The 115343-nt window shown below is 72.7% G+C and carries 96 protein-coding genes (2 of these 96 running past the window's edge); 54 read left to right on the forward strand and 42 right to left on the reverse strand.

Features of this window, described 5'->3' with window-relative positions:
* The 3 genes from O7613_RS13650 to O7613_RS13660 form a co-directional block, all read right to left on the reverse strand.
* Positions 1 to 102 carry the 5' portion of a class I SAM-dependent methyltransferase gene (locus O7613_RS13650; protein ID WP_281588141.1) on the reverse strand. It extends 798 nt beyond the left edge of the window, so the window shows 102 of its 900 coding nt (coding positions 1–102); its start codon is at positions 100 to 102; the stop codon falls past the left edge of the window.
* Between the two features lie 128 nt (positions 103 to 230).
* Positions 231 to 1433 (reverse strand): DUF6004 family protein, encoded by a 1203-nt coding sequence (locus tag O7613_RS13655; protein WP_281588139.1) that lies wholly within the window; start codon positions 1431 to 1433, stop codon positions 231 to 233.
* A 252-nt stretch (positions 1434 to 1685) separates the two neighbouring features.
* Positions 1686 to 3494: a BTAD domain-containing putative transcriptional regulator gene (locus O7613_RS13660; RefSeq protein WP_282294233.1), complete on the reverse strand. Its 1809-nt coding sequence runs from the start codon at positions 3492 to 3494 to the stop codon at positions 1686 to 1688.
* 177 nt (positions 3495 to 3671) lie between these two features.
* Here O7613_RS13660 and O7613_RS13665 point away from each other — a divergent pair, with 177 nt between their 5' ends.
* A complete protein-coding gene (locus tag O7613_RS13665; RefSeq protein WP_281586306.1) occupies positions 3672 to 6209 on the forward strand; it encodes an ATP-dependent Clp protease ATP-binding subunit in 2538 nt (845 codons plus the stop codon).
* A 22-nt stretch (positions 6210 to 6231) separates the two neighbouring features.
* On the opposite strand, the gene add is transcribed toward O7613_RS13665, so the two are convergent.
* Together add and O7613_RS13675 are read right to left on the reverse strand one after the other, a co-directional pair.
* Positions 6232 to 7215: an adenosine deaminase gene (add, locus tag O7613_RS13670; RefSeq protein ID WP_281588135.1), complete on the reverse strand. Its 984-nt coding sequence runs from the start codon at positions 7213 to 7215 to the stop codon at positions 6232 to 6234.
* Between the two features lie 120 nt (positions 7216 to 7335).
* Complete coding sequence (locus O7613_RS13675; RefSeq protein ID WP_282294234.1) at positions 7336 to 8124, reverse strand: AraC family transcriptional regulator; 789 nt, start codon at positions 8122 to 8124, stop codon at positions 7336 to 7338.
* Between the two features lie 392 nt (positions 8125 to 8516).
* Here O7613_RS13675 and O7613_RS13680 point away from each other — a divergent pair, with 392 nt between their 5' ends.
* Genes O7613_RS13680 through O7613_RS13715 form a run of 8 tightly spaced genes read left to right on the forward strand, consistent with a single transcriptional unit; the run spans position 8517 to position 20449 of the window.
* Positions 8517 to 9491, forward strand: coding sequence for a DUF1702 family protein (locus tag O7613_RS13680; protein WP_282294235.1), 975 nt, complete (start codon positions 8517 to 8519; stop codon positions 9489 to 9491).
* Between the two features lie 3 nt (positions 9492 to 9494).
* Positions 9495 to 11456 (forward strand): VCBS repeat-containing protein, encoded by a 1962-nt coding sequence (locus O7613_RS13685; RefSeq protein ID WP_282294236.1) that lies wholly within the window; start codon positions 9495 to 9497, stop codon positions 11454 to 11456.
* Positions 11453 to 12436 carry an enediyne biosynthesis protein gene (locus O7613_RS13690; RefSeq protein ID WP_281588130.1) on the forward strand — a complete coding sequence of 328 codons (984 nt, stop codon included), beginning with the start codon at positions 11453 to 11455 and terminating at the stop codon, positions 12434 to 12436. The genes O7613_RS13685 and O7613_RS13690 overlap by 4 nt, the downstream gene beginning before the upstream one ends.
* A gap of 40 nt (positions 12437 to 12476) precedes the next feature.
* On the forward strand, positions 12477 to 18236 hold the full coding sequence (locus tag O7613_RS13695; RefSeq protein ID WP_282294238.1) for a type I polyketide synthase: 5760 nt from the start codon (positions 12477 to 12479) through the stop codon (positions 18234 to 18236).
* Positions 18233 to 18676, forward strand: coding sequence for an acyl-CoA thioesterase (locus tag O7613_RS13700; protein ID WP_281588127.1), 444 nt, complete (start codon positions 18233 to 18235; stop codon positions 18674 to 18676). Before O7613_RS13695 ends, O7613_RS13700 begins: the two co-directional genes overlap by 4 nt.
* Positions 18669 to 19268, forward strand: a complete 600-nt coding sequence (locus tag O7613_RS13705; RefSeq protein ID WP_281588125.1) for a flavin reductase family protein — start codon at positions 18669 to 18671, stop codon at positions 19266 to 19268. The genes O7613_RS13700 and O7613_RS13705 overlap by 8 nt, the downstream gene beginning before the upstream one ends.
* A 31-nt stretch (positions 19269 to 19299) precedes the next feature.
* On the forward strand, positions 19300 to 19854 hold the full coding sequence (locus O7613_RS13710; protein ID WP_282294242.1) for a hypothetical protein: 555 nt from the start codon (positions 19300 to 19302) through the stop codon (positions 19852 to 19854).
* On the forward strand, positions 19835 to 20449 hold the full coding sequence (locus O7613_RS13715) for a copper resistance CopC family protein (RefSeq protein WP_282294244.1): 615 nt from the start codon (positions 19835 to 19837) through the stop codon (positions 20447 to 20449). The genes O7613_RS13710 and O7613_RS13715 overlap by 20 nt, the downstream gene beginning before the upstream one ends.
* Positions 20450 to 20465: 16 nt before the next feature.
* On the opposite strand, the gene O7613_RS13720 is transcribed toward O7613_RS13715, so the two are convergent.
* The 3 genes from O7613_RS13720 to O7613_RS13730 all read right to left on the reverse strand — a co-directional run bounded on the left by O7613_RS13720 (position 20466) and on the right by O7613_RS13730 (position 22192).
* A complete protein-coding gene (locus tag O7613_RS13720; protein WP_282294246.1) occupies positions 20466 to 21098 on the reverse strand; it encodes a PQQ-binding-like beta-propeller repeat protein in 633 nt (210 codons plus the stop codon).
* Between the two features lie 128 nt (positions 21099 to 21226).
* Entirely contained in the window at positions 21227 to 21631 is a 405-nt protein-coding gene (locus tag O7613_RS13725; protein WP_281588117.1) for a nuclear transport factor 2 family protein, read from the reverse strand.
* 114 nt (positions 21632 to 21745) lie between these two features.
* On the reverse strand, positions 21746 to 22192 hold the full coding sequence (locus O7613_RS13730; protein ID WP_282294247.1) for an SRPBCC domain-containing protein: 447 nt from the start codon (positions 22190 to 22192) through the stop codon (positions 21746 to 21748).
* An 82-nt stretch (positions 22193 to 22274) separates the two neighbouring features.
* Here O7613_RS13730 and O7613_RS13735 point away from each other — a divergent pair, with 82 nt between their 5' ends.
* A complete protein-coding gene (locus O7613_RS13735) occupies positions 22275 to 23078 on the forward strand; it encodes an SAM-dependent methyltransferase (RefSeq protein WP_282294248.1) in 804 nt (267 codons plus the stop codon).
* Here the strand turns inward: O7613_RS13735 and O7613_RS13740 are convergent.
* Positions 23051 to 24325 (reverse strand): DUF885 domain-containing protein, encoded by a 1275-nt coding sequence (locus O7613_RS13740; protein WP_282294249.1) that lies wholly within the window; start codon positions 24323 to 24325, stop codon positions 23051 to 23053. The genes O7613_RS13735 and O7613_RS13740 overlap by 28 nt on opposite strands.
* A gap of 203 nt (positions 24326 to 24528) precedes the next feature.
* Here O7613_RS13740 and O7613_RS13745 point away from each other — a divergent pair, with 203 nt between their 5' ends.
* A complete protein-coding gene (locus O7613_RS13745; RefSeq protein WP_282294250.1) occupies positions 24529 to 26355 on the forward strand; it encodes a hypothetical protein in 1827 nt (608 codons plus the stop codon).
* A 328-nt stretch (positions 26356 to 26683) separates the two neighbouring features.
* On the opposite strand, the gene O7613_RS13750 is transcribed toward O7613_RS13745, so the two are convergent.
* The 4 genes from O7613_RS13750 to O7613_RS13765 all read right to left on the reverse strand — a co-directional run bounded on the left by O7613_RS13750 (position 26684) and on the right by O7613_RS13765 (position 31521).
* Complete coding sequence (locus tag O7613_RS13750) at positions 26684 to 27769, reverse strand: hypothetical protein (protein WP_281588110.1); 1086 nt, start codon at positions 27767 to 27769, stop codon at positions 26684 to 26686.
* The gene (locus O7613_RS13755) at positions 27753 to 29528 is read right to left on the reverse strand and encodes a selenium-binding protein SBP56-related protein (RefSeq protein ID WP_282294252.1); all 1776 of its coding nucleotides are present in this window, start codon (positions 29526 to 29528) and stop codon (positions 27753 to 27755) included. The genes O7613_RS13750 and O7613_RS13755 overlap by 17 nt, the downstream gene beginning before the upstream one ends.
* A 170-nt stretch (positions 29529 to 29698) precedes the next feature.
* Positions 29699 to 30556, reverse strand: coding sequence for a methyltransferase domain-containing protein (locus O7613_RS13760; protein ID WP_281588107.1), 858 nt, complete (start codon positions 30554 to 30556; stop codon positions 29699 to 29701).
* A gap of 80 nt (positions 30557 to 30636) precedes the next feature.
* Positions 30637 to 31521: a class I SAM-dependent methyltransferase gene (locus O7613_RS13765; RefSeq protein WP_281588105.1), complete on the reverse strand. Its 885-nt coding sequence runs from the start codon at positions 31519 to 31521 to the stop codon at positions 30637 to 30639.
* A 202-nt stretch (positions 31522 to 31723) separates the two neighbouring features.
* On the opposite strand from O7613_RS13765, the gene O7613_RS13770 reads away from it, so the two are divergent.
* The 6 genes from O7613_RS13770 to O7613_RS13795 are packed head-to-tail and all read left to right on the forward strand — an operon-like array spanning position 31724 to position 39156.
* Positions 31724 to 32503 carry a sugar phosphate nucleotidyltransferase gene (locus tag O7613_RS13770; RefSeq protein ID WP_281588103.1) on the forward strand — a complete coding sequence of 260 codons (780 nt, stop codon included), beginning with the start codon at positions 31724 to 31726 and terminating at the stop codon, positions 32501 to 32503.
* Positions 32504 to 32562: 59 nt separating this feature from the next.
* Complete coding sequence (locus O7613_RS13775) at positions 32563 to 33801, forward strand: cytochrome P450 (protein ID WP_282294256.1); 1239 nt, start codon at positions 32563 to 32565, stop codon at positions 33799 to 33801.
* A 10-nt stretch (positions 33802 to 33811) separates the two neighbouring features.
* Positions 33812 to 34924, forward strand: coding sequence for a nucleotide disphospho-sugar-binding domain-containing protein (locus tag O7613_RS13780; RefSeq protein ID WP_281588099.1), 1113 nt, complete (start codon positions 33812 to 33814; stop codon positions 34922 to 34924).
* Between the two features lie 7 nt (positions 34925 to 34931).
* Positions 34932 to 36110: a hypothetical protein gene (locus O7613_RS13785; RefSeq protein ID WP_282294259.1), complete on the forward strand. Its 1179-nt coding sequence runs from the start codon at positions 34932 to 34934 to the stop codon at positions 36108 to 36110.
* Positions 36107 to 37234 carry a Nif3-like dinuclear metal center hexameric protein gene (locus tag O7613_RS13790; RefSeq protein WP_282294261.1) on the forward strand — a complete coding sequence of 376 codons (1128 nt, stop codon included), beginning with the start codon at positions 36107 to 36109 and terminating at the stop codon, positions 37232 to 37234. Before O7613_RS13785 ends, O7613_RS13790 begins: the two co-directional genes overlap by 4 nt.
* Positions 37228 to 39156, forward strand: coding sequence for a KedN5 family methylcobalamin-dependent radical SAM C-methyltransferase (locus O7613_RS13795; RefSeq protein ID WP_281588094.1), 1929 nt, complete (start codon positions 37228 to 37230; stop codon positions 39154 to 39156). The genes O7613_RS13790 and O7613_RS13795 overlap by 7 nt, the downstream gene beginning before the upstream one ends.
* A 115-nt stretch (positions 39157 to 39271) precedes the next feature.
* Here the strand turns inward: O7613_RS13795 and O7613_RS13800 are convergent, their stop codons facing one another.
* Positions 39272 to 41002 (reverse strand): ABC transporter substrate-binding protein, encoded by a 1731-nt coding sequence (locus O7613_RS13800; RefSeq protein WP_282294263.1) that lies wholly within the window; start codon positions 41000 to 41002, stop codon positions 39272 to 39274.
* A gap of 229 nt (positions 41003 to 41231) precedes the next feature.
* On the opposite strand from O7613_RS13800, the gene O7613_RS13805 reads away from it, so the two are divergent.
* From O7613_RS13805 to O7613_RS13815, 3 genes are read left to right on the forward strand one after another with little or no spacing between them, the layout of a single operon-like run.
* Positions 41232 to 42212: an ATP-binding cassette domain-containing protein gene (locus O7613_RS13805; RefSeq protein ID WP_281588090.1), complete on the forward strand. Its 981-nt coding sequence runs from the start codon at positions 41232 to 41234 to the stop codon at positions 42210 to 42212.
* Positions 42209 to 43060: an ABC transporter permease gene (locus O7613_RS13810; RefSeq protein WP_282294265.1), complete on the forward strand. Its 852-nt coding sequence runs from the start codon at positions 42209 to 42211 to the stop codon at positions 43058 to 43060. Before O7613_RS13805 ends, O7613_RS13810 begins: the two co-directional genes overlap by 4 nt.
* A gap of 53 nt (positions 43061 to 43113) precedes the next feature.
* On the forward strand, positions 43114 to 43800 hold the full coding sequence (locus O7613_RS13815; protein WP_282294267.1) for a class I SAM-dependent methyltransferase: 687 nt from the start codon (positions 43114 to 43116) through the stop codon (positions 43798 to 43800).
* A gap of 46 nt (positions 43801 to 43846) precedes the next feature.
* Here the strand turns inward: O7613_RS13815 and O7613_RS13820 are convergent, their stop codons facing one another.
* Entirely contained in the window at positions 43847 to 45247 is a 1401-nt protein-coding gene (locus O7613_RS13820) for an aminotransferase class V-fold PLP-dependent enzyme (protein ID WP_282294269.1), read from the reverse strand.
* A gap of 201 nt (positions 45248 to 45448) precedes the next feature.
* Between O7613_RS13820 and O7613_RS13825 the strand changes: the two genes are divergently transcribed.
* A complete protein-coding gene (locus O7613_RS13825; protein WP_281588082.1) occupies positions 45449 to 47224 on the forward strand; it encodes an ABC transporter substrate-binding protein in 1776 nt (591 codons plus the stop codon).
* Between the two features lie 76 nt (positions 47225 to 47300).
* Here O7613_RS13825 and O7613_RS13830 read toward each other — a convergent pair whose 3' ends face one another.
* Together O7613_RS13830 and O7613_RS13835 are read right to left on the reverse strand one after the other, a co-directional pair.
* On the reverse strand, positions 47301 to 48479 hold the full coding sequence (locus O7613_RS13830) for a glycosyl hydrolase family 18 protein (protein WP_281588080.1): 1179 nt from the start codon (positions 48477 to 48479) through the stop codon (positions 47301 to 47303).
* A 19-nt stretch (positions 48480 to 48498) separates the two neighbouring features.
* A complete protein-coding gene (locus O7613_RS13835; RefSeq protein WP_282294272.1) occupies positions 48499 to 49770 on the reverse strand; it encodes a glycosyl hydrolase family 18 protein in 1272 nt (423 codons plus the stop codon).
* A 159-nt stretch (positions 49771 to 49929) separates the two neighbouring features.
* Here O7613_RS13835 and O7613_RS13840 point away from each other — a divergent pair, with 159 nt between their 5' ends.
* A complete protein-coding gene (locus O7613_RS13840; protein ID WP_282294274.1) occupies positions 49930 to 51207 on the forward strand; it encodes a serine/threonine-protein kinase in 1278 nt (425 codons plus the stop codon).
* An 86-nt stretch (positions 51208 to 51293) separates the two neighbouring features.
* Positions 51294 to 53084 carry an extracellular solute-binding protein gene (locus O7613_RS13845; protein WP_282294276.1) on the forward strand — a complete coding sequence of 597 codons (1791 nt, stop codon included), beginning with the start codon at positions 51294 to 51296 and terminating at the stop codon, positions 53082 to 53084.
* Positions 53085 to 53088: 4 nt separating this feature from the next.
* Here O7613_RS13845 and O7613_RS13850 read toward each other — a convergent pair whose 3' ends face one another.
* Entirely contained in the window at positions 53089 to 53976 is an 888-nt protein-coding gene (locus O7613_RS13850) for a trypsin-like serine protease (protein ID WP_282294278.1), read from the reverse strand.
* A 179-nt stretch (positions 53977 to 54155) separates the two neighbouring features.
* Here O7613_RS13850 and O7613_RS13855 point away from each other — a divergent pair, with 179 nt between their 5' ends.
* Positions 54156 to 54815 carry a response regulator transcription factor gene (locus tag O7613_RS13855; RefSeq protein ID WP_281588072.1) on the forward strand — a complete coding sequence of 220 codons (660 nt, stop codon included), beginning with the start codon at positions 54156 to 54158 and terminating at the stop codon, positions 54813 to 54815.
* Positions 54812 to 55924, forward strand: a complete 1113-nt coding sequence (locus tag O7613_RS13860) for an ATP-binding protein (protein WP_281588070.1) — start codon at positions 54812 to 54814, stop codon at positions 55922 to 55924. Before O7613_RS13855 ends, O7613_RS13860 begins: the two co-directional genes overlap by 4 nt.
* 50 nt (positions 55925 to 55974) lie before the next feature.
* Here the strand turns inward: O7613_RS13860 and O7613_RS13865 are convergent, their stop codons facing one another.
* The 6 genes from O7613_RS13865 to O7613_RS13890 are packed head-to-tail and all read right to left on the reverse strand — an operon-like array spanning position 55975 to position 61429.
* On the reverse strand, positions 55975 to 56892 hold the full coding sequence (locus O7613_RS13865; RefSeq protein WP_282294280.1) for a PfkB family carbohydrate kinase: 918 nt from the start codon (positions 56890 to 56892) through the stop codon (positions 55975 to 55977).
* Positions 56889 to 57755: a PfkB family carbohydrate kinase gene (locus O7613_RS13870; RefSeq protein WP_282294281.1), complete on the reverse strand. Its 867-nt coding sequence runs from the start codon at positions 57753 to 57755 to the stop codon at positions 56889 to 56891. Before O7613_RS13870 ends, O7613_RS13865 begins: the two co-directional genes overlap by 4 nt.
* 11 nt (positions 57756 to 57766) lie before the next feature.
* Positions 57767 to 58618 (reverse strand): hypothetical protein, encoded by an 852-nt coding sequence (locus O7613_RS13875; RefSeq protein WP_282294282.1) that lies wholly within the window; start codon positions 58616 to 58618, stop codon positions 57767 to 57769.
* A gap of 29 nt (positions 58619 to 58647) precedes the next feature.
* A complete protein-coding gene (locus O7613_RS13880) occupies positions 58648 to 59640 on the reverse strand; it encodes an ABC transporter substrate-binding protein (RefSeq protein WP_281588065.1) in 993 nt (330 codons plus the stop codon).
* Positions 59641 to 59654: 14 nt separating this feature from the next.
* The gene (locus tag O7613_RS13885; protein ID WP_281588063.1) at positions 59655 to 60665 is read right to left on the reverse strand and encodes an ABC transporter permease; all 1011 of its coding nucleotides are present in this window, start codon (positions 60663 to 60665) and stop codon (positions 59655 to 59657) included.
* A complete protein-coding gene (locus tag O7613_RS13890; RefSeq protein ID WP_282294283.1) occupies positions 60662 to 61429 on the reverse strand; it encodes an ATP-binding cassette domain-containing protein in 768 nt (255 codons plus the stop codon). The genes O7613_RS13885 and O7613_RS13890 overlap by 4 nt, the downstream gene beginning before the upstream one ends.
* Positions 61430 to 61622: 193 nt before the next feature.
* Here O7613_RS13890 and O7613_RS13895 point away from each other — a divergent pair, with 193 nt between their 5' ends.
* On the forward strand, positions 61623 to 63029 hold the full coding sequence (locus O7613_RS13895; RefSeq protein WP_282294284.1) for an FAD-binding oxidoreductase: 1407 nt from the start codon (positions 61623 to 61625) through the stop codon (positions 63027 to 63029).
* Positions 63026 to 63964 carry a YhfZ family protein gene (locus O7613_RS13900; protein ID WP_282294285.1) on the forward strand — a complete coding sequence of 313 codons (939 nt, stop codon included), beginning with the start codon at positions 63026 to 63028 and terminating at the stop codon, positions 63962 to 63964. Before O7613_RS13895 ends, O7613_RS13900 begins: the two co-directional genes overlap by 4 nt.
* Before the next feature lie 26 nt (positions 63965 to 63990).
* Here the strand turns inward: O7613_RS13900 and O7613_RS13905 are convergent, their stop codons facing one another.
* From O7613_RS13905 to O7613_RS13945, 9 genes are read right to left on the reverse strand one after another with little or no spacing between them, the layout of a single operon-like run.
* Positions 63991 to 64710, reverse strand: a complete 720-nt coding sequence (locus tag O7613_RS13905) for a tyrosine-protein phosphatase (RefSeq protein WP_281588055.1) — start codon at positions 64708 to 64710, stop codon at positions 63991 to 63993.
* Positions 64707 to 65783, reverse strand: a complete 1077-nt coding sequence (locus O7613_RS13910) for an acyl-CoA dehydrogenase family protein (protein WP_282294286.1) — start codon at positions 65781 to 65783, stop codon at positions 64707 to 64709. The genes O7613_RS13905 and O7613_RS13910 overlap by 4 nt, the downstream gene beginning before the upstream one ends.
* On the reverse strand, positions 65780 to 66379 hold the full coding sequence (locus tag O7613_RS13915; protein ID WP_281588051.1) for a nitroreductase family protein: 600 nt from the start codon (positions 66377 to 66379) through the stop codon (positions 65780 to 65782). Before O7613_RS13915 ends, O7613_RS13910 begins: the two co-directional genes overlap by 4 nt.
* A 3-nt stretch (positions 66380 to 66382) precedes the next feature.
* Positions 66383 to 67141, reverse strand: coding sequence for an ABC transporter ATP-binding protein (locus O7613_RS13920; protein WP_281588049.1), 759 nt, complete (start codon positions 67139 to 67141; stop codon positions 66383 to 66385).
* Entirely contained in the window at positions 67138 to 68142 is a 1005-nt protein-coding gene (locus O7613_RS13925) for an ABC transporter ATP-binding protein (RefSeq protein ID WP_281588047.1), read from the reverse strand. The genes O7613_RS13920 and O7613_RS13925 overlap by 4 nt, the downstream gene beginning before the upstream one ends.
* On the reverse strand, positions 68139 to 69671 hold the full coding sequence (locus O7613_RS13930; RefSeq protein ID WP_281588046.1) for an ABC transporter substrate-binding protein: 1533 nt from the start codon (positions 69669 to 69671) through the stop codon (positions 68139 to 68141). The genes O7613_RS13925 and O7613_RS13930 overlap by 4 nt, the downstream gene beginning before the upstream one ends.
* Before the next feature lie 56 nt (positions 69672 to 69727).
* Positions 69728 to 70615: an ABC transporter permease gene (locus O7613_RS13935; RefSeq protein WP_281588045.1), complete on the reverse strand. Its 888-nt coding sequence runs from the start codon at positions 70613 to 70615 to the stop codon at positions 69728 to 69730.
* Positions 70612 to 71835, reverse strand: a complete 1224-nt coding sequence (locus O7613_RS13940) for a CoA transferase (protein ID WP_282294291.1) — start codon at positions 71833 to 71835, stop codon at positions 70612 to 70614. Before O7613_RS13940 ends, O7613_RS13935 begins: the two co-directional genes overlap by 4 nt.
* Positions 71832 to 72773 (reverse strand): ABC transporter permease, encoded by a 942-nt coding sequence (locus tag O7613_RS13945; RefSeq protein ID WP_281588041.1) that lies wholly within the window; start codon positions 72771 to 72773, stop codon positions 71832 to 71834. Before O7613_RS13945 ends, O7613_RS13940 begins: the two co-directional genes overlap by 4 nt.
* A 198-nt stretch (positions 72774 to 72971) precedes the next feature.
* Between O7613_RS13945 and O7613_RS13950 the strand changes: the two genes are divergently transcribed.
* On the forward strand, positions 72972 to 73619 hold the full coding sequence (locus O7613_RS13950; protein ID WP_281588039.1) for a TetR/AcrR family transcriptional regulator: 648 nt from the start codon (positions 72972 to 72974) through the stop codon (positions 73617 to 73619).
* 3 nt (positions 73620 to 73622) lie between these two features.
* On the opposite strand, the gene O7613_RS13955 is transcribed toward O7613_RS13950, so the two are convergent.
* Positions 73623 to 76388 carry an AMP-binding protein gene (locus tag O7613_RS13955; protein ID WP_282294294.1) on the reverse strand — a complete coding sequence of 922 codons (2766 nt, stop codon included), beginning with the start codon at positions 76386 to 76388 and terminating at the stop codon, positions 73623 to 73625.
* A 5-nt stretch (positions 76389 to 76393) separates the two neighbouring features.
* Positions 76394 to 77557 (reverse strand): acetyl-CoA C-acyltransferase, encoded by a 1164-nt coding sequence (locus O7613_RS13960; RefSeq protein ID WP_282294295.1) that lies wholly within the window; start codon positions 77555 to 77557, stop codon positions 76394 to 76396.
* A 175-nt stretch (positions 77558 to 77732) separates the two neighbouring features.
* On the opposite strand from O7613_RS13960, the gene O7613_RS13965 reads away from it, so the two are divergent.
* The 14 genes from O7613_RS13965 (at position 77733) to O7613_RS14030 (ending at position 93280) form a co-directional block, all read left to right on the forward strand.
* The gene (locus tag O7613_RS13965) at positions 77733 to 78944 is read left to right on the forward strand and encodes an acyl-CoA dehydrogenase family protein (protein ID WP_281590236.1); all 1212 of its coding nucleotides are present in this window, start codon (positions 77733 to 77735) and stop codon (positions 78942 to 78944) included.
* A 43-nt stretch (positions 78945 to 78987) separates the two neighbouring features.
* Positions 78988 to 82239, forward strand: coding sequence for a carboxyl transferase domain-containing protein (locus tag O7613_RS13970; protein WP_282294296.1), 3252 nt, complete (start codon positions 78988 to 78990; stop codon positions 82237 to 82239).
* Positions 82240 to 82267: 28 nt separating this feature from the next.
* The gene (locus O7613_RS13975) at positions 82268 to 83242 is read left to right on the forward strand and encodes an NADPH:quinone oxidoreductase family protein (protein WP_281588035.1); all 975 of its coding nucleotides are present in this window, start codon (positions 82268 to 82270) and stop codon (positions 83240 to 83242) included.
* A gap of 10 nt (positions 83243 to 83252) precedes the next feature.
* Positions 83253 to 84044, forward strand: a complete 792-nt coding sequence (locus tag O7613_RS13980) for an SDR family oxidoreductase (protein WP_282294297.1) — start codon at positions 83253 to 83255, stop codon at positions 84042 to 84044.
* Positions 84037 to 84792: an SDR family NAD(P)-dependent oxidoreductase gene (locus O7613_RS13985; RefSeq protein ID WP_282294299.1), complete on the forward strand. Its 756-nt coding sequence runs from the start codon at positions 84037 to 84039 to the stop codon at positions 84790 to 84792. Before O7613_RS13980 ends, O7613_RS13985 begins: the two co-directional genes overlap by 8 nt.
* On the forward strand, positions 84789 to 85241 hold the full coding sequence (locus tag O7613_RS13990; RefSeq protein ID WP_281588031.1) for a MaoC family dehydratase: 453 nt from the start codon (positions 84789 to 84791) through the stop codon (positions 85239 to 85241). Before O7613_RS13985 ends, O7613_RS13990 begins: the two co-directional genes overlap by 4 nt.
* A gap of 32 nt (positions 85242 to 85273) precedes the next feature.
* Complete coding sequence (locus tag O7613_RS13995; protein ID WP_281588029.1) at positions 85274 to 86041, forward strand: SDR family oxidoreductase; 768 nt, start codon at positions 85274 to 85276, stop codon at positions 86039 to 86041.
* Position 86042: 1 nt separating this feature from the next.
* Complete coding sequence (locus tag O7613_RS14000; protein WP_281588027.1) at positions 86043 to 87110, forward strand: phosphotransferase family protein; 1068 nt, start codon at positions 86043 to 86045, stop codon at positions 87108 to 87110.
* Positions 87111 to 87291: 181 nt separating this feature from the next.
* Positions 87292 to 87804, forward strand: a complete 513-nt coding sequence (locus tag O7613_RS14005; RefSeq protein WP_282294302.1) for a hypothetical protein — start codon at positions 87292 to 87294, stop codon at positions 87802 to 87804.
* Between the two features lie 5 nt (positions 87805 to 87809).
* Positions 87810 to 88379: an ImmA/IrrE family metallo-endopeptidase gene (locus O7613_RS14010; RefSeq protein WP_282294304.1), complete on the forward strand. Its 570-nt coding sequence runs from the start codon at positions 87810 to 87812 to the stop codon at positions 88377 to 88379.
* Positions 88380 to 88384: 5 nt separating this feature from the next.
* Complete coding sequence (locus tag O7613_RS14015) at positions 88385 to 89608, forward strand: MAB_1171c family putative transporter (RefSeq protein ID WP_282294306.1); 1224 nt, start codon at positions 88385 to 88387, stop codon at positions 89606 to 89608.
* Entirely contained in the window at positions 89605 to 90531 is a 927-nt protein-coding gene (locus O7613_RS14020; protein ID WP_282294307.1) for an oxygenase MpaB family protein, read from the forward strand. The genes O7613_RS14015 and O7613_RS14020 overlap by 4 nt, the downstream gene beginning before the upstream one ends.
* Positions 90532 to 90734: 203 nt before the next feature.
* Positions 90735 to 92045 carry an activator-dependent family glycosyltransferase gene (locus O7613_RS14025; RefSeq protein ID WP_281588019.1) on the forward strand — a complete coding sequence of 437 codons (1311 nt, stop codon included), beginning with the start codon at positions 90735 to 90737 and terminating at the stop codon, positions 92043 to 92045.
* On the forward strand, positions 92033 to 93280 hold the full coding sequence (locus tag O7613_RS14030; protein WP_282294308.1) for an activator-dependent family glycosyltransferase: 1248 nt from the start codon (positions 92033 to 92035) through the stop codon (positions 93278 to 93280). The genes O7613_RS14025 and O7613_RS14030 overlap by 13 nt, the downstream gene beginning before the upstream one ends.
* Positions 93281 to 93307: 27 nt before the next feature.
* Here O7613_RS14030 and O7613_RS14035 read toward each other — a convergent pair whose 3' ends face one another.
* Positions 93308 to 95716 carry a tetratricopeptide repeat protein gene (locus O7613_RS14035; RefSeq protein ID WP_282294309.1) on the reverse strand — a complete coding sequence of 803 codons (2409 nt, stop codon included), beginning with the start codon at positions 95714 to 95716 and terminating at the stop codon, positions 93308 to 93310.
* A 189-nt stretch (positions 95717 to 95905) separates the two neighbouring features.
* Here O7613_RS14035 and O7613_RS14040 point away from each other — a divergent pair, with 189 nt between their 5' ends.
* Positions 95906 to 96706 (forward strand): hypothetical protein, encoded by an 801-nt coding sequence (locus O7613_RS14040; protein WP_282294312.1) that lies wholly within the window; start codon positions 95906 to 95908, stop codon positions 96704 to 96706.
* 85 nt (positions 96707 to 96791) lie between these two features.
* Here the strand turns inward: O7613_RS14040 and O7613_RS14045 are convergent, their stop codons facing one another.
* The 4 genes from O7613_RS14045 to O7613_RS14060 form a co-directional block, all read right to left on the reverse strand.
* A complete protein-coding gene (locus O7613_RS14045) occupies positions 96792 to 97346 on the reverse strand; it encodes an LmbU family transcriptional regulator (protein ID WP_281588011.1) in 555 nt (184 codons plus the stop codon).
* Between the two features lie 209 nt (positions 97347 to 97555).
* On the reverse strand, positions 97556 to 98224 hold the full coding sequence (locus O7613_RS14050) for a response regulator transcription factor (protein WP_282294315.1): 669 nt from the start codon (positions 98222 to 98224) through the stop codon (positions 97556 to 97558).
* Positions 98212 to 99369 (reverse strand): histidine kinase, encoded by a 1158-nt coding sequence (locus O7613_RS14055; protein ID WP_281588006.1) that lies wholly within the window; start codon positions 99367 to 99369, stop codon positions 98212 to 98214. Before O7613_RS14055 ends, O7613_RS14050 begins: the two co-directional genes overlap by 13 nt.
* Positions 99366 to 100097, reverse strand: a complete 732-nt coding sequence (locus O7613_RS14060; protein ID WP_282294317.1) for a hypothetical protein — start codon at positions 100095 to 100097, stop codon at positions 99366 to 99368. Before O7613_RS14060 ends, O7613_RS14055 begins: the two co-directional genes overlap by 4 nt.
* Before the next feature lie 440 nt (positions 100098 to 100537).
* On the opposite strand from O7613_RS14060, the gene O7613_RS14065 reads away from it, so the two are divergent.
* The 11 genes from O7613_RS14065 (at position 100538) to O7613_RS14115 (ending at position 114125) form a co-directional block, all read left to right on the forward strand.
* On the forward strand, positions 100538 to 101344 hold the full coding sequence (locus O7613_RS14065) for an ABC transporter ATP-binding protein (protein ID WP_281588003.1): 807 nt from the start codon (positions 100538 to 100540) through the stop codon (positions 101342 to 101344).
* Entirely contained in the window at positions 101341 to 103872 is a 2532-nt protein-coding gene (locus O7613_RS14070) for an FtsX-like permease family protein (RefSeq protein ID WP_282294318.1), read from the forward strand. The genes O7613_RS14065 and O7613_RS14070 overlap by 4 nt, the downstream gene beginning before the upstream one ends.
* Before the next feature lie 194 nt (positions 103873 to 104066).
* Positions 104067 to 104615, forward strand: a complete 549-nt coding sequence (locus O7613_RS14075) for a PH domain-containing protein (RefSeq protein WP_282294319.1) — start codon at positions 104067 to 104069, stop codon at positions 104613 to 104615.
* Positions 104612 to 106339 (forward strand): PH domain-containing protein, encoded by a 1728-nt coding sequence (locus O7613_RS14080; RefSeq protein WP_282294320.1) that lies wholly within the window; start codon positions 104612 to 104614, stop codon positions 106337 to 106339. The genes O7613_RS14075 and O7613_RS14080 overlap by 4 nt, the downstream gene beginning before the upstream one ends.
* Positions 106321 to 107316 (forward strand): aldo/keto reductase, encoded by a 996-nt coding sequence (locus O7613_RS14085; RefSeq protein WP_282294322.1) that lies wholly within the window; start codon positions 106321 to 106323, stop codon positions 107314 to 107316. Before O7613_RS14080 ends, O7613_RS14085 begins: the two co-directional genes overlap by 19 nt.
* Before the next feature lie 30 nt (positions 107317 to 107346).
* A complete protein-coding gene (locus O7613_RS14090; RefSeq protein ID WP_282294324.1) occupies positions 107347 to 107904 on the forward strand; it encodes a GNAT family protein in 558 nt (185 codons plus the stop codon).
* 60 nt (positions 107905 to 107964) lie between these two features.
* Positions 107965 to 108972 (forward strand): NAD-dependent epimerase/dehydratase, encoded by a 1008-nt coding sequence (locus O7613_RS14095; RefSeq protein ID WP_282294326.1) that lies wholly within the window; start codon positions 107965 to 107967, stop codon positions 108970 to 108972.
* Positions 108973 to 108986: 14 nt separating this feature from the next.
* A complete protein-coding gene (locus O7613_RS14100; protein WP_282294328.1) occupies positions 108987 to 110267 on the forward strand; it encodes an activator-dependent family glycosyltransferase in 1281 nt (426 codons plus the stop codon).
* A 12-nt stretch (positions 110268 to 110279) separates the two neighbouring features.
* Positions 110280 to 111551 (forward strand): activator-dependent family glycosyltransferase, encoded by a 1272-nt coding sequence (locus O7613_RS14105; protein WP_282294330.1) that lies wholly within the window; start codon positions 110280 to 110282, stop codon positions 111549 to 111551.
* An 18-nt stretch (positions 111552 to 111569) separates the two neighbouring features.
* A complete protein-coding gene (locus O7613_RS14110; protein WP_281587989.1) occupies positions 111570 to 112841 on the forward strand; it encodes an activator-dependent family glycosyltransferase in 1272 nt (423 codons plus the stop codon).
* A gap of 18 nt (positions 112842 to 112859) precedes the next feature.
* The gene (locus O7613_RS14115; protein ID WP_282294333.1) at positions 112860 to 114125 is read left to right on the forward strand and encodes an activator-dependent family glycosyltransferase; all 1266 of its coding nucleotides are present in this window, start codon (positions 112860 to 112862) and stop codon (positions 114123 to 114125) included.
* 67 nt (positions 114126 to 114192) lie between these two features.
* On the opposite strand, the gene O7613_RS14120 is transcribed toward O7613_RS14115, so the two are convergent.
* Positions 114193 to 115053 (reverse strand): methyltransferase domain-containing protein, encoded by an 861-nt coding sequence (locus O7613_RS14120; RefSeq protein WP_282294335.1) that lies wholly within the window; start codon positions 115051 to 115053, stop codon positions 114193 to 114195.
* Positions 115050 to 115343, reverse strand: the 3' portion of a protein-coding gene (locus O7613_RS14125) for an aromatic amino acid ammonia-lyase (RefSeq protein ID WP_282294532.1). Its footprint extends 1266 nt past the window's final position; 294 of the gene's 1560 nt are visible here — the last part of the coding sequence; its start codon lies beyond the right edge, outside the window; it ends in the stop codon at positions 115050 to 115052. The genes O7613_RS14120 and O7613_RS14125 overlap by 4 nt, the downstream gene beginning before the upstream one ends.

Consider the following 115343-nt stretch of genomic DNA (forward strand, 5'->3'; position numbering starts at 1 on the left):
GTCACCCGGGTCGACCGTCTGCTCCAGGGCCTGGTCGTAGGCGTGCAACCGGGGAGCGTCGGCGAGCATCGTCTGGTGCATGAGGAGCAGGCGCTGGTCCACGGAGTCCTCCCCGGTAACAGGGCATCCCTCCCGGGGCTGAGGGGACCTGCCCCCGGGAGGGATGCCGTCCGGACGCCGGCGCTATCGGATTTTCTAGTCAACCCGGGCGTCCGAGTGCCGTCAAGGGGTCAGATGTTGACGGCCGCGTGCTCACCGACGTAGGCGTCGCGCATCACCAGGTTGACCCCGGTGAGGCGGGCCTTGGGCTCGTCGTCGGTGGTGACCAGCGCGGTGTCGCCGCCGTCGAGCTTCAGCTCGGTGCCGGTGGCCTCCATGTCGCGCAGCTTGCCGTTGATGTGCACGGCGTTCGTGGCGTACAGCGTCTGGTGCGGCGTGACCAGCTCGAACTCGGCGTCGATGTGCAGCTCGCTGGGGAACGCGACCCGGCTGAGGCTGTCCTCGTGGCCCTCGCCGAGCGTGCCGCCGGAGACCCGCGGCCAGCTCGCCCGCAGCATGACCCGGCCACCGAGCTCGGCGCAGTGCCCGACCACGGCCACCCGGGCCAGCTGGGCGAGGACACCGGGGCCCTCGTCGTGCTTGTCCGGGCCGAACAGCAGCACCTCGGCCCCGCCGGCCTTCCGGTAGTCACCGGCCAGGTCGACCCGGACCGTGCGCCCGCCGACCTCGACCTCGATCTGCCCCTCCATCGAGGTCTGCATGATCATGGACGGGTCGACAAGCATCGACATGCAGGGACCGGCGCTCGGCGCGAAGAACAGGTTGGGCGTGATGCCCACCGGCTGGTTCTCGTCGTTCGCCGGGTACCACGCCTCCGGCAGCGTGGTGCCCTTCACCACGTTCGGGGCCTGGGCGACCTCGAACGGACCGTCGCCCCGCGGCTTGCCCAGGTAGGGGCCGGTGAGGGGCTTCTTGAACGGCGGGACGTTGTCGACCACGCCGTAGATGTCGATGACGTTGCGGTGGGCCAGGCGCAGCGTGCTCGACTCGAGGATGCCGAACCGGCGGATGTAGAACTCCGCCGGGAAGTTCTTGCCCGGCACGATCTGCCGCACGTGACCGCTGTTGGGCAGGAACGGGTTGGACAGGACCTGGATGCGGTCGTCCAGCTCGTAGCTGAAGCCCTTGATGCCGACCTCGGGCGCGCTGATCAGCTCGGTGTCGAACTGCGCGTAGCCCTTGTCGTCGACCCGGTGCTCGAAGCCGGGCATCGGCCACTTGTTCAGCTGCACGAAGCCCGACAGGTTGATCGTCTCGCGTCGACCCGAGTAGTAGTCCTCGCCGAAGACCACCGTCGCGGCCGCGAGGATGTGCGGCCTGATCGGCTTGGCCTCCAGGTTCAACGACTCGTAGGTCTCCCGTACTCCACTCACCCTGATACCTCCGTAGGGCGTGACCGGTCACCGGGAGCAGCAGCCCCGGCCGGGGGTCCGAGAACCGGACCCGCACCAGGAAGCTATATGTTTTTACAGTTAGGTGTCAATCGTCGGTCACCGATATCTCACCGGCTGTCACATCGCGGCAGCCGCCCGCGCCGCAACCCGGCGCGGGCGGACGGACGACTACTCGACGGCGGACGCCAACGGTCCGGCCCAGGCCGGACCGGGCGCCCACGGAGGGCCGGCTCAGGCGAGCTGGGCGCCGGTCGTCTCCTCGGCCAACAGCTCGGTGGAGAGCCGGCGTACGAGTGCGAGACACCGGTGCCTGCTCGGCGCTCCCCGCTCCGGCTGCAGGAGCGACTTCTCCCGCAGCCGGGCCAGCACCCGGGCGACCTCGGCCGGACGCAGGTACGGCTCGGCGAGCCGCACCGCCTCGGTCAGGTCGAACACCGGGGGCAGCGCGCCGAGACGGGCGAAGAGCCAGCGCTCGGCCGGGGTGAGGGTGCGGACGCTCCGGTCCAGCAGGGCACGGAGCGAGGGCCGGCTCTCCTCCCCCGGCGGGCGGAACCAGGTAAGGGGTCCGTCGAACCGGCGGGACACCCCGGCCAGGGAGTCGTCGGCCAGGTGCGCCGCGGCGTAGCCGAGCACGAGAGGCAGCCCGTCGGCGCGACGGCAGATCTGTGCGACGAGCCCGACATTGTCGGCGCCGACCCGGAATCCGGTGTGGACGCGGGCCGCGTACCGGGCGAAGAGGTCCACCGCCGGGGCGCCGGCGTCCGTGTCGCCGTCGGGCAGCGCGAGTGGCCACAGCCGCCGGATCGCCTCGTGCGGCAGGTTGAGCGGTTCCCGGGAGGTCACCAGCACGGTCAACCGGTTCTGGTCCCGCAGCAGCGTGTCGGCCAGCAGGGCGCAGGCGTCCACCAGGTGCTCGGCGTTGTCGAGCACCACAAGCATCTGCCGGAGACCGCACCGCGACGGGTCCGACGGCGGCCCGGCGAGCAGATCGATCATCCGGGCCCGCAGGTGGGCCCGATCCGCGACACCGGTGACGTCCACCGTGACCACCCCGTCGGCGAACCGGTCCCGCAGCTCGTCCACCACCGCCCGGGCCAACGCCGACTTGCCGCAACCGGGCGGCCCGACCACGGTGACCAGCCGGTGCGCCCGCATCAGCGACGTCAGCGCGCGGACGTCCTCGTCGCGGTGGAGCAGCTCGCCGGGCCACTGCGCCACCTCGGCCGGCGCGACCGAGACGCCGGCGCACGAACCGACCTGGGCGGGTGGCGCCCAGTGCGGTTCGACAAGCCGCCGGTGCACCGCCTGCAGGGCCGGGCCCGGCTCAACGCCCAGCTCCCGGTGCAGCGCGTCGCGGACCGCGGCGAACCGGCCCAGCGCCAACGAACGCTGCCCGGTGCGCTCCAGAACGGTGAGGTAGTGGGCATGCACCTGCTCGTCGAGGGGCTCCCGCGCGGCGAGCTGGGCGGCCAGGTCGCGGACCTCGCCCGGGCGTCCGACGCGCAGCCCGAGCGCCACGTAGTCACGGGCGGCGTCGGACCAGCTCAGGCGCAGCGCCTCCACCTCGACCGACTGTCGCAGCAGGACGGTCAGCTCGCTGAGTGCCGGATCCCGCCACAGGTGCAGCGCATGCCGCAGCAGTCGCAGCGCGCGATGGGTGTGCCCCTCGGCCAACCGCTGCCGGGCCCGCTCGACCAGCTCGCGGAAGACGCACAGATCGACCGCCCGAGGCTCTACCCGCAGCGCGTACCCGGTCGGGGTGGAGACGATGACGTTGGTCCGCGCCCGGGGCGGTGTCTCCGGTTCGAGGAGCTGGCGGAGCCGCGCGATGTACGTGTGCAGCAGCTCGCGGGACCGGGCCGGCACCCGCTCGCCCCAGACCGCCTCCTGCAGCTCGCTCGCGGCGACACCGCGCCCGGGTTGGAGCGCGAGCGCCGCGAAGACCGCCTTCTGCTTGGTGGGCCCCAGGTCGACGGGCGTGACGCCGCGGCTCACCTGGAGCGGACCGAGGATCTTCATACGCACCACCGCAGCCGTCACCAGTACCCGCCATTCGCGCCGACACCCGAGCCAGTACCGATCGTAATAATGCCACTACTCAGAGGTTCGAGAGCCGGGAGACATCGTGATCGCGGAACGTGGAGCCATCACCGGACGATCAGTTACTATCGAAAGATATAGTTATCTCGTCGACTCGTAGACAGTTGGGTGGGTCCCATGTTCGAGCGGTTCACCGACCGAGCGCGACGGGTTGTCGTCCTGGCCCAGGAAGAGGCCCGGATGCTCAACCACAACTACATCGGTACGGAGCACATCCTGTTGGGCCTGATCCATGAGGGTGAGGGTGTGGCGGCGAAGGCTTTGGAGAGCCTGGGTATCTCGTTGGAGGGCGTCCGTCAGCAGGTTGAGGAGATCATCGGTCAGGGCCAGCAGGCGCCGAGTGGGCATATTCCGTTCACGCCGCGGGCGAAGAAGGTGTTGGAGCTGTCGCTGCGGGAGGCGTTGCAGCTCGGCCACAACTACATCGGCACGGAGCACATCCTGTTGGGCCTGATCCGTGAGGGCGAGGGTGTGGCCGCGCAGGTGTTGGTGAAGTTGGGCGCTGACCTGAATCGGGTGCGTCAGCAGGTGATCCAGTTGCTGTCGGGTTATCAGGGCAAGGAGCCGGCTGCTGCGGGTGCTGCGCCGGGTGAGGCGGCGCCGTCGACGAGTTTGGTGTTGGATCAGTTCGGTCGGAACCTGACTCAGGCTGCTCGGGAGGGCAAGCTCGACCCGGTGATCGGGCGGGAGAAGGAGATCGAGCGGGTCATGCAGGTGTTGTCCCGCCGGACGAAGAACAACCCGGTGTTGATCGGTGAGCCCGGCGTGGGTAAGACCGCTGTGGTGGAGGGCTTGTCCCAGAAGATCATCAAGGGTGAGGTGCCGGAGACGCTGAAGGACAAGCAGTTGTACACGCTTGACCTGGGTGCGTTGGTGGCGGGTTCGCGCTACCGGGGTGATTTCGAGGAGCGTCTGAAGAAGGTGCTCAAGGAGATCCGCACCCGGGGTGACATCATCTTGTTCATCGACGAGATCCACACGTTGGTGGGTGCGGGCGCGGCGGAGGGTGCGATCGACGCGGCGAGCATTTTGAAGCCGATGCTGGCTCGCGGTGAGTTGCAGACCATCGGCGCGACCACGCTGGATGAGTACCGTAAGCATTTGGAGAAGGACGCGGCGTTGGAGCGTCGGTTCCAGCCGATCCAGGTGGGTGAGCCGTCGCTGGCGCACACCATCGAGATTTTGAAGGGTCTGCGGGACCGCTACGAGGCGCACCACCGGGTGTCGATCACCGACGCGGCTCTGGTGGCGGCGGCCACCCTGGCGGATCGGTATATCTCGGATCGGTTCCTGCCGGACAAGGCGATCGATTTGATTGATGAGGCGGGTGCGCGGATGCGGATCCGTCGGATGACGGCGCCGCCGGACCTGCGGGACTTCGATGAGCGGATCGCGCAGGTGCGTCGGGACAAGGAGTCCGCGATCGACGCGCAGGACTTCGAGCGGGCCGCGCAGTTGCGGGACACGGAGAAGCAGTTGCTGGGTCAGAAGGCGCAGCGGGAGAAGGAGTGGAAGGCCGGGGATCTGGACGTCGTCAGTGAGGTCGACGACGAGCAGATCGCTGAGGTGCTCGGGAACTGGACCGGTATCCCGGTGTACAAGTTGACCGAGGAGGAGACGTCGCGTCTGCTGCGGATGGAGGACGAGCTGCACAAGCGCGTCATCGGGCAGGAAGACGCGGTCAAGGCGGTGTCGAAGGCGATCCGGCGCACGCGGGCGGGTTTGAAGGATCCGAAGCGGCCGTCGGGGTCGTTCATCTTCGCCGGCCCGTCCGGTGTGGGTAAGACCGAGCTGTCCAAGGCCTTGGCGGAGTTCCTGTTCGGGTCCGAGGACGCGTTGATCCAGTTGGACATGTCGGAGTTCCACGACCGGTACACGGTGTCCCGGCTCGTCGGTGCCCCTCCCGGGTATGTCGGGTATGACGAGGGTGGGCAGCTGACGGAGAAGGTGCGGCGGCGGCCGTTCTCGGTGGTGTTGTTCGACGAGATCGAGAAGGCCCACCCGGATGTGTTCAACACGCTGTTGCAGATCCTGGAGGACGGCCGGTTGACCGATGGTCAGGGTCGGATCGTGGACTTCAAGAACACGGTCATCATCCTGACCACCAACCTCGGTACCCGGGACGTCGCGAAGGCGGTGTCGCTGGGCTTCCAGGCCTCCGACGACTCCGAGTCGAACTACGACCGGATGAAGCAGAAGGTCAACGACGAGCTCAAGCAGCACTTCCGGCCGGAGTTCCTCAACCGGATCGACGACACGATCGTGTTCCACCAGCTGCGGGAGATCGAGATCCTGTCGATCGTGGACATCATGATCCAGCGGATCGAGGGTCAGCTGCGGAACAAGGACATGGGCCTGGAATTGACCGACAACGCCAAGAAATACTTGGCGAAGAAGGGCTTCGACCCGGTCCTGGGCGCCCGTCCGCTACGCCGCACCATCCAACGCGACATCGAGGACAACCTGTCCGAACGGATCCTGTTCAACGAACTGACCCCCGGCCAGATCGTCGTCGTCGACTGCGAAGGCGACCCCGACAACATCGACAAGGCCAAACTCGTCTTCCGCGGCGCGGACCGACCCGACGCCGTCCCGGACGCGGTCCCGGCCGATCTCGGCGCCGCATCCACCGGCGCGGACGACAACGCCGCGTGACGGCCGACGGTCCACGGCAGGGTCAGGGCGCGGACGCCGGGGCGAAGGCCGACCGGCCGAGGCGCTCAAGGTGGACGCGGGTCGCCCCGTCACAGAGCGCACCCGCCACACCGGCGGCGTACGCGTCGGCCGCGCTCACCCCCAACCGGGCCGCGAGCCGATACTCCCGCGACAGGTCGGTGTCGAACATGGCCGGGTCGTCGGTGCCGATGCTGCACGCCACACCGGCGGCCCGCAGCCGGGGCAACGGATGGTCGTCGAGGGCGCCCACCACCTGGGTACGCAGATTGGAGGTCGGACAGACATCCAGCACCACGCCGCGCTCCACGATCTCCGCCGACACCCGTGGGTCGTCGGCGGCCCGGATGCCGTGCCGCAACCGCACCGGGTCGTACCCGAGCGCCTCCCGGATCGACTCCACCCCCGTCGCCTCCCCGGCGTGCGGCACGAACCCGAGCCCGCCGTCGCGCGCGATCGCGACAGCGCGTGCGTACACGGCGAGACCACCCGCCGACTCCCGGCCGCCGATCCCGAAACCCACCACGCCCCGGTCGCGGTACCGGACCGCCTGTCGGGCGCACTCCTCGGCAAGCGCCGGCTCCAGTTCCCGGTCGATGTCGGGCGTGAACCGGACCAGGACGCCGTGCCGCTCGTACGCCTCCACCGCCCCGTCGGCATAGCCACCGAAGATGTCCGCCCACCGTACGCCGCGCCGCACCCGCTCCGCCGGCGAGAAGATCCCCTCCACGTAGACCGCGCCGTGCCGGGCGGCTTCGGCCGCGTAGTCCACCACCACCCGGTGGAAGTCCGCACGGGTACGCAGGCAGTTGGTGGTGGCGATCCAGACCTCGATGAAGTGCGCGAAGTCGACGAACCGGTAGTGCCGCGCCAGCTCCACCTCGGTCCGTGCCGGCAGCGGCGATCCGTTGCGCCGGGCGATCTCCAGGAGCGTCCGCGGTCGGATCGTCCCCTCCAGGTGCACGTGCAGTTCGATCTTCGGGCTCACGCGGAGCTCTCTTTCGCTCGCGACTGCGGGGCTCGCAAACCCGGCTCACTCCTCGCGCTCACGCGGAGCTCTCTTTCGCTCGCGACTGCGGGGCTCGCAAACCCGGCTCACTCCTCGCGCTCACGCGGAGACCGGCAACAAGTCGGACGGCGCGGTCCGCCGCGGGCCCGCCACCAACCGCACCGGCTCGACGGAGAGCACCGGCAGATCGGTCGGTTGCGGCGGGCGCAGCCGGATCGCCACCCGGTCCAGGCGCAGCGGCGGAGGCGGCACGGTGAACTCGGTCCAGCCGACCAGGTAGCTCTCCGGGATCTGGTCGACAAGCGTGGCCGTGGCGGCCCACCGGCTCTTGAGCAACAGCATCTGCGCGCGGTAGCGGCCGGGTGGAAGCCCGACCGGCAGCCGAACCGGACCGGCGCCCTCCGACACCGTCCAACGCGACGCTTCCGGCTCGGCGTCCGCCGAAGCGACGCTCACCAGGACCGTTCCGGCGGACGCCGCCAGTCCGCCACGGACCACCGGTTGCAGCACGGCACCGGCGTACGGGCCGAGCGGCCGGTCCCGGACCACCGGCGGGATCAGTCGGCCCAGCAGCGCACGGACCTGCCGCCGGAACTGCTCGGGCGGCACGCCCACCAGACGGGTGAACTGGGTGGTGAAGCTACCCACGCTCGTGTAGCCGACCCGGGCGCAGATCGCGCCGACGGTGAGCCGGGAGTGCAGGAGCAGTCGCCGGGCCTGGGCCATCCGGAGCGCCGCCAGGAAACGCGCCGGCGTCTCTCCGGTAACCGCCCGGAAAATTCGGTGGAAATGGAAAGGGCTGAACAGGGCGGTGCGGGCCAGCACGTTCAGCGGCAGATCACCGCCGAGATCGCCACGCATTCGTTCGATCGACCGGATCACCGCCATTCGGTGGCGATATCCACACGGTCGTTCCACGGCAGAAGACATTAGGATCCCCCAGGTTCTGCATCCGCGACGAAACCGTCCCGTAGTCTCCGACCGCGCCCTTGAATAAATCTTGATTTTCATATAGCGAAGCGCTGATCTCTCATCTGCTGCGACGAAGTCGCTGCTCAGCGCCGGTAAGCCGAGGCGTGTCTCCGAGCCCCGTCGCGCCAACCGGATGGGCCGGCGGAGTGCACGGCCAACAGAGCAAGGTGCGAGAAGACAGCGCGCGCACCGTCCGCAATCATGGTCCGGTAGTCGCCCGGGACGCCGGACAACGGGACCGCAGCGGGCCAGGTCAATTTGCACGTGTCGATTTGTAGCGGTCTACTCCGATCTGCCGGGGAGGATTCATGTCCGCTCTGTGGCTGGCGCTGCGGCGTCGCCTGCTCACCCCTTCTCCAGGAGCGACGGAACTGCGCAGACGCGGTTTCCGGGTGAAGGACGAGAGGGCCCGGCACGCCCTGGAATCAGCCGGTCGCAGTTTCGTCGCCGGCTTCGGGCACGCGGCCGGCACATCCTCGCCCCAGGCCGCCGAAGCCCGCCTGGAGTCCGTGGACGCGCCGCTGCGCGGCTTCGCCTACGAGGGCGCGGCGATGGCGTACGCGCTCATGGCCGGCCTCGGCCTGCGCGACCGTACCGCCGAGTTCCTCGCCGGGGGCGGACGACGCCACCTCTACATGGCGCACGTCGGTGCCGGCTGGGCGCTCGCCCGCCTGCCGCGCCCGCGCCGACGACGGGTGCTTCCCACCGACCCGCTGCTGCGCTGGCTCGCCCTCGACGGGTACGGGTTCCACCAGGCGTACTTCCACACCGACCGCTACGTTCGCCAGCAGCACCGCGACCCCGGCCGGAACTGGGGGCCGGAGCTGCGCGGTTACGCCGGACACGCCGTCGACCAGGGCATCGGTCGGGCCCTGTGGTTCGTCTGCGGCACCGACGTCCGGCACGTGGTGGACACCGTGCGCGGCTTCGCGCCGGGCCGGCACGCCGACCTGTTCAGCGGGGTGGGCCTGGCGGCCACCTACGCAGGTGGGGTGGACGACAAGGAACTGGTGGAGCTGGCCCGGTTGGCGGACCGGCACCGGCACCGGGCCGCGCTGGCGCAGGGATCCGCGTTCGCCGCCAAGGCGCGGCTGCGGGCCGGTCTGCCGACCGACGACACCGCCCGGGCGACCGCGGCGCTCTGCCGCGCCACGCCCGAGCAGGCCGCCACCATGACCGACGACGCCCTGCGGGACCTGCCGCCCGACGCCGACGGTCGGCCCGCGTACGCGGTCTGGCGACAGCGCATCGCCGACCAGTTCACGCTCCTGGGGAGGCACTGACCGATGACCGGCATCAGACACTGGGCCCGACGGCAGGCGGCGGGACTTGTCGCCATCGTGCTCCTCGCGGGCATGTTCGTGGTCGCGCACACGCCACAGGCGTCCGGCGCGCAGCGACGGGCGCTGGCCGAGGCGTACCGGATGACCCCTCTCTCCGTCGGGCTGCCCGGCGGCTTCCCGCAGCAGACCATTCGCAAGGTCAACCAGGACTACCGGCGGATCGCGGCCTGGATCTCCTCGGTCGGCGCCGGGGTGGCCATGAACGACCTCGACGGCGACGGGCTGGCCAACGACCTCTGCCTCACCGACCCCCGGATCGACCGGGTGGTGGTGACGCCGACACCCGGCGCCCGGACCGAGCGGTACGAACCGTTCGCCCTGGATCCCGCGCCGCTGCCGATGAACGGGCACATCGCCCCGATGGGCTGCGTGCCCGGCGACTTCGACGAGGACGGCCGGATCGACCTGCTGGTCTACTGGTGGGGCCGCTCCCCCGTGCTCTTCCTGGCCCGCGCCGACCAACCCCGGCCCGGCCCGGCGGCGTACCGGCCGGTGGAGCTGGTGCCGGCCCGGGTGGACGAGACCGGCGGCTACGCCGGCGTGCAGTGGAACACCAACACGGTGACCACCGCCGACTTCGACGGCGACGGGCACCTGGACATCTTCGTCGGCAACTACTTCCCGGACGGCCCGGTGCTCGACGACACGGTCAGCGGCGGCGTGACCATGAACCGCTCGATGTCCTGGGCGACGAACGGCGGCCTGGACCACCTGATGCGCTTCACCGGCCGCGCACCGGACGGCACGCCCCGCTTCGCCGACGTGCCGGGTGTCCTCGACCGGGCCGTCTCGGCCGGCTGGACGCTCGCCGCCAGCGCCCAGGACGTCGACGGCGACCAACTGCCCGAGCTGTACGTGGCGAACGACTTCGGGCCGGACCGGCTGCTGTACAACACCTCCACCCCGGGCAAGGTGCGGCTGTCGCTCGTGGAGGGCGAGGAGATCCGGGCGTTCGTGCCGAAGTCGAAGCGGCTCGGCCACGACTCCTTCAAGGGGATGGGGGTGGACTTCGGCGATCTCGACCAGGACGGCCTCTACGACCTCTACGTCGGCAACATCACCACCTCCTTCGGCATCCAGGAGAGCAACTTCGCCTTCGTCAACACCGCCCGGGACGTCGCGGACCTGCGCCGGCAGCTTCGCGCCGGCAGCGCGCCCTGGCACGACCGCAGCTCCGCGCTGAACCTGGCCTGGAGCGGCTGGAGCTGGGACGTCAAGATCGCCGACTTCACCAACCGGGGCGTGCCGGACATCGTGCAGACCAGCGGCTTCGTCAAGGGCACGGTGAACCGCTGGGCGCAGCTCCAGGAGCTCGCCACCGCCAACGACACGCTGCTGGAACACCCGGCGTGGTGGCCGCACGTGGAGGCGGGCGACGACATCGCCGGCGGCCAGCACCTGCGCTTCCACGTCCGCGGCGACGACGGCAGATACGTCGACCTGAGTCCCGAACTGGGGCTCGCCGTACCGGTGCCGACCCGCGGCATCGCGGTCGGTGACGCGGACGGCGACGGACGGCTGGACATGGCGGTCGCCCGGCAGTGGGACGCCCCGGTCTTCTACCACAACGACAGCCCCGACACCGGGTCACCGCTGAGCCTGCGCCTGATCCACGAGGGCACCGCGGGCCCGGCCGGACAGCCGGGCTCCCCCGTCGTCGGCGCGTCGGTCACGGTCACCACCCCGGACGGCCGCACGCTGCTGGCCCGGGTCGACGGCGGCGGCGGCCACTCGGGCCGGCGCAGCTTCGAGGCGGTCGCCGGGCTCGGGCAGGTCAGCGGGCCGGTGCGGGTCCGGATCGACTGGCGCGACCGCAGCGGGGCCGCACACCAGCAGGAGCTCCAGCTCACCCCGGGTCGGCACACGCTGACCCTCGGCGCCCAGGCCAGGGAGGCGACGTCATGACCGGCAAGACCGCCCGCGACCCACGGGTCATCGCACTGCGCAACTTCGCGATCTCCATCACCGCGCTCAACGTCCTCGGCTACACCGTGCTCGGCTTCGAGCAGGCCCCGCTCTGGCCGGTGGCCGCCGTGCTCACCGCGTACCTCACCGAGATCGGCCTGGAGGTCGTCGGCGCCCGGGCGGAGAGCCGGCCGCCCCGGTTCACCGGGCGGGGCGTCCGCGGTGTGGTGGAGTTCCTCTACCCGGCGCACATCACCGCGCTGGCGGTGAACATGCTGCTCTACGTCAACGACCGGATGCCGGTGACGCTGTTCGCGGTGATGGTGGCGATCAGCGGCAAGTGGCTGCTGCGTGCCCCGGTCAACGGCCGGCTGCGGCACTTCATGAACCCGTCGAACTTCGGCATCAGCGTGGTGCTGCTGCTGTTCCCGTGGGTTTCCATCGCCCCGCCGTACCAGTTCACCGAATATCTCAGCGGCTGGGCCGACTGGGCGCTGGTGGTCGTGATCGTGAGCCTGGGCACGCTGCTCAACGCCAAGCTCACCGGCCGCATGTGGCTGATCGGCAGCTGGCTGCTCGTCTTCGCCGCCCAGGCGGTGTTCCGCGGCCTGGTCCTCGACACCGCCGTCCCGGGCGCGCTGGCCACCATGACCGGGGTGGCGTTCGTCCTGTTCACCAACTACATGGTCACCGACCCGGGGACCACGCCGTCCCGGCCGGCCTCGCAGGTCGCCTTCGGCGCCGGCGTCGCGGTCGTCTACGGCATCCTGACCGGCGCGTCGGTGGTCTACGGGCTCTTCTTCGCCACCGCGATCGTCTGCCTGGTCCGGGGCGCGTTCCTCTGGTCGTTGCACCTGTCCCGGCGCGACCGCCGGGACCAGGCGGTGGAGGCCACCGGCCGGACCGCCCCGCTGGTGGCGGAGGTGCCCCCGCCGGCCCTGGCCGACCGGGTCCCGCAGGGGGCGGCGGCCCGCGCCTGACCACGGCGCGCCGCCGGGCGCCACACGTCGAGGAGAGCGCATGGACAACCTTGCCATCGTCGGGATGAGCTGCCGCTTCCCCGACGCCCGGTCCACCACCGAACTGTGGGAGAACGCCGTCACGGGACGGCGGGCGTTCCGCCGGATACCCGCCGGGCGGTTGCGCCAGGACGACTACTGGGACCCCGACCCGACCGTCCCGGACCGCACCTACGCACGCACCGCCGCGGTCATCGACGGGTACGCGTTCGACCGGCTGGCGTTCCGGGTCGCCGGCAGCACGTTCCGCGCCACCGACCTGACCCACTGGCTGGCCCTGGACGTGGCCGCGCAGGCCCTGGCGGACGCCGGTTTCCCGGACGGGGCGGGGCTGCCGCGCGAACGCACCGCGGTGGTGGTCGGCAACACCCTGACCGGCGAGTTCACCCGCGCCAACGTGCTGCGGCTGCGCTGGCCGTACGTGCGTCGCGTGGTCGGGTCGGCGCTGCGCGAGCAGGGATGGTCGACCGAACGGCTCGGCACCTTCCTGGACGGGCTGGAAGCGGCGTACAAGGCGCCGTTCCCGCCGGTCGACGAGGACACCCTGGCCGGGTCGCTGTCGAACACGATCGCGGGCCGGATCTGCAACCACTTCGACCTCGGCGGCGGTGGGTACACGGTGGACGGCGCCTGCTCGTCATCGCTGCTGTCGGTGGTGACGGCGTGTCGCAGCCTCGCCGAGGGTGACGTCGACGTCGCGGTGGCCGGCGGCGTCGACCTGTCGATCGACCCGTTCGAGATCGTCGGCTTCGCCAAGACCGGTGCGCTGGCCCGGCACGAGATGCGGGTGTACGACCGGCAGTCCCAGGGCTTCTGGCCGGGCGAGGGCTGCGGCATGGTGGTGCTGATGCGCCAGCGGGACGCGGTGGCGGCCGGCCGGCGGATCTACGCCACGGTCGCCGGCTGGGGTGTCTCGTCCGACGGCCGGGGCGGCATGACCCGGCCCGAGGTCGCCGGTTACCGGCTGGCCCTGGACCGGGCGTACCGGCGGGCCGGGTTCGGCGTCGACACCGTGCCCGTCTTCGAGGGGCACGGCACCGGCACCGCGGTCGGTGACGCCACCGAACTGCGCGCGTTGGGCGCCGCCCGCCGGGACGCCGATCCGGCCGGCCCGGCGGCCGCGATCAGCTCGATCAAGGCGCTCATCGGGCACACCAAGGCCGCCGCCGGGGTGGCCGGCCTGATCAAGGCCGCGCTCGCGGTGCACCACCGGGTGGTGCCGCCCACCGCCGGCTGCGTCGAGCCGCACCCGGAGTTCACCACCGGACGGCCCGCCCTGCGGATGGTCCCGGCCGCCGAGCCCTGGCCCGACGGCGCGCCGCCGCGCGCGGGCGTCACCGCGATGGGCTTCGGCGGGATCAACACCCACGTGGTGCTGGAGGGCGGGTCGACTCCGGCGCCCCGGGCCCAGGTCGAGCGGATCACCCGGTTGGGCCGGGCCGCGCAGGACGCGGAGCTGCTGCTGCTGGACGCCGACCGGCCCGACGAACTGCGCGACCGGGTACGGGAGCTGCGCCCGCTCGTCGCCCGGCTGTCGTACGGCGAGCTGACCGACCTCGCCGCCTCGCTGCGGGAACGGGTGACCGGGCGGGAATACCGGCTCGCGGTGGTGGGCGCCGGCCCGGAGGAGGTCGAGCGGCGACTCGGCCCGGTCGCGGACGCGCTCGACGCCGGACGCGACAAGCTGACCTCCGACGGGGTGTTCCTGCGCCGGGTCACCCGGCCGGGCCGGATCGGCTTCCTGTTTCCCGGGCAGGGCTCCGGGCGGAGTACCCGCGGTGGGGCGTTGCGGCGCCGGTTCGCCACCGCGGACGAGGTGTATCGGACCGCGGGCCTGCCGGCGGACGCCGACGGGGTACGCACCGAGGTGGCCCAGCCGCGCGTCGTCACCGGGTCGCTGGCGGCCCTGCGGGTGCTGGACGAGCTCGGCGTGACCGCCACCGTCGCGGTCGGGCACAGCCTCGGCGAGTTGACCGCGCTGCACTGGGCGGGCTGCACCGACGCGGCCACCCTGCTGCGGATCGCCGCGGCCCGAGGGGCGGCCATGGCCCGCTGCGCGGAGCCGGGCACGATGGCCGGCATCGCCGCCGACGCCACGGTCGTCGGTGGGCTGATCGGCGCCGAGCCGGTCGTGATCGCCGGTCACAACGGTCCCCGGCAGACGGTTGTCTCCGGCCCGCTCGACGCGGTCCGCCGCGTCTGCGCGGTGGCCGGCGTCCGCGGTCTGGAGTGGGCCGAGCTGGCCGTGTCGCACGCCTTCCACTCGCCGCTCATGCGCCCGGCGGAACGGGAGTTCGCCGCCTGGCTGGCCGACGTGCCGTTCGCCGCGCCGCACCGGGCGGTCGCCTCCACGGTGACCGGCGGCCCGCTGCCGGCCGGTGTGGACGTCCACGACCTGCTGCGCCGCCAGGTGACCGGGCCGGTCCGCTTCGCCGACGCGGTCCGGGCCGCCGCCGGCACCGGCGTCGACCTCTTCGTCGAGGTGGGACCGGGACGGGTGCTCAGCCGGATGGCGGGCGACCTGGCCGAGGTGCCGGCGATCGCGGTGGACACCGACGGCTCTTCGCTCGCCGGGCTGGTGGCCGCGGTCGGCGCGGCCTGGGCGGTGGGCGCCCCGGTGCGCCTCGACCGGCTCTTCGCCGGCCGGCTGGTACGCCCGTTCGACCCAGCCGCCGAACCCACGTTCTTCACCAACCCGTGCGAGACCGCGCCGGAGCTTGCGGTCCCGGCCGCGCCCGCCGCCCCGGCCGCCGAACCGGTCACGACCCCGGCGGGCGGTGGCGGGGAAGCGGTCGACGTGCTGCGCCGGCTCGCCGCGCGGCGGGCGGAACTGCCACTGGAGAGCGTCACCGCCGGCACCCGGCTGCTGGACGGGCTGCACCTCAGCTCCATCGCCATCGGACAACTGGTCAACGAGGCCGCGCGGGAGCTGGGACTGGCGGCCGTGACGGCGCCGACCACCTTCGCCACCGCCACCGTCGGGCAACTGGCCGACACCCTGCGCGCCCTGGCCGGCACCGAACCCGACCGGCGGCAGCCGACCGAGGTGATGGGCGTCGCGCCCTGGGTCCGGCCGTTCCGTGTCGCGCTCGTCGCCCGGCCGCTGCCGCCCCGGGTGGCCCCCCGCCGGCCGGGCGCGTGGCGGCTGCACACCGCCCCCGACCACCCGTTCGCGGCGGCCCTGCGGGACGCGCTGGAGCGCGCCGAGCTGGGCTCGGGGGTGCTGCTCTGCCTGCCCGGGGAGGTCACCGTCGCGGAGCTGCCGCTGGCCCTGGCGGCGGTGCAGGCCGCGGTCACCGGGCCGGACGGCGCGCGCCTGGTCGTCGTCCAGCGCGGCCGGGGCGTGGCCGCGCTCGCCCGGACCGCCCGGTTGGAGCGCCCCGGGCTGCTCACCACGGTGGTCGACCTGCCCGCCGACGGTGACCCGGTGACCCGGGTGGTCGCCGAGGTGGCCGGCACCGAGGGCTTCACCGAGGCGCGTTACGACACCGACGGGACCCGGCGGGTGCCGCTGCTGCGGCGACCGACCGGCGGCGCCCCGCCGGCCGGGCCACCGTTGCACGCCGAGGACGTGTTGCTGGTCAGCGGCGGCGGCCGGGGCATCACCGCCGAGTGCGCGGCGGCGCTGGCGGCCGACACCGGCGTACGGGTGGCCGTGCTGGGGCGGGCCGACCCCGACCGGGACGTGGAGCTGGCGGCGAACCTGGACCGGCTGCGCGCGGCCGGCACCGCCGTGCACTACGTCCGGGCGGACGTCACCGACCGCGCGGCGGTGCGGGCCGCGGTGTCCGAGGTGACCCGGGTCCTCGGCCCGGTGACGGCGGTGCTGCACGGGGCGGGACGCAACGAGCCGGCCGCCCTGGCCGCGCTCGACCTGCCCACGCTGCACCGCACCCTGGCCCCGAAGGTGGACGGCCTGCGGGCCGTGCTGGACGCCGTCGACCCGGCACGGCTGCGGCTGCTCGTCACGTTCGGCAGCATCATCGGCCGGGCCGGTCTGCCCGGTGAGGGGCACTACGCGCTCGCCAACGACTGGCTCGCGGAGCTGACCGCCGAGGTGGGACGGCAGCACCCCGGCTGCCGGGCGATCTGTCTGGAGTGGTCCGTGTGGTCGGGCGTCGGCATGGGCGAACGGCTGGCCGTGGTCGAGTCCCTCGCCCGGGCCGGCGTCACCCCGATCACGCCGGACCAGGGGGTACGGCTGTTGCGCGAGGTGCTGGCCGAGCCGGACCCACCGGCCGCGGTGGTGGTCGCCGGCCGGACCGGCAACCTCGACACCCTCGGGTACGACCACCGGGAGCTGCCGCTGCTGCGGTTCCTGGAACGGCCGATCGTGCACTACGACGGCGTCGAACTGGTCACCGAGGTCGACCTGTCCGCCGCCGCCGACCGCTACCTCGAAGACCACCGCCTCGACGGCTCCCTGCTCTTCCCGGCGGTGTTCGGGTTGGAGGCGATGGCGCAGGTCGCCACCGCGCTCATCGGCGCCTCCGGCGTGCCGGTGGTCCACGACGCCGAGTTCACCCGCCCGGTCGTGGTGCCGCCGGGCGGATCCACCACCGTCCGGATCGCCGCCCTGGCCTCCGCCGAGGGACGGGTCGAGGTGGCGCTGCGCAGCGCGGAGACCGGATTCGCCGCCGACCACTTCCGGGCCACGCTCTCCTTCGGTCCGGTCGACGCCAGCGCCGACGATCCGGAACCGCTCGCCGGCGACCCACCGCCGGTGTCCCTGGACCCGGCCCGCGAGCTCTACCACGACGTGCTCTTCCAACAGGGCCGCTTCCGGCGCCTGCTGCGCTACCGGCGGGTGGTGGCCCGGCACGCCGAGGCGGACGTGTCGACCACCGACGACGTGGGCTGGTTCCATCCCGCCCTGCCCACCGCGCTGGTGCTGGGCGACCCCGGGGCGCGCGACGCGTTCATGCACGGCCTCCAGGTGTGCATTCCGGACGCCACCCTGCTGCCGGTCGGCGTGGGCCGGATCGAGCCGGCCGGGCCGAAGCTCGCCGCCAGCGAGGAGGTCCGGTTCACCGCCGCCGAACGCGAGCACACCGGCGACACGTACGTCTACGACGTGACGGTGCGGACCGTCTCCGGCACCGTGGTGGAGCGCTGGCGGGGACTGCGGCTCCGGGCGGTGGGCCGGCGGAACCCGGCGGCACCGTGGACGCCGGCGCTGCTCGGGCCGTACCTGACCCGGCGGTTGCCGGAGGTGCTCGGCGTCGACCTACCGGTGGTGGTGGAGCCGCACGGCACGCGGCTGGACCTGGCCGGACGTCGCGCGGTCACCGCGACCGCGTTGAGCCGGGCGCTGGGCCGGCCGGTACGCCTCGACCACCGCCCGGACGGTCGGCCGGAGATCGCCGGTGGTCCGGTGGTGTCGGCCTCGCACCAGCCGGGGATGAGCCTGGTCGTCGCCGACGCGTACCCGGTCGCCTGTGATCTGGAGGCGGTGACGGAGCGGCCGGCGGCGGCCTGGCGCGACCTGCTCGGCCCACACCTGCCGCTGGCCGAGCTGATCGCCGCGGAGACCGGGGACCGCGCCGCCGCGTACACCCGGGTGTGGTGCGCCGTGGAGTGCCTGCAGAAGGCGGGCCAACCGCCCACCGCGCCGCTGGCTCTGGGGCCGCCGGCCCCCGCGCCCGGCTGGACGGTGCTCACCTGCGGGGAGCTGCGGGTGGCCACGCTCGTCGCGGCAGTGCGCGACCGGGTCGAGCCGGTGGTGCTGGCGGTTGCGACCGGGAGGAGGGCCTGCGGATGAGCGAGGTGTGGAGCTACCGGCACGTGATCGGGTTCGAGGAGACCAACCTGGTCGGCAACGTCTACTACGTCAACTATCTGCGGTGGCAGGGCCGCTGCCGGGAGATGTTCCTGCGCGAACGGGCCCCGGAGGTGCTCGCCGAGTTGCGGGAGGACCTGCGGTTGTTCACCCTCCGCGTCGACTGCGAGTTCTTCGCCGAGCTGACGGCCTTCGACGAGCTGACCGTCCGGATGGGACTGGCCGAGATGACCCAGACCCAGGTGGAGATGAGCTTCGACTACCTGCGCGACGCCGACGGGTCCCTGGTCGCCCGGGGACGGCAGCGCGTCGCGTGCATGCGGTCGGTGGACGGGCGGGCGGTGCCGACCCGGGTGCCGGCCGCCCTGGTCCGGGCGCTGACCCCGTACCTCGACCCGACGGCGGCGGGCCGCCATGGCTGACCGCCCACCGCTTCCGTCCCCGGCCGGGGACGCGTCGGACACCGTCTCGGTGACCGAGCCCGGCGCGCTGCGGGCACTGTTCGGGGCGTTCGCCACCGGGGTCACCGTCGTCACGGTGGCCGGCCCGGCGCCGCACGGGATGACCGCCAACTCGTTCGCGTCCGTCTCGTTGGACCCGCCGCTGGCTCTGGTCTGCGTCGGCCGGGACACCACGATGTACGCCCGGCTGTCCAGCCGGCGGTGCTTCGCGGTGAGCGTGCTCGACGCCGACCAGGAGCACCTGGCCCGATACTTCGCCGATCCGCGCCGGCCGACCGGGGCGGCCCAGTTCGCCGGCGTGAACTGGCGGGCGGGGCCGGTCACCGGCGCGCCCCTGCTGGCCGGGGCGTTGGCCTGGCTCGAGTGCCGGCTCTGGCGGGCGTACGACGGTGGCGACCACGTCATCGTCGTCGGGCGGATCCTCTCCGCCCACCGGGCCGGCGCGCCGGCGGCGCTGGTCTTCTTCGGCGGCCACTTCGGCCGGTTACCCGTGGCCGACGGCCCGCGGCCGGCCGTCGGCGTGCCGGCGGGCCGGACGACCGCGTCCGGTTGAGCACATCCGTCCACGATTCCAGGGAGGAAAGATGGCTGTTTCGACCCGGACCGCGACAAGCGGCCGGCTCAACGGCGCCCGGCACCGCGCCGCGCTGAACGTCTTCATGCTCGTGGTGGTGGGGCACTGGGCCGAGCACATCGTGCAGGCCGTGCAGATCTGGGTGCTGGGTTGGCCGCGCCCGCAGGCCCGCGGCCTGCTCGGGATGCCGTTCCCCTGGCTGGTCGAGCAGGAGTGGCTGCACTACGGCTACGCGCTCGTGATGCTGGTCGGCTTCTGGATGTTGCGGCACGGATTCGTGGGTCGTTCGCGAACCTGGTGGAACGTCGCCCTCGGCATCCAGATCTGGCATCACCTCGAACATCTGCTGCTCCTGGTGCAGGCGCTCAGCGGGGCCTACCTGCTCGGCCGGGCGGTGCCCACGAGCATCGTCCAGTTGGCCTTTCCGCGGGTGGAGCTGCACCTGTTCTACAACGCGGCGGTGTTCCTGCCGATGGTCGTCGCGGTCTATCTGCACCTGCGGCCGAGCGGGCTGGAGCTGTCCCGGATGAGTTGCAGTTGTCGCCATGTCGCCCGGGCTGCCTGAGCCGGACCGGCCGCCGGACGACGGTCTCGACCGGGGGCCGGCCGCTCCGGCGGCGCGGTGGCGGCGGGCGGCGGCCGTCTCCGTGGCGCTGCTCGCCGTCGCGGTCGTCGCCCTGGGCGCCACCGTGGCCCGGACGCCGGCCCGGCTGGAGTCGCTGAACCCGGCCGACGGCGCGCGGCTGGCCACCGCGCCCGCGGCGGTCACGCTCTCCTTCTCCGGCCGGGTGGACCCGCGGGAGGTGCACGTGTCGGTGGTGGGCGCGGGTGGACTGCTGCCCGCCGGGCCGGTGCGGGCCGACGGCCGCACGGTCACCGCGCCGCTGCCGCCGGTCGGGCCGGGCAGCTACCGCCTCGGCTATCACGTGGTGCTCGGCGACGGGCGGGAGGTGTCCGGCGAGGCCGGGTTCCGGATCGGCGCGGACACCGGCGCGGAGAGCGTCCCGTCGGTGCCGGACCAGGCGGCGGACGCGGGCGGGCACGACCACCTCGGCTCCGGGCCGCTCACCGTCGGTCTCCTGCTGCTCGGCACCGTGCTCACCGGGTTCGCCGTGGCGGCCCTGCTCCGGCGACCGACGCGGGACCGGGATCGCGCCTGACCGGCCCGGCCGGCGCTCAGGCGTCGAGCGCCGGCAGGGTGACCGCACGCAGGTGCGAGGTGGTGTAGTCGCAGAACCAGATCCGCGAGCCGTCCCAGGCCACGCCGGTCGGGTTCCCGGGGGCCCGGTAGGTGGCGATCTCCCGGCGGCGCTCCGGGTCGACGACGGTGAGGGTGCCGGCGGCGTGGTCGGCGTAGACGAGATGACGGTCGGTCGTGGTGATGCCGGCGACGGCGCCGGTGACCGGGATGCTGTCCAGCAGCCGGCCGTCGTCGGCGCGCCTGTCGATCACCCGGAGGTCCTCGTAGCCGAACCAGGTCCCGTGGCGGCTCGCCTCAAGCCCGCACAGGGTGTGTCCGGGACGCGGGCCGGGCGTCTCCGCGACCACCGCGCCGGTCTCCGGGTCGACCGCGCGCAGGGCGCGGTCCGCGCCCACCACCTGGACGAGCCGGCCGTCGTGCACGGTCAGATCGGTGCGGACCTCGGGGCAGGCGAACTGCCGCGCCACCGCGCCGGTGGCCGAGTCGACCGCCAGGATGCGGCCCTGCTCGGCCTCGGAGAACCAGAGGAGTTCGCCGGACCAGACGAGGCCACACAGATGCCGGGCCGGCACGGCGATGTCACGCGTCGACTCCACCGAGACAGACATCGACCCACCCTCCCCGATGCTATGCGATTCTTCAGTTAACCGGGTGGGGGTCACAGCCGTCAAGGCCGGACACGGCGGGCCGGCGGGGCGCGGGCAGGCCGATATCGACCCGCCCGCGCCGGGCGCGCTCAGGACCGCTGGCTGGCCAGCTTGCCCTCGAAGAACTCGTCGGCGAGATACTGGTCGGCGGAGAAGTGCCGGCCGGAGGCGAGCTTGCCGTCCTCGAAGGACCACAGCACGGTCCACCCCATCACGACCTCCGCACCGTCCCGGTCGCCGTGCACCCACTGGGTCTCCACCACGTGGTCGTCGTTGGCGCCGGTGATCAGCTTCTCCGGGCGGAAGCCCATGCCGCCCATCCGGTCGAAGAACGCCACCACCTCCTCGCGGCCCCGCTTCACACCGGACATCGGGTTGCGGCCCGGAAAGTGCCAGGACACGTCGTCCGTGGTCACCTTGGCCAGGGCGGCCATGTCACGCTTCGAGTACGCCTCGAAGAAGCGTTGGATGATGTCCAGGTTGGGATGCGTCACGGACCTGCCTCCAGTTGGCACGGATCAGAACGGGCACGCGGGCCGGGAACGGGGCCGGCGCACTATACCTATCACAACCGCGGCGATCGGGTCGGGTGACGGGGACAGCGCGTGTCAACCGGTCGTACCCGCCTTGTCGCCGCTCTCGACGAACTCACGGAGGTTGTCCAGGATCGGCGTCCACCCCGCACGCCACCCCTCGACCTCGTCCGGGCCGGAGAGCCGGTCGTGCACCAGGCGCAACCGCACCCGGTCGCCGGCCAGCGGCATCAGGGTGAAGGACACCCGGGTGTACGGGCCGTCCGCCGCGCCCTCCCCCAGCTCGTGCCGGAACGTGTAGGACAACAGCCGGGGCGGTTCGTGGACCGTCACGACGCCGGTGTCGGTCACCGTGTCGCCGTCGCCGTCGTAGAAACGGACCGGGGAGCCCGGCGTCCAGTTCGACTCGATCCGCCTGTCGAACCAGTAACGCCGGGTGACCCGGCCGTCGGTGAGCGCGCGCCACAGCCGCTCCGGAGTGGTGCGCAGGTCCATCTCGTGCACGAAGGCGGGCTCGGTCATCGTCGTCCTCCTCGGATCGATTTAACTTGTGCAATATATAGTGTGCTGGCGAGGCGTCGTCCCCATGAGCAGGAGGACCACCATGGAACATACGACCGAGGCGGACCCCGCCGGCCCGCGCCGCGCCCGGGTGTCCGGCGTGTACGACTACTACCTCGGCGGCGACCTCAACGACGAGGTGGACCGGGAGTTCGCGCGCCGGATGATGTCGAGCGTGCCGGAGGCGCCGGAGGTGGCGCGGCTCAACCGGGCCTTCCTGGCCCGGGCGGTGCGGCACTGCGCCCGCGCCGGGGTGCGCCAGTTCCTCGACATCGGGTCCGCCATCCCCCGCACCGGTCCGGTGCACGAGATCGCCCGGCAGGTGACGCCGGACGCCCGGGTGGCGTACGTCGACATCGAGGAGGAGGCGGTGGCGCACGGCCGGGCCCTGCTCGCCGGCGTCCCGGGCGTCACGATGACGCACGGCGACCTGCGGCGGCCGGACGAGGTGCTCGGGCACCCGGAGGTTCGCGCCCTGCTCGACCTGACCGAACCGGTCGCGCTGCTCATGCTGGGGGTCCTGCACTACGTCGCCGACGCCGACGGGCCGGGCGCGCTGGTGGCGGCCTACCGGGAGGCGGTGGGCCCCGGCAGCCACCTGGTGGTCTCGCACGGCACCGACGACGGGGCGCCCCGGCAGGTGCGCTCCATGGTGGACCTCACCACGGCGGGGCAGACCGACGCCTACATGCGTACCCGGGCCGAGGTGACCGCGTTCTTCGCCGGCTTCACGCTGCTGGACCCGGGGGTGGTCTTCCTGCCGCGGTGGCGGCCGGAGCCGGCGGACACGCCGGCGTCGCCGCGCGCGGCCGTGATGGCCTACGCCGGGGTGGGCCGGCTCGACTGAGCGACCGCCGGGGTGGGCTGAGCGACCGCCGGGGCCGGGAGGTCGACCGCCAGGTCCGCCGGCAGCATCGGCTCGACCAGCAGCCGATGGTAGCGGTCGGTCGCCGGATCGCCCGGCCCGCCGGCGTCCAACCAGTGCCGCACCAGCCGCGACCCTTCGATGTACGTGGTGGTGTACGCCCGCCAGAGCGGGTCGGTCAGGAACCTCAGCATCTGCCCGGCCCGCTCGTCGCTCACCAGCATCCACCGGGCCAGGAACGCGGCCACCTCGTCCGCCGGCCGGCCCTGGTCGTGCAGCATGATCGCGGCGTCCTGCCGGGCGGCGAGCAACCTCCCGAACGCGGTCTCGACCCGCTGGGCGCGTGCCCCGTCGAGGGCGAGACCGACCTCGGACAGCACCTCAGCCGTCCACCCGCCCCAGCGTTCGCCGAGCGCGACGTGGATCGCCTGTTCCGCCATCCCCTCGGCGATCAGGCACTGCGGCGTGTTGACAAGCGAGATCGACTGCTCCGCCCACCCCCGGTCGCGGACCAGCCCGGCCTCCTTGAGGCAGTGCTCGGCGTGGTGCCCGGGATACGCCTCGTGGGTGGCGACGAACGGCAGCGAGGTGATCCGGTGCCCGACGTCGGCGTTGAGCGCGACCCGGGAGCGCAGGCCGCCGAGATAGGTGTTGAAGGCGTTCCAGGGCCGGCCGGTCACCACCTCGAAGTCGACCCGCTCCCCGGCCGGCAGGGGGAACCTCGGCGCCAGTTCCGCGCGCAGCGCCGCGGCGACGGCGTGGACGGCGCCGCCGAGCCGGTCGACGGGCACCCGGTCCCGGCGGTGCGCTTCCACGAGCCGGTCCCGCAGCGGCCCGGAGCCGGGCAGTTCGGCGTCGAGTTCGGCGTGCGCGGCGGCGTACCAGTCCGGGTCGCGCGGGGCGATCCGGACCTGGAAGTACGACTCGATCTCGCGCCGGAAGGGCATCTCCTCCCCGGCCAGCCGCCGGCCCGCGCACTCCAGCGCGGTCAACTGCGCGGCCAGGAAGCGACGCCGGACCGGCGCGAGCCCGCTGTCCGGCACCGCCGCGGCGACCTCCCGGGCCTGGCGGACCAGCTCCGTCGCGGTGGGCGGGGGCTCGTACCGGACCTGGCGCTCCAACGCGGGGTCACCGATCCAGCAGTCCACGAAGCCGTCCACGAGTCGGCCGAACCGCAGCCCGAGCAGCAGGTAGTCACGCACGACGGGCGGCACCGGGTCGGTAGGCATGCACCCTCCTCGAAAAGCTATCCGAATGAGAAGCTCGACAAGGGCAGCGTGCCCGGAAAGCGCAGCACCGGTCAAGGATCGATACTTGACTCACGACACAGCGATATAAGATCCTATAGCTTGGTCGCGCAGGGGCAGGGATCCAGACCGACCACCGGTCCCGGCCGCGTCCGCCCACCCCGCCCCCGACCGTGGGAGGACCCGTGTCTCCAACCCCTCATCCGTCCCGCCGCCGCCTCGCCGCCGGCGTCCTCAGTGTGCTGCTCGTGCTCACCACCGACGCGCTCACCGGGGCGACCGGCGGGCTCGGCGCCCCCGCGGTCGGGCCGGTCACCGTCACCACGTCGAGCGTGCGGGCGAACGACGGTCGCACGTACACGGTCACCAACCACCTGACCCGCGACGCCCGCCGCAGCCCGGTCCGGCGGAAGTGGCTGCTGGTCTGGGCCGGTGACACCGGACCGGACGCCACCGGGAGCGCCGCCGCCACCGGGTCCGGCCACCACGCCGCCGCCACCGGCCCGGAGGGGCAGGGGCCCGACTTCCTGGCCGTCGTCGACGCCACCAAGGGCTCACCGAGCTACGGGCGGGTGGTCAACACCGCCACCCTCGACCCGCTGCGCGCCAACGAGCCGCACCACCTCCAGTACGCCTGGCACAAGGGCGACAAGGTCTACGCGGGCGGCATCCTCTCCGACACCACGTACGTCTTCGACGTGGCCCGGCTGCCGGAGGTGCGGCTGTCCGGGGTCAACACCGCCGGGGACACCCCGTGCGGGTCGGTTCCCGACGCCTACGCGGTGCTCAAGGACGGCACCGCGTACGGCACGTACATGGGCGGACCGGACATCACCGGGCCGTGCCGCTACACCAACGGCCAGGTGCGCGTCGGCAACGGGTACGCCGGCTCGCCCGGCGAGATCGTCCGGATCGGCCCCGACGGCCGGACCCTGAGCGAGGCGCCGGCGATGGCGGCGGCCGGGGAGAGCACCGCGTGGTGCCCCAACCGCCCCGCCCTGCCGAAGGCGACCTGCGCCAACCCGCACGGCATCGCGGTCCGGGAGGACCTGAACCGGATGGTGGTCAGCGACTTCGCGGAGATTCGCAACTACCTCGACAAGCCCGACGGGGAGTTCGACCCGTACCTCATCCGCAACACCGTGCGGATCTTCGACATCTCCAAGCGCAACGACCCGCGCCTGGTGTCGGTGACCCACATGCCGACCGGTCCCCGCGAGGAACAGCTTCCCGTCTTCGAGGAGGAGAAGCTCTTCATGGAGACGGCGGTCGCCAACCAGCGCCGGAACCGGGGCGCCTTCGCCTCCACGATGTGGGGTGGCGCGGTGTTCTACACCCCGGACATCACCGCCCGGACGCCCGCCTGGCGGGAGGTCTTCGACGACACCACCGCCTACCGTCGCTTCGACACCAGCGGCCTGCTCAGCGGCGCCGGTGACGGCGGCAGCTGGTTGCAGCTCAGCCCGGACGACCGGTTCCTCTTCCACACCGTGATGGGCGTGCAGCTCGGCGGAGACCGGGACATCACCAGCGGCATGGTCTACGTCCTGGACGTCGGCAGACTGATGGCCGCGGGGAAGGACCCGCGCTGCCGGATCGACACCACGCCGGAGATCACCGGGGGCGGCGCCGAGGCGGACTGCCCGGCCCTGGTCGACGTGCTGCCCATCCGCGACGTCACCAACGGTGGCCCGCACTGGGCCGCGATGGACACGTTCGCGCAGAGCGGACGGCGCGGCGTCTACCGGGAGACCGGCAAGGTCGAGCGGATCGCCACCGCCAACTACTTCCTGGCCCGGCTGGGTGGCGACGGTGACCACCGGGTCTGCATGGTCGACGTGGCCCGCTCGGGCCACCTCTCCCTCGACCCGTCGTTCCGGGACGAGAACACCGGCGCCGAGTGCGTCAACTTCAACCGTCAGGTGTGGCCGCACGGGGCGTACGGCGACGCCCGGCCGCACGGGGTGCTCTTCGCGGTGGCCGACGAGGACATCCGGGGCGGCCGTCCCTGACACCGACCGCGCCGCCCCCGTGCCCGGTCCGGGCGCGGGGGCGGCGCCGTGCCGTCCGCCGTCCCGGCTCGTCGGCGGCGCCGTGCCGTCCGTCCCGAGTGCGGCTCGTCGCCGGGACGGCAGTGGGCCGAGGGCTGCCCCGGGGCCGACGCGGGGCTGAGGCCGGGACCGGTGCGGGGTCGGCAGGGGGTCGGCCGCTCCCGGGATGCGGAACCACCGGCGAGCGAAACGGACCGGCCCGGGTCACGGGCGACCGCACTCGGGCGCACCGGGAGCGGAACCGGGCCCGACCGCGAGCGAGAACGGCCGGGCCCGGAATCGGACGGGATCAGCCGGCGTCCAGGCCCCTGGTGACCGGGGTGACCGTGCCGCCGGGCAGCCAGGCGGTGCCGTGGTGCCCCGCGTGGCCGGGCATGCTGCCCGGCACGGTGAGCCGGGCCGCCGCGTAGAGGCGTACCGGACCGGTCAGGTGCCCGCCGGTCGCCTCCAGGTATGCCTGGTAGCCACCCGCGCTGGGCGGGACGCCGGGGGCGAGCGCCCCGAGTGCGCCGAGGTATCGCTGCGGGCCCGGTTCGATCGGGCCGAACGCCAGCGCCAGCACCTGCCCGACGGGCTGGTCGAGCACCGGCCCGTGCAGCAGCCACGGCGCGAGGTAGGCCCCGAACGGGGCGGTCCGCCGTCCCGCTGACACGTCGGCGAGCGTACGCCGGGCCAGGTCCCAGCCGGCGACGATCACCAGCGGGCCCCGACCGGTGGGTGAGACGGTGATGCCCTGCCGCCCGGCCTCGGCCGTCACCGCCGCGGTCGCCTCGCGGGAGCGGGGCGACTCGTCGCCGATGACGGTGATCGTGTCGACGGCCCGGCCGGCGATGAACCGGACGGCGGCGACCAGGGCGGACCGGTCGGGTACGCCGAGACGCTGCGCCGGGCAGGTGGTGACCGGCGCGGGCCGTCCGGCGGCGAGCCGGCCCAACTCTGCCGTGGCGCACTCCGGCCCGTCGGGGCCGGTCAGCTCGTCGGGGGCGCGGGGCCCGGTGCCGACGGGCACGGTGAGCGCCATGGTCCGCCCGGCCCGGCCGACCCAGAGTTGGCGGTGTCCCGCGGCCAGTTCCACGGCCGCCCAGGCGCCCTCGGTGCCGGGACGGGTGGTGGCCGGCACGAGGCGGTCGGGGGTGGCGCCGACGCTCCACCCCTCGGCCGGGACGCGCACCAGGTTGCGCCCCGGCCGGCCGGGCACGACCAGCACGGCCCCGGGCTCACCGAGGTCCACCTGCCGCAGCACCGGCAGCCCGACCGGCTCGGCGGTCGCCGGCGCGGACGCCGCGGTGACAGTGGTCAGGACGGCGGCGACGACGAGCAGCCCGGACGCGAGCCGGCGGGCGCGCCGGCCCGCCGGCTCAGTGGAGGTCGGCATCGGCGACGACGAACAGGACCCCGTGGGGTCGGGCGTTTCCGGTCGCGCCGTGCGGCCACTGGGCCCGGTTGAAGCTGACGCAGGGCAGGTCGGAGTATTCGTCGCGGAACGTGCTGTCAAGCGTCGGCCGGCCGTTCCGCGCGATGTCGATGAGGCAGACCCGGTGGTCGCCGTCGATCCCCGACTGGCCCACGAAGTAGTTGGAGGTGGCAACCCGGTCGATCCGCTCCTGTTCGCGCAGCTTGCCACCGCGGCCCGGCGTCGGACCGAAGTTGTCGACGGCGCCCCAGTGCGGGCCGACGCCGACAAGTGGCGACACCGCGTCGCGCAGCGGCACGACGCCCATCAACGCCGGGCAGTCCGGCTCGACGCCGCCGGTGCTCACCTCGGCCACGGTGTCGATCTTGCAGCGGACGTCGCGACCGGCCGCCAGCAGCTTCTGAATGTCCAGGACGTAGAGCATCCCGCTGTTGATGTCCCGTGGCTGGCGCGGGTCGGAGCCCATCACGGCGTGGAACAGGAACCGGTCGTCGAGACTCACCTGCAGCCAGCTCCCGCCGGAGTTCGAGCCGGTGAGCAGCCCGGTGGTGTCGAAGGCACGGTACGCGGTGGTGTCGTCGAAGATCTCCCGCCACTGCGGGTTCTTGACGGTGATGTCCGGCGTGTAGAAGATCGCGCCACCGGCCATGGTGGAGGCGAAGACACCCTTGTGCCGGCGCTTGTGGGTGACGGCGTTCTCCATCACCATCCGGGGCTCGGAGAAGGCCGGGAGCTGGTCGACGCGAGGCCCCTCCGGCAGGTGTGAGACGGAGCGCAGCCGGGGCGCGTTGCGGTTCTTGATGTCGAAGGTCCGGATCGTGTCCCGGAGCAGGTAGGGATCGACCACCTCGCTCGTCGGGTCGAGGTAGTTGCGCGCCTCGGCGAAGTCGCTCACCACCATCAGGTCGAGGTCCTCCCGGACCTGGATGCCGTGCGGGTTGGCGCAGGTCGCCGGGGTCACCTGCGGTTTGCTTCCGCAGGTGCCGGTGCTGTCCCCCTCCGGCCGGTCCGCCGGGATCTCGGCCAGGGTGCGCCCGTCCGGCCCGATCCGGACCACCTCGCCCGGCGTCCCGCCGAAACCGTTGCCGTTGCGGACCTCCCCGTTGGGATATCGGCAGGGCCCGGCGACGTCCGGACCGCCCATGTAGCTGACGTACGCGGTGCCGTCGTCGAGCACCCAGGAGGCGTCGGGCAGGGAGCCGCAGGGGGTGTCGGCGGACAGGTTGATGCCGACGAGCTTGATCTGCGGAAGCCTGCTGGCGTCGAGCACGTAGGTGATGTCACTGAAGATGCCGTGCGCGAAGAGCCGCTGACCCTTGTGCCAGATGTACTGGAGGTGGTGCGGCTCGTTGCCGGTCACCGGCGACATGGTGACGGTGTTGACCACCTTGCCGTAGTCGGGCGAGCCCTTGGTGACGTCGATGACGGCCAGGAAGTCGGGGTCGCCGGTGGTGCCGACGGCCGCGTGGTGCGCGCCGGTCGACGTGGCGGACGCGGCCGAGCCGGACGGTGTCTCGTCGCCGGCCCAGGCGAGCAGCCACTCCTTCGGGGTGTGGTGCCGAGACGGCCGGGCCTCGCGGACCAGATGGTTGGTCGCCGTGTAGGTGCGCCCGTCGGTGCCGACCACACTGGAGGTGAGCAGGTCGACCGGGGCGGCTTGGACGCGGGGTTGGTCCGACAGCGCGAGCACCACGGCCGCGATGGTCAGGACCGCCGCCATCCGGACAAGGAATCGACGATTGTGGACTGCTGTGAGCACGGCTTCTCCCGCTCGTCGGAGGGCAGCGTCGGCGCCGCGCCGGTGGCGGTCGCCGCTGCCGCGGAGGCATGGACGAACCCAAATCGCTACCCGATATTAAACTGATGCGTCGCTCAGCGGAAGGTGGGCGCTCAATCCGGCCGCCGTCCGCAGACCACCAGGACCTCACCGGTCGGGCGGACCGGCCCGTCCGGGAAGGCGGCGCCGAAGGTGCGTACCGCGTCCTCGTGGATCGCCCGCCGGGTCTCGGGCGGCAGCGATTCGAGCAGCGGGATGAACGGGCCCGCCGTCCGGGCGAAGAACTCCCAGGCCGAGGCCGGGTCCGCCGCCTCGAAGATCGGCGACTCGAAGACCTCGGTCCGCAGGTCCACGAAACCCGCCTCGGTGAACAGGTGGACCAACTCCTTCAGCGAGGAGAGGCCGACCGGGCCGGAGTCGTCGTCCGGCGCCTTCTCGGGCAGCGGCACGTGCCGGCTGACGATGCCGTTGGTGAGCTGGAAAGGCATGCAGCGTTCGGCGGCGCCGAGGGTCATGGCCACGAACCGCCCACCGGGACGCAACGCCCGCCGCACCGCCTCCATCGCGCCCGCCCGGTCCGGCATGTACTGCAGGCCGGCCCGGCAGGTGGCGGCGTCGAAGCTCCCGTCCGGCACCCCGAGGGTTGTCTCGTCCGGGATCACGCGGAACTCCACGTTGCCGACGTCCAGCCCGGCCGCCACCGACCGGGCGCCGTCCACCATGGCCTCGACCAGGTCGAGGCCGAGCACGTGCCCACCCGCCCCGACCCGCGCGGCGACGTCGAGCGCCGGGTTGCCGACCCCGCACGCCAGGTCGAGCACGCGCTCGCCGGGCCGCAGGTCGGCCAGGCGCACCATGGCCTCGGTGATCGGGCGACCCGGTTCGACGAAGTTGGCACGGTGGTCCCGCCACGCCCCGGCGCACAGCGTCCACTCGGTGATCTGTTGCGCTCGGACAGCCTGCGAGTTCATCTCGACCTCCGGAAGGGGTGGGGCGGCCGGGCGGCCACCGGGGCGGGACCGGGCCGGGCACGGCGGCGCCGGCCGGACGGTCAGGACGACTTGTCGGCCACCGCGCTGAGCAGCAACACGGTGGAGGGAAGCTGGACGGTGCCGTCGGCCGCCACGTGCTCCCCGGCCAGCCGGGCCACCTCGGCCCAGAGTCGCGGGTCGTCGGCCGAGCCGAGCCGGTCGCGCAGCATCGCCAGGACCGGAGCGGGCAGCATCGCCTTGGTGTAGGCGACGAACGTCTCCGGCGACTCGAGCCAGAACGGGGCCCGGAACCGCTCGACGCGCACGTCGACGAAGCCGGCCTCGGTCAGCTCCGCGTGGCAACGCTCCGGATCGGACATCGCGTACGGGCCCGGCGCGTCCGGCGGTGGCGGTGGCGGTGGCGTGGAGCCCTGGACGACGGGCACGATGGCGCGGAACGCCAGGCCCACGGCCGGCGCCTCGTCGGCGGGACCCCAGACGGCGGCGGCCAGCCGCCCGCCGGGCGTCAGGAGACGGCGCAGCGCGCGCAGCGCGGCGGCCCGGTCCGGCAGGAACATCAGCGCCCAGCGGCTGAGCACCGCGTCGAACGAGTGCTCCGGCAGGTCGAGGTCGGCGAGGTCACCGACCTCGAAGCGGGCCTGCGGCAGCTCGACGGCACGGCGACGGGCAATCTCGATCATCGCCGGGGAGATGTCGAGGCCGAGCACCTGTCCGTCCCGGCCGACGATCCGCGCGGCGGACAGGGCCGGCTCGCCGCAGCCACTGCCCACGTCGAGGACCCGGTCGCCGGGTCGCAGGTCGGCCGCGTCCAACAGTCCGCGGGTCACCGGCGCGCCGCCGCGCTCGAAGCTCTCCCGCCAGGCCTGCCAGCCCTCGCTCACCGAATCCCAGGTCTGCCGTTGCTGCTCGATGACGCTCGCCCGGTCGGGCACCGGCATGGTCATGGTCTCCCCTGCTCGTCGGCGTGGACGCGGCCACCGGGCCGCAGAAAGGGTCGTCGGGCGCCGGACGTGGACCGGCGGCGCGACCGCGGCCTGGCCGCGACGGACAGCTTCACTCTAGTCACGTGGAGCCACCCTGTGCTAGTTGTTCTTCAAGCGTCTACTCAGGACCGCTCCGGGTCCGGCCGCGGAAAGGGGAAGCCCCGTGCCCACTCCTCCACGCCCCGATCCGACCCCGGTCGGCGTGCTCCTCGCCGGCGGTCGCGGCACCCGACTCGCCCCGCTCACCGACCGGACGAGCAAGCAGTTGCTGCCCGTCGGCGGGCGGCCGTTGGCCGCCCGGGTGATCGACCAGTTGACCGCCGCCGGCGTACGCGACGTACTGGCGGTGATCGACGACCGGCACGCCGACGCGTTCCTGGGCACGCTGCGCGACGGTCGCGACCTGGGTCTGCGCAGCCTCGCGTACGTCTGGCAGCCGCCGACCGGCCTGGGCATGCCCTCGGCGATCGCCCAGGTCGAGCCGCACGTCGGCGACCGGCCGATCGTGGTGATCTGCGGTGACCTGCTGCTGGAGGCGGACCTGACCGGGGCCGTCGCCGACTTCCTCGACCAGCCCGACGGCGCCCGGCTGCTCGCCACCCGGGTGCCGGACACCGCCGGCCACACACCGCTGCGCGTGGCCGAGGGCCGGGTGCTCGACCTGGGCGACAAGGACCCGCACCGGCACCGGCCCGGGCTGATGGAACTCGGGGTCTACCTCTACCGACGGGACGTCTTCGACGAGATCCGCGCGCTGCGCCCGTCGGCGCGCGGCGAGACCGAGATATGGGAGCTCAACCGCCGGTACGCCCGCCGCGGCCGGCTGCGCTGCACCGAGGTGACCGGCTGGTGGTGCGACGTGGGCGGGAGCCTGGCGGACTACCGGGAGGCCGACCGGCGGTACGCGCCCCGACAGCCGACGGTCCCGACCGGACCTCGTTGACACTATATGTTTCGATAGTTAGGCTCCTCGAACGGCTCTCGACAGGCAGGAGTTGCGCCGTGAGCATCCGCCCCGACGCCATCACTGGGAACGCCGCCGCCGAGCAGGTCTTCCTCGGCTTCCTCGACAGTCCCGCGGACGACGAGCCCATCGCGCAGTACCACTGGCTGCACGAACACGCGCCGGTCTTCATGACCACCACCGGGATGGTCGTGCTCACCCGTTACGACGACGTGGACCTCGCCCTGCGGCACCGCGCCCTGGGTCGCGGCGACGAGTCGGTGCAGCACCTCACCGACCTGCCACCGCAGCTGGTCGAGCCGGTGATGGCGCTCTGGAAGCGCACCATGGTCTTCGCCAACCCGCCGCTGCACACCCGGATGCGCCGCCCGGTCGCCGCCGCGTTCACCCCCCGCCACGTGGAGGAGCTGCGGGCCCGGATCGTCACCCGGATCGAACGGCTCCTCGACGAGCTGACCGGCGGGTCCGAGGTGGACTGGGTCCGGGCGTTCGCCTCGCCGTTGGGCACCGGCGTGGTCGGGGACATGCTCGGCGTGCCCGAGCCCGACCGGCCCGAGCTGGCCCGGCTGTCGCCCGAGTCGATGAAGGTCTTCGACCCGATGACCGCCAGCACCGACCTGCCGGCCGCCGCCGAGGCGGTGATCGACATGGCCGACTACTTCGGCGACCTGGTCGACGACCGGCGCCGCGACCCGGGCCCGGACGTGGTGAGCCGCCTCGCGGGCGCGCTCGACGACGGCTCGCTGGAGCGGATCGAGGTGGTGGCCGCCTCGGCCAACCTGCTCAACGCCGGCAGCGACACCCTGGTCAACCTGCTCAGCAACGCCATGTACGCGCTGCTGACCAACCCTGGGCAGCTCGACGCGCTGCGCGACCTGCCGCCCGCGCTGCTGCCCCGCGCGGTGGAGGAACTGGCCCGCTGGGACCCGCCCCTCAACCTCAACCCGCGGACCGCCCTGGAACCGTGCACGATCGCCGGCGTCGACCTCACGCCCGGCCAGATCGTCATCGGTGTGCAGGGCGCGGCCAACCGGGACCCGTCCCACTACACCGACCCCGACCGGCTCGACCTCGCCCGGGACGAAGGACCCTCGCTCTCCTTCGGCGGCGGGGTGCACTACTGCCTCGGCGCCCACCTCGGCCGTCTCGTGCTCGGCGAGGTGCTGCGCGTCCTGGGCGCCACCGGCACGACCGTCGCCGCGGCCGGCACCGCCCGCCGACGCCCCGGGCACAACCTGCGCGGATTCCAGTACCTGCCCGTCACTCTGACCCGGTGAGGAGACCGCCGTGCGCGTGCTGTTCCTGTCCACCCCCCTGGCCAGCCACCTCTACCCGATGGTGCCGCTGGCCTGGGCGCTGCGGGCCGCCGGCCACGACGTGGCGGTCGCCACCACCGGCCCGGCGCTGTCGGTCGCGTCGTCCGGGCTGGACGTGGTCGACTTCGACCCGGACGGGCGCTGCCCCTCGCTGGCCCAGATCAACGCCACCCGCCCGGACATCGTGGCCCAGCGGGCCACCCGCATCGACGACGGCATGGTGCTGCTGATCGAGGCGACCCGGCAGTACGTCGACCGCATGATCGAGGTGGCCGGTCGCTGGCGCCCCGATCTCGTGGTGCACTCCCAGCTCCAGGGCGGCGGCCCGCTGGCCGCGGCGACGCTCGGCGTGCCCGCCGTCGAGCACGGGTCGAGCCTGCTGCGCACCGGCGACTTCTACGAGCGGCTCGACCAGCTCGTCCCGGAGACCTTCACGGCGTACGGCCTGACCGGCCTGCCGGAGCGGCGGGCCCTGCTCGACGTCGCCCCGCCGAGCATGGTGGTCGCCCACCCGGGCGCCTGGCCGATGCGGTACGTGCCGTACAACGGCGGTGGCGTGCTGCCGGTCGACCTGACCGTGCCCACGGACCGGCCGCGGGTCGCGGTCACCATCGGCACGAACATCATGGCGCCGAAGATGGCGCAACTGCTGTCCGGGCTGTACGCCGCCGCGGCGGGCGTGGACGCCGAGTTCGTCGTCCTGCTCAGCGGGATCGACGAACCCGCCGACGACGTGCCGGACAACGTCCGGGTGGTGCGTGACTGGCTGCCGCTGCGAGCCCTGCTCGGCACCTGCCGGCTCATCGTGCACCACGGCGGCGCCGGTTCCATCCTGGCCGCGCTGGACGCCGGCGTGGCGCAGCTCGTCGTGCCCTCCGGCGCGCCCAGCTACATCCAGGCCGACGCGGTCCGCGAGCGTGGCGTCGGGGTCACGGCGACGGCCGACGAGGTCGACGCCGACCTGCTCGACGGGGTCCTCGGCGACGAGAAGCTGCACGACGCCGCGGCCGAGGTGCGGGACGAGATGGCGGGCATGCCGCCGCCGGCCGCCGTGGTGTCCCGGTTGGTCGAGCTGGCGTCCTGAGCCGGCCATGACCGACACCCCGACACGCCGGACCGTGGCCACCGAGTCCCGGCCGGCGACGACGCGACGGCCGCCGGACCTCACCGGGATCACCGTGTTCCGGGCCGCGGTGGAGGTCCGCGACCGGATCACCGTGACGGCGCACGGGCAGCCGTACCCGGTGTCCCCGGTCTCGGCCGGCTTCGTGGCGCTGCGGGCGGACCGGCTCACGCCCGGCCATCGCACCGCCGCCGACGCGCTGCGCCTGGCGCGGCCGGTGGCGCTGGTCGGGCCGGCTGCCGGGCCGGCCGCCGCGCTGGCCCGGGCCACCGACAGCCACCTGTCGAGCACGGACGCGCCGCAGGAGGTGCACTTCCTCACCCCGCGCCGGTTCGTCGCGGACCGGGCGGCGGCGATCCGCCGCCGGCAGACCGGGCGACCCGAGGCGGGCCTGCCGCCGCAGCGGGTCGCCGCGCTCGGCGTCGGCCCGAGGCTGTACGGCACCGGCGAGGAGCTGCGGGCGGCGCTGAGCCGGGCGCGGGCGGTGGTGGCCACCGACTGGACCTTCGACACCACGCTGCCGGCGGCCGGGTTGCGACTGCCCGCCGGCGCGACCCGGCACGTGGTGCCCTACGACATCACCGACTACGACCGGACCATCCGGGGCGCCGACGCGGCGCTCACCGCGTTGCAACGCGCCGGCGTGGACGAGGTGGCGCTGCTCGTCGAGGGCAACCCGGACACCCTGGACGTGCTCGACGGGGTGGGCCTGACCCGTCGGACGCTGGAGCTGGTGCCGGGCGTGCCGGTCGCGGTCGCCGCCGCCGGCGCGGTCACCGCCCATCTGCGCCCGTACCCGTTCGAGTCGGGGCTGGCGTACCTGTCCGGGTTGCCGGGACGGCACGGGCAGAGCAAGCGGCAGTTCCTCGCCGAGCTGTCCTGCTACCTGGCCGGCGGGCTGGCCTGCGTGCTGGTGGAGATGACCTTCAGTGACCTCGCCTCGGCCGTCGAGGCGATCCGCCGGGCGCCGGTGACGAAGACCGTGGTGGTGCTTGCCGACTACGCGTCGCCGTCGGCCCGGATCCGGGTGGCACACGCCCGCTCGCCGGAGGACGTCCGGGCCGTCATCGCATCGGGCCGGGGCGTGCTGAGCACGGTGCTGGTCTTCGACGACCCGGCCGGGGACCTGGCGAAAGCGCTGCGGTGAGCGGCCCGGCCACCGTGCACGACGCGGTCGACCTGCTGGACCGACGCCACCCCACCGACCTCGCCGATCCGGCCGACCGGGTCGGCCTGCTCGCCGGACGGCCGGACAGCCCGCTCCGGCGGGTGCTGCTGGCGGTGGACGCGGTCGCCGCGACGGTCCACGAGGCCCGGGCCGAGGGCGCCGACCTGCTGGTGACGCACCGCCCGCCCACGCCGGACACGGTGGCTCACGCCGAGGCGGCCGGCCTCGCGCTCTACACCGCGCACAGCAACGCGGCGGTGGCCCGGCCCGGGGTGTCCGACGCGCTCGCCGCCGTCCTCGGGCTCGGCCCCACCGAGCCGCTGGTGCCGGTCCCCCGCCGGCGGGACGTGCTCGTCGTGTTCGTGCCGCTGAGCGGGGTGGAGCGGCTGATCGAGGCGGCTGCCGCGGCCGGGGCCGGGGTGATCGGTGACTACCGCCGGTGCGCCTGGTGGACCGCGGGCACCGGCACGTTCGTGCCGGCCGTGGGGGCGCGACCGGCGGCCGGGACGGTGGGCCAGGTGAGCCTCGCCCCGGAGGCCCGGGTGGAGATGACGCTGCCGCGGAGCCGCCGGGCCGAGGTCCTGGCCGCGGCGCGGGACGCCCACCCGTACGAGGAGCCCGCGTGTTACCTGTTCGAACTGGCCGAGCTGCCCGACGGGCACGGACACGGGCGGGTGGGTGAGCTGCCCCGGGCGATGTCGGCCGGGGAGCTGGCGGGCCGCTGGGGCGGCGCCGTCCGGGTGGCCGGCGACGCCCGCCGTCCGCTGCGGACGGTGGCGGTCTGCGCGGGGGCGGGCGGGCGGTTCGTCGAGGCGGCCACCGCCTGCGGGGTGGACGCCTACCTCGCCGGCGACCTCGCCGCCGCCGCCGGCCCGCCGGTGCTGCTCGACGCGGGTGGATGGGCCACCGTCCGGCCCTGGCTGGGGGCGCTGGCGCGGACGATCGCGGCGGAGTTCCGCGGCCGGTTGCCGGTCCGCGTCTCCGCGCGGGACACCGACCGGTGGTCACTGCTCGGGCCGCGGCCGGAGACCGGCGACCCGGTCCACGCCGACGGACCGGCGTGGCCGGACGGGGTACGCCCGAGCGGGGAGCGGTCGTGCTGAGCATCGGCCTGCTCCAGCAGGGCGCCTGGGACACGCCGCTGGAGTCGATGCCGCTCGCGGCCGGCTACCTGCGCGCCGTCCTGGCGGCCGACCGCGACCTGAGCGCGGAGACGGACGTCCGGATCCACAACTTCCGCGGCGGCGTGCCGCTGATCCGGATGGCCGCCAGCCTCTTCGCCGCCCCGCCGCCGGACGTGCTCGCCTGTTCCGTGCTCGGCTGGAACTACCGCGCCTTCGGGGCGCTGGCCGAGACGTACAAGCAGTTGCGCCCGGACGGGTGTGTGGTCTTCGGCGGCAACCACGTCGCCCACCAGGGCGCCCGGGTGCTGCGTGAGCACCCGGCGGTGGACGTGGTGGTCGACGGCGAGGGCGAGATGACGTTCCGGGAGCTGGTCCGCGTCCTGCTGGAACGGACGTACCCGGAGGGCCTGTCGCAGGTGGCCGGCCTGACCTACCGGCTGCCGGACGGCGCCGTGGCCCGTACGCCGGACCGGGTCCGGCTGTCCGACCTGGACGTCGTCCCCTCCCCGTTCCTCACCGGCGCGCTGCCGATGACCGACGCCGCCGGGCGTTTCCGGTACGACGTGGCGCTGATGGAGACCAACCGGGGCTGCCCGTACAAGTGCGCCTTCTGCTACTGGGGCGGAGCGGTCGGGCAGCGGGTGCGGGCCTTCTCCCGCGAGCGCCTCGCCGCGGAGCTGGACTGCTTCGGCTTCCACCAGGTGCCCACCGTGGTGCTCTGCGACGCGAACTTCGGCCTGCTCGCCGGCGACGAGGAGTTCGTCGAGGATCTGATCCGCACCCGCGAGCGACGCGGCTACCCGCGGGCGGTGGAGACCTCCTGGGCGAAGAACAAGTCCGACCGGTTCCACCGGATCGTGCGGGATCTGCGCCGGCACGGCTTCCAGAGCTCGTTCACGTTGGCCCTGCAGAGTCTGTCGGATGTGGCGCTGACCGGCATGCGGCGGCGCAACATGCGGGTCAACGAGTGGGAGAACCTCGCCGACTGGCTGGTCCGGGAGGGGCTCGACTGCTACGCCGAGCTGATCTGGGGCGCTCCGGGCGAGACAGTGGAGAGCTTCCTCGCCGGGTACGACCGGCTGGCCGCCCGGGTGAGCCGCATCGCCGTCTATCCCATGCTGCTGCTGCCCAACACCACCTACGCGGAGCAGCGCGCGCGGCACGGCCTGGTCACCGTACGGGGCGAGCGGGACGACTTCGAGTACGTGCTGTCCAACGACGAGGCCGATCTCGGCGAGCACCTGGCCATGCACCGGTTCATCTACTTCGCCCGGCTGCTCGGCGAGCACCAGTTCCTGCGGCACGTGTGGGCTCCGGCGCGACTGGTCGCCGGACTCCGCCAGTCGGAGCTGATCCGCTCGCTGGCGGCCTGGTGGGAGGCGGCCGACGACCCCGACGTGTGCGCCTTCCTGCGGGACGTGCCGACGATCGCCGAGTCGGCCGCGGTCTCCGCCGGGCTGCGCCGGATGTACGCCACCCCGGCGGTGGACCGCGCCGCGGCGGATTGGTGGGAAACCGCTGTGGTGCCGCGCTTCCCGCCCGCCTGGCGGGCGTTCGCCGCGGAACTGTACGAGTTCGAACGGCTCAGCCGCCCGCGCTACGTGGTGCCGGGTGATCCGCCGCCGGACGCCTGGACCGTGCGGACCGACCGGGCCGGACCGGTGTACGTCAGCGCCCCGGTGTCCTTCGCCCATGACGTGCCGGCCGTCCTGGCCGCCCTGCACCGGGGCGAGGTCGCGCCGCCGGCCCGGCGCCGTACCGTGCTCCGGTTCGAGGCGGCCGTCGGCTTCCACGCCCAGTGCGACAACCATGAGACGGCGACGCACTTCGTCGCGCGTCCACTGGCGCCGTCGGGCCGGGCACCGGCCGGCGCCGCCACGACCGGAGTCGACCGGCCCTGACGTCACGCCAGGGCCGGCGGGCCCCGGCCGAGCGGCCGTCGGCCCGTGCCGTCGTCGGCCCGTGCGCGGCCCTGCGGCCCTGGCCGGACGGGCGTACGAACGGCCGGGCACCGGGTCAGCCCGTGTCGTCGGCCAGCCAGACGTTCGTCAGGTCCACCCGGTGCAGGTGCGGCAGGAAGCGCACGTTGCGTACCCGGGGCGAACGGCCGGAGCGCGGCGCGACGGCCGCCGCGACAAGCGGGATCACCGGCAGGTCCCGAAGGACGGCGAGGTCGAACCGGTGCCAGCGTTCGTCCGCCCGACCGGGGTCCGCCTCGGCGCGGGCCTGCGCCAGCAGCCAGGCGATCCGGGCCGAGCGGTAGCCACCGTAGTTGCGTCCGCCGGCGACGTCGTCGGCGACCATCGACCGTAGTTCCTGCCCGGGATCGGCACATCCGTCGGGCGTCCAGTCGCAGAGCGCGACGTCCCACCGTCCGGCCCGGCCGGACGCCGGGTCGAGGAGCAGGTCGTGCAGGTCGCCGTCGCGATGGACGGTGGTCCGCGCCGTGATGCCGGTGGCGGCCAGGTTGGCGGTGAGGATCTCGGCGGCCTCGCGCCGGCGGGGGTCGTCGGGCACCGCCACCGTCAGCCGGGGGCGGGCGCCGCGGCCGAGCGTGCCCAGCGCCGCCCGGGACGCCTCGGGGTCACCCCGGTGGTACGGGGTCGGCCAGGGATCGTACCGGCGGTGGCCCGGCAGGCCGGGCGGGATGAGGCCGTGCTGGAGGCGGTACGGCACGCCGGGCGCCGCGAGCGCCTCGGCGACGGCCAGCCGGTCGACGGCGAGCGCCACCGCCCGGCGTACCGCGTGCCGGCGCGGGCCGGCGGGGCGGTCCGGTCCGCGCAGGTTGAACACCAGGTAGGCGTCCAGCCCCCAGGTCGCGGCGGAGCCCGAGCCGACGCCGGTCGTGTGCCGCGCCCAGCTCAGGTCGACCGCGCCCGACGCCAGGGCGGCGGCGTCGAGTTCGTCGGGGGTGGCGTCGCCCCGGGCCTCGATCCGGTCGACGAACCGGGCCCGCAGCGGGTCGCCGGCCGGGTCCCAGGCCGGGTTGTGCGCCAGTCGTACCGCGCCGGTGTCGGTGCGCCCGACCGGCCGGAACGGGCCGGTGGAGCGGGGCGCGGCGGCGCCGGGCAGGTGGGCGTCGTATTCGGCGGGGACCGGTGCGAGGCCCACGTCGGCCAGCAGCCGGACGAGGTCCACCGGCCGACGCAGCCGGAACACCAGGGTGTACGCGTCGACGACGCGTACGCCGGGGATGTCGTGCCGGTCGGCGAACTCGGCGCACCCGGCGGCGGTGGAGCGGACGGGCCCGCCGGCGTGGCGGGCCGCCGCGTGGTATTCGGCGAGGCCGACGACGGCGTCGGCCAGCGGTGCGATCGCGGCGGCGCGGGCGGCCGGGCCGGCGATCCGCTTCAATCCGCGCAGCACGTCGGACGCGGTGACCGGGCGGGGCGGGGTGGTGTCCCAGCGGACGTCGGGCCGGAGCCGGACGATCCACCGGAGACCGTCGGCGCTCACCGCGTCGCCGGCCCGGCTGGGCAGCTCGGCGGCGAGGTCGGGCACGGGCGGGACGTGCCGGTCGGCGGGCGGGAGGACCGCCGCCGCCGGCCAGGCGAAGAGCTGGCGGGTGGTCGCCCAGAGCAGTTGCCGGGTGGCCGGGCCGTGCGCGGTGGCCGGGTCGAGCGGCTCGATCCGTTCGGTGGTGTGCAGGCGCAGGGTGCCGCCGTAGGCCGGCTCGGTCGGGTCGGGGTGACGTGCCGGGACGGGGCCACGGATCCGGTCCACCAGGGACATCTCCACCAGGGACATCGGGCCCACTCCTCCCGCCGCTTTCCGGCGCACCGCACCGCAGTTCACTATAGACAACATATAGCAATGGGTGGTCCGCCGCGATCATCGGCGCTCACTCGACGCTCGCGGAGCGTGGCGTTGCCGTGGCGATGCGATGATCTCTGTTACTATCCTTTAGTCAACAGCCGCGTCGAGACCGCATCCGTGCCCGGCGCGGCCGTTCTGCGACCCGACCGGAAGGACCACCGTGGGCCCGAGCGCCGACCTGGCCATCGAGACGAGTGACCTCACCAAGACGTTCGGCACCACCCGGGCCGTCGACGGCGTCGACCTGAGCGTCGAGACCGGCACCGTCTTCGGGTTCCTCGGGCCCAACGGCGCCGGCAAGACGACGACCATCCGGATCCTGTCCACCCTGACCCGTCCCGACTCGGGGACGGCCCAGGTCTTCGGGCTCGACGTGGTGCGGCAGGCGGAGGCGGTGCGCGCCCGGATCGGCCTCACCGGGCAGTACGCCTCGATCGACGAGGACCTCACCGGCCGGGAAAATCTGATCCTGCTCGGCCGGTTGCTCGGCCATCCGTGGCCGCGCGCCCGGTCCCGGGCCGACGAGCTGCTCGCCGCGTTCGACCTCACCGAGGCCGCCGGCCGCTCGGTGAAGACCTACTCGGGAGGCATGCGCCGCCGCCTCGACATCGCCGCCAGCGTGATCGTGACCCCCGATCTGCTCTTCCTCGACGAGCCGACCACCGGGCTGGACCCGGCCAGCCGCAACCAGGTGTGGGACGTGGTCCGCGACCTGGTCGAGGCGGGCACGACCGTGCTGCTCACCACGCAATACCTGCACGAGGCGGACGTGCTGGCCAACCGGATGGCGGTCATCGACCAGGGTCGGGTGATCGCCCAGGGCACGCCGGCCGAGCTGAAGTCCTCCGTCGGCTCCGCGACGTTCCAGGTGCGACTGCACGACGCCGAGCAGCGCGCCGAGGCCGAGCGGCTGATCGGTTCGGTGCTCGCCGCGGCGGCCCATCCGGGCGGCGATCCGGCGACGCTCACCGTCTCGGTGGCCGAGCCCGACCGCGCCTCGCAGGCACTGGCCGAGCTCGCCGCCGCCGGCATCGCGGTCGACGACTTCTCCCTCGGCCGGCCCAGCATGGACGAGGTCTTCCTGGCTCTCACCGGCCACCGCGCCGAGGCCGACCGCACCACCAACGAGGAGGTCGCATGAACCCGACCCGGACGGTGGAGTCCGCGCCGTCGACCGCCGGCACGCCCGTCACCGCGACGCTGCTGTCCCGTGACCGGCCGGCCCGCCCCGGTCCGCTGGCCGCCTCCGTCGCCTTCGCCTGGCGGGCGCTGGTGCGGGTCCGTCGCAACCCCCAGCAGCTCTTCGACGCGGTCGGGTTCCCGGTGATGACGACGCTTGTCTTCACCTACCTGTTCGGCGGCGCGCTGGCCGGCTCCACCCGGGAATACCTGCAGCACCTGCTCCCCGGCATCGTGGTGCTCTCGGTCGTGATGATCAGCATGAACACCGGTGTGGCGCTCAACGTCGACATCAGCAAGGGCGTGTTCGACCGTTTCCGGTCGATGTCGCTCTGGCAGCCTTCCGTCCTGGTCGGCTCCCTCCTCGGCGACCTCGTGCGATACGCGGTGGCGGCCACCGTGACCGTCCTGGTGGGACTGGCGCTGGGCTTCCGGCCGGCGGACGGCCTGCGGGGCGTCGTCGTCGGCATCCTGCTGGTGGTGGTCTTCGCGTTCAGCCTGGCCTGGGTCTGGACGGCGCTCGGCCTGGCCGCCACCAAGCCCGAGATCGTGATGAACGTCAGCGGGCTGGCCGTGTTCCCGTTGCTGTTCCTCAGCAACATCTTCGTCGGCCCGGACACCATGCCCGGTTGGCTCCAGGCCGCCGTCGGCGTCAATCCGATCACCAGGGCGGTGACCGCGGTGCGACACGCCATGGCGGGCACGCTCACCGCCGGTGACCTCACCGGCTACGCCGTCGCCTGCGCGGCGCTCATCCTGGTCTTCGGCTCGATCACGGGGGTGCTCTACAACCGGCGACGCCAGACCTGACGTCGCCCACCCGGTCCGGCCGGGCACCGGCCGGCGGTCCCGAGGAGGTTGCCGTGTCCTCATCCACCACCGAGTCCGCCCGGCCACCAAGCACCGACGACGATCCCACAGGTGAGCGTCGCCTGCTCGTCGCGTTCCTCGGCGATCTGCGGGGCCGAGCGGTGCTGGACGTCGGCTGCGGTGATCCGGCCGTCACGGCGTACGCCCTGCGCGGGGGCGCACACAGCTACGTCGGTGTCGCCCCGGACGAGGAACGCGCCGAGCGGGTCCGACGACTGCTCGACCCGAACGTGGGCCACGTCCGGGTCCGTGACCTCAACCGGTGGTCCGGGCGGGACGGCTCGCCCCGGGTGGACGTGGTGGTCTCCCGGCACGCGCTCCACCAGGTCCGCAACCTCCCCCGGTTGCTGGCCGCCGTGCAACACGACCTGGTGCCCGGCGGCCGGCTGGTCTTCTCCGTGCCGCACCCGATGGCCACCGCGGTCGTTGGCAGCGCACACGGACGCGGCTGGCTGCGCACCGCCGACTACTTCCGGGAGGGCGAGCGGCCGACGACCGAGGCGCTGCCGGGGCCGGCGCCTCGGCACCGGACGTTGGAGACCTACCTGCGCGAGCTGCGGCTGAACGGGCTTCGGCTGGACGAGTTCAGCGAGGGACTGGCCGGGATGGACCACACCGCCGGTCCCTGCGGCCCGGGTGACGGCCCACGCTGGGCGGCGTTCCGCTGCGTCCGGGTCTGACCGGTCGGGCCGCCCGGCCGGGGTCGGTCGGGCGGCCCGGTGCCGCTCAGTCCATCGCCTCGGTCAGCTTGATCATCGAGTCGACCGCGTGGTCGATCTCCTCCCGGTTGTTGTAGAGGTGCGGGGCCAGCCGGATGGCGAACCGCTCGGTGTCGGAGCCGCGTACGGGGAAGAACGTGAACCGGAGGTTCACCCCGTACTCGTCCTCCATCCGTTGCTCGAACTCGACGAACCGGTTCATGTCCAGGGCGTGTTCCGGGTCGCGGAACGGCTGGAAGGCCACCATGCCGCAGTGCAGCCGCTCGTCGTGCAACGGGCTGAACAGCGCCGACTCGCCCCAGTGCTCGGCGACGCGGTGCTTGAGGTGGCGGCTCAGGCCGTGCACGTACCGCTGGATGTTCTCCTGGCCGATGGTCTGGAAGATCTCGCAGGCGGCCTGGAGCGCGGGCCCCCGGGACAGGTCGGCGGACCCGGTCTTCTGAACGAACGTGCCGATGTCGTACGTCGGTTCCCGCGTGGTGGTCCGCGGCGGCAGCTCACCGTCGATCGGGTACCAGAGCGAGATGACCGGCCAGAACGTCGGCAGGGGCAGCGGGTTGTATTCGGGGAGCACCTTGTTGCGGGCGTAGAGGATGCCGGTGCCCATCGGCCCGCACTGATACTTCGACCCCGAGCCGCTGAGGAAGTCGACGCCCATCTCGTGCAGGTTCAGCGCGAACTGGCCCGGCAGGTGCGCGCCGTCCACCACGCTGATCAGACCGTGCCGGTGTGCCAGTTCGGCGAGTGCCCGGTTGGGCATGGTGGTGCCGACCGTGAACGTCACCGCGGCCCACTGGAGCACCCGGGTCCGCGGGGTGATCGCCGCCTCGAACATCTCGACGATCTCCTCGGCGGACTGGTCCGGCCCGAGTTTCGGGGTGAGCTTGCGGACCACCACGCCGCGCCGGTTGTGCAACAGGTTGAGCGGCGCCTGCATCGTGTAGCACTCGTGGGTGGTGGTGACGACCTCGTCGCCCGCGCCGAGGTCGAGGCCGTTGAGGATGCGCGAGTTGCCGTCGGTGGCGCCCTGGACGATGGCGATCTCGTCGGGGTCGCAGCCGTAGGCGGCGGCCAGCACCGCCCGCGGCTCGTTCATGGTGGTCGGCGGATACGGGTCGCGGGGATGCCGGGCGAAGTCGTAGTCGGCCAGCTTGAGCATCTCCAGCACCCGCTTCGGGGCGGACCCGATGGTGCCGACGTTGAGGTGGCTCAGGGCGGGGTCGATCGGAAAGAGGTCGCGGACCTGCCGCCAGGTCGTCTCGTCCTCAAGCGGCCCCCTGGGCACCTCCGGGAAGCGGGGTCCGGCCGCGCCGACCGCCGCTGCCGCCCGGCTCGCCTCTGCCTCGGTGCGCTGGCGGGCCAGCACCGCGGCGATGGACTCGTTCTTCGCGCTGGTCTCCTGGGTCACGGGATTCCCTCCGTCGTGGGAGCCGACGGCGACCGCCATTCACTATCGCTTTAGGCAGTCACCGAGGGGCATGACTCGCATTTGCCGCGATCACACGCCCCAGAGATTTACTATCGTATAGTCTATGCATCGATGGACGCCTAGACCCGGTGGCGGCCCGTCCGCCGACGCCGTCACCCTCGAAGATGGAGGTCGACAGTCATGACCGACACGGCACAGCCTCTCGCCGACCCGGCAACCGGGCTCGCCCCCGAACGTGACGACCCGCGGTACGGCGGCGTCCTACGGCTGGTCGGCCCCGGCGGCGTCGACCACCTCGACACGGCAAGCGCCTACTACGCCACCTCGGCGCAGATCCTGCGCGCGCTGTCCCGCCATCTGTTCGCGTACCCGGCCACCGACGACCTGTCCTCCCCCGAGCTGTCGTTCACCCCGATGCCGGACCTCGCGGCCGAGACGCCGACCCTGGACAACGGCGGGCTCAGCGCCGACCGCCGCACCGTGACCATCCGCCTGCGCGAGGGCGTGCTCTGGGACTCGGCCCCACCGCGCGAGGTCACCGCCCACGACGTGGTGCGCGCCTTCAAGCGGCTGCCCAACCCGGTCGCGGGCGCCGGCGCGCTGCCCTACTTCACCAGCACCATCGTCGGCTTCCGGGACTACTGCGAGGCGTACCGGGCGGCGTTCACCGACGCCGAGGTCACGCCGGCGGCGCTGGCCGCCTTCCAGAACAGCCACGACATCGCGGGCCTGCGCGCCGCCGACGACCACACCCTGGTGTTCCAGCTCGTCCGGCCGGCAAACGACTTCCTGAACATCCTGGCCACCGGCTTCACCGCGCCCGCGCCGGTGGAATACGACGCCTATCTGCCGGACAGCCCGGAGTTCCGCCGCAACACCCGCTCCTGCGCGCCGTACCGGTTGACCCGCTACGCCGACCGGGGCATGGAGATCCGGATGGAGCGCAACCCGGTCTGGCGCAAGGACACCGACCCCATCCGCAACCAGTTCGTCGACGCCATCCACATCACGGTCGCCTCCGACGTGCCGGTGCCCGAGATGGAACGACGGATGGACGCCGGCGAGGTGGACCTCGCCTGGTCCTACACCGCCGTGTCCTGGGACCGCCCCAAGCCCGGCCAGGACGCCGCGCCCCGTACCTATCCCGGCTTCGCGCTCAACCCGTACCTGGTGTTCAACCTGCGCAGCCCCAACCAGGGCCGGGCCACCGCCAACCCGAAGGTCCGCCAGGCCATCGCGTACGCCATCGACAAGGTGGCGGTCGGCGAGATCCTCGACGCGCTGGACGCGCCGAACGAACCGCTGGGGTCGGTGATCCCCCGGGGCAGCGTCGGCCACCGGGAGGACTTCGACCCGTACGCGACGCCGGGCCACCGCGGCGACCGGGCCCGTGCCCGCGAGCTGCTGGTCGAGGCGGGCTACGGCGACGGGCTCACGCTGATCGCCGCGGTCCGGCAGATCGGCATCCACCGCAAGGTGATGGACTCGGTGGCGGCCAACCTCGCCGAGATCGGCATCAACCTGGAGTGGCGGTTCTTCAGCCAGGCGGAATACTACGGTTTCGCGCTCTCCGACCCGGAGGCCGGTCGGCGCGGCGACTGGGACATCGCCGAGCCCGGCTTCACCCCGGACTGGTTCGGCAACAACGGGCGGGTCATCGTGCAGCCGCTGTTCCAGAGCAACGACGTGCCGGGCACCACGAACTACGGCGGTTACCACAACCCCGAGGTCGACGCCCTCATCGAGCGGGCCCTGGAAGAGTTGGACGAGCGGCGGGCCGAGGAACTGTGGCACGAGATCGACGTACGGATCATGCAGGATCTCCCGGTCGTGCCGATCCTGTCGTTCGCCGCGATGACCTCCCGCTACCACGGCAGCCGGGTGCGCAACGCGGTGCACGTGCCGCAGATCGAGTTCTTCGACATCACCAACCTGTGGCTGGCGCCGGTGCAGTGAGGCGTCCACCACCTGTCCGCTGGCCACGCACGCCCCCGGCGGTCCGCGCCGGGGGCGTGCGTGGCCGTCCGACGCCTCAGAAGCCGGCGGAGATCCGGCTGAACTCCCAGTCGCTCTGGGCGATGCCGCTGCAGTTCGACACCACACCGCCGCCGGCGCAGCCGCGGTCCCGGTTCACCGCCCAGAAGGTGAACCGGGCGAGACCGCTGTTCCGGGCGTAGTCCCGGATCCGCGTCCAGGTCTCCGGGGTGGTGACCTCCTGCTGGTCGGAGAGACCGTTCATGCCGGAGATGCCCATGTGCGCGTACGCCGTCTTGTCGTTCCAGCCGAACGTGGACTTGAGTTGGTTCTTCAGGCCCTCCGCGGCGTTGCGGGTGCTTGTGTACATGTCACTGCCGCCGCCGAAGTCGAACGGCATGATGGTGAAGATGTCCACGTTGGCGTTCAACGCCCGGGCCTGGTTGATGAGCCGGACGCCGTGCGCGTTCGGGCCGTTCGTGGTCGTGCCGAAGGTCAGGATCGTGGTGACGCCCGGGTTGTTGCGCTTGATGATGCCCAGGGCGCTCACGATGCGGTCGGCGACGGTGTAGTTCTCGAACTCGTCGTAGTTCTCGATGTCGATGTCGATGGCCTTCAGACCGAAGGTGTTGATGACCTTCTGGTACGCGCCGGCGAGGGCCTCCGGGGTGGCGCAGTTCGGGCCGAGCTTGTTGCCCTGCCAGCCGCCGATCGACGGCACGATGCTCGCGCCGGCCGCCTTGGCCTGGTTGATCCAGGACTCGTGGACGCCGCCGGTCAGGCCGCCCTCACCGTCCCAGACCGGGTTGCAGCCGTTCGCCAGCACGAACGCGACGGTGAACGCGCGGACGCCCTGACCGGTGATCGTCGAGGGCGCCGGGGGGTTGCCCCAGCCGGGGTAGACGTACGGCGCCGCCGCCATCTTGCCGGCCGGCGGCGGGTTGGTCGGGCCGGTGGGCGGCGGGGTGGTCGGGGTGGTGCCGCCGCAGGCGCCCTGGTTGGCCCAGACGTCCCACTGGCCGCTGTGGGTGGCCGGGTTCTCGTTCTGGGTCCACCACTTGGCCTGGTAGTTGACGCCCTGGTAGGAAGCCTGACCGCCGCCGACGTACACGGCGGACGACGACCAGGCCGGGTAGCAGGCCGCAGCCGCGCTGGACGTGGTCATCGGGGCGATCGCGAGCGCGGTGGCGGTGACCGTGACGGCGGCCAGGGACAGGATCTTCTGCCTGAGTTTCATGACACTCTCCTGCGGGGGTTCAGGGAAGGGTGTTGAGGTGGGGCCGGATGGTGGTGGCGAATCCGTTGCCGTTGGTGACGTCCCAGTTGACCGACCACGTCATGGCGCCACGGATCCCGGGGTAGGTGCGCGGCGGCCTGAAGGAGCCGCAGTTGGTGCCTCTGGCGAGACAGTCGAGGGCCTGGTTGACCACCGACGGGTTGACGTAGCCGCCACCGGCGGCGCTCGGCGCGGCCGGCAGGCCGAGGGAGACCTGGTCCGGCCGGAGCCCGTTCTCGAGCTGGATGCAGGCGAGCGCGACGAGGAAGTTGACCGATCCCTGGCTGTACGCGGCGTTGTTGTCGCAGCCGAGCATCGCTCCGGAGTTGTAGAACTGGGTGTGGACGACGGTCAGGATGTCCTTGATGCTCAGTGCCAGTTGGAAGTACTGGCCGCCGGTGCTCTGCATGTCGATGGTCTGCGGCGCCATCGTGATGATCAGGTTCGGGTTCGTCCGGTTGCGGATGTCCCGCAGCGCCTGGGCCATGTACGTCGCGTTGACGCCGTTCTCCAGGTCGATGTCGACGCCGTCGAACCCGTAGGCGCCGATGAGGTTGACGATCGAGTTGGCGAAGTTCGTGGCGGCGCTGGAACTGGCGACCGAGATGGTGCCGCGCTCGCCGCCGACCGAGATGATGACCTTCTTGCCACGGGCGTGCAGGGTGGCGACGTCGGCCTTGAAGTCGGCGTTGGTGTAGCCGCCGAGTGAGGCGCTCAGGCCAGCGTCGATGGTGAAGGACACCGCGCCGGGTGTGCTCGTCGCATCGGCGAACGCGACCGCGACCAGGTCGTAGTTGGCAGGTACGTCGCGGAGCCGGATCTCCCGGGCCGGATTGTCGAAGTTCTGCCAGTAACCGGTGAGGAAGTGCTTCGGCAACTGGCCGTTGCCGGTCGGCGGAGGCGTGGTGGCCGGCGGGGTGGTCGTGGGCGGTGGAGTGGTCGGGGGTCGGGTGGTCGGCGGCGTCGTCGTGGTCGGCGGTGCAGTGGTCGGCGGGGTGGTGCCGCCGCAGGCGCCCTGGTTGGCCCAGACGTCCCACTGGCCGCTGTGCGTGGCCGGGTTCTCGTTCTGGGTCCACCACTTGGCCTGGTAGTTGACGCCCTGGTAGGAAGCCTGACCGCCGCCGACGTACACGGCGGACGACGACCAGGTGGGGTGGCAGGCGGTGGCCGCGGAGGCGGACGACGCCAGATAGACGGTGGTGCCACCGGCGGCGAGCACGGCGGCCAGGGCGAGGAGGGCGGGGCGTCGCATGGGGGTGAGCCTTCCGGATCGGATCGGGACCGGCGCCCTATTATTAAGACTCCTAACAGTAAAGGTCCAGAGTTAGACCACCTTGGATTTTTATCGGACATGACACGATGACCCTGTCCTGCGCCGCCGGTGGCCGGGCACGACGCTGATGGAGTCGGGATGTCAGAACTGGCCGGCACGCCGGTGCCGGAGTTGGCGAAACTGTGGACGCACGATCCGGTCACCGCCGGCCGGTACCGGTTGCTCGGCCGGCTCGGCGCGGGCGGCCAGGGGGTCGTCTATCTCGGTGAGGACGACGCCGGCGACCGGGTCGCGGTCAAGCTGATCAACGTCGATCTGAGTGACCCACGGGCACGGTCGCAGTTCGTGAAGGAGATCGCCGCCGCACGCCGGGTCGCCCCGTTCTGCACCGCGCAGGTGCTCTTCGCCGACGTGGACGGTGAGCGGCCCTACGTGGTCAGTGAGTTCATCGAGGGCCCGACCCTGCACCGGCACGTGCGCGAGCACGGCCCGGTGACCGGCAACGCCCTGCATCGGCTCGCGGTCGGCACGGTGACCGCGCTCGCCGCGATCCACGGCTCCGGGGTGGTGCACTGCGATTTGAAACCGGACAACGTGGTGCTGGGCAAGGACGGTCCTCGGGTGATCGACTTCGGTATCGCCCGCGCGTTGGGCGTCACCGAGACGGCATCCAGCCGGGTCATGGGAACCACCGCGTACATGGCGCCCGAGCGGTTCCGCAACGACTCGGTCGGTCCGCCCTGCGACGTCTTCGCCTGGGCGGCCACGATCGCCTTCGCGGCCGGCGGTCGGCCGCCCTTCGGCAATGACTCGCTCTTCGCCGTGATGCACCGGGTGGTGCACGATCCGCCCGAGCTGCCCGCGTTGCCTTCCGTGCTGGACGAGCTGATCCGGGAGTGCCTGGCCAAGGATCCGGCGGATCGACCCGATGCCGAGAGCGTGCTGGTGCGGCTGCTCCGGCAGACCGCCACGGGCACCGAGCCGCTACGTCGGAAGAGCCTGCTCGAGGCCGGCAACGAGACCGCGGGCGCGCCGACGCCGAACCACCCGCTCCCCCAGCTCACGCCGACGGCACCGCAGCCGCGCCCGACGCCGCCGCAGACGCAGACGCAGACGCCGACTCCACCAACGGTGCCGTCCCAGGCTCGGCCGACCCGGCCGGCACACCCGCCGGTGACGGAGCCCGGCGTCGGTGCCGGGCCGGACGGTGCGGTGCGGCGACTGCGTGACGAGGCCCTCGACGCCTGGGGCATTTCGACCGCGCTCTTCCTCGGTTCGGCCGGCGCCGCCGCCGGTTACGTCGCGTCGAGCGCGATCGGCCCGGCCGCCGCAGCCGGGGCGGTCGCCTTCGTCGTGGTCTACCTGGTTCGGCTACTGGTCGCGACGGCGGTCGGTGGGCGGTCCGGACGCGGGTGACTCGGCGCGGCCGGGGCCCGGGTCCCCGACTGGCGCCGGATCGATAGGTTGACTGCCACCAACCGCCCGCCCAGGAGGACGCCCCGATGACCCCATCCGCTACGCGTACGCGGCAGTGGTTGCCCTACACCGCCGCCGTCACCGCCGGGCTGGTGGTCATCGCCGGGGCGTACGTGTTCGTCCGGCAGCGGGAAGCGGGCAGCGCGGGAACCCGCACCGACTGCGCCACCACCCTCCAGGTCAACTCCTCCACCGAGAAGGCGGCTCTGCTCGTCGACCTGGCCGAGCGGTACAACCGCAGCAGCCGGTCGATCGACGGCGGTGGCTGCGCCCAGGTGCACGTCAGCGCGCTCAACTCGGGCCAGGCCGCCGAGGCGCTGGCCACCGGCTGGACCCGCACCGGCCTGCCGCAACCACAGGTCTGGCTGCCGACGTCGAGCCTGTGGACCGGCCAGCTCCGGCTGCTCGACCAGGCCGCCGGGCGGGCGCCGCAGACCCCGGACCGGTACCCGTCGATCGCCAACAGCCCGCTGGTGATCGCGATGCCGCAACCCAAGGCGGAACTGGTACGCCAGCGCGGGCCGCTGGGCTGGGGGGAGATCCTGGGCCTCTCCGGTCGGGACGGGTGGGCGAGCTTCGGCAAGCCGGAGTGGGGCCGCTTCACCTTCGGCAAGGACAACCCCAACCTGTCCACCTCCGGGCTGGCGGCGACCATCGCCACCTACTACGCGGCGGTGCAACGGTCCAGCGACCTGACCCGGTCCGACCTGGCCGACCCCGCGGTCACCCAGTTCGTCCGCCGGATCGAGGCCAACGTGTCGCACTACAGCGACGACTCGGTGGACCTGCTGCGCAGTCTCGCCGAGGCGGACCTGGCCGGCGGCGCGGGCAGCACGGACGACATGAGCGCCATCGTCCTGCAGGAGGAACTGGTGGACCTCTACAACACGGGCGCGCTGAGCCCCCGGCCGGACGGGCAGGAGCGGGGCCGCCGGCCGAACGTCCCGCTTGTCGCCGTCCACCCCAAGGAGGGCACGTTCAACCTGGACCACCCGTTCGTGGTGCTGCCCTCCGCCGATGAGCGACAGCGCGCGGCGGCTGCCGACTTCCGGGCGTTCCTGACCGAGGACGCCCAGCAGGAGAGCTTCGCCCGTCTCGGTTTCCGGGACCACGAGCGCCGCGCCTCGGCGGAGCTGCTCGCCTCCGTCGGCGCCGAGCCCACTGGCGGGCTCACCTACTTCGAGCCCCCGGACCCACAGGTGGTCGGCGCGATGCTTGACGGCTGGCGAACGCTCCGCAAGAAGGCCAACATCCTGATCGCCCTGGACACGTCCGGATCCATGGAGGCGATGGTCGGCACCCGTACCCGCTTCCAGGTCGCCTCGGCGGCGGCGGGCAAGGGCCTCGCGCTGCTCAACACCGAGGACCGGGTGGGGCTCTGGTCGTTCTCCTCGGAGACACCGAAGCGGCCGAAGGGCCCCTACCGCGAGGAGGTGCCGCTCGGCGAGTTCGACCGAAAGCGGATCACCAGCAAGGTCGCCGGCCTGCAGGTCGCCGGCAGCACCGCGCTCTACGCGACGGTCCGGGCCGCACACCGAGCGCTGCTCGACCGGTACGACCCAGAGCGGATCAACGCGATCGTCGTGCTGACCGACGGCAAGAACGAGTACGGCAAGGACAACGACCTGGCCCGCGTGCTCGCCGAGGTCGCCCTGGACCCGCAGCGTCCGGTGAAGGTGTTCTGCATCGCCTTCGACCGGGAGTCGGACTTCGCCACCCTGGACCGGATCGCCAAGGCGTCGTCGGGCAAGGCCTTCGACGCGACCGATCCCAGCAAGATCGACGAAGCGTTCGTGAAGCTGGTCAGCAGCTTCTGACGCTTCACCTCGTCCGCTGCGCTGCTCGCCGGCGCCGAAGCGTCGTCAGGGCCACCGACAGCAGCACGAGCACCACGCCCACGCCCGCCCCGACCGGCATCCAGCGCGCCGGACCGGTCGGCGTCTCGATCGTGTCCGCGATCCAGTCGCCGAGGATGTCGGTGCGGGCGCTGAGGTCGGGGCCCGGATGTGGACATCCCGGGCCGGTGCTGACGACCGCGACCAGCACGGCCGTGCCGTCCGCCTGCTCGCGGAAGTAGGGCCCGCCCGAGTCGTGCGGGCACGGGCTGGTGTCCACGCGAGGCGCCCGGCCGGAGGTCTCGATGACGTCGGCACCGACCCGGCCGACGGTGAACCGGCCGGTCTGGAGCCGGCCCGCCGGGGCGAGTCCGTCGGCGGTGGTCGAGCCGTACCCGGTCAGCCGGAGCACTTCACCGGCCACCGGCGGCGCGTCGGCGAGCCGCAGCGGCACCACGCCGGTGATCGCGGTGTCGAGTTCGACCAGGGCCACGTCGACGGTGTCCGCCTGGCGGACCGCGACCACCTCCGCCTCGTACCCGGCCCGACCGGCGAGGTCCGTGCGCCCGACCGTGACACTGGTCCGGTCGGCGACGACCCGGCTGACCCGCTTACCGTCGCGGGTGCGGAAGCAGTGGCCGGCAGTGATCACCCAGCGCGGGGCGATCAGCGCGCCGGAGCACCAACTGTCCCGGGTGCCACCGCCGGCCACGGGCAGACCGGTCATGGTCAGCCGGGCCGAGAACCGGTACGCGCCGTCAGCCGCGTCCGCACCGTGCGCGATCGCGGACGCCGGCCGGGCCGAAACGGGAACGACGGTAACCACGGTGGCCGTCAGGACGGCCGTGGCACACTTCGTGACGAGTCGGAGCACGGGGTCACCAGCCTGTACGAACGGGGGCAGGAACGCACCCATGCTGGGACTCCGGTGGTCGGCGGAGCGTCAGCGGCGCCCTTATCGGTTCTTTATCCGGCAGGTGGCAGCCTTGCGGGCGGCGGTACCGGGCCCGAACATGGCGGTTCCGGGCACGGGCGGCGACGGAGAGGGGAACCGTGCGGGTGCTCATGGCGGACGACGAGCGGATGCTCGCCGACACGGTGGCTGAGGGCCTGCGCCGGTTGTCCGTCGCCGTCGACGTGGTCTACGACGGTGACAGCGCGATGGAACGGCTTGCGGTCAACCGCTACGACGTGGCCGTCCTCGACCGGGACATGCCAGGCAAGACCGGCGACGAGGTGTGCCGGTGGATCGCCGGGTCCGGCGCCGGCACCCGGGTGCTGCTGCTGACCGCCGCAGCCGGCATACGGCAACGCGTGGAAGGTCTCGGCCTCGGCGCGGACGACTACCTGACCAAGCCGTTCGCCTTCGCCGAACTCGTCGCCCGGTTGCAGGCGCTGTCCCGACGCTCGACCCCGGCGCTGCCCCCGGTGCTGGAGCGGGACGGCATCGTGCTGGACGTCACCCGGCACACCGCCTCCCGCGACGGGCTGACGCTCTCGTTGTCCCCGAAGGAGTACGCCGTCCTGCACGTGCTGATGCGCGCCGACGGCCGGGTGGTCAGCGCCGAGGACCTGCTGGAGCAGGCCTGGGACGAACACACCGACCCGTTCACCAACACGGTACGGACCACCGTGATGACCCTGCGCCGCAAGCTCGGTGAGCCGCCGGTCATCCACACGGTGCCGCGCGTCGGCTATCGGCTCGGGGCATGAGCCTCCCCTCGCCGGCCCGGCGGATAGTCCTGGTCTTCGGGCTGCTCCTGCTCATCGCCCCGTTCGTGACGACGGCCGCCGAGCTGCTGCTCGGGCTGTGGCGGGAGTTCGGCCCGTCCTGGTGCGCCACGCCCGGGTTGCGGGCACCTGGCAACGACGCCCCGTTCGTCTGCGTCCAGGTGTTCCGGCGTCCGCGCATCCCCATGACGATCGCGGTGACGGTCGTGCTGCTGGGGCTCCTGGCCGCCGGCTACCCGGCCGCGCGCTGGTGCCTGCGCCCGCTGCGGGACCTCGTGCCGGTGATCGCCAATGTCGGACCACAGAACCTGGGGCACCGGCTCCGGCCCGGCCCGGGCCGCGACGAACTGACCGTCCTGGGCCGCGCCATCGACGAGATGATGGACCGGATCGCGGTGGGATACGAGGCCCAGCGCCGGTTCGCCGCGGACGCGTCCCACGAACTGCGGACCCCGCTCGCCGTTCAGCGCACCCTGATCGAGGTCGGTCTGGCCCGCACTCTCACCGATGATCAGCTCGCGCTGCTGAGCGCGCAGCTGCTGGAGACCAACGAGCGCAACGAACGCCTGATCGAGGGGTTGCTGGTGCTCAGCGAGAGCGATCGTGGTCTGCAGACGCGCGTCCCACTGCGGCTCGACCGGATCGTCTCGGCGGTGCTGGACGCCCACCGGGCCCGGGCCGAGGAGTCCGGCGTCACGATCATCAGCCGGCTGAGCCCCCGGCTGGTCGCCGGTGAACGGGTGCTGCTGGAACGACTGGTCGTCAACCTCGTGCAGAACGGCCTGAAGTACAACCGGCCCGAGGGCACGATCGAGGTGCGGGTGGGCACGGACCCGGCGCTTGTCGTCGAGAACACCGGCGACGACGTCCCCCCGGACGAGGTCGCCGCCCTGTTCGAGCCGTTCCGACGCCGGTCCGGCAGGCGCATCGACCACGGCGGCGGCGCGGGGTTGGGCCTGGCGATCGCCCGCTCGGTCACCCGGGCTCACGGGGGCATCATCACCGCGTCCTCCACCGGCCGCGACGGGCTGCGTGTCCAGGTGACGTTCCCCGCGGTGGACAACGGCACGGCGGACGCGGCCGACGACTGAGTCGTCCGACATCCGGACTGTCGACTCCGTCCGTCAGCCTCCCGGCTTCGTCAGACGGGCCGCACACGCACCGAGGCGAGCTCAGCGTCGACCGACTCCCGGGTGATGTCCCCGGCCGGCAGTCGGCGGGCGTTGGCGCGGGCAGCGGCGGCGGCGACGCGCAGCACGGTGCCGGGATCATTCGGCGCGGGCGCGGCATCGATCAGCCATTGCGCGGCCAGGCCGGCCAGGAAGGCGTCGCCGCTGCCGACCGGGACGGCGCCGGGAATCGCGTCGTGGGTGACGAAGATCTGCCGGCCGTCCTCCCCCAGATACCGGGCGCCGGTGGCGCCGCCGGTCACGACCACCGACCGGGCGCCCAGCGCGGCCAGCCCGGCCGGGCCGTCGTCGGTCACGGCGGCGGCCTCGGTCTCGTTCACCTTCACCATCGTGGGGCCGCGCCGCAGGGCCGCGACCAGCGCCGGTCCGTCCGAGTCGACGATGACGGGGACGCCTGCGGCGTGGGCGAGGTCCACCAGCTCGGCCAGGGCGTCGACGCCGAGCCCCGGCGGTACGCGCCCGGAGAGAGCGAGCAGGTCGGCGGTGGCGAGTTCGTCGGCCACCGCGGACACCACCGACGGCCAGATCTCAGACGACACCGGCAGCACCGGCTCGTACACCTCGGTCAGCACCCCGGCGGCGTCCAGCAGGCAGAGACACTGCCGGGTCTCGACGCCGCTGTCGACGAAGCGGACCGCCGCCGGATGGCCCAGGGCGCGGACGGTACGGCCGGTCGCGCCGCCGGTCAGCGCGATGGCGCGCACGTCGGCGCCGAGTCCGGCGGCGGCCCGGGCCGCGTTGAGTCCCTTGCCGCCCGCGCGGGCGACCACCTCGGTCGGGCGGTTGATCGTCCCGGCGGCGAAGGACGGCAACCAGGCGTAACGGTCGAGTGAGGTGGCCAGCCCGACCACGAGCAGCCGCCCGCTCATCCGGTCAGCAGCCCACGGTCGGGCACGACGGTCATCGGGCCTTCGATGCCGACCGCGGCGCCCGCCACCCGTACGCCGGCCCGGGTCGCCTCGACCGGACCGGCGCCGGCCAGCGAGGCGGCGATGAACCCGGCCGCGAACGAGTCCCCGGCGCCGTCGGTGTCCACGGCGTCCACGTCCGGGGCGTCGACGTGGACGGAACCGGAGGCGACGGTCAGGGTGGCGCCGCCGGGGCCGAGTGTCGTGCAGACCGTCGCTCCGCCGTCGACCAGGGCGGTGGCGTCCACCCCGAGCGCTTCGAGCTCGCCCTGGCTGGGCAGCACGACGTGGGCCAGTCCGAGCGCTTCGACCAGCGCCGCCCGGGCTGTGGTGTCCAGAGCTTCCGGGCGTACGTTGGGATCGATCGAGATGCGGGCCCCGGCTGCCCGGGCCCGGCGCAACGCGGCCAGGGTGGTCCCGGCCAGCGGCTCGCCGAAGATCAGCGCCGAGCCCGACATGTGCAGCCAGTCGGCTCGTTCCGGCAGGTCGCCGAGGTGATGCTCGGCTACCAGGGTCGCCGCCGTGCCACCGACCCGGAAGTCGAACTCGCGCTCCTCGCCGCGATAGGTGATGTACGCGGTGGCGGTGGGCGCGCCGGGGCTGACCGCGAGGTGGCCGATGTCCACCCCGCCCGCGGCTAGTCCGCCGGCCATCACGGTGCCGTGCCCGTCCTGGCCGACGCCGCCGACGAAGACGGTCGACACGCCGAGCCGGGCGGCGACGTAGGCGGCGATCGCGGGCGAGCCGCTCGGCCAGGGCCCGGTGTACGGCTGCCCGTCCACCCGTTGGTAGGCGACGATCGCCTCGCCCACGATCAGCAGCATGGTCCCGTCCTCTACGCCGACAGCCGGGCCAGGGCCTGGTCGACCGGCAGCCCGTCGTGCACGACTCCACGCAGGCCGTCGAGCACGGCGGCGGGGCGCTCGGCCCGGAACACCCGGCGACCGAACATGACGCCGGCCGCGCCGGCCTCGATCGCGTCGGCGGCCAACTGCAGCGTGCCCTTCTCGTCCGCGCCGCCCGGCCCGCCGGCGACCAGGATCGGCGCGTAACAGGTCTGGGCGACCGGGGCGAAGGCCTCCACCGAGCCGTTCCAGATGACTTTTACCAGGTCGGCGCCGAGGTCGGCGGAGATGCGGCAGTACAGGCTGAGCACCTCGGTGCTGAGCGCGTGTGCGCCCTCCGCCTCCAGGGCCGAGCGCGGCTCGATGATCACCGCGACACCGACCTTGGCGGCGTCGGCGACGATCCGGGCGTTGCGCTCGATCTCGGCACGCTCGAGGGTGCTGTCGCGCTGGCCGACGTAGAGATAGGTCATGACGGCGTCGATGCCGGCCGCCGCGACCTCCTCGAGCGAGGCGAGTTGGGCCAGCACCCCTTCACTACGCCCGTCCTGGCCCGGGGTGTAGATCCTGCGGCCGTGGTTCTTCCAGTCCAGGTGCAGCACGGCGGCGGGCCGGCCGCGACCGACGTAGAAGTCCTCCATCAGCGGCAGCATGCCCGGGGAGACCATCACGCCGTCGGCCGCGCCCAGGTGGGCGAAGGCGGTGTCGATCTCGGCGCGGGTGCGCAGCCCGGAGGGCGGACCGCTCATCACGCCGTGCGAGGCGGCGATGACGACCGATCGTCCGGTGCCCGGGTCGAGCAGGCGGCCGAGGCGGATCTTCTTACCCGTACGGGTATCCATGTCTTGCCTTTCGGACGGGGAGAAGGAGCTCAGGCGGCGGGGCACGTGAAGCTGTAGAGGTATTTCTTCACCTCGGGGCTGTCGAGGTTGTCCTTGGTGGCCACCACCGCACCGGTGGTGATCTTCTTGGTGACCTCCTTGCCGGTGAGCGCGTTGACGGCCTGCTCGCCGGCCGCGAGGCCCTCGTCGTAGGGCTTGAGCACCACCTGGGCGGCGACCTCGCCGTCCTGGATCTGCTTGACGCCGGGCGGGTTGGCGTCGAAGCCGACGATGGTGACCCGGTCGTCGTTGGCCGCCCGCAGCGCCGCGACGGCACCCTCGGTGTTGAACGCGGCGGTCGAGAAGATGCCGATCAGGTCGGGGTTGGCGGCGACGGTGGCCGAGACGATCGACGACGCGGTCTGCACGCTGTTGTTCGAGTACTGCTGGCCCAGGTCCTTGAGCTTCGGGTTGGCCTTGAGGCCCTCGGCGAAGCCCTTGAACCGGTCGTCGGTGGTGGTGACGCCGGCCGACAGGTTGACCGTGAGCACCGAGCCCGCCTTGTCCCCGAGCAACTCGATCAGCTTGGCCGCGGCGGTCTTTCCGGCCTCGATGTTGTCCGAGGTTACCTCGGCCTCGGCCAGCGACGGGTCCTCAAGCGTGGTGTCGACGAGCACGACCTTGATGCCCTGGGCGGTGGCCTGCTTGAGCGGGGCGTAGAGGGCCTTGCTGTCGGTCGGGGCGATGATGATGACATCGGGCTTCTTGGCCACGACGGCCTGCAGGATCGGGATCTGGTCGGTCGGGCTGAACGACTTGGGGGCCTGCACCTCGACCGTGGAGCCGCTCTCCTTGGCCGCCGCCTGCACGCCGCAGGCCACCGAGCCGTAGTAGGCGTCGTTGGCCACGCCGGGGATCAACGCGATCTTGAAGCCGCCGGTCTTGTCACCGCCGCCGGCCTCGTCGTCACCGCCACCGCAGGCGGTCAGCGCGGTCAGGCTCAGGACCGCGGTCGCGGCCACCATCCACTTGTACGTACGCATGGGGGAGTCCAATCTCATCGGGTGGTGCGGGAGCGGCGACGGAGCTGGTCGAGGTAGACGGCGGCGACGAGGACGACGCCGACCGCGAAGTCGCGCCAGAAGGAGTTGAGCCCCACGATGACCAGCCCGTTGGCGAGCACAGCCGGGATCGTGGTGCCGACGAGGGTGCCGAACATCGTGCCGACGCCACCGAAGAGGCTGGTGCCGCCGATGACGACCGCGGCGATCACCGCCAGGTTGTCGGTGCCGTGGCCGCTGAGCGTGGTCGAGCCGAACTGCGCGTAACTCATGATTCCCGCCAGCCCGGCGAGCAGGCCGGCGATCGCGTAGACACTGATCAGGTGCCGGTCGACGTTGATGCCGGCGCGACGGGCCGCCTCGGCGTTGGAGCCGATCGCGTAGGTGCGGCGGCCGTAGCGGGTGAACGCCAGGAACACGCCGCCGATCAGGGCGACCAGCAACGCCACCCAGACCAGCCAGGGCAGGCCCAGGAACCGCCCGACGCCCAAGGTGTCGATCAGCTCGTTGGGCACGTCCTTGAGATCGTTTCCGTCGGTGATGATCTGGGCCAGGCCCAGGGCCGCGCCGAACGAGCCGAGCGTGGTGATCAGGGGTGGCACCCGCATCTTCGTGATGACCAGGCCGTTGACGACGCCCCAGACCGCGCCGGCGAGCATCGACACGACGATGCCGACGATGCTGGCGCCCCAGCCCTGCGGGCCGATCGCGATCATCACCTTGCCCGCGATCACGCCGGAGAAGACCAGAACCGAGCCGACCGACAGGTCGACACCCCCGGTGATCAGGACAAACGTGGCGCCGACCGCCATCACGATCAGCAGCGAGGCGTTGATCAGGACGTTGATGAGGTTGGCGCTGGTGAGGAAGGCGTCGAAGTCGAGGATGGCGAACAGCGCGACGATCACGATGAGGATCACGGTGATGTCGGTGGCCGAGCCGAGCAACAGACGCCGCTTCCGGTCGGTCGGCGGTGTCTCGGCCGGCGTCTCGGTCGTGGTGGTCATGCCGCTCCCTCGCTGCTGAAGGCGCCGGTCATGGCGCCGACAATCTGTTCCTCGGTGGTGTCGGCCGTGGTCAGCCGGGCCACCCGGCGGCCCAGGCGCAGCACCTCGATGCGGTCGGAGACGGCCATGACGTCGGGCAGGCTGTGGCTGACCAGCACGACGGAGCGACCGGAGTCGCGGACGCGACGGATCAGGTCGAGCACCGCCCGGGTCTGCGGCACGCCGAGCGCGGCCGTCGGCTCATCCATGATCACCAGCTCGTTGGCCCAGGTGACGGCGCGCGCGACCGCGACGCTCTGCTGCTGCCCGCCGGAGAGCATGGCCACCGGTGCGGAGGCGTCCTTGATCTTGACGTTGAGGTCGGTGAGCACCCGCTGCGCGTGCCCGGCCATCCGCTTCTTGTTGAGCACGCCGAACCACCCGAGGACGCCCTTGGCCAGCACCTCACGACCCAGGTAGAGGTTGGCCGCGGTGTCCAGATCGGGCGCCAGGGCCAGGTCCTGATAGACGGTCTCGATGCCCATGCCGTGGATCTCCCGGGGCGAGCGACCGGCGATGGACTGCCCGCGGAAGAGGATCTCGCCCCCGTCCGGGCTGTGCACCCCGCAGATCGTCTTGATCAGCGTGCTCTTGCCGGCGCCGTTGTCGCCCATCAGCGCCACCACCTCGCCCGCGTCGATCGAGAAGCTCGCCCCACGCAGCGCCTCGACGGCGCCGAACCGTTTCCGCACCTCGCGCGCTTCGAGCAGTGCGTTCGTCGTCACCGCTTCTCACCTTCCCGTAACGGGCCCTGGCTGAAGACCATCATCGAAAATTCAGAAATCTGCTTGTTGACCGAAGCTACGAGCACCAGTCATCTTGTGTCAATAGCTGAGGTCAGGCAGGTTTCCGCGCCTTGACAATTCAGGTTTCTGAGGATTGAGTGGTTGCATCGTTCCGCTACCTAGGGAGTACGTCATGTCCGCTGCCGCGGTGATCGACCAGCTGCGCCGCTCGTTCGGTCCGGACGCGCTTCTCACCGGCGAAGCCGACCGCGACGCCCGCAGCCACGACACCTGGCCGGTCACCACGGTCTGGGCCAAGCTCGGCCGGCACCCCCACCGGCCCGACGCGATCGTGCGCGCGGCGAGCGTCGCCGACGTGGTCAAGGCGCTCCGAATCGGCGCCGAGACCAGCACCCCGGTCACCGCCTGGGGGCTCGGCTCCTCGGTCACCGGACAGCCGCTGCCGGTCGCCGGCGGCATCGTGCTCGACCTGGCCGGGCTGGTCTCCGAGCCGGAACTCGATGAACTCGACCGTACGGTCTCCGTCGCGGCCGGCGTGCGGGGCAGCGACCTCGAGGCGTGGCTGGACGAGCGCGGCCTGACCCTCAACCACTCCCCCCAGTCGCTCGGTCGCTCCACAGTGGGCGGCTGGATCGCCACCCGCGCCACCGGCCAGTTCTCCTCCCGCTACGGGGGGATCGAAGATCTGGTCGTCGGCTATCAGGTGGTGCTGGCCGACGGCACGGTCGCCGACCTCGGCCAGCGCCCACGCGCCGCGATGGGACCGGACCTCAAGGAGTTCTTCCTCGGTTCCGAGGGCACCCTCGGCGTGGTCACCCACGTGACGCTGAAGGTCTTCGCCCGCCCCGAGCGCCGGATCGTCGAGGCCTTCACGCTGCCGTCGCTCCACGCCGGCCTCGACGTGATGCGCGAGGTCACCCAGGCCGGGCTGCGCCCCTTCCTGGTCCGCTTCTACGACATCGACGAGGCTGCGCACGCGGTGCCGGACAGCCCGGTCACCGCACCGGTATTGTTCCTGGGACACGAGGGCCTGGCCGGCGTGGCGACCGCCGAGCACGCCGCGGCCACCGCGATCGTGACGGCGCATGGAGGGGCGAGCATGGGTGCGGCACCGGTCGACGCCTGGATGGCGCGACGCTACGACTTCTCCTCGGTGGAAAACCTGCTCGCCGAGCCCGGCGGCTACGCCGAGACCGTCGAGGTGGCCAACGTGTGGAGTCGCATCGGCCCGATGTACACCGAGCTCAAGGAACAGCTGGCGCCCCTGGCCGAGGAGGTGCTGGGCCACTTCTCACACGTCTACGACCAGGGATCGTCGCTCTACATGATCCTGCGTGGACACGCCGATAACGACGAGACGGCGCTGGCCCGGCTGGAGGAGATCTGGGCCCGGGCCATGAAGGTGGTCGTCACCCACGACGGCGAGATCTCCCACCACCACGGCGGGGGCCTGGCCCGCCAGCCCTGGGTCCGCGAGTCGCTGGGCACCGGCTATCCGGTGCTGAGCAGGGTCAAGGACGCGCTCGACCCCGACCACCTGCTCAACCCCGGCAAGCTCGGGTTCGGCGCCCGCCCGTGACCGTTCCCGCCAAGCCCGACGTCCGCGCCCACCTCGCCCGGATGCTGTTGGCCCGTGAGGTCGGCCAGCGCATCCCGACCGTGCAGGAGCTGCAGGCCAGCACCAACGCGGGGACGGGCACGGTCGTCAAGGCGCTGCGCAACCTCCAGGAATCCGGCGCGGTGACCCTGACCGCGCGCGGCCATCAAGGCACCGTGGTGGTGAACCGCGACGTCGGCCAGTTGTGGAACGCGGCCGCCCTGGGCAACTTCCGGATGATCCTGCCGCCGCAGGGGCCGATCGAGCAGCAGGGCATCCTCGAGGTGGTGCAGAACGCGCTCACCGGCCTGGGCGTCGCGGTGGTGGCCGACTTCCGGCCCGGTGCCCGCACCCGGCTCGAAGACGTCTACCACGAACGGGTCCACGCGACCGTCACCTCGGCCGGCGCCCTCGAACGGCACCGGGCCACTTTGCCCGGACTGACCGGGCTCGACCTAGGACCGGCCACCTTCTATTCCCACGGCTCTCTCGTTGTGGTCGAGCACGCCACCCGACCGCCCCGCGCGCCCCTGCGGGTCGGCATCGACCGCAACTCGTACGACCACCAGCGGCTCAGCGAGGCCGAGTTCGGTGACCGGGCACCTGAGTACGTCCAGGTTCCGTTCGTGCTGGCCCCGGCCGCCGTGCTGGCCGGTGACGTCGACGCGGCGGTCTGGCACAGCATGCCCACGGTCATCCCACCGGAGTTGGCCGGGCTACGCCTCAACCCGCTCGGCGGCCCGGCCGCGCTCGTGTGTGGCCAGATCTCCCCCGCCGTGATCGTCACCCGTAGCCTCGACCCCGGCGTCAACGCCCTGCTCCGGCACGTCCTTCCGGCCGACGTCACCCGCACCCAGGGTCGCCTGCTCAAGTCCGCCGCCACCGAGGGCTACGCCGGCCGCCTTCGCCTGCACTGACTGTCCGCGCCCGGGGCGGTGACCGGTCAGTGCTCCACCAGGCCGGCCCGCAACGCCGTGATCTCGTCGGCGCCGAAGCCCTCCGTCGTCAACCAGTTGGCGACGCCGCCGTGCCGCTGCTCTACCCGCGCCAGGAAGTGTCGCATCGTGGCGGGCTCCGCGGTGTGCGCCTCCTCGGGCAGGGACGCGATCCGCTTCTCCCAGGCCGGCAGCACCCGCGTCTGGTTCCGGATGGCCACCAGATGCTCCCGGGAGCGTGCGTAGTCCTCGATCACGTCGCCGGGACGCACTCCGAGCGCGGCGAGCAGCACGGCGACGACCACGCCGGTGCGGTCCTTGCCCGCGGTGCAGTGCACCAGCAGCGGGTGGTCGCGGGCGTCCACCGCGTGCCGGACCGCCGCGATGATCGTCCGGGCGGACACGACGAGCATGTCGGCGTAGTGCTCGGCCAGGCGCACGCTGGGGTCCGGATGCACCGGCCGCAGGCTCGACCGGCCGAACGGCAGGTGCATGACCCGCAGCCCGCTGGTGAGCCGGTCCCGTTCGCTGGTCTCCGCGATCTCCCGGCGGCCACGCAGGTCGATCCGGATCCGGATGCCCGTCGCCGCGCGGAAGACCTCCGCCTCGTCCGGACCGAGGAAGACCGGGGTGGCGCTGCGGTAGAGCGCGCCGGAGCGTACCCGCCCGCCCTCGACGGTCGGCAGGCCGCCGAGGTCCCGGAAGTTCAGCGGGGCGGGGCGGCTCATCGGGCGGTGAGCAGGCGGTCGGCGAGTTCCTCCCGCTGGGTCGCCGGCCCGTCGAACAGCAGCTCGCTGCTCTTGGCCCGCTTGAAGTAGAGGCCGATCGGGTGCTCCCAGGTGAAGCCGATGCCACCGTGCACCTGCACGGCGGTGGCGGTGACCCGGAAGTACGCCTCGGAGCAGAACGCCCGCACGGTCCGGGCCTGGACGGCGAAGGCGTCGTCGTCCCGGTTGTCGTCCACCGCGAACACGAGCGACCGCATCGACTCGACGTCGAGCAGGCGCTCGGCGCACAGGTGCTTGACCGCCTGGAAACCCCCCACCGGTCGGCCGAACTGTTCCCGGCTCGACGCGTGCTCGACGGTCAACTCCAGCGCCCGGGCAGCGCCGCCGGTCTGCTCCGCGGCGAGCGCGACCATCGCCTGGTCGCGTACCCGGGCCGCCACCGCGGACGCCTGTCCGGGCCGGCCGAGCCGCCGTGCCCGGACGCCGTCGAACCGCACCACCGCCTGCCGGCGGGTCGGATCCAGCACGGGCGACGGTGTCACGGTCACCCCCTCCTCGGCCGGGTCCACCGCCAGCACGTCGACGCCGTCGGCGGTCCGGGCGACCACGAGCAGGAGCGACGCCGCCCCGGCGTCGATGACGTGCGGCGCGGTCCCGTCGAGCACCCACGCGCCGTCGGCGCCGGTCCGGGCGCGCAGGTCGCCGCGGAGCGCGACGGCCGTCCGCAGGGATCCGTCGGCGATCCGCGTCAGCCACTCGGCGCAGGCCCGCTCGTCGCCGAGACGCAGCAACATCTCGGCCCCGAGGGCCACGGTGGCGAAGTACGGGCCGCCGTACAGGACCCGGCCGAGTTCCTCGAACACGAGCCGCGACTCCGCGCCGCCGAACCCCTGCCCGCCGTACGTCTCGGGAATGGCCACGCCGGGCAGCCCCAGCTCGACCGCCATCCGTTGCCAGGTCGAGGGTTCGAAGCCCACCGGATCGGCCATCAGCCGCCGGACCTCGGACTCCGGTGACACCCTCGCCAGGAAGCCGCGCAACGACCGGCGGAAGTCGTCCAGTTCGTCGCTCACCGGGTCGCCTCCCAGGTGTCCCAGTAGACGACGGACTCCAGCGGACGCCGCCGGGCCTCCCCCCACCGGCCGGTCGGCACGCCGACCGGGATCAGCGCCCAGGCGATCGCGTCCGGCGGCAGGCCGAGCACCTCGCGCACCTCGTCGGCGGCGTGCCGGTGCGTGGTGGTGAGTGTCGTGCCCAGGCCCAGGGCCCGCGCCGCCAACATCAGGTTCTGCACCGCCGGGTAGACCGACGACGGCTCGTCCACCGTCGTCACCGGAACGATCAGGGCCGGCGCCTCACCCATGTGCTCGGCCAGGTGGTCCGCCGAGCGCAGCATGCGGGCCTGCCGCTCGGCCGCCTCGGGGTCGGTCGGTACGCGGTCGTCGTACCGCCGGCGGACCGGCGCCCAGCAGGCCCGGTAGATCTCACCGAGCCGGGCCCGCCGCGCGGCGTCGGTGACCACCACCCAGCGCAGCCACTGGGCGTTGCCGCCGGACGGCGCGCAGTGGGCCGCGCCCAGGATGGTCCACAGTTGTTCGTCGGTGACCGGCACGGTGGGATCCAGCCGGCGCATCGCGCGCGTGGTCCGGATCGCCTCGAAGATGTCCATGGGTCAGGCTCCTTCGGCGGAATGCATCAGGCGGCGTTCCAGGCTTGGGGTCGCCGAGATCAGGGCGCGGGTGTAGTCCGACTCCGGGCGGGTGAGCACCCGGTCGGTCGGCCCCTGCTCCATCACGGTGCCGTTGCTCAGCACCAGGACCCGGTCGGCCAGGTGGCTCACCACGGCGATGTCGTGCGAGATGAAGACGATCGCGATGCCGAGGTCGGCCCGGACCTGGTTGAGCAGGTTGAGCACGGTGGCGCGCACCGACACGTCCAGCGAGGACACCGCCTCGTCGCAGACCAGCACCGTCGGTTCGGCCGCCAGCGCGCGGGCGATCGAGACGCGTTGGCGCTGGCCGCCGGAGAGTTGTGTCGGGCGGCGGTCGGCGTCGGCCTCGCTGAGCCCCACGTAGCGGATGTATTCCATCGACGGTTCGCGGAGCCGGCGTGACAACCGGCGGTTGACCGCGGTCACCTCGGCCATCGAACGCCAGACGGGCAGCCGCGGGTTCAACGCCCCGGCCGACTCCTGGACGATCATCTGCACCGACCGCCGTCCGCCGGCGAGGTGCTCGACGGTGCCCTCGGTGGGCGGCAGGAAGCCGGCGATGATCCGGCCCAACGTGGACTTGCCGGATCCGGATTCGCCGACGACGCCGAGCACCTCGCCACGCGCCAACTCCAGGCTGACGTCGGAGAGCACCCGGTGGGCCCGGTGGCCCGTACCGTAGTCCTTGGACACGTTCTCCACCCGCAGGACCTGGCTCATCGACACACCTCCGCCCGGTCGGCGCTGCTGGCCGGGACCGTCCCGTCGAGCGGGTGCCGGCACCGCACCAGGCTCTCCCCGACGGTGCGCAGTGCGGGGTGTTCCCGGCAGTCGTCGGCGGCCCGGGGACATCGGGCCGCGTAGTTGCACCCGCCGCCGGTCCAGCCGCCCGGCCGGTCGGCGGTGATCTCCGGGAAGGTCCGCAGCCGGTCACCCCCGAGCCTCGGCACGCAGTCGAGCAGCGCCTGCGAATAGGGGTGTCGTGGCCGGCTCAGCATCGCGTCCACCGCGCCGATCTCCTTCACCTCACCGCGGTAGAGCACCATCACCCGGTCGCTCACGTCGCCGAGGACGCCCAGGTCGTGGCTGATGAAGACGGCGCTCAGCCCGCGTGCGGCGACCAGTTCCCGGATCAGGACGAGGATGTCCTTCTGCAACGAGACGTCCAGCGCCGTGGTGGGCTCGTCGGCGAGGACCACGTCGGCCTCGCAGCTGAGCGCCATCGCGATCATCACCCGCTGGCACATGCCCCCGGAGAGCTGGTGCGGGTAGCTGTCCAGGACCCGGTCCGGGTCGAGCCGGACGTCGCGCAGCGCCGCCGCCGCCCGCTGCCGGGCCTCGCTCCGGCCGGCGGGCAGGTGCGCCCGGACGACCCGGACGATCTGGTCGCCCACCCGGCGCATCGGGTGCAGCGCGGAGACGCTCTCCTGGAAGATCATCGCAACCCGCCGGCCGCGGATCGCGCGGAGCCGGCGGCCCCGGAGCCCGACCAGTTCCTGGTCGTCGAGACGGATGCTTCCGGTCACCTCGGCGTCCGGCGGCAGCAGGCCCAGCGCGGCGAGGGCGATGGAGGACTTGCCGCTGCCGGACTCCCCCGCCACGCCGAGGACCTCACCGCGTCCGACCGCGAAGGAGACGTCACGCACCGCGGGCTCGGGGCTCCCCGCGAACCTGACGCTCAGGTCGCGGACCGTCAGGGCCGCCTGCTCCGCGCCTGTCACTTGCGGGCCACCGTCGACATGTCCGGTCGGCCGCTGGCGTTCGGCTCGTAGCCGGCCACCTGGTCGGACACCCCGACGATCATCGGTACGGTGAACAGCGGCGCGAACGGCGCGACCTCGGCGACCTTCTTGGCCAGTTCGGTGGCCGCGGCCTTGCGCGGCTCGAAGTCGAACGTGGTGAGCAGCTTCTCCTGCAGCGGCGCGGTGCCGAAGTCGGTCTTGCCGGCGTTGTAGTAGGAGTCCGGGTTGAGCAGGCGGCCGTAGGTGATCGCCGGATCGGCGTGGCCGGTCCAGCCGGACAGGAAGCAGGGCGCCTGGCCCTTGGCCCAGAACGCCTCGGTCGCCGCGGCGGCGGTCTCGGACTGGATGGTGACGTCGATGCCGATCTTCTTCAGCGAGTCGATGATGATCGGGCCGCTGGTCTCGTAGTTGAGGCCCGGGAAGGTCAGGCACTTCATGGCCACCCGCTTGCCTCCGGTGGCCTGCGCGACGAGCGCCTTGGCCTTCGCCTCGTCGTAGGCGTAGGTGGGCGTGATCGACGCGTCGTGGTAGGGGTGGGTCGGCGGCAGCGCCGTCCAGGTCACCTCGGCGGCGTCACCGCTGGCGGCCTTGCGGATGACCTCCCGGTCGAGCGCGTAGTTGATCGCCTGCCGGATCTCCACCTTGTCGGTCGGCGCCAACTTCGCGTTGAAGTTGATCATCGTCTCGGAGTACGCGGGGCCGACGACCACCTGCTTGCCCGGCACCGTCTTCAGCTTGTCCACGCTCAGCGGCGGCACCGAGACCGCCACGTCGACGACGTTGCTCTGGAACGCCGTCACCATGGCCTGCGGGTCCTTGAACACCTGCCAGTTGAGCGTGGGCGCCGCGCCCTTGTCCCCCCAGTACGCGTCGTTGCGCTTGTAGTTGACCGCGGCGCCGGTCTGCAGGTTCTCCAGCGTGTACTTCCCCGCCCCGACCGGGCGGGCGGCGAAGTCCTTGCCCTCCTTCTGCACGGCGGTCGGCGAGACGATCATCCCGGCCCGGTCGCTCAACGCGGTCGGGATCGAGGAGTCCGGCTTGCTCATCGCGAGCACCACCGTGTTCGCACCCTCGGCGGTGATGGTGGAGACGCTGGCGATGTCCTGGCCGTTGGCGGACGCCTTGAACCGTTCCATGCTCGCCTTCACGGCGGCGGCGTCCAGCTTCGTGCCGTCGGAGAACGTGACGCCCTCGCGCAGCGTGAGCGTGATCGAGGAGCCGTCGTCCGCGACCTTCCAGGACGTGGCCAGGCCGGGGCCGAGTTCGCCGGTCTTGGGGTCGCCGACCAGCAGCCGGTCGTAGATCAGGTTCAGATGCGGATAGTCGTACCCCGACGAGCTGACGGTCGGGTCCAGCGAGGTCGGGAAGTTCACCGTGCCGATCTTCACCGGTCCGGCGGAGGACGAGTCGTTACCGGAGTCGTCGGACCCGCAGGCGGACACGGCGCCGAGGACGAGGATGCCGACGGCGAGGACGGTGGTCGGTGTGCGGCGGTCGAATATGGTCATTGCTGCTCCTCATCACGGGACGGGTGTGACAGGGGTGGACCGGACGACGGGACGGCTCATCCGATCCGTAGGCGGTCGCGCAGGCCGTCGCCGAACTGGCTGATCGCGAACGCGGTCGCGGTGATCAGCAGGCCGGGTGCGACGGTGAGCAGAGGGTTGACGTAGAAGTCGGCGTAGGCGCGGGCCAGGTCCGGCCCCCAACTGGGCGCCGGCGGCTGCACGCCCAGGCCGAGGAAGCCGAGGGCGGCCTCGATGATCAGTGCGGTGCTGGCCAGGCCGCAGAGTTGCACGACGACCGGTCCCATCGCGTTGGGCAGCACGTGGCGCAGCGCGATCCGCCAGCCGCTCACCCCGAGCGAGCGGGCCACCAGCACGAACTCCGCCTGCCGCAGCGCCAGCACCTGGGCGCGCAGCAACCGGGCGACGATGGGCGCGAAGACGACGCCGACCGAGAGCATCGCGGTGAGCAGGCTGGGCCCGAGGGCGCCGGTGATGGCGATGGCCAACACGATGCCCGGGAAGGAGATCACGGCGTCGGCGAGGCGCATCAGGACCTCGTCGACCGGCCCGCCGAGATAGCCGGCGACGAGACCCCAGAGGCTGCCGAAGAAGCCGGCCACCCCGACGGTGATGGCGATCCCCCGGAAGCTGGAGGCCGAGCCGTGCATCAGTCGGGACAGCACGTCGCGGCCGTTCGCGTCGGTGCCGAGCCAGTGCGCCCCGGAGGGCCCGGCGTACGGGTTCGCGGAGTCGATGGCCAGCGGGTCGTACGGCGCCAGCCAGTGCGCGAGCAGACCGGCCAGCAGGACCAGCAGCACGACGGCGCCGCCGAGCCAGAAGGCGACGGCGTGCGAGCCGCCGGCCCGCCGGGTCCGTCGGCCCGACAGCCCGGCGCGGGGCCGCAACGGCGTGGCCGCGGTGCGCGGGTCCAGCGAGGTGGTCATCGGCGTGCCTCCCGCGATCGCGCTGCCGGCCCGGCCGGCCCGGCATCGGCCAGGCTCGGCCGCTGGTGCGGGGAGATCCCGAGTTCGGCCAGGATCTCCCCGGTGTGTTCGCCGGTCCGCGGCACGGCGAGCGCGCCGGGACGGTCGGTGAGGCCGACCCGCACCGGCCGGCCCGGAACCCGCACCGGGCGGCCGGCGGGGTCGTCCACGGTCAGCACCATGTCCGTGTCGGCCATGGCCGCGACCGCCTCCCCGACCGAACGCAGCGGTCCCGCCGCGACGCCCGCCGCGTGCATCGCCGCCAGCACCTCGGCGACGGTGCGCGCGGACGTCCACTCGCTGACCACCCGTTCCAGGCGGTGCCGCACCGGGCCGGTGGACTCGTCGTAGCTGACCTCGGTGCCACCCAGCACGGCCCAGAACCGCCGCCAGGCGGCGTCGCCGAGCGGAGCCAGGAACACCTGCCCGTCCCGCGCGGGAAAGACGTTCGCGAACGCGGTCTGGACCTGGTTGCCCCAGCGCCCGCGGGGGACTCCGGCGGCGGCCAGGCCGACCTCGTGGGCCAGCATGGCGGTGTACGAGTCGAGCATGCTCACGTCGGCGTAGGCGCCGACGCCCGTCACGTCGCGCTCGCGCAGGGCCATCAGCACGGCGATGGTCGCGTGGTACGCGGCCACGTGATCGGCCACGAACGCCCCGACGAACGTCGGCTCCCCGCCGGGCTGACCGGTGAGGTCGGCGATGCCGCCCATGGCCTGGATCACGCCGTCGTACGCGCCCCGCGGCGCGTCGGCCGCCCCGGCGCCGAACCCGGTGACGTGCACCATCACCAGACGCGGGTTACGGGCCCGGAGCACGTCGTAGGACCAGCCCAGCCGCTGCGGCACGCCGGCGCCGTAGTTGGTGAGCACCACGTCGGCGGTGTCGCAGAGCCGGAGCAGCGCCTCCCGGCCCGCCTCGGTCTTGAGGTCCAGACAGACGCTGCGCTTGCCGCGGTTGTGCGACGCGAAGTAGATGCTGCCGCCGTCCACCACCGGCAGGGCGTTGCGGGACATCTCCCCCGCCGGCGGCTCGACCTTGACCACGTCGGCGCCGTGGTCGGCGAGCATCTGCGCGCAGTGCGGACCGGCGATCGCGTGACCGAGTTCCACCACCCGGATGCCCGCCAACGCGCCGGGCATGCCCTCACGGCCCTCGCTCCGCTCGGTGCGCTCGGTCATGCCGTCACCCGCCGGTCGAGCCGGGCCAGGACCAGGTCGGCGACGAAGTTGAGCACGAGTACGAGCAGGGCCATCAGCAGCACGGCGCCCTGCAGGGTCGCGTAGTCCCGGTTGTCGACCGACGACACGATCAGGCTGCCCAGCCCGGGGATCGCGAAGACGTTCTCGACCACCACGGAGGCCCCCACCAGCGTGGCCACCAGCAGCGGCAGCAGGGTCACCACGGCGGGCGCCGCCGAGCGCAACGCGTCGCCGAGGTACACCTGCCGGGGTGCGAGGCCCATCGCCCAGGCCGTCCGGATGTGCGGGCTGTCCAGCGCCTGGCCGACCGCGCTGCGCACGTGCCGGCAGACCAGCGCGCCGGTGGCGAAGGAGAGCACCAGCACCGGGAGCACGATCGAGCGGATCGTCTGTACCCAGTCGTCGCCGAGCGGCGTGTAGCCGACGGCCGGCAGCAGGGCCAGGTCGAGGCCGATGAAGCCGGCGGCGACCGTCGCCAGCCAGAAGTCGGGCACGGCGAGGCCGATGCCGGAGACCGCGAGCACCGAGCGGCCGTCCAGGTGACGACGTCGGGCCGCCGACCACAGCCCCGCCCCGCCGCCGATCAGCAGCGCCAGCACCAGCGCCGAGACCACCACCAGCACGGTCGGTTCGAGCCGGCGGACGAGCAGGGTGTCGACCGGTTCGCGGCTGAAGTAGGAGGTGCCGAGATCGCCGCGCAGCAGGTTGCCGATCCACGAGGCGTACTGCTCGATCAGCGGCCGGTCCAGCCCGAGCTGTCGGTTGATCTCGTCGATCGACTCCTGGGTCGATCCCGCGCCCGCGATCGCCTCGGCGGGGCCGCCCGGGACGATCTGCTGCAGCCCGAAGACCATCAGGGTGATCAGCAGCAGGGTGGGCACGAAGGTGGCCAGTCTGCGGACCAGGAAAGCGCGCATGCCGTCACCTCTCGTGCGGGGAGGCCGGTGGAACAGACCTCGTCTGCGGGTCTATTGTTGACACTGACGTCGGTGTCAGAATCATGGGGAGGACGTTAAGACCAGGAGGGACCCGGTGTCCAGGTTTTTTTATGATTCGGTTCACAGGGTCGGCCAACCCCGGCCGACCGGGCGGTACGAGATCGAATGGGGCGACGAGTGAGCGACAGGACCACCACGCCGGCGAGGCCGGACGGTGTGGCAACGCAGTCGAAGCGCTACCGCGAGCGCCGCGCCAAGCTGGTGGAGGGTGCCCACCGGGTCTTCGAACGGGACGGGTTCATCGATGCCCGGATCACCGACATCGCCAAGGAGGTCGGCCTCGCGCACGGCTCGTTCTACACGTACTTCTCCTCCAAGGAGGAGATCTTCCGGGTCGTCGCGGAACAGATCCAGGCCGAGATGTTCGACGGCCACCGCAGCGGATCGGGCGACCTCACGCCGTACCAGCGGATCGAGGCCGCGAACCGCCGTTACCTGGAGTCCTACCGCCGGCACAGCCGGATCATGGCGATCATCGAGCAGGTCTCGACGTTCAACCACGACATCCACGCGATCCGCGAGTCCCGCGCCCAGCAGACCATGAGCCGGACCGAGCGGTCGATCCGCCGGCTGCAGGCCGAGGGCCTCGCCGACGCGGATCTCGACCCGCACCTGAGCGCGGTCGCCCTCACCTCGATGCTGAGCCGGTTCGCCTACCTGTGGATGGGCGCCGACGCCGGCCCGGACTACGAGTTCGACCTCGACGCCGCGGTCGACGGCCTGACCCGGTTGTGGGCCAACGCGATCGGGCTCAAGCGGGACTGACCTTCAGGTGGGACCGGCCGGTCGCACCTCCTTCGGCATCCCGAGCAGGCGCTCGGCCACGACGTTGCGCAGCACCTGGGTGGTGCCGGCGTAGATGGTCCCGGGCCGGGCGTTGTAGAAGATGTCGACCCACGACGCCGAGGTGATCGGCGCCCCGGCCGCGTCCGGTCCCCCGTAGCCCAACTCCAGCACGCGCCCGGTCGGCGTGGTGGCCTCCGGTCCGAGGATCTCCAGGGCGAGTTCGGTCACCGCCTGGTGGTGCGCGCTCCAGTGCAGCTTGAACAGGGCGGCGTCGCCCGCCGCGTCGGTCCCGGTGAGGCCGCCGCCGGCCAGTCGCCGCCCCAGCGCGTCCATCACCTCGATCCGGACGTACGCGGCCGCCAGGCCGTCGCGTACCCAGGCCCGCTCCAGCATGCCGTTCTCGCGGGCGGTACGGACCAGCCGCTCCCACTCCGCGCGGTACCGGATGGCCTGGGTGGTGGCGGACTGCCCGCGCTCGTGGCCGAGCAACGCCATGGCCACCGACCAACCCGCGCCGACGGCGCCCACCACGTCCGCGGCCACCGCGTCGGTGAAGAACACCTCGTTGAAGTGGGAGGCGCCGGAGAGCTGCCGGATCGGGCGGACCTCGACGCCCGGCTGGTCCAGCGGCACGAGCAGGAACGTCAGGCCCCGGTGCCGCTCGGCGCGGGTCCCGGTGCGGGCCAGCACGAAGATCCAGGACGCCAGGTGCGCGTTCGAGGTCCAGATCTTCTGCCCGGTGAGCCGCCAGCGTCCGTCCGCGCCGCGCACCGCACGCGTCTGCACCGCGGCCAGGTCGGATCCCGCTTCCGGCTCGGAGAAGCCCTGGCACCACACGTCCGTGCCGTCGAGGATCCGCGGCAGGTAATGGGCCCGCTGCTCGGGCGTGCCGACGGCGAGCAGCGTGTTGCCCAGCATGTCGATGCCGAACGGGTCGTTGCCGCTGCCGCTCGGCACGCCGGCACGGGCGAACTCCTCCTGGAGCACCACCTGCCGAGCCGGATCCAGGCCGAGCCCACCGTGCTCGACCGGCCAGCCGGGGGCGAGCAGTCGGTGCCGGGCCAGCACCGTGCGCCACCGCGCGATCCAGGGGTGCAGGTCGTCGTCGCCGAGCGCCCCGAGGCCGCGCCAGCCGGGCGGCAGCTCCCGGTCCAGCAGCGCGCGCACGGCGGCCCGGAACTCCTGCGGCTCGCGGGCGGTCTCCAGACCGCGGCCGGGCAGGTACCGCTCCCGCAGGCGGTTCTTGGCGAGCTTGCCGGTGGGCAGCCTCGGCAGGGCCTCCACCACGAACATCGACCGCGGAATCTTGTGCCGGGCCAGTCGCCCGGCCAGGTGATCGCGCAACCCGGCCACCAGCTCGTCCCGGTCGGCCGCCGGGTCGACCGGCTGGACCACCGCCACGACCTGCTCGCCCAACTCCTCGTCCGGGACGCCGAACACGGCGACGTCGACCACCGGCTCGTAGCCGAGCACCGCGTTCTCGATCTCCTGCGGCGAGATGTTGACGCCGCCGGAGACAATCAGGTAGTCCCGCCGGTCGGTGAGGTAGAGGTAGCCCTCGTCGTCGAGATGGCCGATGTCGCCGAGCGTGGACCAGCCCGGACGCGCCGGGTGCCGGGCCGCCGAGCTGTCCGCCCCGCCGACGTACTCGAACTCGGACCGGCCGCCCTCGGACTCGAAGTACACCAACCCGTCCTGACCCGGCGGAAGCTCGTCGCCCTCGGGATCGCAGATGTGCACGCGACAGCCGGCGATCGCCCGACCCACCGAGCCGGGGTGCGTCAGCCACTCCGGCGAGTCGATGAAGGTGGTGCCGTTGTCCTCGCTGCCGGCGTAGTACTCCAGCAGGATCGGCCCCAACCAGTCGATCATCCGGCGCTTGACGTCGACGGCGCACGGTCCGGCGCCGTGGATCACCACGGAGAGCGAGTCGAGCACGGCGGCCCGACGCCGCTCGGCGGGCAGCCGCAGCAGCCGGACGAACATCGTGGGCACCATCAGCACGTGCGTGATGGCGTACCGCTCGATCGCGTCCAGCGCTCCGGCGGCGTCGAACTTGCGCATCAGCACGACGGTGCCGCCGGCCGCCGTGACGGTGCTGGCGAACGACAGTGGCGCGGCGTGGTAGAGCGGGGCGGGGGTGAGGAAGACCGAGCCGTCGGTGAACCGCCACAACTCACGCAGCCAGCGCAGGAAGTGCGGGTGCCCCTCCTGAACGGTGCGCCCGGACAGCTCGCGCCGGACGCCCTTGGGCCGTCCGGTGCTGCCGGAGCTGTAGACCATCGCCACGCCCAGCGGCTCGTGCTCCAGCGGCTCGGCCGACGACCCGGCGAGTGTCCCGGCGTAGTCGTCGAAGCCCGCCAGCGGGCCACCGACCGCCAGCCTGAGCACGGGTCCCGGCACGGCGGCGAGCGAGCCCGCGGCCGGCGCCGCCGCGTCCACCACCAGGGCTTTGGCCTGGCAGCTGCCGACGATCCAGGACGCCTCCTCGGCGGTCAGCGACGTGCCGACCGGGGTGAGGAAGAGCCCGGAGCGCATCGCGGCCCAGTACACCTCCAGGAAGCTGAGGTGGTTCGCCATCATCAGGGCGACGTGGTCGCCGGGGCGCAGGCCGGCGTCCCACATCGCGCGGGCCAGGCGGCGGGAGGCGTCGTCGAGCTGGCCGTAGGTCAGGGTCTCGCCGGTCTCGGCGATGACGACGGCCGGCCGGTCCGGACACCTGAGCGCGTGAGCCGTGGGGTAGGTCATCGCGGTCACGCCAGCCGCTCGACAGCCATGGCCATCCCCTGTCCGCCGCCGACGCACATCGTCTCGACCCCGACCGTACCGCCGGTGGCCGCCAGGCCGTTCAGCAGCGTGGTCATGATCCGGGCGCCGGTCATACCGAAGGGGTGACCGAGCGCGATCGCGCCGCCGTGCGGGTTGAGCTGGTCCGCGACGGAGATCTTCAGGGTGTCCGCGACCGCCAGCACCTGCGCCGCGAACGCCTCGTTGAGCTCCAGCACGTCGACGTCTCCGATGGCCAGGCCGGTGCGGTCGAGCACCCGGCGCACCGCCTCGATCGGGCCGACCCCCATGATCTCCGGTGCCAGACCGGTGACCGCGAAGCCCATGATCCGCGCCAGGGGCTCGATCCCCAGGTTGCGGGCGCGCTCGGCGGACATCACCACGACCGCCGCCGCCCCGTCGTTGAGCGGGCAGGAGTTGCCCGCGGTGACCCGCCCGTCGGCCCGGAACGGGGTGGGCAGGCCGGCCAGCACGTCGAGGTCGACGTTGGCGCGCGGGCAGTCGTCCTGCGCCACGACGGTGCCGTCAGCCAGTGGGTACGGGCTGATCTCCCGGGCGAAGAAGCCCTGGTCGCGGGCGGCGACCGCGCGGTCCTGGGAGAGCTTGGCGTACTCGTCCATCCGGGCGCGGGAGATGTCGAAGCGCTCGGCCACGTTCTCGGCCGTGCGCCCCATGGTGATGTAGGCGTCCGGCAACGGGTCGACGCCGAACCGGGGGTTCATCGCCGCGTCGTCGATGTGGGCGCTGGGGGTACGGGAGACGCTCTCGACGCCGCCGGCCACGTAGACGTCGCCCTCGCCGACCATGATCGCGTTGGCCGCGATCCGGATGGCGTCAAGCGACGAGGCGCAGCCCCGGCTGACGGTGGTTCCGGTGACGGTGTTGGGCAGCCCGGCGAGCAGCGCCGCCAACCGGCCGATGTTCAGGCCCTGCTCCCCCGCCGGGTTCGCGGTGCCGACGATGACGTCGCCGATCTGGTCGGGGGTGACCGCCGGGACCTGCTCCAGGGCCCGCGCGATCGCGAAACCGGCCAGGTCGTCCGGCCGCGCCTGGCGAAGCGACCCCTTGTACGCACGACCGATGGGCGTCCGTGCGGTGGCCACGATGACTGCTTCCCGGGCTGGCGCCACGTCGTCTCCTTCGTCCTGGCGAGATCCGCGGACGGACCCGTCCAATTTCTTGACGCCGACGTCGACGTCGGATCTAATTTGAGCACCGTCACCGGGCCGACGCAACCACCCGGATCGCCAGCGACCCGGACCCACCTCCACTTCCGGCCGGTCCGATCGACCCTTGGAGCTCCCCATGGACTTCGCCTACTCGCCGACCTCCGCCGCGCTGCGCCAGACCCTGCAGACGTTCATGGACGAGTGCGTCTATCCGGCCGAGCCGGTGTACCAGCGACAGCTCGCGGACAGCGGTGACCCGCACTTCTTCCCTCCGGTGATGGAGGAGCTGAAGCGCGAGGCACGCGCCCGCGGACTCTGGAACCTGTTCCTGCCGCACAAGACCCAGTGGACCGAGGGGCTGTCCAACCTCGACTACGCGCCACTGGCCGAGATCCTGGGCCGCTCGCACATCGCGTCGCAGGCGTTGAACTGCTCCGCCCCGGACACCGGGAACATGGAACTGCTCACCATGTTCGGCACCGACGAGCAGAAGGAGCGATGGCTCCACCCGCTGCTGGAGGGCGAGATCCGGTCCTGCTTCGCGATGACCGAGCCGGCCGTGGCCAGCTCCGACGCCCGCAACATCCAGTGCTCGATCGTCCGCGACGGCGACGAGTACGTGATCAACGGGCACAAGTGGTGGATCTCCGGCGCCGGTGACGCCCGCTGCCGGCTCGCCATCGTGATGGGCAAGACCGACCCGGACGGCCCCACCTACCGGCAGCAGAGCATGGTCCTCGTGCCGCTCGACACCCCCGGCGTCACCATCGTCCGCAGCCTCACCGTGCTGGGCTACCAGGACCAGGAGGGGCACTGCGAGATCACGTTCGACAACGTCCGGGTGCCGGCGACCAATCTGCTGGGCGAGGAGGGCGGCGGCTTCGCGATCGCGCAGGCGCGACTCGGCCCGGGTCGGATCCACCACTGCATGCGGTCGATCGGGGCGGCCGAGCGTGCCCTGGAGTTGCTCTGCCAGCGGGTGACGTCCCGGGTGGCCTTCGGCGGCCCGCTGTCCGAGCAGGGTCAGATCCAGCGGTGGATCGCCGACGCGCGGATCGAGATCGACCAGGCGCGGCTGTACACGCTCTACACCGCCTGGCTGATGGACACCCAGGGCAACAAGGCCGCCCGGACCCAGATCTCCGGCATCAAGGTCATCGCGCCGAACGTCGCGCTCCGCGTGCTCGACTACGCCATCCAGTCGTACGGCGCCGCCGGGCTCGGACCGGACACCCCGCTGGCCAGCATGTACGCCCACCAGCGCACCCTGCGGTTCGCCGACGGCCCGGACGAGGTGCACCGGCGCTCGATCGCCCGCGCGGAACTGCGGGCGCAGACGTCTGCCTGAGCGGCACGATGGCGACGGACGTGACGAGGCGGAGGAGCTGACCGTGGGGACCTACCCGGACCGCGTGCTGGTGGCCAACCGGGGCGAGGTGGCCGTTCGCGTACTACGGACGCTCGCCGACCTCGCCGTGCCGTCGGTGGCCGTGTACGCCGCCGACGACGAGCGCTGCCTGCACGTACGCCGGGCGGACCGGGCCGTGCCGCTGCCCGGCGCCGGGGTCGCCGCGTACCTCGACCAGAGCGCGCTGATCGAGGCCGCCCGGTCGGTCGGGGCCACCGCCCTGCACCCCGGCTGGGGGTTTCTCAGCGAGAACGCCGACTTCGCGAGCCGCTGCGCCGACGCCGGGCTGACGTTCGTCGGTCCGGCCCCGCAGGTGCTGCGGGTGCTCGGCGACAAGACCGCGGCCCGCGCGGCGGCGGAGTCCGCCGGCCTCCCCGTCGTGCCGGCGACCGGGCCGGCCACCCCGCCGGAGGCGATGGAGTTCCTGGCCGCCGCACCGGAGGGCATCATGCTCAAGGCGGTGGCCGGGGGCGGCGGGCGCGGGATGCGGCCGGTCACCGACCCGGCGGAGTTGGCCGCCGCGTTCGAGCGCTGCCGGTCCGAGGCGCTCGGCGCGTTCGGCGACGGCACCCTGTACGCCGAGCGGCTGCTCACCGGCCGCCGGCACATCGAGGTCCAGATCGTCGGCGACGGCACCGGAGCGGCCACCGCCCTCGGCGACCGGGACTGCAGCCTCCAGCGCCGCCGGCAGAAGGTGGTGGAGCTGGCCCCGGCGCCCGCGCTGGCCCCGCAGCTACGCGCCGCCCTGCACCACGCGGCGGTACGCCTGGCCGCCGGTCTCCGCTACCGCGGGGTCGGCACGGTCGAGTTCCTCGTCGGCGCCGACGACTTCGTCTTCCTGGAGGCCAACCCGCGGTTGCAGGTGGAGCACACCGTGACCGAGCAGGTGTTCGGCGTCGATCTCGTGGAGATCCAGCTGCGCCTGGCGGCCGGCGCGGACCTCGCCGCGGTCGGACTGGCCGGTCCCGCGCCCGAACCGGCCGGAACGGCGATCCAGCTACGCGTGACCACGGAGACGGTCCGCGCCGACGGCGGCAGCCTGCCCGCCACCGGCGTCCTCACCGCCTTCGACCCGCCCGCCGGCCGGGGCGTACGCACCGACACCCACGGCTACGCCGGCTACCGCGTCGGCGCCGGGTACGACTCGATGCTGGCCAAGGTGGTCGTGCACGAACCCGGGGGCGACCCGGCCGTCCTGCGGCGCAGGGCGTCCCGGGCGCTCGCGGAGTTCCGCGTCGAGGGGGTGGACACGAACCTCGGCGTCCTGGCGCGGCTGCTGGCGCACCCGGAGGCGACCGACGGCAGCGCCACCACCGCTTTCCTCGACGAGCACGCCGCCGAACTGGCCGCCGCGCCGGACGTCGAGCCGCTGTGGTTCCCCGGCGTCGACGTCGACCCGCTCGCCGCCGCCGAGCCGGAACCGGACGACGGCACGCTCGCCGTCCGGACCCCGATGGAGGCCACGGTCATCGCGGTTCCCGCCGGCGAGGGCGACCGGGTGACCGCGACGTCGGTCCTCGTCGTGCTCGAGGCGATGAAGATGGAACACCAGGTCGAGGCCGGCGTCAGCGGCGTGGTGGACCGGCTGCCGGTCACCGTCGGCCAGACCGTGCGGGCCGGCACGCTGCTCGCCTCGCTGGTGGTCGCCGACGCCACCGCCACGACGGAGGAGACCGCCGCCGAGTCCGACCCCGACCTGATCCGCCCCGACCTGCGGCGCGTCCTGGACCGGCAGCGCAAGACCCGCGACGAGGCGCGGCCGGACGCGGTGGCGAAGCGGCACGACCGCGGGCACCGCACCGCCCGGGAGAACCTGGCCGACCTCTGCGACCCCGGCAGCTTCACCGAGTACGGCTCGCTGGTCCTGGCCGGCCAGCGGGCCCGGCGCAGCCTCGACGACCTGATCGACCGGACGCCCGCCGACGGCCTGGTGGCCGGCGTCGGACAGATCAACCGCACCGGCTGCGTGGTGATGGCCTACGACTACACCGTGCTGGCGGGCACCCAGGGCTACAACGGGCACCGCAAGAAGGACCGCCTCTTCGAACTGGCCGAACGCCACCGGTGGCCGGTCGTCATGTTCGCCGAGGGCGGCGGCGGCCGGCCGGGCGACACCGAGAACCCGGGGGTGGCGAACCTGGACACCCGGGCGTTCGCGCTGCTCGCCCGGCTCAGCGGGCTGGTGCCGACGGTTTCGGTGGTGACCGGCAGGTGCTTCGCCGGCAACGCCGCCCTGGTCGCGTGCAGCGACTTCATCGTCGCCACCCCGGACGCGAACATCGGGATGGCCGGGCCGGCGATGATCGAGGGCGGCGGCCTCGGCGTGTACCGGCCGGAGGAGATCGGCCCGACCTCCGTGCACGCCGCCAACGGCGTGGTCGACCTGGTGGTCCCCGACGACGCGGCGGCGGTGCGGGCCACCCGCCGGTACCTCTCCTACTTCCAGGGCCGGACCGAGGACTGGGAGGCGCCGGACCAGCGTCCGCTGCGACACGCGGTGCCGGAGAACCGACGGCGTACCTACGACGTCCGCGCCGTGCTCGACACGCTGGCCGACCGGGACTCGGTGCTGGAGCTGCGGCGCGAGCACGGCGTCGGAATGATCACCGCGCTGGTCCGGATCGCGGGCCGCCCGGTGGGGCTCATCGCCAACAACCCGCGCCACCTCGGCGGTGCGATCGACGCCGAGGGCGGCAGCAAGGCGGCCCGGTTCATGGAGTTGTGCGACGCGTTCGACCTGCCGATCGTCTCGCTCTGCGACACACCTGGCTTCATGGTCGGCCCGGCCGCCGAGGAGAGCGCCCAGGTGCGGCACTTCGGTCGGATGTTCCTGGCCGGGGCCAGCCTGACCGTGCCGATGGTCACCGTGGTGCTGCGCAAGGGGTACGGGTTGGGCGCGCAGGCCATGGCCCGAGGCGGCTTCTACGAGCCGGAGCTGACGCTGTCCTGGCCCACCGGCGAGTTCGGCGGCATGGGCCTGGAGGGCGCGGTCCGGCTCGGCTTCCGTAAGGAACTGGACGCGGTCACCGACCCCGGCGAACGCGAGGCGCTCTACCAGCGGCTGGTGGCGCAGATGTACGAGCGCGGCAGCGCCCTGAACATCGCGAGCGTCTTCGAGGTGGACGACGTGATCGACCCGGCGCAGACTCGGGCCCGGATCACCGGGGTGCTGGACGCGGCTCCGCCGCCCGCACCCCGGGCCGGGAAGAAGCGACCCCTGGTACCGGCCTGGTGACCGGGCCGGGAAGAGAAGGAGGAGTCGGATGAAGGCGTGGCAGGTGACCCGGCTGGGCGAGCCCGTGGATGTCCTGGAGTGGACCGACGTGCCGGTGCCCCCGGCACCCGACGGGGCCCTTCGGGTCGCGGTCGAGGCGGTGGCCCTGAACTTCCCCGACGTCCTGCTCTGCCGAGGCGAATACCAGGACAAGCCGGAACTGCCGTTCACCCCCGGCGCGGAGGTGTGCGGGCGTGTCGTGGACGGGCCGCGGGCCGGCGAACGGGTGCTTGCCGCGCCCGAACTGCCCCACGGCGGGCTCGCCGAAGAGGTGGTCGTCGCGCCGCACCGGGTGTTCGCGATCCCGGACGACCTGCCCGCCGAGAAGGCGGCGTCGATGCTGATCACCTACCAGACCGGGTACGTCGGCCTGCACACCCGCGCCCGTCTGGAGGCCGGCGAGTGGCTCCTGGTGCACGCCGGCGCCGGCGGCGTGGGGTCCGCGGCGATCCAGATCGGCAAGGCGGCGGGCGCCCGGGTGATCGCCACGGCGGGCGGGCCGGACAAGGTACGGGTCTGCCGGGACCTCGGCGCGGACGTGGTCGTCGACTACCTGGCCGAGGACTTCGTGCCGGTGGTCAAGGAGGTCACCGGCGGGGCCGGCGCCGACGTCGTCTACGACTCGGTCGGCGGCGACGTCTTCGACAAGAGCCGCAGGTGCGTCGCCTTCGAGGGCCGGATCGTGGTGGTCGGCTTCGCCGGCGGCCGGATCGCCCAGGCCCCGACGAATCACGCTTTGATCAAGAACTACAGCGTGGTCGGCCTCTACTGGGGGCTGTACCACGTCAAGAAGCCAGACGTGATCGCCCGGACCCACGAACGGCTGATCGAGCTGTGGCGCAAGGGCCTGGTCGACCCGCTGGTCAGCGAGGTGCTCCCGATGAGCGCCGCCCCGTCCGCCCTGGCCAGCCTCGGCGACCGCCGCACCGTCGGCAAGGTCGTGCTGGTCAACAACCCCTCCTGAGGACGTACGCATGAGTGAACAGGATCTGGTCCGCGACCGGTGCGTGGTGGTCACCGGCGGCGGCAACGGTATCGGTCGGGCGATCGCCCGGAAAATGGCCGCCCAGGGCGCCCGCGTCGTCGTCGGCGACCTGGACACGGACGCGGCCGCACGGGTCGCGGCCGAGGTCGGCGGCGTGGCGGTGGGCGGGGACGCCTCGACCGACGAGGGCGTCGCGCGGTTGCTGAGCGCCGCCGGCCACGTCGACGTCTTCTTCGCCAACGCCGGATCCGGCGTGGGGAAGGGCATCGAGACACCAGACGCCGACTGGCACACCGCGCTCGAGGTCAACGTCATGGCCCACGTCCGCGCGGCCCGCGCGCTGATCCCCGGCTGGCTGGAGTCCGGCGGCGGTCGATTCGTGGTGACCGCCTCCGCGGCGGGACTACTCACCATGCTCGGCAGCGCGCCGTACTCGGTGTCGAAACACGCGGCCGTCGCGTTCGCGGAGTGGCTGGCGGTCACCTACGGGCATCGCGGCGTCACCGTGCAGGCGATCTGCCCGCAGGGGGTACGGACGAAGATGCTCGACGACTCGGGCGAGTTCCGGGACCTGCTCAGCCACGACGCGGCGCTGGAGCCCGAGCAGGTCGCCGAGGTGGTCTGGGAGGCGTTGCACGACGACCGGTTCCTCATCCTCCCGCACCCCGAGGTGCAGCGGTACTACGAGACCCGGGCGGGCCGCACCGACGCCTGGCTGGCCGGCATGCGCAAACTCCAGAAGCGGTTCGACGACGCGGAAACGGTGGTCCGGAATGACTGAGCGCAAGGTGGCCGTGGTCACCGGAGCGGCACGTGGCATCGGGGCGGCCGTGGCCGACCGGCTCGGCGCGGACGGCTACGCGGTGGCCGTCTGGGACCTCGACGCCGAGGGCTGCGAGCGGACGGTGGCCGACCTGGGCGAGCGGGGCGTCCCGGCGTGCCCGGTGGTCGCGGACGTGTCCGACGAGACCGCCGTCGAGGCCGGTGTCGAGCAGGTCGCGCAGCGGCTGGGCCCGCCGGTGGCGCTCGTGAACAACGCCGGCGTCCTGCGCGACAACCTGCTGTTCAAGATGTCGACCGCGGACTGGGACACCGTCCTCGGGGTGCACGCCCGGGGCGCCTTCCTGATGAGCCGGGCGGTCCAGGCGCACATGGTCCGGCAGCGGTGGGGGCGGATCGTCTCGCTCTCCAGCACCTCGGCGTACGGCAACCGTGGCCAGGTGAACTATTCGGCGGCGAAGGCGGCGTTGCAGGGGTTGACCAAGACACTCGCCATCGAACTCGGCCCGTTCGGGATCACCGCGAACGCGGTCGCGCCGGGCTTCGTGCAGACCGAGATGACCGCCGCCACCGCCCGCCGGATCGGCCGCCCGTTCGACGAGCTGATCGCCGACGCCGCCGCCGGGATCCCGGTGCGCCGGGTGGGACAGCCGCAGGACGTCGCCGAAGCGGTCTCGTTCTTCCTGAGCGAGCGGGCCGGCTACATCAGCGGTCAGGTGCTCGACGTGGCGGGTGGGCCGCAGGGATGAGGGTCTTCACCGGCATCGACGAGCTGCGCGCGGCCGTCGGCGAGCACCTGGGTCACAGCGACTGGCACCTCGTCACCCAGCGGCAGGTCGACACGTTCGCCGAGGCCACCGGCGACCACCAGTGGATCCACGTGGACGCGGAACGGGCCGCCGCCGGGCCCTTCGGCACCACCATCGCGCACGGCTTCCTCACCCTGTCGCTGATCCCCACCCTGGTCGCGCAGGTCTATCGGGTGGACGGGATGAGCATGGGCGTGAACTACGGCTCGGACCGGCTGCGGTTCCCCGCCCCCGTCCCCGTCGGCTCGCGGATCCGCGCCGGGGTCACCCTCACCGGGGTACGCGAGGCCCGCCGGGGCTTCCAGGTCACCTCGGACATCCAGATCGATCTGGAGACGGGCGGACCGCCGGCGTGCGTGGTCGCCGCCGTCTCCCTGCTCGTCCCCTGATCCGGCGGGCCCGAAGAACAAGGAGCGATCGCGTGCAGGATTCTTTCGAGGGCCGGACCGCAGTGGTCACCGGCGCGTCGCGCGGCATCGGTCTCGCGGTCGCCCGCCACTGGCACGACCGGGGCGGGAACGTGGTGCTCACCGCCCGTACCGCCGAGGCCGCCGAGGCCGCCGCCGCCACGCTCGGCGATCGGGCGTTCGGCTTCGGCGCGCACGTCACCTCCGAGGAGCGGGCCCGAGCCTGCCTGGAGGCCACCCTGGCGCGCTTCGGACGGATCGACGTGCTGGTGAACAACGCCGGGACCAACCCGGCCTTCGGGCCGCTGGTCGAGCAGGACCACGGTCGTTTCACCAAACTGGTGGACGTCAACCTGTGGGGTCCACTGCTGTGGACCTCGCTGGCCTGGCGGCTGTGGATGCGCGACAACGGGGGCGCGATCGTCAACGTGGCGTCGTTGGGTGGGCTGTCGGTGAGCCCCGATCTCGGCCTCTACCACGTCTCCAAGGCGGCGCTGATCCACCTGACCCGGCAGATGGCCCTGGAGCTGGCACCCGGCGTGCGGGTCAACGCCGTCGCGCCCGGCGTGGTCCGGACCCGCCTGGCCGAGGCGCTGTGGAAGGAGAACGAGACCGGCGTGAACGCGGCGACCCCGCTCGGGCGGATCGGTGAACCCCACGACGTGGCGGAGCTGGTGGCGTTCCTGGCCTCCGGCGCGGCGTCCTGGATCACCGGGGAGACGGTCCTCGTCGACGGTGGACAACTGCTCACCGGCACCGCCGTCGAGCCGGTCGGTGCCTGAGATGGCGCTTGATGTCACCGCGCTCGGGCACTGGCTGCGGCAGGCGGGACAGGAAGTCGTCGAGCCGCTGACCGCGAACCGGATCGGCCTCGGCCAGTCCAACCTGACCTATCTGCTGACCGATGCGGCAGGCTGGCGCGGGGTGGCCCGCCGCCCGCCACTCGGACACCTGCTCGCCTCGGCACACGACGTCGCCCGCGAGCATCGCATCCTGACCGCCCTGGACCGGACCGGCGTACCGGTCCCCGGCGTGTTGGGCCTGTGCCGCGACGACCGGGTCGCGGACGTTCCGGTGCTGGTCGTCAAGCACGTCGACGGCCTCGTGGTGGACCGGGTGGAGACCGCCGAGGCGATGGCCCCCGACCTGCGCCGCGCCGTCGGCCTGGAACTGGGCCGGGTCCTCGCCGACCTGCACGCCGTCGACCCGGCCGAGGTCGGGCTGGACGACCTGGCCAGCCACGCCCCGTACGCGCAGCGGCAGTTGCGGCGGTGGTCCCGGCAGTGGGCCGAGAGCCGCACCCGTGAGCTGCCCGAGTTGGAGAAGCTGACCGACCTGCTCCGGGACCGGGTCCCCGAGCCCGGTGACCTGGTGCTCGTGCACGGCGACTTCCACCTGGTCAACCTGATCGTGGATCCCTCCTCCGGCACCGTCCGCGCGGTGCTGGACTGGGAACTCTCCACGCTCGGCGACCCGCTGGCCGACCTCGGCAGCCTGTTGGCGTACTGGCAGGAGCCGGACGACCCGCCGCTGGGCCTGTTCAACGCCTCCCGCCTGCCCGGCTTCCCGTCCCGCGCCGAGATCACCGCGGTCTACGCCGAACGCTCCGGCCGGGACCTGACGGCACTTCCCTTCTGGCACGTGCTCGGCCTGTGGAAGGTCGCCATCATCCTGGAGGGCGTGTACCGCCGCGCGCTCGACACACCCGCGAACGCCGCGCGACCCGGCACCCTGCCGGACCGCGACGTCGTCGACCGTCTCGTCGCCCAGGCCTGGTCCGTCGCGCACGAAACCGGCCTCGACCGTGCGGCGGGCACGGGAACCTCCCCCGGTCCGGGAATCCGCCGGTAACGCAACGATCGGGGCCGCGCCCACGGCAGACCGGCGAACGGCGGTGGTGTGCCGCGCCCGCGCACAGGCGCCGCGCGGCGACGTGTCGCTGGTGGCGTGCGCCACGTGCATGTATCAGCGCCTGTTTTGCCGGCGCTGGTATCTGCGACACTGTTGTTTGGTCGCTGGAGGGTTGGAATTCATGGTCGACGATCGGCGCGCGGAGCAGGAGCTGCCATCCCTCGACACCCTGGCCGCCCGGCTGGAGTACCTGTTCGACCGGATCCGCCCGACACCTGAGGAACTCGGCGAGTCCGACGAACCCGGCCGCCGCTACACCAACAAGGAGATCGCCGACAAGATCAACGCCACTGCCGCCGAGACCGGCGTCTCCATCAGCGCCGCCTACATCGGAGAACTACGCCGCGGCGTGGCACGCGACCCCCGCACCTCCCACGTACGCGCCCTCGCCTCCGCCTTCGGCGTCAGCTCCGGCTACTTCGTCGACGACGCGGCGGCCCGACGAATCCAGGAACAGATCACCCTGCTCCGCGAACTACGCCGAATGGACGTCAAACAGGTCGCGCTGCGCCAGGTCCTCGCCGACAACGGCCTCTCCGCAGGAGACACCCACCTCGTCGAACAGATGGTCGCCCGGCTACGAGCCGTCGCCGACGCGGGCGGGACGAGCACCACGCCAGACAACCGCAGATAGCCGTGATGATCCTTGTGTGGCAGTACGCCGACGAGTGGGGGAACGTTGACGTGAAGTTACACCGACTACGCAAACGCTGCGAACAGATCGCCGCCGAAGTGGAAATACCCACACCATTCGACATCCAGCGACTGTGCGACCTGCTCGGCGAACGACGCGGCCGACCCATCCACCTGATGCCCATCCGACTCCCCGCCCTCACCGTCTGCGGCATGTACGTACCCACCGGGGACTTCGACGCCATCTTCTACGAACAGGACACCTCACCCCTGCACCAACTCCTCATCATCGGACACGAACTCGGCCACCTCCTCGCCGGCCACCACGCCACCACGGCCCTGGACCCCGACGCCTCCCGCCTCCTCCTACCCGACCTCGACCCACAACTGGTCCAACGCAGCCTCGGCCGCAGCAACTACGCCGCCGCCGAAGAACGCGAAGCCGAAATGATCGGCTCACTACTACTACGCCGGGCCCGCGCCGGCCACGAGGCCGAGCCGGACTCACCGCTGGACGACCGACACACCGAGTTGTACGGCCGCCTCCGGCGCTCGCTCGAACACCCCGACTGGTAGCCGAGATGGACACCGTCCTCTACACCGTCTGCGCCGTCGGTGGCTGGTTCGCCTTCGGCTACATGCTGCGGCTCCAGCGGCGGCAGCCGAGCCCGGCCCGCGGCGCGATCTGCGTGGCGCTCGGTGCCTTCGCCGCCGGGATCACCCTCGCCATCCCGCCCGTCGCGGCCGGCATCGACTCGGCGTCCGGGCTACCGAACCTGGCCAAGGTCATGTCCCACGGCTGTGCCATGACGATCGCCGCGAGCGCCGAGCACATGCTGCTGCACCTCTCCCTCCCCCCGGCGAGGGCGGCAGCCCGCAGCCGCATCTGGGTCTGGGTCACCAGCAGCGCCTTCCTCGCCATGGTCGCCCTGTTCGCCTGCACGCTCGCCTACGACCAGCCGGTGCTCCTGACCGTCGAGTACGCGCGGGATCCCGTCGTCACCGCGTACCTGCTGATCTTCATGCTGGTCGGCTTCTTCGCCTACTGCACCGACATCACGCGGTTGTGCTGGCGATTCGCCCGCATCTGCGGGCGGCCGTGGCTGCGCCGCGGCCTCCGCCTCACCGCCGTCGGCGCCGCCTTCGCGCTGCTCTACAGCACCAACAAGATCATCTACCTCATCGCCTACTGGTCCGGCTACCAACCGGCCGGCGAACGGCAGGTCGCCGCCGTCCTGGTCACCATCGCCGCGCTGCTCATGATGGTCGGCCTCACCATGCCGGCGTGGGGGCCGATCTTCACCATCACCCGACGCTGGGACGACTACCGCTCGTACCGGCAGCTCGAACCGCTGTGGCGGGACCTCGTCGCCGCCCTGCCGGAGCTGGAACTCGACCCCAGCCTGCGCCGACCCCTCAGCGCCGCCCGCGACATCGACTACGCCCTGACCCGCCGCGTGGCCGAGATCCGCGACGGTCGCCTCGCCCTGCGCCCGTACACGGACGTCAAGGTAACCGAACTGGCCGAGCGGTTCGCCGGACAGGCCGGCCTGACCGTCGACGAGCTGCGGGCCAACGTCGAGGCCGCGCACCTCGCCTGCGCCCTGCGACGCCACCGGGCCAGGCTCATGGCCGCGGTCCCCCAGCCCGCGGACGAGCTGCACCGCCCCGAAGGCGGCTACGCCGGCGAGATCGGATGGCTGGCCCAGGTCACCACCGCGTACACCCGCTCCCCCGTGGTGGCCCGCACCCTCGCCGCCGCCCGGGACGCCCCGAACCCCCGGGTTGGAGATGCCTCCCGATGAGACGGCGCCACGCGAACCTGACCCGGATCCGCACGCTGGACCCCGAGCGCGACTGGCTGGACATCTACCAGACCATGCTGCGGCTGGAGTTCCCCTGGGACATGAAGCTCGGGCTGAACCTCGCGTTCAACCGGTCCTTCTCCATCCCCACCATCGCCGCGGTGCACACCGCCACCGGTGAGCTGACCGAACGCACCCAGAAGCGCGTCGACGACACCGGCCTGCTGATGTACGAGATGGTGCTCAACGGCTTCGACCAGCCCCGCGGCCGAGAGGCGCTGCGCCGGGTCAACCAGATCCACCGCCCCTACGACATCCCCAACGAGGACTACCTCTACGTCCTCGGCTGCCTGGTGGTCATCCCCACCCGGTGGCTCCAGCGGTACGGCTGGCGCCGCCCCTGCTGCCACGAGCGGCGGGCGACCCACCTGTTCTACCGGGAGCTGGGCCGACGAATGGGCATCACCGACATCCCGGGCACCTACGAGGAGTTCGAGACCTGGTTCGACGCGTACGACGCCGCTCACCTCACACCCAACGACGACGCCGCGGCCATCGAGCGCGCGACCCGGTCGCTGCTGCTCGGCCGGATCCCCCGACCTCTCGCGCCGCTCGGCGACGGGCTGGTCAGCGCCATGTACGACGGGCGGCTGCGGCGCGCGACGCGGGTCGGCGCGCCGGCGTGGCCGGTCCGGGCCGGCCTGCACGTGGCGCTCACCCTGCGGGCCCGGCTGCAACGGTGGCTCGGCGCCCCGCCGAAGACACCGCTGTTCGCCGCCGGGATCAGGACGAAGACCTATCCGGACGCGTACGAGATCAGCGAGCTCGGGCCGCAGCCGAGCGCGACGGCCGATCGACCCGGTGACCAGCAGGAAAAATGCGGGAACGGCGGACACGGTCGCGTCGACGCGCCGTCGTGGTGACGTCCCGCCAGCGAGACAGATCCTGGCCGACGCCGTCGCCCTCTCCTATTCTCGACCCGGCCCGGCCGCATGGGAAACGCACGTCGACAAATGCGCGACATTGCTCGGCGGACGGCCCCGACGCACCATGTGCGCAATGGCGAGGGCAATGACGGATCGGGCCCGCGCCGGCGCGATCTCGACCGACCTCCGAAGGAGAAATCATGCGCGTGCTGGTGACTTCCTGCTCCGAGCGCACATTCCTCCAGATGATGGCGCCCGTCGCCTGGGCCCTGCGCACCGCCGGGCACGAGGTCTGCTTCGCCAGCCAACCCGAGCTGACCGAGCAGATCACCCGCACCGGCCTGGCCGCGGTGCCGATCGGCCGCAACCGGGGCGCCTGGCGCATCGCCGCGCTGCACGTCGACGAACGGGAGGCCGGCCGCCCCGACCTGCCGGCGCCTTACGACGCGCCGGTCCTGCCGCCCGAGAGCCGGGACTGGGCGGCGATGCGCGACGGCTACGAGGCGTTCACCACCCGCTACCACGGCGGCGGCTGGCACGTCACCGACAACTTCCCGATGATCGCCGACCTGGTGGCGTACGCCCGGCAGTGGCAGCCCGACCTGGTGCTGTGGGAGCCGACCACCTACGCCGGCGGTCTCGCCGCCCAGGCGTGCGGCGCGGCACACGGCCGTCTGCTGTGGAGCATCGACGTGTTCGGCGCGGCCCGGGAGATCTACCTCGACCTCGCCGCGCGGCGACCGGCGACCGACCGGGAGGACCCGATGGCCCGGTGGCTCGGCGGATTCGCGCGCAAGCACGGCTTCGAGTTCTCCGAGGAACTCATCACCGGCCAGTTCTCCATCGACCAGCTCCCCGGATCGTTGAGCCTGGGCGCCGCCGGCCACGACTACCTGCCGGTGCAGTACATCCCCTACGCGAGCGCCACGGTGGTGCCGAAGTGGCTGTGGGACAAGCCCGAACGGCCGCGCATCGCCGTCACCCTCGGCATCACCGCGACCGACCGGTTCAACGGCTACGCCGTCGACCTGCAGGACGTGCTGAACGCGCTGGCGGACCTCGACGTCGAGGTCGTCGCCACCGTGCCGACCAAGAACCAGGCGGAGCTGACCGCGGTGCCGGCGAACGTCCGGCTGGTCGACTGGGCGCCGCTGCACGCCCTGGTGTCGACCTGCGCGGTGGTGATCAACCACGCCGGCCCGGGGACGCTGCTGACCTGCGCGGTCGCCGGTGTCCCGCAGTTGACCCTGCCGTTCGACTTCGACGAGCCGGAACTCGCCCGCCGCGCCGCCGAGCAGGGTGCCGCCCTGGTCGTCCGGCCGCAGGAGGCGACCCCCGAGGCGATCCGGGCGGCGGTGCGGCGACTGCTCGACGAGCCCCGGTTCGCGTCCCGGGCCGCCGCGCTGCGGGACGAGATCCGGGCGTTGCCCTCGCCCAACGACCTCGTGACGGAGCTGGAACGGCGGGTCGAGCACCACCGCGCCACGCGGGAGCAGCGATGCGCGTCCTGATCACGTCCATCCCCGAGCCGACCCACGTGCTCAAACTCGTGCCGCTGGCGTGGGCGCTCCGGGCCGCCGGCCACGAGGTGCGGATCGCCAGCCTGCCGCGGCTCACCACGCTGGTCGAGGAGGCCGGCCTGACCGCCGTCCCGGTGGGACGCGACGTCGAGGTCAACCGGGCGATCAGCGCGGACGAGCGGGAGGAGCACCGGCGCGGGCTGCCACCGCCGTACCACATCGCCGAGCACGGCCCGGACGACAGCCGGTGGGCCGAGGACCTCGAGGCGTACCGGCTCTTCGTCCGCTGGGAGTTCCAACTCCAGAACCAGCCGCTCGTCGGCGGCCTGGTCGACTTCTGCCGGCAGTGGCGTCCGGACCTGGTGCTGTGGGAGCCGAACACCTACGCCGGCCCGATCGCCGCCCGCGCCTGCGGGGCCCGGCACGGCCGGGTCCTGTTCACCACCGACGTGTACGGCGTCACCCACCAGCACTTCCGGCAGCGGCTCCGGACCCGCCCGGACGGCGCGTCCGACCCGTTGGCGGACTGGCTGGGCGGCTACTGCCGGCGCTACGGCCTGGACTTCGCCGAGGACCTGGTGCACGGCGAGTTCACCGTGGACCAGTCACCGCCGTCACTGCGCCTGCGCGCGCCCGGCGTGGACTACCTGCCGATGCAGTACGTGCCGTACGGCGGACGCGCGGCCGTCCCGGCCTGGCTGTGGCAGCGGCCGAGCCGCCCCCGGGTGGCCCTGACGCTGGGCCTGAGCGCCACCGAGCACTTCGGCGGCTACACCTTCGCCGTCGGCGAGGTGCTGGACGCCCTGGCCGACCTGGACGTCGAGATCGTCGCCACGGTCGCCGGGGCGACGGCGGCCGGACCCGTGCCGGCGAACGTCCGGCTGACCGGGTTCGCCCCGCTGCACGCCCTCGCGCCCACGTGCGCCGTCGTGGTCAACCACGGCGGATTCGGCACGGTGAGCACCGTCGCGCGCTACGGCGTGCCGCAACTGGTCCTGCCGTACCACTTCGAGGGGCCGCTGCTCGCCGGCCGGCTGGCCGCGCGCGGCGCTGCCGTGGTGCTGGGTCCCGACGACGTCGGCGGCGCCGCCGTCCGGCGGCAGGTGGCGCGACTGCTCGACGAGGAGGGTTTCCGGGCCGGCGCGGCGGCGTTGCGCGACGAGATCCTGGCGCAGCCCACGCCCGCCGGCGTCGTGCCCCGGCTGGAGGAGCGGGTGCGCGGCTAGGGTGGCCACGGCTCGGCGCCGTCCGCGTCAGCCGGGGGGCGCTGCCGGCCACACGGGCGGGGTTCCGTCGAGCCGTGCCCGGACGTCGGCCGCTTCCGAGGCGCCGAGCTCGTCGAGAATGGTGAGCGCCTGCCGCCACGCGCGCCCGGCCGCCTCCGGGGAACCGGCCGCCTCATGGGTGTCGCCCAGATGGACCAACATCTCCGCCTCGTTGTTGCGCTCACCGATCCGGCGGACGAGCGCCAGCGCGCGCCGGTAGGCGGTGACCGCTTCCCCGTACCGCCGGAGCCCGTGGTGGGCGAAGCCGATGCTGTCCCAGGCCTGGGCCTGGCCGAGCAGGTCTCCGACCGCGCGCATCAGGTCGAGGGCGCGGGCGCAGGAGGCGAGCGCGACCTCGTAGTCGCCGAGCAACGCGTGCTGCCAGCCCAGACCGTTGTACGCGCGGGCCTGCCCGGGACGGTGACCGGCACGCTCGAAGAGTTCCAGCGCCCGTCGGGTGTGCTCCAACGCGGCCCGGTACTCGCCGTCTCGCTCGCAGAGCAGGCTGAGGTGGAACCGTACGTAGCCCTCGTCGACGGGCCGGTCGGCGGTGGCGAAGTTCCGCAGGGCCCGGTTGAAGTGGATGCCGGCCCGGAGTCTGCGGTTGTCGATGCTGCTGTAGGCGCGACCGAGTCCGCGATGGGCGTGGCCCTGTGCCAGCGGGTCACCGAGCCGCCGCGCCGCGGCCAGCGCCACCCGTTGCAGGGCGGCCCACTGCTGGCGGGGCACCTGGCGGTACAGCATCGGTTCGCACGCCCACGTCACTTGCCAGGCGTGGGCGTGAAAGCCGGTGCCCGCGGCGCCGTGGATCGCCGCGACCAAGGTGGTCTCCTCGGCCGCGTACCAGTCCAGCGCGGCGGCCTCGTCGCTGAGGGCGGCCACGGTCACCCCATCGTCGGGCGGCGGAATCGTGATGGTGTGACGCTGCGGGTCCAACATCCGGCCGGCGGCGTGGGCGGTGTGGAGCAGATGGTCGAGAAGCCGCCCCTGCGCCGTCCGTCGACGCGCTGCGGGATCGGTGGCCCGGGCCAGCTCCATCGCGTAGGCGCGCAGCAGATCGTGCGTTCGGTACCGGTCCCGGTGGGGCGCCGAGACGAGGTGCGCGCGGGCCAGTTCCGCCAGGGCCGGCCGGACCTGCCGCACGGGTACGCCCGCGAGGCTGGCGGCGGCGGCCACCGTGACGTCGGGACCGGGGTGCAGCCCGAGCGTCCGGAACAGGGTCGCGGCGATCGGGCTCAGCCGTCGATAGGACCAGGAGAAGGCGGTGCGGACATCGGCGCCGTCGGCGCCTGTGGACAACGTGTCGAGCACCGCGGCACCGGTCCGTAACTGCCCGGCGAGCGCGGCGAGGGGTTCGTCGGGGCGGGCAGCCGCGCTGGCGGCGGCGATGGCCACGGCCAAGGGCAGCCGGGCGCAGCGGTCGACGATCTCCGCCACGGCCGCCGGTTCCCCGGCTGCCCGGCCCGCGCCGAGCCGGGACGCGAACAGCTCCGCCGCGTCGGTGGCGGTCGGCAACTCCAGCCTCAGCGGCAGCGCGCCCTCGCCCACGACCAGGCCGGTCAACTGGTTACGGCTGGTCACCAGCGCCATGCAGGAGGGGCCCCCGGGCAGCAGCGGGCGAACCTGGCCCGGGTCGCAGGCGTTGTCCAGCACCACAAGCACCCGACGATCGGCCAGCAGGCTGCGATAGAGCGCGACGCGCGTGGACAGGTCGTCCGGCAGCCGGTGAGGGTCGGCGCCCAGCGCGATGAGGAATCCCCGCAGGGCGTTCTCGGGGGAGACCCGGGTGCCGTTCGGGTCGAAGCCGCCCAGGTCGACGTGGAGCTGCCCGTCGGGGAACCGGCCGCCGGCCCGGTGCGCCCACCACAGCGCGACAGTTGTCTTGCCGACACCGGCGGTACCGTCGATCACGACCACGGTGGCCGACCCGTCCGGCTTTCCGCAGCTCGTGGCGGCCCGGTCGAGCGTGGCCAGTTCGGCCGCCCGGCCCACCATGTGCCGGGCGACCGGAGGGAGTTGCCGGGGCACCGGCCACCGGCGGGACGCCGTCGGCGGGCGGGAACCGGTGCCACCCGCCGGGGTACGCCGGCGCTGGAAGGCGTACTCGAGCATCGCGTACCGGGGTCGCCAGGTCTCCTCGACGCCGGTACGCAGGGACAGGTGGGACAGCCGGTGGTGCGCCCGCGCGTGGTCGTGGAAGCACTCCACCAGGCGACGCACCACGTCCCAGTCGGGTGGCCGGCGAACCGTGCCGTTGAGGATCGCGCCCACCTGGCTCTTGCCGAGACCGACCCGGGCGCTCACCACCCGCAGGCTCGGTCCCCGCGCCTGCGTCCAGAGCAGCCGCAGATCAGCGCAGAAGTGCCGGAGCAGCTCGTCCGGATCGTCGGCGGGCACGGGCGTGGACCTTCCGCTCGCTCGCTGGTCGGGTCGGCCGCCGGCTGTCCGGTGCTGTCCGGCCGGGGCGGTCGGCAGTGTGCATCCGACCGGCGGCACCACGGTACCGGGACGCGGCGTGTCCGCACCGGCCACTCACCGACAACCGGATGGCCGACTCTGATGGCTCCCCGACGAGAGGGAGTAGGAATGACCCAAGGCAAGAGGAGAGCCCGGAGTCGGCCGGTACGTGTCCTGCTGGCCGCGCTGCTGTCCATCGTGGTGGTGGCGCCCACCGGCGCCCGACCGGCGTACGCGATCGCCTGGACCCAGGTGATCACCGCAGCGATCAGTGCGGTCAGTTCGTGGGTGAACGCCGGTAACACCCAGGCCGCGATCGAGGAGGCGACCCGGCAGATCCTGACCGCGGTCAACTCGGCGCGCACCGAGATCCTGGCGCAGATCCAGACGATCGCGGTGGCGCAGACCCGGGCCTGCGCCAACCATGCCGTGATCGAGTTCGCCGACATCGAGCGGATGACGCCGGACAACATGCAGCGGTTCGCCCAGGACGCCACCGGCTGCGCGGTGGCGATCGAGAGCATGATCCCCGCCCTGACCGACCCGGCGGGCGTGGACCAGCTCGGTTTCGCGATGAACATCGTGACGCCGATCGCCCTGGTGGCACGGGCCCGGACCGGCCTGACCACCGACGGGCTGACGAACACCCTGCGCTCGGCCAACACCCAGCTGGTGCCGAAGCTCGCACCGCCGTCCTGCAGCTCCTGGTCACCCGACTTCGACCCGGCGTTGCCGTTGCCCCGCAAGGGCGACGTCGTCAGCTACTACCTCTACTGCACGGCGTACAACAACGACAGCGGGTACGCGTACACGGAGGTCGTCTGGCCCAACAGGCTCCCGGTCAACGCCTTCGAGCCGGCGATCGCGGACGCCACCAGAAACACCAGCCGGGCGGTCGCCGTCGCGGTGTTGCCCATGCTGGGCGGCTGACCCAGGTCGGCGGCCCCGGGCCGGGGCGGTCCCGCGCCGGGCACCTGTCACACCTGGCTCGTCGGTGTGACAGGTGCCCCGTCGGTCAGGAGGATACGGCGGGCGGCGACTCGATCTGGGTGGCCGCGGCGCGGTCCAGGCTGTTGACGATCCACCCCATCAGGTCCTGCTGGGTCACCTCCGCGGCCTGCTGCCACAACTGGCGGCGGTCGGCGATGAGGTTGAGCTGGATCTGCACGACCGGGTCGGCCGGCTCACCGCCGTTCCTACTGGCCCGGATCTGCCGGCGCAGCTCGTTGCGCGACCAGGTGAACTGCTCGGCGCGGGTCAGCCAGAGGTCCTGCTGGTCGGTGTCGAGGCTGGCCACCTCGGCGTGGTGCTGGAAGCTGAGCCGCTCGCGACGGCGCTCCGGGGCGAACTGCCGGGCGACCCAGGCGTAGTTGCGCAGCGTCTGGTAGTCCAGCGAGGTCTCGGCGATGGCCCGCTTGTAGCGGTCCGGGAAGTTCGCCTGGCCGAAGATCAACCAGTCCCCCAGCCACCAGCCGGAGGAGTCCGTGATGACGAATATCTGGCGGCCCAGGTTACGCCACACATCGATGGGCATATCGTGCGGAATGGTGAGCGCGGTGCGCCTGGTCATCGCTTTTCCGTCGACTGCGAGCCGACCCCGGCCAGCGACCGCACCGGACGGCCTATGTGATGTGTTCATCGAATTAGCCATTCCCGTTCCCCCGTCATAAAAATGCTCCGACGTGAACCAGGCCGGAAGTATGCCGGAGGCGAACTTGACTCGTCTACACGACGTCTAAACGCCAGATTGATACAAAGTGGTGAACTTGTGTAGACGGCTCAGTCGCGCGCTTCGTGCACCAGGATCGCCACCTGCACCCGGTTGGCGCAGCCCAGCTTCGTCATCAGCCGCGAGACGTACGTCTTCACCGTCGCCACGCTCATGAACAACTCGCCGCTGATCTCCGCGTTGGACTTGCCGGCGGCCACCGACCGGGCCACCTCCCGCTCCCGGTCGGTCAGCCCCTCGATCGCCCGACGCGCGGCGTTCACCCGGACCTGCTGCTCGTCCTGGTCCTCCACCCGCACCACGTAGTCGATGAGCCGTCCCACCACCGCCGGCGAGAGCATCGACTCCCCCGCCGCCACCGCCCGGACCGAATCCTGGATCTGTCCGGGCGGCATGTCCTTGAGCAGGAAGCCGTTCGCGCCGGCCCGCAGCGCGCGCAGGATGTGGTCGTCGGTGTCGAAGGTGGTCAACACGATCACCGCGGGTGGCTGCGCCAGCGCCCGCACCTCGGCCGTGGCGGAGAGCCCGTCCAGACCGGGCATCCGGATGTCCATCAGCACCACGTCCGGACGCAGGGCCCGCACCGCGGTCACCGCGTCGGCGCCGTCCGCTGCCTCGCCGACCACCTCGATGTCGGCCGCGGCGCCCAGCACCGCGCAGAGTCCCGCCCGCACCAACGCGTTGTCGTCGACCACCAGAACTCTGATCACGTCGGCCACGGTAGCCAGGCTTCCAGTTGGAAGACCACGCCGCCCTCCGGGACACGCTGCACGCCGTACGAGAGGCGACCGCCGGCCAGCTCGACCCGCTCGGCGAGGCCGAGCAGGCCGGAGTGGCTGCCCGGAACCCCGGTCCCGGGCCCGCTGACCAACGGGTTGCGCAGCCGCACCCACAGCTCGCCGGTCCCGGAGCGGTCCACCAGCACGTCCACCGGCGCACCCGGGGCGTGCTTGCGCGCGTTGGTCAGGCCCTCCTGCACGAGCCGGTAGACCGTCCGTCCGACCACGTCGGACGGCTCCCCGGTGACCCGCCGGTCGACGTGCACGACGGCGCCGACGCTGCGGCCCTCGGCGAAGAGCCGGTCCAGGTCGGCCAGGCCGGGCTGCGGGCGCAGGCCGACCCCGTCACCGCCGGCCCGCAGCACGTCCAGGATCCCCCGCAGGTCCTCCAGCGCGTCGTGCGACTGCTGCCAGATCGCCGCCGCCGCCCCGGTCACCTCGGCCGGCAGGTCGGTCCGGACCTCCAGGGCGCTGGCCTGCAGGCTGACCAGCGAGATCCGGTGGGCCAGCACGTCGTGCATCTCGCCGGCGATGCGGTGCCGCTCCTGCACGCGCAGGCGCTCGGCCCGCTCGTTCGCCTCGGCCTCGGCGCGCTCGGCCCGCTCGCGCAGCACCCCGATCGCCTCCCGCCGGATCCGGGCGGTGCTGCCCGCCACCAGCGCGACCAGGATCAACGCCAGGTAGAGCACGTTGGCGCCGAAGGCGCTCAGGTCCGGGGCGGGCCGCATCACCGAGTAGGGGACGTAGACCAGCAGACCGACGCCGACGGTTGTCGCGGCGACGGACCAGCTACGGTGCGCGCTCACCGTCCAGACCGCGACCAGGACCGCGACGACGGCCAGGTCGGTGCCGGCCAGCACCAGCGTGAGCAGCACGGCGACGGCCACCGGGAAGCGGCGGCGCCACCACAGCGCCACCGCGCCGAGCACGGCCAGACCCAGCGCCGCGACCAGCGCGTCCCCGGCCAACCGCCCGCTCTCCTCGGCCTCACCGGCGATGACCAGGGCGGCGAGCGCGGCAGCCGCCACGAGACCGAGGTCGACGAGGCGGCTGCGCACCGGTCCGCTCAGGCGGGGACGGATCACGACTTGACGAGCGGACGCCAGAACTGCCGCGTGCCCTCGTCACGCACCACGTACCCCATCTTCTCCAACGTCGCGGCCAGGCTGCGGACCTCCGGCTGGGCCTTGGTCCGCAGCGCCGACTGCCGGGCCGCGAGCACGTCGTCGGCCGTCTCGGGCAGCTCCGCGGAGCCGGCGCTCCACGGCTTGAACAGGTCGGCGTACGGGTCGCTGTCGTGCCACGGGTAGCCGTGCCGGCGGAAGCCCTCGGCGAGGGTCGACCGCGACGCCTCGTGGGTGTCGCGCAGCACCTGGCGGGAGCGCTGGTCGAGGACCACCAGCTTCTTGCCGTCGAGGAAGACCGCGGACACGTCGTCGCGGGCGAACGTGCGGACCTGGTCGTCCTTCTCCACCCGCATGTCGGCGTCGCTGACGGTTACCCGCATCGACTCGCGCGCCGCGGTGAACACCACCACCAGCGCCAGCAGGAGCCAGATGGTCAGGTTCACCGCGATCTCCCACGGCTTGTCGATCGCGCCGACGAACCGGAACACCGGCTTGAACGGCAGCGCCGTGTCCCAGCTCAACGCCCAGCGGGCCAGCGCCGGCAGCCCCAGGCCCAGCAGCAGGACCAGCACCGGGATGCCGACGAACATCACCAGGCGGTCGGCGAACGGCACCGCCAGCACGGTTTTCCCGGCGGCGGCGTCCGAACCCGACCGAGGGCCTTCGCGGAACTCCTTGGTGGCCATGAGGTACACCTTCCGACTCGTTCGGGCGCCCCGCACGCGGCCCGGCTGGATCCCTACGCTAATTGCCCGACAATGGACGGCGCCAGTCACCGAAGGTCGTTGCCGCAGCGGTCACCCGAATCGCCGCGGCACCCCGTCGAAAGCACCCCTGTGCTGCGCTTTTCCGCACCCGGCCGGGCGCGTGCGGTCGACACCGCCGGCACCGGCGGAATACTTTCGGCTAATCCCTTGTCAACTTCGGGCGCTAAAGCCCGCGTGCGCGTTCCGCGTCCTCGTGGACCCGCCCCGGCGGTGAAATACTCGGGCCGGACGAGTGGCGCGCCGATTCGCTTTTCGCCTCGACGACGGCGACACCGCCACAGCTCGCGGAAAACCCGTGACCGCCGATCCGTTCCGTTGCCAGGGCGCGACCACGCGCCCGCCAGTGACAGGGAGCCGTCATGACCAGCAACACCGCCGTGCCCGACACCGGCACCGCCGATCCCGAGACCGGCGAGGCCGCCGCCCGCACCGAGGAGATCACCAAGGTGTACGGCACGGGCGACGCCCGGGTCGTCGCCCTGGACGCGGTGTCCCTGACCATTCCCCAGGGCCGGTTCACCGGCATCATGGGGCCCTCCGGCTCCGGCAAGTCGACGCTGATGCACTGCCTCGCCGGGCTCGACGTGGTCGACTCCGGTCGCATCCTGATCGGCGACCAGGACGTCACCCGGCTCAACGACAAGCAGCTCACGGCGCTGCGCCGGGACCGGGTCGGGTTCATCTTCCAGTCGTTCAACCTGATCCCCACGCTCACCGCGCTGGAGAACATCGTCCTGCCGCTGCGCATCGCCGGCCGTCAGCCGGACCAGCAGTGGCTGGACAAGGTGGTGGACACCGTCGGCCTGCGCGACCGGCTGCACCACCGGCCGACACAGCTCTCCGGCGGCCAGCAGCAGCGCGTCGCGTGCGCCCGGGCCCTGGTCAGCAAGCCGGACGTGATCTTCGCCGACGAGCCGACCGGCAACCTGGACTCGCGGTCCGGCGCGGAGGTCCTCGCCTTCCTCCGCGACTCCGCGCGCACCACCGGCCAGACCATCGTCATGGTCACGCACGACCCGGTGGCCGCCGGCTACACCGACAACGTGGTGTTCCTCGCCGACGGCCGGGTCGTGGACCGGATGGTCGACCCGACCGCCGACCGGGTCCTGGACCGGATGAAGCGCCTGGAGCACGCGCCCGCCGGCCGCGAGGAGCTGGCCCGATGATGGCGAGACTCGCGCTGCGCAACCTGTCCGCGCACCGGCTGCGGCTGCTGTTCACCGCGGTCGCGGTGGTGCTCGGCGTCTCGTTCGCCGCCGGCACCATGATCTTCCGGGACACCGCGTCCCGCGCGTTCGAGGACGCCTTCGGCGACCGCTCGCAGGCCCGGGAGGTGTCCGTCGCGCCCAAGCAGCCGTTCACCGGCGAGGGCGCCCAGCCACGGCTGATCGACGCCGCGACGGTGGAGTCGCTCAAGGGCAAGGTGCCCGGCGCCGACCAGTTCCGCAGCGTCGTCGAGGGCTACGCGGTGGTGATCGACCGGAACGGCGAGGTGGTCGGCGGCGACGGCGTGGCACATCGGGGCCGCGCGTACGTCGAGGGCGGGCCGGAGTCGAAGATGCGCATCCTCACCGGTCGGGCCCCGACCGCGGAGAACGACCTCGTGGTGGAGGAACAGACCGCGGCCGAGGGCGGCATCACCGTCGGCGACTCCGTGCCGGTGGTGACCCGCAGCGGCCAGCGCACGATGACCGTGGTGGGCGTGTTCACCCTGGGCGAGGAGCGCATCGGCGACGTCGTCACCTACGTCGGCTTCTCCCCCGCCGTGGCCGAACAACTGCTCACCCGCCCCGGGCACTACTCGGCCGTCTGGGTGCGGCCCAAGGCGGGCGTCTCTCAGGAGCAACTGGCCACCCAGCTCACCGCCGCCCTGCCGGCCGACTACGAGGTGAGCACCGCGCAGCAACTGGTGGCGGACGCGCGGGAGCGGATCAAGTCCTTCTTCGGCCTGCTGAGCGCGTTCCTGCTCGCCTTCGCGGGCGTCTCCGTCCTGGTCGGCTCCTTCATCATCTTCAACACGTTCACCATGCTCGTCGCGCAGCGCACCCGGGAGATGGCGCTGCTGCGGGCGGTCGGCGCCAGCCGGCGGCAGGTGACCCGGGCGGTGATCGTCGAGGCCCTCGTCGTCGGCGTCGTCGGGTCCACCGGCGGCATCGGCGTCGGCGTCGGCATCGCGCTCGCGCTGCAGGCCCTGTTCTCGCGGTTCGGCACGGAGCTGCCGAGCGGCTCGCCCGTCGTCACGCCGGCGACCGTGCTGTGGGCGTACGCCATCGGCACGCTCGTCACCGTGGCCGCCGCCTACCTGCCGGCCCGCCGGGCGGCGCGGATCCCCCCGATCGCCGCGCTGCGCGACGAGGTGGCGCTGCCCACCCGCTCGCACCGGATCCGGCTGGTGTTCGGGGTGCTGGTGGCCAGCATCGGCGGGCTGATCGTGGCCCTGTCGTTCGGGTCGAAGCGCGACGAGGCGCCGATCCTGCTGGCCCTCGGTGGCATCCTGCTGCTGTTCGCCCTCGTCCTGCTCGGGCCGGTGCTCAGCCGCCCGGTGGTCCGGCTGGTCGGCTGGCCGATCGCCCGGCTGGGCGGCACCGCCGGGCAACTCAGCCGGCGCAACGCGTACCGTGATCCGCGCCGGACGGCGGCGACCGCCTCGGCCCTGATGATCGGGCTGGCCATGGTGTCGGTCGCCACGGTCGTGTCCAGCTCGCTGAGCGCCTCCGCCGACCGCCGGCTCGACCGCGAGTTCGGCGCCGACTTCTCGCTCGACTCCCGCGGCCTGACCGGGTTCGGCCCGCAGGCCGCCGACCAGGTCGCCGCCGTGCCCGGGGTGCGTGCGGTCACGCCGGTGCGGCTGGGCACCATGCGCATCGACGAGCAGGAGGCGCCGGTCACCGTGGCCGACCCCGCCGCGCTCGTCACGCCGGTCAACCTGCGGATCGAGACCGGCCGGGCGACGCTCGGCGCCGACGAGATCCTGGTCGAACGCAGCGCCGCCGACGAGCTGGGGCTGGAGGTGGGCAGCACGACGCCGGCGCAGTATCCGGACGGCGCCCGCGTCACGCTGCGGGTGGTCGGCATCTTCGCCGACAACCAGGTCCTCGACCGGCCGTACCTGGTCGGCACCGCCGGCTACCTGGCGCACTCCGACACCGACCAGCTGCAACGCGCGTACGTCGACGTGGACGACGCGCAGCAGGCCGCCGCCACCGAGCGGATCAGGTCGGTGCTGCGCGCCTACCCGGCGGTGCAGCTGCGGGACCGGCAGGACGCCAAAGACGACGCCCGCGCCGAGATCGAGCAGGTGCTCAACGCCATCCTGGCGCTGCTGGTGCTGTCCATCCTGGTCGCCGCGATCGGCATCGTGAACACGCTCGGGCTGTCGGTGGTGGAACGGACCCGGGAGATCGGCCTGCTGCGCGCCGTCGGCATGGGCCGCGGCCAGGTCCGGGCGATGATCCGCTACGAGTCGGTCGTCATCGCGCTGTTCGGCACCGCGCTGGGCCTGGCCCTCGGGGTCGGCCTCGGCGTCGCCGCGCAGCGCGCGTTGTCGTCGAACGGCATCGAGGTGCTCGACCTCTCCGTCGGCCGGTTGGCGCTCTACCTGCTCGCCGCGATCGGCATCGGCGTGCTGGCCGCGCTCTGGCCGGCCTGGCGGGCGGCGCGGATGAACGTGCTGGACGCCATCTCCCAGCGCTGATCGACCCGGCTGCGGCCGGCGCCGTCGTCCCGCCAGCGAGACAACGGCGCCGGCCGCGACGGCCGGGCACACTTGACGGCCCGCGCCGTATGCGTAAATCTGCACCGAGCCTGGCCGCGCCATTTCGCGTCGGCGCCGGCTCTCTTTTTCACCGTTGATTCACCGAGGCCATCGTGGCGCACCGGAGATCAGTGATGCAGCCTTACCCGAATACCGAGAAATTGCGTCCGCCGACCGAAACGACAGCCCGCCCCGCGCGGCTGAAACTCCGCCCGCCCCGCAATCGCATCGAGAAGAGAGCAATCGTTCTCTGGATGCTGCACGCCGCGCTCACCGCCATTGTGGTGCTCGGTGGATGCGGCATCGCCTATGCGACGGCGGAATCGTCGCGGCCCTATCTGGGTCCGGTCATCGCGGTGCTCGCGGCCTTCTACGTCGTCTACATCCCGCTCATGCCGACCTGGCGTTATCTGGTGCACCGGTGGGAGGTCACCGACGAGGCCGTGTACGCCCTGAGCGGCTGGTTCGAGCGCGAGTGGCGCATCGTCCCGATCTCGCGGATCCAGAGCATCAACACCGTCAAGGGGCCGCTGCAGCAACTGCTCCGCGTGGCCACCATCCGGGTCACCACGGCGTCGCGCGAGGGCAGCATCTCCATTCGGGGCCTGGACGCCGAGGTCGCCGAGACCGCCGCGCACCGGCTCACCGAGATCACCGAGTTGACGCCCGGGGACGCGACATGAGCGGTTCCCCGACCGCGGTGACCGCGCCGGAGCCGGCCGTGCCGGCGGGCCCGACGGATCCGGCGGGCCCGGGGGTGGAAACGGCGGCGGAGTCGCCCGCCGAGGCGCCGTGGCGCCGGCTCGACCGACGGGTGATCTGGCTGGACCTGGTCATGTTCCTGCTCTCGCTCACTCCGTCGTTCGTGGCGCTCGTCGTGCTGGACGTGGACTTCTCCGACGGCGCGTTCGGCATCTGGCCGCTGGCGGTGGCGACCTTCCTCGGCGTGACCGGCGCCGTCCGCGACCTGTTGCGGTGGATGAAGACCCGCTACCGGATCACCGACGAGCGGGTGGAGCTGCGCGTCGGCTGGTTGCACCGCAGATACCGCTACGTGCCCCGCGACCGCGTCCGCAGCGTCGACGCCACCGCCCGGCTCCGGCACCGCCTCGCCGGGCTGCGCATCGTGCACATCGGCACCGGCGAGGCCCAGCCGGCGCTGCGGCTCAACGCCGTGTCGGTGGCGGCCGTGGCCGGTTTCCGCCGGGAGCTGCTGGTGGCGACCGGCACCCGCCCCACCGCAGCCGACACCGCCGACACCGCCGACGCAGCGGACGGCGCCGACGCGCCGGTCGCTGCCACCCCGGAGACCCCGATCGCCGAACTGCGCTGGTCGTGGCTGCTCTACAACCTGGTCAACATCTGGGCCTTCCTGGCCGCGGGTTTCCTGCTCTGGTCGCTGTTCTGGCTCCTGCAACTGGTCAACGTCGACCTGCGCGACGTCGTCGGCGGGCTCGTCGACTGGCAGGAACTGGGCAACGGCTGGTCCGCCGTCATCATCATGGCCGGGTCGTTCCTGCTGGGCGTGATCGGACTCGGTATCGGCTTCGTCACCGAGAACTGGAACTTCCGGCTGGTGCGGGTCACCACCGAGAACGGCACCGCGCTGCTGACCCGGCGCGGGTTGACCCAGACCCGGGAGATCTACCGCGACGACCGGCGACTGCGCGGCGTACACACGAGCGAGCCGCTGTTCTGGCGGTGGCTCGGCCTCGCCGAGACCGAGGTGGTCTCCACCGGGCTGGCCGGTTGGACCGCCGGGCAGGAGTCGGCGAGCGTCATCCTGCCGCGTACCCGGATCGGGTACGCCCGGCGGGTGGCCGCCGACGTCCTCGCCGACGGGGTCCGCCCGCTGGACGCCCCCACCCGGGCGCACGCGCGGGCGGCGCTGTACCGGCGGCTGCTCTGGGCGGTCGGGCTCCCGGGCGGCCTCGCCGCCGCGCTGGCCTGGCTCGCCCCGACCAGTACGGTGCCCGACCGGCTCTGGCTGTACGCCCTGGCGGCGACGCCGGTCACCCTCGTGCTGGCGGTGATCGCCTACCGGTCGCTGGGCCACACGCTCGTCGAGCCGTACGTGGTCACCCGCTACGGGCTGGCCCGGCGCTACACCACGGCGTTGCAGCGGCGCGCCGTGATCGGGTGGAAGTTCCGGCAGTCGCTGCTGCAGCGGATTTTCGGCCTGACCACCCTGGGCATCGCCACGGCCGCCGGCGCCCGTCACTACGAGGTGCCGGACCTCGGCGCGGCCCAGGCGGTCGCGTTCGCCCACGAGACCACTCCGGACCTGCTGGCCGCCTTCGTGGTCCGGACCGAGCCGACGCCCGTCGCGGCAGCCGAGGACCCGCAAACCCCGGCCGTCGCGCCGGGCAGTGAAGGGTGGGAGCAGGAATGCGACAGACCGAGCTAGCGCCGGGGCTCACGTCCAGCGCCATCGGCCTGGGGTGCAGCTCCATGTCGCACGGCTACAGCCCGGGCGAGCGGGACGACCGGGAGTCCGCGCGGGTCATCGCGCGCGCCGTCGACCTGGGCGTCACGTTGTTCGACACCGCCGACGTCTACGGGCCGTTCCGCAACGAGGAGCTGCTCGGCGCGACCCTGCGGCCGTACCGGGACCGGGTCCGCATCACCACGAAGTGCGGCCTGACCGCCGGGCCGGACGGGCGGTTCCGGCGCAACGGCCGGCCCGACTACCTGCGCTCGGCGTGCGAAGGGTCGCTGCGCCGCCTGCAGGTGGAGGCGATCGACGTCTACCAGCTGCACCGGGTCGACCCGGCCGTGCCGCTGGCCGAGACGTGGGGCGCGCTGGGCGCGCTCGTCGCCGAGGGCAAGGTACGCCACCTGGGCATCTCCCATGCCACAGTGGAGGAACTGGACCTGGTGCACGCGGTGTGCCCGCTGAGCGTGGTGCAGTACGAGCTGTCGGTCTGGTGCGCCCAGTCGTTGCAGGACGTGATCCCGTGGTGCCGGCGCAACGGGGTGGGCTTCCTCGCCTTCGCGCCGCTCGGCCGCGGCTACCTGTCCGGCACGGTGCGGCCCAGTTCGCTCAGCGACGGTGACTCCCGGGTCCGCGACCCGCGTTTCCAGCCCACCGCGATGCGGGCGAACCAGGCCATCGTCGACGGGCTGACGGCCGTCGGCGCCCGCCACGGCGTCACCGCGGCCCAGGTGGCGATCGCCTGGACGCTGGCGTTGGGCGAGGGCATCGTGCCGATCCCGGGCACCCGCCACCGCCGCTGGCTGGAGGACAACGTCGCCGCCGCGCACCTGCGCCTGACCGGCGACGACCTGCGGGACATCGCCGCGTTGCCGGCCGCCACCGGCCGCATGCGCTGGGACGACGACAGGTACGCCGACCGGACCCGGCCGGCGGTCACCACCGGCTGACCCGCCGACGAACAGAGAGGGATCGACTCCGTGATCTTCCCGCACACCGAGTCCCGCCGGATCGCGCTCCAGCCGGCCAGCACCGGCGACTCGTCGCTGTTCATGCAGACCCTGCTGCGTACCGGGTTGGAGAGCTTCCGGCCGGCCGCGTCGACGGTCGGCATGTTCAAGATCCTCAACGCCGCGTTCCTGGTGCTCAACCGCAGCAGCGACGACGTGCTCGGCTTCGCCACCCTGCACGGCCTGGACCCGGCCGGGCACCTGCGGTGCGGCATCTACCTGGACCCGCCGAAGACCCGCTTCGGCATCGGCGCCGAGGCCACCAACCTGCTGCTCAACTACGCGTTCGCCTGCTTCAACATCGACCGGGTCGTCGCACAGACCACCGAGGCCAGCTTCGACGCGTTCGGCCTCGGCCACGGCGACGGACGCGAGCGGCAGGTGCTGGCCGAACACCTGTGGTTCCGCGGCCAGCTGTGGGATCTGCACACCTTCCAGATCCGGCGCGACGAGTGGGAGGAGCACATCGACCTCCGGCTCGACGGCATCCTGCCGGCCCCGCTCAACTGGCGTACCGCCCCGCGGTGACCACCGCCGGCCCGCGCCGCCCGATCGTTCGCACCACCACGCGACCCGAAGGAGCTTGCCGTGTCAGGTGAGGCATCGAAACAACTGGTCACCGTGCTCGGCGCCTCCGGCCTGCTCGGCACGGCCATCACCCGGCAGCTGGCCCGGCGTCCGGTCCGGCTGCGGCTCGTCGGCCGGCGCTGCCCGGTGGCGCCGGCCGGGCACCGGGGCGAGGTCGAGACGCGGGCGGTCGACCTGACCGAACCGGGCGCCGTCGCGGACGCGGTGGCCGGCGCGGACGTGGTCGTCCACCTGGTGGCCCACATGGGCGGCGCCGGCACCTGGCGGGTGGCCGCCACCGACCCGACCGCCGAACGGGTCAACCTGGGCCTGGTGCACGATCTGATCGACGCGGTCCGCGCGCAGCGGCCCCACACCCCGCCGGTGGTGCTGTTCGCCGGGTCGATGTCGCAGGCCGGTCAGAGCGCCGGTCGGCTCGACGGCACCGAGCCGGACCGCCCGCTGACCGCCTACGACCGGCACAAGCTGGCCGCCGAGCAGGCGATCGAGGAAGCCCACCGGGAGGGGCTGCTGCGCGGCGCGACCCTGCGCCTGGCCACGCTCTACAGCCAGGGCAGCGACGCGAGCGCCCTCGACCGGGGCGTGGTGGCCTCGATGACCCGCCGCGCGTTCGCCGGCCAACCGTTGACCATGTGGCACGACGGCAGCGTGACGCGCGACCTGCTCTGCGTCGACGACGCCGCCGCCGCGTTCCTCGCCGCGATGGACCGCCCGGAGCCGGTCGTCGGGCGGCACTGGCTCGTCGGCACCGGCGAGGCCACGAGCGTCGCCGAGCTGTTCCGGGCGATCGCCGCGGCGGTGGCCCGGCAGAGCGGCCGGGACCGGGTGCCGGTGGTGTCGGTGCCGCCGGCCGAGCACTCCATGCCGACCGACCTGCTCGACTTCGTGCTCGACCCGTCCGCCTTCCAGCGGGCCACCGGCTGGCGACCGGCCGTCGCGTTGCCCGACGGGCTGCGCGGCATGGCCGCCGCCGTCGGGCGGGAACTCGCCGCCGCCGACGCGGCGTGACGGGGGCGTCCGCGATGCGCGTCCTCTTCGTCACCTACGCCGAACGGACGCACTTCCTGGCGATGGCGCCGCTCGCCTGGGCGCTGCGCACCGCCGGCCACGAGGTGCGGTTCGCCAGCCAGCCCGCGTTCGTCGACGAGATCACCCAGGCCGGGTTGACCGCCGTGCCGGTGGGCCGCTACCGCGATCCCGCGCGGGCGCTCGAACTCACCCCCGGGTGGCAGACCGCCGGGCGGGCGGGACTGCCCCGCCCGTACGACGTGGCGCAGCGACACCCGGACGACGTCAGCTGGCCGTACCTGCGCGACGAGTTCGCCCGGCAGGTCAAGGACTGGCACAAGTACGAGAACGTGCCGATGATCCCGGACCTGGTGGCGTTCGCCCGGGCCTGGCGGCCGGACCTGGTGATCTGGGAGCCGACCACCTACGCCGGGCCGATCGCGGCGAAGGCGTGCGGCGCCCGGCACGGCCGGGTCATGTTCAGCCTCGACATCTACGGCGTCACCCGCGACCACTACCGCCGCCTGCGGGCCCAGCAGCCGCCACACGACCGGGGCGACGCGCTGGCCGAGTGGCTGGACGCCTACGCCCGCCACCACGGCGGGGAGTTCACCGAGGACATGATCACCGGCGAGTTCACCATCGACCAGTTCCCGCGCTCGTTGCGGATGGAGGCGGACCTGACCTACCTGCCGATGCGCTACGTGCCCTACGGCGGGCCGGCCGTCGTGCCGCAGTGGCTCCGGGCCGCCCCCCGGCGACCCCGGGTGGCGATCACCATGGGTCTGGTCGCCACCGAACGCTTCGACGGCTACGCGGTGAACCTCCAGGACATCCTCGACTCGCTGGCCGACCTGGAGATCGAAGTCGTCGCGACCGTCGCCGAGGCGGAGCAGCGGCGGCTGGCCCGGATCCCGGACAACGCCCGGCTGGTGCCGTTCGTGCCGCTGCACGCGCTGGTTCCCACCTGCGCCGCGGTGATCCACCACGGCGGGTTCGGCACGCTCTCCACCACCGCGCTGCACGCGGTGCCGCAGCTGGTCCTCCCGCTGCACTTCGACGAGCCGGCCCTGGCCGAGGGGCTGGCCCGGCAGGGCTGCGCCATCCACCTGCCGGCCGAGCGGGCCACCGGACCGGCGGTCCGGGAGGCCCTGCTGCGTCTGCTGGGCGAGCCCGCCTTCGCCGACGGCGCGCACCGGATGCGCGAGCAGATGCGGGCGCTGCCCACCCCCAACGAGATGGCCCGCCGGCTGGCGGCGATGACCGCCGACCGCCGACCGGTCACCACCGGCTGAGAGGAGACCGACGTGCGCGTGCTGTTCGCGGTCAACCCGGAGAAGACCATCTTCCAGTACCTGGTGCCGATGGCGTGGGCGCTGCGGACCGCCGGCCACGAGGTGCGCGTCGCCAGCCAGCCGGCCTTCGCGCAGGTCATCACCCAGGCCGGGCTGACCGCCGTGCCGATGGGCAGCGACCGCAACCCGTGGCGGGTGACCACCCATCGCCGGCACACGCGGGAGTCGATGCGCGCGGGCTTCATGGTCCCCTACGACGCGTTCGACGACCCGGCCAAGGCGACCTGGGACCACCTGTCGAGCGGGTACGCCGAGGCGATCCGGATGTGGCACAAGCCGCAGAACTTCCCGATGATCGCGGCGTTGGTGGAGTACGCCCGCTACTGGAAACCGGACCTGGTCATCTGGGAACCCATGACCTTCGCCGGATCCATCGCCGCCAAAGCCTGCGGCGCCGCCCACGCCCGCCTCCTGTTCGGCCTCGACGTCTTCGGCGGCGTCCGCCAAACCTTCCTCGACCTACACCGCCAACAACCCCCCGACCACGCCACCGACCCCCTCATGACCTGGTTCGACGGCTACGCCCGCCGCTACGGCTTCGACCTCACCGAAGACCTCGCCACCGGCCACTTCACCATCGACCAGTTCCCCGCCACCCTCCAGACCGAAGCACCCGGCCTGCACTACCTCCGCATGCAATACATCCCCTACGGCGGCCCCGCCACCATCCCCGAATGGCTCACCAAACCACCCACCCGACCCCGCGTCGCCCTCACCATGGGCCTCAGCGCCACCGAAATCTACGACGGCTACACCCTCGACATCGGCGACCTCATCCACACCCTCGCCGAACTCGACATCGAACTCGTCGCCACCATCGCCGAACACGAACAACCCGCCCTCGGCACCCTGCCACCCAACGTCCGCGTCGTCCCCTACGTCCCCTGGCACGCCCTCGCCCCCACCTGCGCCGCCGTCATCCACCACGCCGGCGCCGCCACCCTCGCCACCACCAGCCGCCACCCCGTCCCCCAACTCGCCCTGCACTACCACTTCGACCAACCCCAACTCGCCCACAAACTCGCCACCCACGGCGCCGGCCTGCAAATCCACACCAGCAACGCCACCGGACCCACCGTCCGCGACGCCGTCCACCGCCTCCTCACCGAACCCCACTTCCACACCCGCGCCACCGACCTCGCCCACGAAATCACCACCCTCCCCTCCCCCAACCAGATCGTCCCCCACCTCGAAACCCTCACCGCCCACCACCACACCCCCTGACCCACCAGGAGAACACCCATGCGCGTCCTGTTCGCGGTCAACCCGGAGAAGAGCATCTTCCAGTACCTGGTGCCGATGGCGTGGGCGCTGCGGACCGCCGGCCACGAGGTGCACGTCGCCGGCCGACCCGCCTTCGCGAAGATCGTCATGCAGGCCGGGCTGACCGCCGTGCCGATCGGTCACGACCGGGACAACTGGCGGGTGGCGAAGATGGCCCCGGACGCCCACGCCAAGGTGCGGGCCGGCATCCCCGCGCCCTACGACGCGTTCGACGACCCGGCGAAACAGACGTGGGACTACCTGGCACCCGGGCTGGCGCAGGCGGTGTCCGGCTGGCACCGCGGCAGCAACTTCCCCATGATCGCGGCGTTGGTCGACTACGCCCGCTACTGGAAACCGGACCTGGTCATCTGGGAACCCATGACCTTCGCCGGATCCATCGCCGCCAAAGCCTGCGGCGCCGCCCACGCCCGCCTCCTGTTCGGCCTCGACGTCTTCGGCGGCGTCCGCCAAACCTTCCTCGACCTACACCGCCAACAACCCCCCGACCACGCCACCGACCCCCTCATGACCTGGTTCGACGGCTACGCCCGCCGCTACGGCTTCGACCTCACCGAAGACCTCGCCACCGGCCACTTCACCATCGACCAGTTCCCCGCCACCCTCCAGACCGAAGCACCCGGCCTGCACTACCTCCGCATGCAATACATCCCCTACGGCGGCCCCGCCACCATCCCCGAATGGCTCACCAAACCACCCACCCGACCCCGCGTCGCCCTCACCATGGGCCTCAGCGCCACCGAAATCTACGACGGCTACACCCTCGACATCGGCGACCTCATCCACACCCTCGCCGAACTCGACATCGAACTCGTCGCCACCATCGCCGAACACGAACAACCCGCCCTCGGCACCCTGCCACCCAACGTCCGCGTCGTCCCCTACGTCCCCTGGCACGCCCTCGCCCCCACCTGCGCCGCCGTCATCCACCACGCCGGCGCCGCCACCCTCGCCACCACCAGCCGCCACCCCGTCCCCCAACTCGCCCTGCACTACCACTTCGACCAACCCCAACTCGCCCACAAACTCGCCACCCACGGCGCCGGCCTGCAAATCCACACCAGCAACGCCACCGGACCCACCGTCCGCGACGCCGTCCACCGCCTCCTCACCGAACCCCACTTCCACACCCGCGCCACCGACCTCGCCCACGAAATCACCACCCTCCCCTCCCCCAACCAGATCGTCCCCCACCTCGAAACCCTCACCGCCCACCACCACACCCCCTGACCCACCAGGAGAACACCCATGCGCGTCCTGCTGTGCACGCTCCCGCAACGCACGCACTTCCTGAAGATGGTGCCGCTGGCGTGGGCGTTGCGGACCGCCGGCCACGAGGTCCGGGTCGCCAGCCTGCCCCGGCTCACCGACCTGATCACCGACGCCGGCCTGACCGCGGTGCCGGTCGGGCGGGACGTCGACGTCGAGCGGATGGACCGCCCGGAGGACCGGGCACAGTGGCGGCGCGGGCTGCCCAAGCCGTACGACCTCGCCGAGGTCGGCGCGGAGAACGTCGACTGGGCCGAGTTGACCGAGTCGCACCGGGCCTTCACCCAGTGGGGCCACCGCCTGCACAACCAGCCGATGGTGGCCGACCTGGTGCGCCTCGCGCAGCAGTGGCGCCCCGACCTGGTCCTGTGGGAGCCGAACACGTTCGCCGGCGCGATCGCCGCGAAGGCGTGCGGCGCGGCGCACGGGCGCCTGCTGTTCACCATGGACGTGTACGGCGTGACGCACGCCCACATCCGCCAGGTCAACAGCCGGCTCGTCCCGCCGGAGCGGGACGACGCGCTCGCCGAGTGGCTCGAGTCCTACGCCCGGCGGTACGGCTTCGCGTTCACCGAGGACCTGGTGTCCGGCCAGTTCACCGTCGACCAGTTGAGCCCGTCGCTGCGGATCGGGGCGCCGCTGCACTACGTGCCGATGCGCCACATCCCCTACGGCGGTCGCGCCGTCGTACCGTCGTGGGTGTGGGCGCCGCGGTCACGGCCGCGGGTGGCGCTGACCCTGGGCCTGAGCGCCACCGACCACTTCGACGGCTACACGCTCAACGTCGCCGACGTGCTCGACTCCCTCGCCGACCTGGACGTCGAGGTGGTCGCCACCATCGCCGCGGCCGAGCAGCCGAAGCTGCCCCGGGTGCCGGACAACGTCCGGGTGGTCGACTACGTGCCGCTGCACGCGCTGGCGCCGACCTGCGCCGCGGTCGTCAACCACGGCGGGTTCGGGACGTTGAGCACGGTCGCGCGGTACGGCGTACCGCAGCTGGTCCTGCCGTTCCACTTCGAGGGCCCGCTGCTGGCCGGCAAGCTGGCCGCGCACGGCGCCGGCCTGGTGGTCCACCCCGGCGCCGCCACCGGCGCGACCGTCCGGGAGCAGCTCGGGCGCCTGCTGGACGAGCCGGTCTTCCGGGAGCGGGCCGAGGCCCTGCGGGCGGAGATCGAGGCGTTGCCCACGCCCAACGAGGTCGCCGGGCAACTGGTCGAGCTGACCGCCAAGTACCGGGCCGACTGACCGCACCGCACGCGACGGGGCGCCCGTGCCGGCCGGCACGGGCGCCCCGTCGCGTGGGTGGGACCGGTCAGGGAGCGTCCGGCCGGTGCGCCACCACCACGACCACGCCCTCGCTGACGTGGTCGGGCTCGACGTCCCAGCCGTCGTCGACCGGGTCGGCCACCAGGCGGGCCAGGTCCTCGGGCAGGTCGTCGTGGGTCTTGGCGTACTCGTGCATGGCCATGTGCGTCTGCTGGTAGGTGCGCATGGTCTGCGCGGTGATGTCGACGATCTCGTCGAGCACCAGACCGGCCTCCGCGACGAAACGCGGATAGTCCTCGACCCGCACCAGGGGCGCGGCCCGCCACGCGGCCAGCGCCTCCGCCACCGCCTGGCGGGTCTCCTCGTCCTGCTCGATGATCTCCCCGCGCAGGACGAAGTCGGTGAGCGCCAGCCGGCCGCCCGGGCGCAGCACCCGGGCCGCCTGCGTCAACGCCCGCGTCCGGTCCGGGATGTGCACGATCGACTCCAGCATCAGCACCGCGTCGAAGGAGTCCGGCGGAAACGGCAGCGCGGTGGCGTCCGCCACCTGGAACACGGCGTGGTCGGCGACCCCCTCGGCGTGGGCACGCTCGTTGGCCAGCTCGACGTCGCGGGTGCTGACCGAGATGCCGACCAGGTCGGCGCCGGTGCGGCGGACCAGGTGCACCCCGGGCTTGCCCGGGCCGCAGCCGACGTCGAGCACCCGGTCGCCGGCGCCCGGCGCCAGCTTGTCGATGAGCAGGTCGGTCAGGCGCTGGCCGGCCACCTCGAAGCTGCTGTCGTCGTCCGGCCCGGTCCAGTAGCCGTAGTGCATGTTGCCGCCCTGGAACCGGGTGATGAGCAGGTTGGCCCGGTCGTAGAACGCGCCGACCTCCTCCGGCGTCGGCAGCACGAAGTCGGTGCTCATCGCGCCCCTTCCGGCCGGTCGACGAGCAGTTGCGCCGCGTGCCGCCGCATCAGGTCGCGGGCCGCGCGCACCTCCGGGCCCATCGGCCGGTCCTCCGCCAGCGGCGGCGACACGCGGGCCAACTCGGCCCAGACGCCGTCGACGTCGGGGCCCGGCTGCGTCATCGCGGTCAGCTGGGCCACGCCCAGGGCGAGCGAGCCGACCGTCAGCCAGGCCAGGTCGAGCGCCTCGGACACGCCGTTCGCGCCGTTGAGCGCCATCGGCACGTGGTCCTGGTTCCACCCGTTGGT

Origin of the sequence: Micromonospora sp. WMMD975 (assembly GCF_029581215.1) — a bacterium.
Taxonomy (GTDB): domain Bacteria; phylum Actinomycetota; class Actinomycetes; order Mycobacteriales; family Micromonosporaceae; genus Micromonospora.

What these genes read in the sequence shown, in the direction of transcription:
- O7613_RS13685 (WP_282294236.1), top strand. Translation starts at nt 9,495, where the DNA reads ATGACCGGCATCAGACACTGGGCCCGACGGCAGGCGGCGGGACTTGTC.
- O7613_RS13945 (WP_281588041.1), bottom strand. Translation starts at nt 72,773, where the DNA reads ATGCGCGCTTTCCTGGTCCGCAGACTGGCCACCTTCGTGCCCACCCTG.
- O7613_RS13800 (WP_282294263.1), bottom strand. Translation starts at nt 41,002, where the DNA reads ATGTCCCTGGTGGAGATGTCCCTGGTGGACCGGATCCGTGGCCCCGTC.
- O7613_RS13905 (WP_281588055.1), bottom strand. Translation starts at nt 64,710, where the DNA reads ATGAGCCGCCCCGCCCCGCTGAACTTCCGGGACCTCGGCGGCCTGCCG.
- O7613_RS14115 (WP_282294333.1), top strand. Translation starts at nt 112,860, where the DNA reads ATGCGCGTCCTGCTGTGCACGCTCCCGCAACGCACGCACTTCCTGAAG.
- O7613_RS14080 (WP_282294320.1), top strand. Translation starts at nt 104,612, where the DNA reads ATGAGCGGTTCCCCGACCGCGGTGACCGCGCCGGAGCCGGCCGTGCCG.
- O7613_RS13835 (WP_282294272.1), bottom strand. Translation starts at nt 49,770, where the DNA reads ATGCGACGCCCCGCCCTCCTCGCCCTGGCCGCCGTGCTCGCCGCCGGT.
- O7613_RS14015 (WP_282294306.1), top strand. Translation starts at nt 88,385, where the DNA reads ATGGACACCGTCCTCTACACCGTCTGCGCCGTCGGTGGCTGGTTCGCC.
- O7613_RS14040 (WP_282294312.1), top strand. Translation starts at nt 95,906, where the DNA reads ATGACCCAAGGCAAGAGGAGAGCCCGGAGTCGGCCGGTACGTGTCCTG.
- O7613_RS13865 (WP_282294280.1), bottom strand. Translation starts at nt 56,892, where the DNA reads ATGAGCGGGCGGCTGCTCGTGGTCGGGCTGGCCACCTCACTCGACCGT.
- O7613_RS13720 (WP_282294246.1), bottom strand. Translation starts at nt 21,098, where the DNA reads ATGTCTGTCTCGGTGGAGTCGACGCGTGACATCGCCGTGCCGGCCCGG.
- O7613_RS14030 (WP_282294308.1), top strand. Translation starts at nt 92,033, where the DNA reads ATGCGCGTCCTGATCACGTCCATCCCCGAGCCGACCCACGTGCTCAAA.
- O7613_RS13990 (WP_281588031.1), top strand. Translation starts at nt 84,789, where the DNA reads ATGAGGGTCTTCACCGGCATCGACGAGCTGCGCGCGGCCGTCGGCGAG.
- O7613_RS14020 (WP_282294307.1), top strand. Translation starts at nt 89,605, where the DNA reads ATGAGACGGCGCCACGCGAACCTGACCCGGATCCGCACGCTGGACCCC.
- O7613_RS13955 (WP_282294294.1), bottom strand. Translation starts at nt 76,388, where the DNA reads ATGACCTACCCCACGGCTCACGCGCTCAGGTGTCCGGACCGGCCGGCC.
- O7613_RS13695 (WP_282294238.1), top strand. Translation starts at nt 12,477, where the DNA reads ATGGACAACCTTGCCATCGTCGGGATGAGCTGCCGCTTCCCCGACGCC.
- O7613_RS13875 (WP_282294282.1), bottom strand. Translation starts at nt 58,618, where the DNA reads ATGGATACCCGTACGGGTAAGAAGATCCGCCTCGGCCGCCTGCTCGAC.
- O7613_RS13765 (WP_281588105.1), bottom strand. Translation starts at nt 31,521, where the DNA reads ATGACCATGCCGGTGCCCGACCGGGCGAGCGTCATCGAGCAGCAACGG.
- O7613_RS14065 (WP_281588003.1), top strand. Translation starts at nt 100,538, where the DNA reads ATGACCAGCAACACCGCCGTGCCCGACACCGGCACCGCCGATCCCGAG.
- O7613_RS13940 (WP_282294291.1), bottom strand. Translation starts at nt 71,835, where the DNA reads ATGACCGAGCGCACCGAGCGGAGCGAGGGCCGTGAGGGCATGCCCGGC.
- O7613_RS13920 (WP_281588049.1), bottom strand. Translation starts at nt 67,141, where the DNA reads ATGAGCCAGGTCCTGCGGGTGGAGAACGTGTCCAAGGACTACGGTACG.
- O7613_RS14120 (WP_282294335.1), bottom strand. Translation starts at nt 115,053, where the DNA reads ATGAGCACCGACTTCGTGCTGCCGACGCCGGAGGAGGTCGGCGCGTTC.
- O7613_RS13810 (WP_282294265.1), top strand. Translation starts at nt 42,209, where the DNA reads ATGAACCCGACCCGGACGGTGGAGTCCGCGCCGTCGACCGCCGGCACG.
- O7613_RS13935 (WP_281588045.1), bottom strand. Translation starts at nt 70,615, where the DNA reads ATGACCACCTCGCTGGACCCGCGCACCGCGGCCACGCCGTTGCGGCCC.
- O7613_RS13715 (WP_282294244.1), top strand. Translation starts at nt 19,835, where the DNA reads ATGTCGCCCGGGCTGCCTGAGCCGGACCGGCCGCCGGACGACGGTCTC.
- O7613_RS14025 (WP_281588019.1), top strand. Translation starts at nt 90,735, where the DNA reads ATGCGCGTGCTGGTGACTTCCTGCTCCGAGCGCACATTCCTCCAGATG.
- O7613_RS13760 (WP_281588107.1), bottom strand. Translation starts at nt 30,556, where the DNA reads ATGAACTCGCAGGCTGTCCGAGCGCAACAGATCACCGAGTGGACGCTG.
- O7613_RS13785 (WP_282294259.1), top strand. Translation starts at nt 34,932, where the DNA reads ATGACCGACACCCCGACACGCCGGACCGTGGCCACCGAGTCCCGGCCG.
- O7613_RS13840 (WP_282294274.1), top strand. Translation starts at nt 49,930, where the DNA reads ATGTCAGAACTGGCCGGCACGCCGGTGCCGGAGTTGGCGAAACTGTGG.
- O7613_RS13885 (WP_281588063.1), bottom strand. Translation starts at nt 60,665, where the DNA reads ATGACCACCACGACCGAGACGCCGGCCGAGACACCGCCGACCGACCGG.
- O7613_RS14085 (WP_282294322.1), top strand. Translation starts at nt 106,321, where the DNA reads ATGCGACAGACCGAGCTAGCGCCGGGGCTCACGTCCAGCGCCATCGGC.
- O7613_RS14075 (WP_282294319.1), top strand. Translation starts at nt 104,067, where the DNA reads ATGCAGCCTTACCCGAATACCGAGAAATTGCGTCCGCCGACCGAAACG.
- O7613_RS13965 (WP_281590236.1), top strand. Translation starts at nt 77,733, where the DNA reads ATGGACTTCGCCTACTCGCCGACCTCCGCCGCGCTGCGCCAGACCCTG.
- O7613_RS14060 (WP_282294317.1), bottom strand. Translation starts at nt 100,097, where the DNA reads ATGGCCACCAAGGAGTTCCGCGAAGGCCCTCGGTCGGGTTCGGACGCC.
- O7613_RS13895 (WP_282294284.1), top strand. Translation starts at nt 61,623, where the DNA reads ATGTCCGCTGCCGCGGTGATCGACCAGCTGCGCCGCTCGTTCGGTCCG.
- O7613_RS14100 (WP_282294328.1), top strand. Translation starts at nt 108,987, where the DNA reads ATGCGCGTCCTCTTCGTCACCTACGCCGAACGGACGCACTTCCTGGCG.
- O7613_RS13980 (WP_282294297.1), top strand. Translation starts at nt 83,253, where the DNA reads ATGAGTGAACAGGATCTGGTCCGCGACCGGTGCGTGGTGGTCACCGGC.
- O7613_RS13915 (WP_281588051.1), bottom strand. Translation starts at nt 66,379, where the DNA reads ATGGACATCTTCGAGGCGATCCGGACCACGCGCGCGATGCGCCGGCTG.
- O7613_RS14010 (WP_282294304.1), top strand. Translation starts at nt 87,810, where the DNA reads ATGATCCTTGTGTGGCAGTACGCCGACGAGTGGGGGAACGTTGACGTG.
- O7613_RS13985 (WP_282294299.1), top strand. Translation starts at nt 84,037, where the DNA reads ATGACTGAGCGCAAGGTGGCCGTGGTCACCGGAGCGGCACGTGGCATC.
- O7613_RS13730 (WP_282294247.1), bottom strand. Translation starts at nt 22,192, where the DNA reads ATGACCGAGCCCGCCTTCGTGCACGAGATGGACCTGCGCACCACTCCG.
- O7613_RS13880 (WP_281588065.1), bottom strand. Translation starts at nt 59,640, where the DNA reads ATGCGTACGTACAAGTGGATGGTGGCCGCGACCGCGGTCCTGAGCCTG.
- O7613_RS13750 (WP_281588110.1), bottom strand. Translation starts at nt 27,769, where the DNA reads ATGCCGACCTCCACTGAGCCGGCGGGCCGGCGCGCCCGCCGGCTCGCG.
- O7613_RS14005 (WP_282294302.1), top strand. Translation starts at nt 87,292, where the DNA reads ATGGTCGACGATCGGCGCGCGGAGCAGGAGCTGCCATCCCTCGACACC.
- O7613_RS13705 (WP_281588125.1), top strand. Translation starts at nt 18,669, where the DNA reads ATGGCTGACCGCCCACCGCTTCCGTCCCCGGCCGGGGACGCGTCGGAC.
- O7613_RS13700 (WP_281588127.1), top strand. Translation starts at nt 18,233, where the DNA reads ATGAGCGAGGTGTGGAGCTACCGGCACGTGATCGGGTTCGAGGAGACC.
- O7613_RS14000 (WP_281588027.1), top strand. Translation starts at nt 86,043, where the DNA reads ATGGCGCTTGATGTCACCGCGCTCGGGCACTGGCTGCGGCAGGCGGGA.
- O7613_RS13830 (WP_281588080.1), bottom strand. Translation starts at nt 48,479, where the DNA reads ATGAAACTCAGGCAGAAGATCCTGTCCCTGGCCGCCGTCACGGTCACC.
- O7613_RS13755 (WP_282294252.1), bottom strand. Translation starts at nt 29,528, where the DNA reads ATGGCGGCGGTCCTGACCATCGCGGCCGTGGTGCTCGCGCTGTCGGAC.
- O7613_RS13930 (WP_281588046.1), bottom strand. Translation starts at nt 69,671, where the DNA reads ATGACCATATTCGACCGCCGCACACCGACCACCGTCCTCGCCGTCGGC.
- O7613_RS13825 (WP_281588082.1), top strand. Translation starts at nt 45,449, where the DNA reads ATGACCGACACGGCACAGCCTCTCGCCGACCCGGCAACCGGGCTCGCC.
- O7613_RS13740 (WP_282294249.1), bottom strand. Translation starts at nt 24,325, where the DNA reads ATGCCTACCGACCCGGTGCCGCCCGTCGTGCGTGACTACCTGCTGCTC.
- O7613_RS13665 (WP_281586306.1), top strand. Translation starts at nt 3,672, where the DNA reads ATGTTCGAGCGGTTCACCGACCGAGCGCGACGGGTTGTCGTCCTGGCC.
- O7613_RS13675 (WP_282294234.1), bottom strand. Translation starts at nt 8,124, where the DNA reads ATGGCGGTGATCCGGTCGATCGAACGAATGCGTGGCGATCTCGGCGGT.
- O7613_RS14045 (WP_281588011.1), bottom strand. Translation starts at nt 97,346, where the DNA reads ATGACCAGGCGCACCGCGCTCACCATTCCGCACGATATGCCCATCGAT.
- O7613_RS13860 (WP_281588070.1), top strand. Translation starts at nt 54,812, where the DNA reads ATGAGCCTCCCCTCGCCGGCCCGGCGGATAGTCCTGGTCTTCGGGCTG.
- O7613_RS14070 (WP_282294318.1), top strand. Translation starts at nt 101,341, where the DNA reads ATGATGGCGAGACTCGCGCTGCGCAACCTGTCCGCGCACCGGCTGCGG.
- O7613_RS13870 (WP_282294281.1), bottom strand. Translation starts at nt 57,755, where the DNA reads ATGCTGCTGATCGTGGGCGAGGCGATCGTCGCCTACCAACGGGTGGAC.
- O7613_RS14110 (WP_281587989.1), top strand. Translation starts at nt 111,570, where the DNA reads ATGCGCGTCCTGTTCGCGGTCAACCCGGAGAAGAGCATCTTCCAGTAC.
- O7613_RS13690 (WP_281588130.1), top strand. Translation starts at nt 11,453, where the DNA reads ATGACCGGCAAGACCGCCCGCGACCCACGGGTCATCGCACTGCGCAAC.
- O7613_RS13975 (WP_281588035.1), top strand. Translation starts at nt 82,268, where the DNA reads ATGAAGGCGTGGCAGGTGACCCGGCTGGGCGAGCCCGTGGATGTCCTG.
- O7613_RS13735 (WP_282294248.1), top strand. Translation starts at nt 22,275, where the DNA reads ATGGAACATACGACCGAGGCGGACCCCGCCGGCCCGCGCCGCGCCCGG.
- O7613_RS13845 (WP_282294276.1), top strand. Translation starts at nt 51,294, where the DNA reads ATGACCCCATCCGCTACGCGTACGCGGCAGTGGTTGCCCTACACCGCC.
- O7613_RS13710 (WP_282294242.1), top strand. Translation starts at nt 19,300, where the DNA reads ATGGCTGTTTCGACCCGGACCGCGACAAGCGGCCGGCTCAACGGCGCC.
- O7613_RS13680 (WP_282294235.1), top strand. Translation starts at nt 8,517, where the DNA reads ATGTCCGCTCTGTGGCTGGCGCTGCGGCGTCGCCTGCTCACCCCTTCT.